The 114559-nt window shown below is 61.9% G+C and carries 94 protein-coding genes, 3 tRNA genes and 6 pseudogenes (2 of these 103 only partly in view); 53 read left to right on the plus strand and 50 right to left on the minus strand.

Going from position 1 to position 114559, the window contains the following annotated elements:
* The 5 genes from pyk to gcl all read right to left on the minus strand — a co-directional run.
* Positions 1 to 720: the 5' portion of a pyruvate kinase gene (gene pyk / locus RN02_RS23400; RefSeq protein WP_043317240.1), read on the minus strand. 711 nt of this gene lie to the left of the window's left edge; only the first 720 of its 1431 coding nucleotides appear in the window; it begins with the start codon at positions 718 to 720; its stop codon lies off the left edge, out of view.
* A complete protein-coding gene (locus RN02_RS23405) occupies positions 717 to 1994 on the minus strand; it encodes a glycerate kinase type-2 family protein (protein ID WP_043317242.1) in 1278 nt (425 codons plus the stop codon). Before RN02_RS23405 ends, pyk begins: the two co-directional genes overlap by 4 nt.
* Positions 1995 to 2253: 259 nt before the next feature.
* Entirely contained in the window at positions 2254 to 3309 is a 1056-nt protein-coding gene (locus RN02_RS23410; RefSeq protein ID WP_328286746.1) for a 2-hydroxy-3-oxopropionate reductase, read from the minus strand.
* Entirely contained in the window at positions 3296 to 4078 is a 783-nt protein-coding gene (gene hyi, locus RN02_RS23415; protein ID WP_043317244.1) for a hydroxypyruvate isomerase, read from the minus strand. The genes RN02_RS23410 and hyi overlap by 14 nt, the downstream gene beginning before the upstream one ends.
* A 111-nt stretch (positions 4079 to 4189) precedes the next feature.
* Positions 4190 to 5965, minus strand: a complete 1776-nt coding sequence (gene gcl, locus RN02_RS23420; RefSeq protein WP_043317245.1) for a glyoxylate carboligase — start codon at positions 5963 to 5965, stop codon at positions 4190 to 4192.
* 109 nt (positions 5966 to 6074) lie between these two features.
* Between gcl and RN02_RS23425 the strand changes: the two genes are divergently transcribed.
* Positions 6075 to 6989, plus strand: a complete 915-nt coding sequence (locus RN02_RS23425) for a LysR family transcriptional regulator (RefSeq protein WP_043270662.1) — start codon at positions 6075 to 6077, stop codon at positions 6987 to 6989.
* A 185-nt stretch (positions 6990 to 7174) separates the two neighbouring features.
* Positions 7175 to 7606, plus strand: coding sequence for a GlcG/HbpS family heme-binding protein (locus RN02_RS23430; protein ID WP_043317247.1), 432 nt, complete (start codon positions 7175 to 7177; stop codon positions 7604 to 7606).
* 75 nt (positions 7607 to 7681) lie between these two features.
* Here RN02_RS23430 and RN02_RS23435 read toward each other — a convergent pair whose 3' ends face one another.
* Entirely contained in the window at positions 7682 to 8335 is a 654-nt protein-coding gene (locus tag RN02_RS23435; RefSeq protein WP_043317249.1) for a TetR/AcrR family transcriptional regulator, read from the minus strand.
* 181 nt (positions 8336 to 8516) lie between these two features.
* Between RN02_RS23435 and moaA the strand changes: the two genes are divergently transcribed.
* The 5 genes from moaA (at position 8517) to RN02_RS23460 (ending at position 12569) form a co-directional block, all read left to right on the plus strand.
* Positions 8517 to 9512, plus strand: coding sequence for a GTP 3',8-cyclase MoaA (moaA, locus tag RN02_RS23440; protein WP_009616986.1), 996 nt, complete (start codon positions 8517 to 8519; stop codon positions 9510 to 9512).
* 96 nt (positions 9513 to 9608) lie between these two features.
* Complete coding sequence (locus RN02_RS23445; protein WP_152623807.1) at positions 9609 to 10127, plus strand: hypothetical protein; 519 nt, start codon at positions 9609 to 9611, stop codon at positions 10125 to 10127.
* Positions 10128 to 10261: 134 nt separating this feature from the next.
* Positions 10262 to 10657, plus strand: a complete 396-nt coding sequence (locus RN02_RS23450) for a PA2779 family protein (RefSeq protein ID WP_009616989.1) — start codon at positions 10262 to 10264, stop codon at positions 10655 to 10657.
* Entirely contained in the window at positions 10654 to 11610 is a 957-nt protein-coding gene (locus RN02_RS23455; RefSeq protein ID WP_082033870.1) for a PA2778 family cysteine peptidase, read from the plus strand. The genes RN02_RS23450 and RN02_RS23455 overlap by 4 nt, the downstream gene beginning before the upstream one ends.
* A gap of 77 nt (positions 11611 to 11687) precedes the next feature.
* Entirely contained in the window at positions 11688 to 12569 is an 882-nt protein-coding gene (locus RN02_RS23460; protein WP_009616993.1) for a formate/nitrite transporter family protein, read from the plus strand.
* Positions 12570 to 12597: 28 nt separating this feature from the next.
* Here the strand turns inward: RN02_RS23460 and RN02_RS23465 are convergent, their stop codons facing one another.
* Positions 12598 to 13881 (minus strand): NAD(P)/FAD-dependent oxidoreductase, encoded by a 1284-nt coding sequence (locus RN02_RS23465; protein WP_009616995.1) that lies wholly within the window; start codon positions 13879 to 13881, stop codon positions 12598 to 12600.
* Between the two features lie 184 nt (positions 13882 to 14065).
* Between RN02_RS23465 and RN02_RS23470 the strand changes: the two genes are divergently transcribed.
* Both RN02_RS23470 and RN02_RS23475 read left to right on the plus strand, forming a co-directional pair.
* Positions 14066 to 14142: transfer RNA gene (locus RN02_RS23470), tRNA-Val, on the plus strand.
* 55 nt (positions 14143 to 14197) lie between these two features.
* A tRNA-Val gene (locus RN02_RS23475) sits at positions 14198 to 14274 on the plus strand.
* A gap of 290 nt (positions 14275 to 14564) precedes the next feature.
* On the opposite strand, the gene RN02_RS34010 is transcribed toward RN02_RS23475, so the two are convergent.
* Positions 14565 to 14714, minus strand: a complete 150-nt coding sequence (locus RN02_RS34010; protein WP_162839902.1) for a hypothetical protein — start codon at positions 14712 to 14714, stop codon at positions 14565 to 14567.
* A gap of 120 nt (positions 14715 to 14834) precedes the next feature.
* Positions 14835 to 15074, minus strand: a complete 240-nt coding sequence (locus tag RN02_RS33435) for a hypothetical protein (protein ID WP_152623808.1) — start codon at positions 15072 to 15074, stop codon at positions 14835 to 14837.
* A gap of 169 nt (positions 15075 to 15243) precedes the next feature.
* On the opposite strand from RN02_RS33435, the gene RN02_RS23480 reads away from it, so the two are divergent.
* A complete protein-coding gene (locus RN02_RS23480) occupies positions 15244 to 15771 on the plus strand; it encodes a DUF4946 domain-containing protein (RefSeq protein ID WP_043317256.1) in 528 nt (175 codons plus the stop codon).
* A gap of 54 nt (positions 15772 to 15825) precedes the next feature.
* On the opposite strand, the gene RN02_RS23485 is transcribed toward RN02_RS23480, so the two are convergent.
* Together RN02_RS23485 and RN02_RS23490 are read right to left on the minus strand one after the other, a co-directional pair.
* Positions 15826 to 16050, minus strand: coding sequence for a hypothetical protein (locus RN02_RS23485; protein ID WP_009617001.1), 225 nt, complete (start codon positions 16048 to 16050; stop codon positions 15826 to 15828).
* Positions 16051 to 16482: 432 nt separating this feature from the next.
* Entirely contained in the window at positions 16483 to 16851 is a 369-nt protein-coding gene (locus RN02_RS23490) for a histone-like nucleoid-structuring protein, MvaT/MvaU family (protein WP_009617003.1), read from the minus strand.
* A gap of 287 nt (positions 16852 to 17138) precedes the next feature.
* Here RN02_RS23490 and RN02_RS23495 point away from each other — a divergent pair, with 287 nt between their 5' ends.
* The 12 genes from RN02_RS23495 (at position 17139) to RN02_RS23555 (ending at position 27889) form a co-directional block, all read left to right on the plus strand.
* A complete protein-coding gene (locus RN02_RS23495) occupies positions 17139 to 17972 on the plus strand; it encodes an alpha/beta fold hydrolase (RefSeq protein ID WP_009617005.1) in 834 nt (277 codons plus the stop codon).
* 224 nt (positions 17973 to 18196) lie between these two features.
* Positions 18197 to 20119, plus strand: a complete 1923-nt coding sequence (gene thrS / locus RN02_RS23500) for a threonine--tRNA ligase (protein ID WP_043270648.1) — start codon at positions 18197 to 18199, stop codon at positions 20117 to 20119.
* Positions 20119 to 20670, plus strand: a complete 552-nt coding sequence (gene infC, locus RN02_RS23505) for a translation initiation factor IF-3 (protein ID WP_173427906.1) — start codon at positions 20119 to 20121, stop codon at positions 20668 to 20670. The genes thrS and infC overlap by 1 nt, the downstream gene beginning before the upstream one ends.
* 60 nt (positions 20671 to 20730) lie before the next feature.
* On the plus strand, positions 20731 to 20925 hold the full coding sequence (gene rpmI, locus RN02_RS23510) for a 50S ribosomal protein L35 (protein ID WP_009617012.1): 195 nt from the start codon (positions 20731 to 20733) through the stop codon (positions 20923 to 20925).
* Between the two features lie 21 nt (positions 20926 to 20946).
* Complete coding sequence (gene rplT / locus RN02_RS23515; protein WP_003099086.1) at positions 20947 to 21303, plus strand: 50S ribosomal protein L20; 357 nt, start codon at positions 20947 to 20949, stop codon at positions 21301 to 21303.
* 296 nt (positions 21304 to 21599) lie between these two features.
* Positions 21600 to 22616 (plus strand): phenylalanine--tRNA ligase subunit alpha, encoded by a 1017-nt coding sequence (pheS, locus tag RN02_RS23520; RefSeq protein ID WP_009617022.1) that lies wholly within the window; start codon positions 21600 to 21602, stop codon positions 22614 to 22616.
* A gap of 37 nt (positions 22617 to 22653) precedes the next feature.
* On the plus strand, positions 22654 to 25032 hold the full coding sequence (pheT, locus tag RN02_RS23525) for a phenylalanine--tRNA ligase subunit beta (protein WP_043317258.1): 2379 nt from the start codon (positions 22654 to 22656) through the stop codon (positions 25030 to 25032).
* Positions 25033 to 25035: 3 nt separating this feature from the next.
* A complete protein-coding gene (gene ihfA / locus RN02_RS23530) occupies positions 25036 to 25338 on the plus strand; it encodes an integration host factor subunit alpha (RefSeq protein WP_003090661.1) in 303 nt (100 codons plus the stop codon).
* Positions 25319 to 25675 carry a MerR family transcriptional regulator gene (locus RN02_RS23535; RefSeq protein WP_009617038.1) on the plus strand — a complete coding sequence of 119 codons (357 nt, stop codon included), beginning with the start codon at positions 25319 to 25321 and terminating at the stop codon, positions 25673 to 25675. The genes ihfA and RN02_RS23535 overlap by 20 nt, the downstream gene beginning before the upstream one ends.
* A gap of 85 nt (positions 25676 to 25760) precedes the next feature.
* Positions 25761 to 25837, plus strand: a tRNA-Pro gene (locus tag RN02_RS23540).
* A 667-nt stretch (positions 25838 to 26504) separates the two neighbouring features.
* Positions 26505 to 26840 (plus strand): hypothetical protein, encoded by a 336-nt coding sequence (locus RN02_RS34015; protein ID WP_043317260.1) that lies wholly within the window; start codon positions 26505 to 26507, stop codon positions 26838 to 26840.
* 455 nt (positions 26841 to 27295) lie between these two features.
* Positions 27296 to 27889, plus strand: a complete 594-nt coding sequence (locus RN02_RS23555) for an SDR family oxidoreductase (RefSeq protein WP_082033871.1) — start codon at positions 27296 to 27298, stop codon at positions 27887 to 27889.
* A 50-nt stretch (positions 27890 to 27939) separates the two neighbouring features.
* Here RN02_RS23555 and RN02_RS23560 read toward each other — a convergent pair whose 3' ends face one another.
* Both RN02_RS23560 and RN02_RS33440 read right to left on the minus strand, forming a co-directional pair.
* The gene (locus RN02_RS23560; protein ID WP_043317265.1) at positions 27940 to 28917 is read right to left on the minus strand and encodes an alpha/beta fold hydrolase; all 978 of its coding nucleotides are present in this window, start codon (positions 28915 to 28917) and stop codon (positions 27940 to 27942) included.
* Between the two features lie 593 nt (positions 28918 to 29510).
* Positions 29511 to 29705 (minus strand): hypothetical protein, encoded by a 195-nt coding sequence (locus RN02_RS33440; protein WP_135499831.1) that lies wholly within the window; start codon positions 29703 to 29705, stop codon positions 29511 to 29513.
* Between the two features lie 661 nt (positions 29706 to 30366).
* Between RN02_RS33440 and RN02_RS23565 the strand changes: the two genes are divergently transcribed.
* The gene (locus RN02_RS23565) at positions 30367 to 38715 is read left to right on the plus strand and encodes a GH36-type glycosyl hydrolase domain-containing protein (RefSeq protein ID WP_236695219.1); all 8349 of its coding nucleotides are present in this window, start codon (positions 30367 to 30369) and stop codon (positions 38713 to 38715) included.
* Here the strand turns inward: RN02_RS23565 and RN02_RS23570 are convergent.
* Positions 38698 to 39642 (minus strand): slipin family protein, encoded by a 945-nt coding sequence (locus RN02_RS23570; RefSeq protein WP_082033872.1) that lies wholly within the window; start codon positions 39640 to 39642, stop codon positions 38698 to 38700. The genes RN02_RS23565 and RN02_RS23570 overlap by 18 nt on opposite strands.
* A 72-nt stretch (positions 39643 to 39714) precedes the next feature.
* Positions 39715 to 41622 carry a class I SAM-dependent methyltransferase gene (locus RN02_RS23575; protein ID WP_236695220.1) on the minus strand — a complete coding sequence of 636 codons (1908 nt, stop codon included), beginning with the start codon at positions 41620 to 41622 and terminating at the stop codon, positions 39715 to 39717.
* Between the two features lie 242 nt (positions 41623 to 41864).
* On the opposite strand from RN02_RS23575, the gene RN02_RS33770 reads away from it, so the two are divergent.
* From RN02_RS33770 to RN02_RS23590, 5 genes are all read left to right on the plus strand, one after another.
* Positions 41865 to 42011, plus strand: a complete 147-nt coding sequence (locus RN02_RS33770; RefSeq protein WP_159458830.1) for a hypothetical protein — start codon at positions 41865 to 41867, stop codon at positions 42009 to 42011.
* Positions 42012 to 42186: 175 nt separating this feature from the next.
* Entirely contained in the window at positions 42187 to 43023 is an 837-nt protein-coding gene (locus RN02_RS23580) for a BON domain-containing protein (RefSeq protein WP_043317268.1), read from the plus strand.
* Positions 43024 to 43090: 67 nt separating this feature from the next.
* Positions 43091 to 43303, plus strand: a complete 213-nt coding sequence (locus RN02_RS23585; protein ID WP_043317270.1) for a hypothetical protein — start codon at positions 43091 to 43093, stop codon at positions 43301 to 43303.
* A 93-nt stretch (positions 43304 to 43396) separates the two neighbouring features.
* Positions 43397 to 43543 carry a lmo0937 family membrane protein gene (locus RN02_RS33445; RefSeq protein ID WP_135499832.1) on the plus strand — a complete coding sequence of 49 codons (147 nt, stop codon included), beginning with the start codon at positions 43397 to 43399 and terminating at the stop codon, positions 43541 to 43543.
* 77 nt (positions 43544 to 43620) lie between these two features.
* Positions 43621 to 44826, plus strand: a complete 1206-nt coding sequence (locus RN02_RS23590; RefSeq protein ID WP_052267813.1) for a DesA family fatty acid desaturase — start codon at positions 43621 to 43623, stop codon at positions 44824 to 44826.
* On the opposite strand, the gene RN02_RS23595 is transcribed toward RN02_RS23590, so the two are convergent.
* Positions 44772 to 45527, minus strand: a complete 756-nt coding sequence (locus RN02_RS23595; RefSeq protein ID WP_043317272.1) for a Crp/Fnr family transcriptional regulator — start codon at positions 45525 to 45527, stop codon at positions 44772 to 44774. The genes RN02_RS23590 and RN02_RS23595 overlap by 55 nt on opposite strands.
* Positions 45528 to 45694: 167 nt before the next feature.
* On the opposite strand from RN02_RS23595, the gene RN02_RS33450 reads away from it, so the two are divergent.
* Genes RN02_RS33450 through gnd form a run of 4 tightly spaced genes read left to right on the plus strand, consistent with a single transcriptional unit; the run spans position 45695 to position 49634 of the window.
* Positions 45695 to 45841 carry a lmo0937 family membrane protein gene (locus RN02_RS33450; RefSeq protein WP_135499833.1) on the plus strand — a complete coding sequence of 49 codons (147 nt, stop codon included), beginning with the start codon at positions 45695 to 45697 and terminating at the stop codon, positions 45839 to 45841.
* An 8-nt stretch (positions 45842 to 45849) separates the two neighbouring features.
* Positions 45850 to 47184: a glucoamylase family protein gene (locus RN02_RS23600; protein WP_052267814.1), complete on the plus strand. Its 1335-nt coding sequence runs from the start codon at positions 45850 to 45852 to the stop codon at positions 47182 to 47184.
* Positions 47184 to 48695 carry a mercuric reductase gene (locus tag RN02_RS23605; RefSeq protein WP_043317274.1) on the plus strand — a complete coding sequence of 504 codons (1512 nt, stop codon included), beginning with the start codon at positions 47184 to 47186 and terminating at the stop codon, positions 48693 to 48695. Before RN02_RS23600 ends, RN02_RS23605 begins: the two co-directional genes overlap by 1 nt.
* Before the next feature lie 33 nt (positions 48696 to 48728).
* Positions 48729 to 49634 (plus strand): phosphogluconate dehydrogenase (NAD(+)-dependent, decarboxylating), encoded by a 906-nt coding sequence (gene gnd / locus RN02_RS23610; protein ID WP_043317276.1) that lies wholly within the window; start codon positions 48729 to 48731, stop codon positions 49632 to 49634.
* Here gnd and tkt read toward each other — a convergent pair.
* From tkt to zwf, 4 genes are all read right to left on the minus strand, one after another.
* Complete coding sequence (gene tkt, locus RN02_RS23615) at positions 49621 to 51693, minus strand: transketolase (RefSeq protein ID WP_043317278.1); 2073 nt, start codon at positions 51691 to 51693, stop codon at positions 49621 to 49623. The two genes, gnd and tkt, sit on opposite strands and share 14 nt — an antisense overlap.
* Before the next feature lie 21 nt (positions 51694 to 51714).
* Positions 51715 to 53367 (minus strand): phosphoglucomutase (alpha-D-glucose-1,6-bisphosphate-dependent), encoded by a 1653-nt coding sequence (gene pgm, locus RN02_RS23620; RefSeq protein ID WP_043317280.1) that lies wholly within the window; start codon positions 53365 to 53367, stop codon positions 51715 to 51717.
* A gap of 106 nt (positions 53368 to 53473) precedes the next feature.
* Positions 53474 to 54184 (minus strand): HAD family hydrolase, encoded by a 711-nt coding sequence (locus RN02_RS23625; RefSeq protein ID WP_043317282.1) that lies wholly within the window; start codon positions 54182 to 54184, stop codon positions 53474 to 53476.
* Positions 54178 to 55569, minus strand: a complete 1392-nt coding sequence (zwf, locus tag RN02_RS23630; RefSeq protein ID WP_043317284.1) for a glucose-6-phosphate dehydrogenase — start codon at positions 55567 to 55569, stop codon at positions 54178 to 54180. The genes RN02_RS23625 and zwf overlap by 7 nt, the downstream gene beginning before the upstream one ends.
* 264 nt (positions 55570 to 55833) lie before the next feature.
* On the opposite strand from zwf, the gene RN02_RS33455 reads away from it, so the two are divergent.
* Positions 55834 to 56121 carry a hypothetical protein gene (locus tag RN02_RS33455; protein ID WP_135499834.1) on the plus strand — a complete coding sequence of 96 codons (288 nt, stop codon included), beginning with the start codon at positions 55834 to 55836 and terminating at the stop codon, positions 56119 to 56121.
* Positions 56122 to 56400: 279 nt separating this feature from the next.
* Here the strand turns inward: RN02_RS33455 and RN02_RS23635 are convergent, their stop codons facing one another.
* From RN02_RS23635 to RN02_RS23645, 3 genes are all read right to left on the minus strand, one after another.
* Positions 56401 to 56739, minus strand: coding sequence for a hypothetical protein (locus tag RN02_RS23635; protein ID WP_043317285.1), 339 nt, complete (start codon positions 56737 to 56739; stop codon positions 56401 to 56403).
* Entirely contained in the window at positions 56736 to 57038 is a 303-nt protein-coding gene (locus RN02_RS23640) for a hypothetical protein (RefSeq protein ID WP_052267815.1), read from the minus strand. The genes RN02_RS23635 and RN02_RS23640 overlap by 4 nt, the downstream gene beginning before the upstream one ends.
* Positions 57039 to 57477: 439 nt before the next feature.
* Positions 57478 to 57690: a hypothetical protein gene (locus tag RN02_RS23645; protein ID WP_043317287.1), complete on the minus strand. Its 213-nt coding sequence runs from the start codon at positions 57688 to 57690 to the stop codon at positions 57478 to 57480.
* A gap of 148 nt (positions 57691 to 57838) precedes the next feature.
* On the opposite strand from RN02_RS23645, the gene RN02_RS23650 reads away from it, so the two are divergent.
* Both RN02_RS23650 and RN02_RS23655 read left to right on the plus strand, forming a co-directional pair.
* Positions 57839 to 58102 carry a hypothetical protein gene (locus tag RN02_RS23650; RefSeq protein WP_043317289.1) on the plus strand — a complete coding sequence of 88 codons (264 nt, stop codon included), beginning with the start codon at positions 57839 to 57841 and terminating at the stop codon, positions 58100 to 58102.
* 222 nt (positions 58103 to 58324) lie between these two features.
* Positions 58325 to 58885 carry a YSC84-related protein gene (locus tag RN02_RS23655; protein WP_043317291.1) on the plus strand — a complete coding sequence of 187 codons (561 nt, stop codon included), beginning with the start codon at positions 58325 to 58327 and terminating at the stop codon, positions 58883 to 58885.
* Between the two features lie 176 nt (positions 58886 to 59061).
* Here the strand turns inward: RN02_RS23655 and RN02_RS23660 are convergent, their stop codons facing one another.
* The 4 genes from RN02_RS23660 to RN02_RS23670 form a co-directional block, all read right to left on the minus strand.
* Positions 59062 to 59346, minus strand: a complete 285-nt coding sequence (locus RN02_RS23660) for a hypothetical protein (protein WP_043317293.1) — start codon at positions 59344 to 59346, stop codon at positions 59062 to 59064.
* A gap of 130 nt (positions 59347 to 59476) precedes the next feature.
* Entirely contained in the window at positions 59477 to 59653 is a 177-nt protein-coding gene (locus RN02_RS32715; protein ID WP_074980468.1) for a CsbD family protein, read from the minus strand.
* Positions 59654 to 59800: 147 nt separating this feature from the next.
* Positions 59801 to 60898 (minus strand): transaldolase, encoded by a 1098-nt coding sequence (gene tal, locus RN02_RS23665; RefSeq protein ID WP_043317294.1) that lies wholly within the window; start codon positions 60896 to 60898, stop codon positions 59801 to 59803.
* Between the two features lie 135 nt (positions 60899 to 61033).
* On the minus strand, positions 61034 to 61537 hold the full coding sequence (locus tag RN02_RS23670; RefSeq protein ID WP_043317296.1) for a hypothetical protein: 504 nt from the start codon (positions 61535 to 61537) through the stop codon (positions 61034 to 61036).
* Between the two features lie 192 nt (positions 61538 to 61729).
* On the opposite strand from RN02_RS23670, the gene RN02_RS31760 reads away from it, so the two are divergent.
* Positions 61730 to 62470 carry a BON domain-containing protein gene (locus tag RN02_RS31760; protein ID WP_052267816.1) on the plus strand — a complete coding sequence of 247 codons (741 nt, stop codon included), beginning with the start codon at positions 61730 to 61732 and terminating at the stop codon, positions 62468 to 62470.
* 12 nt (positions 62471 to 62482) lie between these two features.
* Here the strand turns inward: RN02_RS31760 and RN02_RS33460 are convergent, their stop codons facing one another.
* From RN02_RS33460 to RN02_RS34025, 4 genes and pseudogenes are all read right to left on the minus strand, one after another.
* Positions 62483 to 62629, minus strand: a complete 147-nt coding sequence (locus RN02_RS33460; RefSeq protein WP_135499835.1) for a lmo0937 family membrane protein — start codon at positions 62627 to 62629, stop codon at positions 62483 to 62485.
* Between the two features lie 266 nt (positions 62630 to 62895).
* Positions 62896 to 63462, minus strand: a pseudogene (locus RN02_RS23680) (ATP-binding protein); the annotation flags it as partial.
* Between the two features lie 22 nt (positions 63463 to 63484).
* Positions 63485 to 63847, minus strand: a complete 363-nt coding sequence (locus RN02_RS23685) for a nucleotide pyrophosphohydrolase (protein WP_043317300.1) — start codon at positions 63845 to 63847, stop codon at positions 63485 to 63487.
* Between the two features lie 1271 nt (positions 63848 to 65118).
* Positions 65119 to 65937: a hypothetical protein gene (locus tag RN02_RS34025; protein WP_177331074.1), complete on the minus strand. Its 819-nt coding sequence runs from the start codon at positions 65935 to 65937 to the stop codon at positions 65119 to 65121.
* A gap of 102 nt (positions 65938 to 66039) precedes the next feature.
* Here RN02_RS34025 and RN02_RS23690 point away from each other — a divergent pair, with 102 nt between their 5' ends.
* From RN02_RS23690 to RN02_RS23705, 4 genes are all read left to right on the plus strand, one after another.
* On the plus strand, positions 66040 to 67281 hold the full coding sequence (locus RN02_RS23690; protein WP_169720934.1) for a hypothetical protein: 1242 nt from the start codon (positions 66040 to 66042) through the stop codon (positions 67279 to 67281).
* Between the two features lie 55 nt (positions 67282 to 67336).
* A complete protein-coding gene (locus RN02_RS23695) occupies positions 67337 to 67543 on the plus strand; it encodes a helix-turn-helix transcriptional regulator (RefSeq protein ID WP_024128445.1) in 207 nt (68 codons plus the stop codon).
* Between the two features lie 392 nt (positions 67544 to 67935).
* Positions 67936 to 68889, plus strand: coding sequence for a YagK/YfjJ domain-containing protein (locus RN02_RS23700; RefSeq protein WP_043317302.1), 954 nt, complete (start codon positions 67936 to 67938; stop codon positions 68887 to 68889).
* Between the two features lie 636 nt (positions 68890 to 69525).
* Positions 69526 to 71679, plus strand: coding sequence for a hypothetical protein (locus RN02_RS23705; protein WP_043317303.1), 2154 nt, complete (start codon positions 69526 to 69528; stop codon positions 71677 to 71679).
* 133 nt (positions 71680 to 71812) lie between these two features.
* On the opposite strand, the gene RN02_RS23710 is transcribed toward RN02_RS23705, so the two are convergent.
* The 6 genes from RN02_RS23710 to RN02_RS23730 form a co-directional block, all read right to left on the minus strand.
* Complete coding sequence (locus RN02_RS23710) at positions 71813 to 75016, minus strand: hypothetical protein (RefSeq protein WP_043317305.1); 3204 nt, start codon at positions 75014 to 75016, stop codon at positions 71813 to 71815.
* A 12-nt stretch (positions 75017 to 75028) separates the two neighbouring features.
* On the minus strand, positions 75029 to 76444 hold the full coding sequence (locus RN02_RS23715) for a hypothetical protein (protein WP_023082725.1): 1416 nt from the start codon (positions 76442 to 76444) through the stop codon (positions 75029 to 75031).
* 42 nt (positions 76445 to 76486) lie between these two features.
* Positions 76487 to 77515, minus strand: a complete 1029-nt coding sequence (locus RN02_RS23720) for a helix-turn-helix transcriptional regulator (RefSeq protein ID WP_043317308.1) — start codon at positions 77513 to 77515, stop codon at positions 76487 to 76489.
* Positions 77516 to 78154: 639 nt separating this feature from the next.
* Positions 78155 to 79051, minus strand: coding sequence for an alpha/beta hydrolase (locus RN02_RS32730; protein ID WP_074980471.1), 897 nt, complete (start codon positions 79049 to 79051; stop codon positions 78155 to 78157).
* Entirely contained in the window at positions 79051 to 81612 is a 2562-nt protein-coding gene (locus tag RN02_RS23725) for an autotransporter family protein (RefSeq protein WP_043317310.1), read from the minus strand. Before RN02_RS23725 ends, RN02_RS32730 begins: the two co-directional genes overlap by 1 nt.
* Before the next feature lie 197 nt (positions 81613 to 81809).
* Positions 81810 to 82256 carry a hypothetical protein gene (locus RN02_RS23730; RefSeq protein ID WP_043317312.1) on the minus strand — a complete coding sequence of 149 codons (447 nt, stop codon included), beginning with the start codon at positions 82254 to 82256 and terminating at the stop codon, positions 81810 to 81812.
* A 138-nt stretch (positions 82257 to 82394) separates the two neighbouring features.
* Between RN02_RS23730 and RN02_RS23735 the strand changes: the two genes are divergently transcribed.
* Positions 82395 to 82742 carry a helix-turn-helix domain-containing protein gene (locus tag RN02_RS23735; protein WP_034040888.1) on the plus strand — a complete coding sequence of 116 codons (348 nt, stop codon included), beginning with the start codon at positions 82395 to 82397 and terminating at the stop codon, positions 82740 to 82742.
* A gap of 29 nt (positions 82743 to 82771) precedes the next feature.
* Here the strand turns inward: RN02_RS23735 and RN02_RS23740 are convergent, their stop codons facing one another.
* From RN02_RS23740 to RN02_RS23760, 6 genes are all read right to left on the minus strand, one after another.
* Positions 82772 to 83107 (minus strand): hypothetical protein, encoded by a 336-nt coding sequence (locus RN02_RS23740; protein WP_043317315.1) that lies wholly within the window; start codon positions 83105 to 83107, stop codon positions 82772 to 82774.
* Positions 83108 to 83191: 84 nt separating this feature from the next.
* Positions 83192 to 83374, minus strand: coding sequence for a hypothetical protein (locus RN02_RS23745; protein ID WP_043317317.1), 183 nt, complete (start codon positions 83372 to 83374; stop codon positions 83192 to 83194).
* Positions 83375 to 83420: 46 nt separating this feature from the next.
* Complete coding sequence (locus RN02_RS23750) at positions 83421 to 84341, minus strand: recombination directionality factor (protein ID WP_043317319.1); 921 nt, start codon at positions 84339 to 84341, stop codon at positions 83421 to 83423.
* Positions 84342 to 84420: 79 nt separating this feature from the next.
* On the minus strand, positions 84421 to 85425 hold the full coding sequence (locus tag RN02_RS23755) for a YqaJ viral recombinase family nuclease (RefSeq protein WP_043317321.1): 1005 nt from the start codon (positions 85423 to 85425) through the stop codon (positions 84421 to 84423).
* Between the two features lie 126 nt (positions 85426 to 85551).
* Positions 85552 to 85953 carry a hypothetical protein gene (locus RN02_RS32735; protein WP_074980472.1) on the minus strand — a complete coding sequence of 134 codons (402 nt, stop codon included), beginning with the start codon at positions 85951 to 85953 and terminating at the stop codon, positions 85552 to 85554.
* Between the two features lie 155 nt (positions 85954 to 86108).
* The gene (locus RN02_RS23760) at positions 86109 to 87023 is read right to left on the minus strand and encodes a DUF932 domain-containing protein (protein ID WP_236695221.1); all 915 of its coding nucleotides are present in this window, start codon (positions 87021 to 87023) and stop codon (positions 86109 to 86111) included.
* Between RN02_RS23760 and RN02_RS34350 the strand changes: the two genes are divergently transcribed.
* On the plus strand, positions 86910 to 87146 hold the full coding sequence (locus tag RN02_RS34350) for a hypothetical protein (RefSeq protein ID WP_236695222.1): 237 nt from the start codon (positions 86910 to 86912) through the stop codon (positions 87144 to 87146). The genes RN02_RS23760 and RN02_RS34350 overlap by 114 nt on opposite strands.
* 28 nt (positions 87147 to 87174) lie before the next feature.
* Here RN02_RS34350 and RN02_RS32740 read toward each other — a convergent pair whose 3' ends face one another.
* From RN02_RS32740 to RN02_RS31770, 5 genes are all read right to left on the minus strand, one after another.
* Positions 87175 to 87447: a hypothetical protein gene (locus tag RN02_RS32740; protein WP_003150493.1), complete on the minus strand. Its 273-nt coding sequence runs from the start codon at positions 87445 to 87447 to the stop codon at positions 87175 to 87177.
* A gap of 259 nt (positions 87448 to 87706) precedes the next feature.
* Positions 87707 to 88078 carry an AAA family ATPase gene (locus RN02_RS23770; RefSeq protein ID WP_043317328.1) on the minus strand — a complete coding sequence of 124 codons (372 nt, stop codon included), beginning with the start codon at positions 88076 to 88078 and terminating at the stop codon, positions 87707 to 87709.
* 517 nt (positions 88079 to 88595) lie between these two features.
* Positions 88596 to 90620, minus strand: coding sequence for a DUF3732 domain-containing protein (locus RN02_RS23775; RefSeq protein ID WP_043317329.1), 2025 nt, complete (start codon positions 90618 to 90620; stop codon positions 88596 to 88598).
* Positions 90617 to 91081, minus strand: coding sequence for a three component ABC system middle component (locus tag RN02_RS34355; RefSeq protein WP_052267817.1), 465 nt, complete (start codon positions 91079 to 91081; stop codon positions 90617 to 90619). The genes RN02_RS23775 and RN02_RS34355 overlap by 4 nt, the downstream gene beginning before the upstream one ends.
* A complete protein-coding gene (locus RN02_RS31770; protein WP_052267819.1) occupies positions 91081 to 92232 on the minus strand; it encodes a hypothetical protein in 1152 nt (383 codons plus the stop codon). The genes RN02_RS34355 and RN02_RS31770 overlap by 1 nt, the downstream gene beginning before the upstream one ends.
* A 735-nt stretch (positions 92233 to 92967) precedes the next feature.
* Between RN02_RS31770 and RN02_RS23780 the strand changes: the two genes are divergently transcribed.
* The 7 genes and pseudogenes from RN02_RS23780 to RN02_RS34360 form a co-directional block, all read left to right on the plus strand.
* Entirely contained in the window at positions 92968 to 94197 is a 1230-nt protein-coding gene (locus RN02_RS23780) for a Druantia anti-phage system protein DruA (protein WP_043317331.1), read from the plus strand.
* Positions 94198 to 94215: 18 nt separating this feature from the next.
* Positions 94216 to 94350: pseudogene (locus RN02_RS34765) on the plus strand (hypothetical protein); the annotation flags it as partial.
* 1356 nt (positions 94351 to 95706) lie between these two features.
* Positions 95707 to 95886, plus strand: a complete 180-nt coding sequence (locus RN02_RS33470; RefSeq protein WP_135499837.1) for a hypothetical protein — start codon at positions 95707 to 95709, stop codon at positions 95884 to 95886.
* The gene (locus RN02_RS33475) at positions 95883 to 97760 is read left to right on the plus strand and encodes a hypothetical protein (RefSeq protein ID WP_043317336.1); all 1878 of its coding nucleotides are present in this window, start codon (positions 95883 to 95885) and stop codon (positions 97758 to 97760) included. The genes RN02_RS33470 and RN02_RS33475 overlap by 4 nt, the downstream gene beginning before the upstream one ends.
* Positions 97761 to 98831: 1071 nt before the next feature.
* Positions 98832 to 104366 (plus strand): DEAD/DEAH box helicase, encoded by a 5535-nt coding sequence (locus RN02_RS23800; protein ID WP_043317340.1) that lies wholly within the window; start codon positions 98832 to 98834, stop codon positions 104364 to 104366.
* Between the two features lie 193 nt (positions 104367 to 104559).
* Complete coding sequence (locus RN02_RS32745; protein WP_082033876.1) at positions 104560 to 106497, plus strand: AAA family ATPase; 1938 nt, start codon at positions 104560 to 104562, stop codon at positions 106495 to 106497.
* A gap of 418 nt (positions 106498 to 106915) precedes the next feature.
* Positions 106916 to 107141: pseudogene (locus RN02_RS34360) on the plus strand (IS5/IS1182 family transposase); the annotation flags it as partial.
* A 114-nt stretch (positions 107142 to 107255) separates the two neighbouring features.
* Here the strand turns inward: RN02_RS34360 and RN02_RS23805 are convergent.
* Positions 107256 to 108653 (minus strand): tyrosine-type recombinase/integrase, encoded by a 1398-nt coding sequence (locus RN02_RS23805; protein ID WP_043317342.1) that lies wholly within the window; start codon positions 108651 to 108653, stop codon positions 107256 to 107258.
* Between the two features lie 648 nt (positions 108654 to 109301).
* Positions 109302 to 109760, minus strand: a pseudogene (locus RN02_RS33480) (extracellular solute-binding protein); the annotation flags it as partial.
* Between RN02_RS33480 and RN02_RS23815 the strand changes: the two are divergent.
* From RN02_RS23815 to RN02_RS23830, 4 genes and pseudogenes are all read left to right on the plus strand, one after another.
* Positions 109760 to 110344 (plus strand): annotated as a pseudogene (locus RN02_RS23815) (ABC transporter permease subunit); the annotation flags it as partial. The pseudogenes RN02_RS33480 and RN02_RS23815 overlap by 1 nt on opposite strands.
* Before the next feature lie 253 nt (positions 110345 to 110597).
* Positions 110598 to 111871, plus strand: a pseudogene (locus RN02_RS23820) (aminotransferase family protein).
* 321 nt (positions 111872 to 112192) lie between these two features.
* The gene (locus RN02_RS23825) at positions 112193 to 112735 is read left to right on the plus strand and encodes a flavin reductase family protein (RefSeq protein ID WP_043317344.1); all 543 of its coding nucleotides are present in this window, start codon (positions 112193 to 112195) and stop codon (positions 112733 to 112735) included.
* 338 nt (positions 112736 to 113073) lie between these two features.
* Positions 113074 to 114559 carry the 5' portion of a DNA methyltransferase gene (locus RN02_RS23830; RefSeq protein ID WP_052267821.1) on the plus strand. 1484 nt of this gene lie beyond the right edge of the window, so only the first 1486 of its 2970 coding nucleotides appear in the window; it begins with the start codon at positions 113074 to 113076; its stop codon lies off the right edge, out of view.

Below are 114559 nucleotides of genomic sequence, written 5' to 3' on the forward strand. Positions count from 1 at the left end.
GGCCACCATGATGGCGTCGGCCAGGCGGGCGATCTCTTCGATGCACTGCACCGCCGAGGGCTTCTCGATCTTGGCCATGATGAAGGCCTTGTCGCCGATCAGCGCGCGGGCTTCCTCTATATCTTCCGGGCGCTGCACGAAGGACAGCGCCACCCAGTCCACGCCCAGCTCCAGGCCGAATTCCAGGTCGCGGCGGTCCTTGGCGGTCAGCGGGCTGAGCTTGAGCACCGCCTCGGGCACGTTGACGCCCTTGCGGTCGGACAGCTCGCCGCTGTTGAGCACGCGGGTCTCGATGGCGTCGCCGTGGTTGTTCAGCACCTGCAGGCGGATGCGCCCGTCGTCCAGCAGCAGGCTCATGCCCGGCTCCAGGGCCTGGATGATCTCCGGGTGCGGCAGGGTCACGCGGCGTTCGTCGCCGGGGGCGTCCATCAGGTCGAGGGTGAAGCTCTGGCCTTTCTGCAGCATCACCGCGCCGTTCTCGAAGCGGCCGACGCGCAGCTTCGGCCCCTGCAGGTCCATGAGGATGCCGATGGGCGTGCCCAGCTCGGCCTCCACCTCGCGCACCCACTGGTAGCGCTGCGAATGGTCGGCGTATTCGCCGTGGCTGAAGTTCAGGCGGAACAGGTTGGCGCCGGCGTCCACCAGGGCGCGGATGTCCTCGCGGCCCTTGATGGCCGGGCCGAGGGTGGCGAGGATCTTGACCTTCTTGTCGCTGTTCATTGCTCGTCACTCTCGAGGATCAGGATGGCGCGGAAGTCGTTGACGTTGGTGCGGGTCGGCCCGGTGACCACCAGGTCGTCCAGCTCGGCGAAGAAGCCGTAGCCGTTGTTGTCGTCCAGCTCGTGCAGCGGGTTCAGCCCGGCGGCCAGGGCGCGTTGGTAGCTGCACGGGCTCATCAGCGCGCCGGCGTTGTTCTCCATGCCGTCGATGCCGTCGGTGTCGCCGGCCAGCGCCCAGATGCCCGGCTCGCCCTTGAGCGCAGCGGTGAGGCTGAGCAGGAACTCGGCGTTGCGCCCGCCGCGGCCCTTGCCGCGCACGGTGACGGTGGTCTCGCCGCCGGAGAGCACCAGGCAGGGCGCGGCCAGCGGCTGGCCGTGCTTGCGCACCTGGCGGGCGATGCCGGCGTGGACCTTGGCCACGTCGCGGGATTCGCCCTCCAGGTCGCCGAGGATCAGCACCTCCAGGCCGGCGGCGCGGGCCTTGGCGGCGGCCGCGTCGAGGGCCTGCTGCGGCGTGGCGATGAGGGTGAAGTAGCTGCGCGACAGGCAGTCGGCGCCGGGCTTGACCGTCTCCGAGCGCGGGTCTTCCAGCCAGGCGCGGATGTGCGCCGGGGTGTCGATGCCGTAGCGCTTGAGGATGGCCAGGGCATCGGCGGAGGTGGTCGGGTCGCCCACGGTGGGGCCGGAGGCGATCACCGTGGCCTCGTCGCCGGGCACGTCGGAAATCGCGTAGGTGTACACGCTGGCCGGCCAGCAGGCGCGGGCCAGGCGGCCACCCTTGATGGCCGAGAGGTGCTTGCGCACGCAGTTCATTTCGTCGATGGCGGCGCCGGACTTGAGCAGCGCCTTGTTCAGTGCGCGCTTGTCGTCGAGGCTGATGCCTTCGGCGGGCAGGGCGAGCAGCGCCGAGCCGCCGCCGGAGAGCAGGAAGATCACCCGGTCGTCTTCGCTGAGGTCGCTGACCAGCTCCAGCACGCGGCGGGCCACGCGCTCGCCGGCGTCGTCCGGCACCGGGTGCGCGGCTTCCACCACTTCGATGCGCTGGCAGTTGGCGCCGTAACCGTAGGGGGCGACCACCAGGCCGTCCACCTGCTCGTCCTTCCAGTGCGCCTCGACCACTTCGGCCATGGCCCCGGCGGCCTTGCCGGCGCCGATGACGATGGTGCGCCCGCCATGCACCCGCGGCAGGTGGCGGGCCAGCGTCTGCGCCGGGTGGGCGGCGGCGATGGCGGTGTCGAACAGCTCGCGCAGCAGGGCGCGTGGGTCGAGGCTCATCTGGGGCTCCTCAGGTTCTTGTCGTTGTTCTTTCATTGCGGCATTGCGCAGGCGCCTGGGGGCAAGCGCCTGGGCAATGCCTTCGATACGCCCGGCCGGCGAAGCCGTGTTCACGCCGGCCGGGGTTCGAAGCCTTGCCTCGCCGCGTCACTCCCATAATGCAGCGGGGCTTTTCGTAGGATGGGTTGAGCTTGCGAAACCCATGCTGCATCGGCTGATGGGTATTGCTGCGCTCAACGCCATCCTACGGTCCGCTTTCTCAGTCCTTGCGGATCGAGAAGTTGGCCATGTGCTCCAGGCCCTTGATCAACCCGGAGTGGTCCCAGTTGCTGCCGCCCAGGGCCGCGCAGGTGCTGAACACCTGTTGGGCGTTGGCGGTGTTGGGCAGGTTCAGGCCCAGTTCGCGGGCGCCGGCCAGGGCCAGGTTGAGGTCCTTCTGGTGCAGGCTGATGCGGAAGCCCGGGTCGAAGGTGCCCTTGACCATGCGCTCGCCGTGCACTTCGAGGATGCGCGAGGAGGCGAAGCCGCCCATCAGCGCCTCGCGCACCTTGGCCGGGTCGGCGCCGTTGCGCGCGGCGAACAGCAGGGCCTCGGCCACCGCCTGGATGTTCAGCGCGACTATGATCTGGTTGGCCACCTTGGCGGTCTGGCCGTCGCCGTTGCCGCCGACGCGGGTGATGTTCTTGCCCATGGCCTGGAACAGCGGCAGGGCGCGCTCGAAGGTGTTCGGGCAGCCGCCGACCATGATGCTCAGGCTGCCGGCCTTGGCGCCGACCTCGCCGCCGGAGACCGGGGCGTCCAGGTACTGCGCGCCGGTGGCCTTGATCTTCTCGGCGAAGGCCTTGGTGGCGGTGGGCGAGATGGAGCTCATGTCGATCACCACCTTGTTCGGGCCGACGCCTTCGGCGATGCCGTCCTGGCGGAACAGCACGTCCTCGACCTGCGGGGTGTCCGGCACCATGACGATGATGAACTCGGCTTCCTGGGCCACTTCCTTGGGGTTGGCCAGGGCCACGGCGCCGGCTTCGACCAGCGCGGCCGGGGCCTTGTCGTGGTGGCTGGAGAGGAACAGCTGGTGCCCGGCTTTCTGCAGGTTCTGCGCCATGGGCAGGCCCATGATGCCGGTGCCGATGAATCCGATCTTGGCCATGAGGGTGTCTCCTGGTTCTGTTTGTCTGTTGGCTACCCGGTGCGGCCGGGCAGCGGAATTCTTTCGTAGGATGGGTTGAGCGAAGCGATACCCATCGATGCCGGTGGTGATGGGTATCGCAAGCTCAACCCATCCTACGGAGCTGTTTCGTTCACACTGCGTTATGGCTCTTCAGCCAGCCCAGCCCCGCCTCGGTGGTGGTGGCCGGCTTGTACTCGCAGCCGATCCAGCCCTGGTAGCCGATGCGGTCCAGGTGGCCGAACAGGAAGCGGTAGTTGATCTCGCCGGTGCCCGGTTCGTGGCGGCCGGGGTTGTCGGCCAGTTGGATGTGGTTGATGGCCGCCAGGTTCTTCTCCATGGTCCGGGCCAGGTCACCTTCCATGATCTGCATGTGGTAGATGTCGTACTGCAGGAACAGGTTGGGGCTGCCGACCTTCTCGCGCACGTCCAGCGCCTGCTGGGTGGTCTGCAGGTAGAAGCCGGGGATGTCGATCGTGTTGATCATCTCCATGACCAGCTTGATGCCTGCGGCCTCGAGCTTCTCGGCGGCGTACTCCAGGTTGTTCAGGAAGGTGTTCTCGATGGTGGCGCAGTCGTAGCCCTGCGGGCGGATGCCGGCCAGGCAGTTGATCTGCTTGTTGCCCAGCACCTTGGCGTAGGCGATGGCCTTGTCGACGCCGGCGCGGAATTCCTCGACGCGGTCGGGATGGCAGGCGATGCCGCGCTCTCCTTTCGACCAATCGCCCGAAGGAAGGTTGAACAGCACCTGCTCCAGGCCGTTGGCGTCGAGCTTGGCCTTGATGACCTCGGCCTCGAAGTCATAGGGGAAGAGGTATTCGACGCCGCTGAAACCGGCCTTGGCGGCGGCTTCGAAGCGGTCGAGGAAGTCCACCTCGGTGAAGAGCATGGACAGGTTGGCGCAGAAACGGGGCATATCGGGGCCTCCTGGTGGTGAAACACGTATTTCCGTAAGGGTGGGCCCCGCCGCGCGCAGGTTGTGGTTTTCCCTGCCACGGCTCCCGCGCACGCGGGGCCCGGTACTTCGTCAGTCCAGTAGCGAGATGGCGGTAGGCGCGTCGTCGCGGCTCTGGGCCAGCTCCTCGAACTCGTTGATGGCGTTGATCTCGGTGCCCATGGCAATGTTGGTCACGCGCTCCAGGATCACTTCCACCACCACCGGCACGCGGTGCTGTTGCATCAGTTCGCGGGCCTGGGCGAAGGCCGCGCCGATCTGGTTCGGGTCGAACACGCGGATCGCCTTGCAGCCGAGGCCTTCCACCACGGCGACGTGGTCCACGCCGTAGCCGTTGAGTTCCGGCGCGTTGACGTTGTCGAACGCCAGCTGCACGCAGTAGTCGATCTCGAAGCCGCGCTGGGCCTGGCGGATCAGCCCCAGGTAGGAGTTGTTCACCAGCACGTGGATGTACGGCAGGTTGAACTGCGCGCCGGCGGCCAGCTCCTCGATCATGAACTGGAAGTCGTAGTCGCCGGACAGCGCCACCACCTGGCGGCTCGGGTCGGCCTTGACCACGCCCAGGGCCGCGGGGATGGTCCAGCCCAGCGGGCCGGCCTGGCCGCAGTTGATCCAGTGGCGCGGCTTGTAGACGTGGAGGAACTGCGCGCCGGCGATCTGCGACAGACCGATGGTGCTGACGTAGCAGGTGTCCTTGCCGAAGAACTCGTTCATCTCCTCGTAGACGCGCTGCGGCTTGACCGGCACGTTGTCGAAGTGGGTCTTGCGCTGCAGGGTGCGCTTGCGCTCGCGGCAGGCTTCGGCCCAGGCGCTGCGGTCCTTGAGCTTGCCGGCGGCTTTCCACTGGCGGGCCACTTCGAGGAAGGCGTCCAGCGCGGCGCCGGCGTCGGAAACAATGCCCAGGTCCGGGGTGAATACGCGGCCGATCTGGGTGGGCTCGATGTCCACGTGGATGAACTTGCGGCCGGCGGTGTAGACATCGACCGAACCGGTGTGGCGGTTGGCCCAGCGGTTGCCGATGCCGAACACCAGGTCGGACTCCAGCAGGGTGGCGTTGCCGTAGCGGTGCGAGGTCTGCAGGCCGCACATGCCGGCCATCAGCGGGTGGTCGTCGGGGATAGTGCCCCAGCCCATCAGAGTCGGGATCACCGGCACGCCGAGCAGTTCGGCGAACTCCACCAGCCTGGCCGAGGCATCGGCGTTGATGATGCCGCCGCCGGCGACCAGCAGCGGGCGCTCGGCGTCGTTGAGCAGGGCCAGGGCCTTCTCGGCCTGGGCGCGGGTGGCGCTCGGACGGTGCACCGGCAGCGGCTCGTAGGCGTCGATGTCGAATTCGATCTCGGCCATCTGCACGTCGAACGGCAGGTCGATCAGCACCGGGCCGGGGCGGCCGCTGCGCATTTCGAAGAAGGCCTTCTGGAAGGCGTAGGGCACCTGGCCCGGCTCCAGCACGGTGGTGGCCCACTTGGTCACCGGCTTGACGATGCTGGTGATGTCCACGGCCTGGAAGTCTTCCTTGTGCATCCGCGCGCGCGGCGCCTGGCCGGTGATGCAGAGGATCGGGATGGAGTCGGCGGAGGCCGAGTACAGGCCGGTGACCATGTCGGTGCCTGCCGGGCCGGAGGTGCCGATGCACACGCCGATGTTGCCGGCGCTGGTGCGGGTGTAGCCTTCGGCCATGTGCGAGGCGCCCTCGACGTGGCGGGCCAGCACGTGGTCGATGCCGCCGAGCTTCTTCATCGCCGCGTACATGGGGTTGATGGCGGCGCCCGGCACGCCGAAGGCGGTGTCCACGCCTTCGCGGCGCATGACCAGGACGGCCGCCTCGATCGCTCTCATTTTGGCCATGACCTTTCCTCTTGAGTCGGTGGTTTTCTTGTTGGGGCCAAGGATGCCGGCTGTGCCAAAGCGACGGAATTGATGGATACTTCAGTTCTGTCGATATCTGGAGTATCGAATGGACCGCTATACCCTCATCCGCAGTTTCGTCCTGGTAGCGGACAACGGCAGCTTCGCCTCGGCGGCGCTCAGCGAAGGCGTGACCCCGGTGGTCATGGGCCGGCGCCTCGATGCGCTGGAGCAGCACCTGGGCGTGAAGCTGATGCACCGCTCGACCCGCGGCCTGCAGCTGACCGACCTCGGCGAGCAGTACCTGGAGCGCGCGCGCAGCCTGCTCAAGGACTTCGACGAGGCCGACGCCAGCGTCGCCCGCGGCGGCAACTCGGTGCGCGGGCACCTGGTGGTGTCGGCCCCGGCGGCCTTCGGCCGGCGCCACATCGCGCCCCACGCGCCGGCCTTCCTGGAGCGCTTCCCGGACCTGAAGCTGTCGTTCAACTTCACCGACAGCCTGGTGGACCTGGTGCGCCAGGGCTACGACATGGGCATCCGCATCGGCGAGGTCACCGACCCCAACTACGTGGCGGTGAAGCTGTTCCCCAACCGCCGGGTGGTCTGCGGCGCGCCCTCGTACTTCGAGCTGCACGGCGTGCCGCGCACTCTGGAAGACCTGGCGCGGCACAACTGCCTGGCCTTCAACCTGCAGGGCGGCCAGCAGCGCGGCTGGACCTTCCTGCGCGACGGCCGGCAGGTGGCGGTGCGGGTGTCCGGCAACCTCGACTGCAACGACGGCGAGCTGCTCTACGACTGGGTCAAGCAGGGCCTGGGCATCGGCTGGCGCTCCACCTGGGAGATCCAGGCCGAGCTCAAGGCCGGCGAGCTGGTGACGGTGCTCGACGAGTACGAGATCCCCGCCTACGACATCCAGGCGGTGTACCCGCAGCAGCGCTACCTGCCGGCCAAGGTGCGCTTTTTCATCGACTACCTGAAGGCCCTCTACAACACCCCGGGGTACTGGGAAACCCGGCATCCTTGAGCGGCTGATTCGATACTGGCGTTGTATTTTTCTGCTTTTGTTGTTGTGTACAAAATGTCGCAGGATTGTATTTAATCGTTGCGTCCGGGGTTGCCTTCGGCTATTCCATCAAGGGCTTTGCAACGCCGCGCCGTTTTTCGAAAAAGACGCGGGCGAACGTCTCATCCCTTTGCGAGGAACCCCTCATGAGCGAAATCAACCTGGATACCGCCCTGGCCATCGCCCACGGCGCCCTGGCCGCCGGCCGCGAACTGTCCACCGCGCCGCTGACCGTGGCGGTGCTCGACGCCGGCGGCCACCTGGTGGCCCTGCAACGCGAGGACGGCGCCAGCCTGCTGCGCCCGCAGGTGGCCATCGGCAAGGCCTGGGGCGCGGTGGCCCTGGGCAAGTCCTCGCGCGCGCTGGCCGCCGACGCCCAGCAGCGCCCGTCGTTCATCGCCGCGGTGAACACCCTGGCCCAGGGCAACGTGGTGCCGGCGCCGGGCGGCGTGCTGATCCGCGACACGAGCAATCGGGTAATCGGCGCCATCGGCATCAGCGGCGACGCCTCGGACATCGACGAGCAATGCGCCATCCGCGGCATCCAGGCCGCCGGCCTGGTGGCCGACGCGGGGTAGGGTGAAAAGGGGCTGAAACCGGAGCGGCCGGATGCGGGGGCCAAACGGCGGATAACGCCGTAGGCGTTATGCGCCCTACAGCGGCAACGGCCGCATGCGGCCGCTGGGCTTGGCCGGCTCGCCGGCGTCCGGCGCGGTGCCGCGCAGCACCAGGCGGGTAATGGTCTCGGCGGCGGCCTCGAAGTCGGCGTCGCTGAGGCTGTCCTTGCCGGTAACCATGGAGATCTGCCAGTCGAAGTCGGCGTAGGTCTGGGTCGCCGCCCAGATGGTGAACAGCAGGTGGTGCGGGTCCACCGGGGCCAATAGGCCGCGGTCGATCCAGCTCTGCAGGCAGGCGATGTTGCGCTGGGCCTGGGCGTTCAGCTCGTCCAGGTATTCCCTGGGCAGGTGCGGCGCGCCGTGCATCAGTTCGCTGGCGAACACCTTGGAGGCGTGCGGCAGTTCCTGGGAAATGCGGATCTTCGAACGGATGTAGGCGCGCAGCGCCTCGGCCGGCTCGTCGTCCTCGCGGAACGGTGCGGAAGCCTGCAGCAGCGGCTCCACCACGCTTTCCAGCACGCAGCGGTAGAGGTTTTCCTTGGACTGGAAGTAGTAGTAGACGTTGGGCTTGGGCAGCCCGGCGCGCGCCGCGATGTCGCTGGTCTTGGTGGCGGCGAAGCCCTTTTCGGCGAACTCTTCGCTGGCGGCGCGGAGGATCAGGCGTCGGTTGCGTTCGCGAATGCTGGTCATGGTCTGCTGGGTCTTCTTGTGCGCGGGTAGCCCATGGCTGGGCCGGCGATGGTAGCACCGGCTCCGCGGGCCTCTCAAGCAAGGGCCCGGCGGCTGAAGTTGACCCACGGTTCAGGTTTTCTGTAGAGTCTGCCGGACCCCGGTGCCGCTACGGCGCCCGGCCTTCCAAGAGCTCGCCGCCATGTCCGACAGCCAACTGGTCGACCCCTTCGGCCGCCGCATCACCTACCTGCGCCTGTCGGTGACCGACCGTTGCGACTTCCGCTGCACCTACTGCATGAGCGAAGACATGCAGTTCCTGCCGCGCGACCAGGTGCTGAGCCTGGAAGAACTCTACGCGGTGGCCGACGCCTTCATCGCCCTGGGCGTGCGGCGCATCCGCATCACCGGCGGCGAGCCGCTGGTGCGCAAGGGCCTGACCTCGCTGCTGGCGCGGCTCGGCGCGCGCCCCGAACTGGAAGACCTGGCGATCACCAGCAACGGCTCGCAACTGGCCGGCCGCGCGGCCGAGCTGCGCGCCGCCGGCGTGCGCCGGCTGAACATCAGCCTGGATTCGCTGCGCCGCGAACGTTTCGCCGCCTTCACCCGCAGCGACCGCCTGCCCCAGGTGCTGGCGGGGATAGAGGCTGCGCGGGCGGCGGGTTTCGAGCGCATCAAGCTCAACTGCGTGGTGCAGAAGGGGCGCAACGACGACGAGGTCTGCGAACTGGTGGAGTACGCGCTGGCCCGCGGGCTGGACATCAGCTTCATCGAGGAGATGCCGCTGGGCAGCATCAGCAGCCACGACCGCGCGCAGACCCTGTGCAGCAGCGACGAGGTGCGCGCCCGCCTGGCCGAACACTGGCAACTGACGCCCAGCCTGGAGCGCAGCGGCGGTCCCTCGCGCTACTACCGCGTCGACGGGCTGCCCAGCCGCATCGGCTTCATCTCGCCGCACAGCCACAACTTCTGCGGCGACTGCAACCGCGTGCGCGTCACCGCCGAGGGCAGGCTGGTGCTCTGCCTCGGCCACGAAGGCGCGCTGGACCTGCGCCAACTGCTGCGCAGCCATCCCGGCGATGGCGCGCGCCTGCGCGCGGCGCTGGTCGAGGCGCTGCAGCTCAAGCCGCAGCGCCATCACTTCGACGCCGCCGGGCAGGTCCAGGTACTGCGCTTCATGAGCATGACCGGCGGCTGAACGGAAGGCGGCAGTTCCTGCTTGGCAACTGACGGGGCTTTCCGTCAGCCGCAGGCTTTCCCTAGAATCACTCGGCCGATGTGCTGCGAGGCTGATGTGAGCGAGAGTCGACTGCGAATTCCACTGGGCGATTGCTGCCTGGTTTGCGAGGGTTTCCGCCAGCGGGTGGCGGGGCGGCCGTCGCTGGAAGTCGACGGCGATCTGCTCTGGGCCCTGGAGCACAGCAGCTGGCAGCCGCTGGCGGTGACGCTGGAACCGCTGGCCGACGGCGCCCGGGTCCGCCCGCTGCCCCTGGAGCGCCAGTCTGCCTTCGATGCGCAGCGGGCGCTGGACTGGCGCGACGACGAGGTGCGGATCGCCTGCCTGCCCGAGGTGCGCGACCCCCGGGCGCTGCTCGACTGGTGCCGGGCGCGCTGGCCGGGGGCGGCCTTCGGCGCGCAGGCGCTCGATGCCCAGGCCTATGCCTGGGGCCGCCTGCTGCGCCTGGACTGCCGGCGCGCCGGGCTGGCCGTGGCCGGCCACGAGCATTTCCTGTTGCCCCATGCCTACCCTTGCGTGTACCTCGGCCACCTGGCCCTGGACTGGCGACGCTTGCGCTTCGAACCAAACGCCTGACGCCGTGATCTGAACAGAAGGTGCCTCGTTCGGCGACGGCGCCCGGGCTTTGCTTGTGCAACCGTGCTTGGCGGCGCGGAACCTCCGGCTTTCCCCGGCGGTCTGCTAGCGCGTCAAAGTGGAGGAGACCCAGAATGACAATCACAAAACGGGTAAGGCGCCTGGCGGCCGTGCTGGTGCTGGCGCAGTTGGGCGTGGTGGCCGAGGTGCCTTTGGCGCAGGCGGCGATGGTGGGCACCGGCGAGGTGCTGCAGGCGCAACAGCAGCACGTCGACCGCGAACAGCTGCTGCGCATGCTCGATGACCAGGGCGTGCAGAAGAAGCTGCAATCCATGGGCGTCGAGCGCAGCCAGGTCGAGCAACGCATCAAGAGCCTGTCCAACGAGGAGCTGGCGCAGTTCAACCAGCAGCTGGATCAGGCGCCGGCCGGTGGCATCATCGGCATCATCATTCTGTTCCTGCTGATCTTCATCATCACCGACATGCTCTGCATCACGCATATCTTCACCTTCGTGCGGTGCCAGCGTTGAGGCACGCCGCCGCTGCCGTGGCCCTGGCCGCGCTGCTGCTCGGCGGCTGCGCCACGGCGCCGCGGCTGCCGGCGGAGGTCGACGCGCTGCCACGGCGCGTCGAGCTTTCCGAAGTGCAGTTCTTCCCACAGCAGCAATACCAGTGCGGCCCGGCGGCGCTCGCCACCGTGCTCAACCAGCGCGGCGTGCGGGTGACGCCGAACCAGTTGAAGGAGCGGGTGTTCCTGCCGCAGCGCCAGGGCAGCCTGCAGGTCGAGCTGGTGGCCGCGGCGCGCGAGCGGGGCCTGATGGTCTACCCGCTGCGCCCGCGCCTGGAGGACGTGCTCAAGGAAGTGGCCGCCGGCAACCCGGTGCTGGTGCTGCAGAACAACGGCCTGGACTGGTTGCCGATGTGGCACTACGCCGTGGTGGTCGGCTACGACCGCGACCGCCACGAACTGGTGCTGCGCTCCGGCATCACCCAGCGCCTGGTGATCGACTTCACCGCGTTCGACGTCACCTGGCGGCGCAGCGGACGCTGGGCGGTGCTGACGCTGCCGGCCGACCGGCTGCCGGCCAGCGTCGAACCGACGCGCTGGCTGCGCGCGGCCCACGACCTGGAGGAAACCGGGCAACAGGCCCTGGCCGACCAGGCCTACCGCACCGCCACCCGGGCCTGGCCGCAGGAGCCGCTGGGCTGGTTCGCCCTGGCCAACGCCCGCTACGCCGCCGGCGACCTGGGCGAGGCCGAAGCGGCACTGCGCCACAGCGTGGCCGCGCGGCCGGATTTCGCCGCCGCCTGGTACAACCTGGCCAACGTCATGGCCGAGCGCGGCTGCGCCGAGCAGGCCCGCGCCCCGGCGAGCTGCGCGCACCAGCTGGCGCCGACGGATGCGCGTTTCCTCCAGGCGCCCCAGGCGGCACCGGTGGCTGCCGGGCAATGCAGCGCCGCGCCGGCCTGCCCCGTGCGCTGAGGCGTAGCGGGGCATTTTCTTTGAACCGCTGCGCTTGATCGCCGGCCTAAGTTGCATCCCTTGATGAGGTGCAAGCCATGGCCAGCGACAAGCAGCAGCCGGCACGCGATGCCGCCGGCAAGGGCGATACCGCGGACGATCTTTCCGCCGAGGAGCGCCGCAAGGTCGAGAAGGCCCAGCCACCCCGGGCGCTGGTGCTGCATGAGGTGATCCGCCTGCAGGGCAACCACGAGCTGGAGCGCACCCTGGCGGCGCTCTGGTGGTCGGCCCTGGCCGCCGGGCTGACCATCGGCCTGTCGCTGATGGCCATGGGACTGTTCCGCGCCAAGCTGCCGGAGCACGACAGCGCGGCCATCGTCACCAGCCTGGGCTACCCGGTGGGCTTTCTCGCCATCATCCTCGCCCGCCAGCAGCTGTTCACCGAGAACACCCTCACCGCGGTGCTGCCGCTGATGAGCGAGCCGACCCTGCGCAAGGCTGGGCAGTTGTTGCGGCTATGGGGCGTGGTGTTGCTGGGCAACGTCGTCGGCGCGCTGCTGTTCGCCTACGCCATGCTGCACCTGCCGATCTTCGATGCGAAGACCGACCAGGCCTTCCTCGAGATCGGCCGCGAAGTCATGGAGAACGACGGCTGGCAGATGTTCTCCCGCGGCATCGTCTCCGGCTGGATGATCGCCACCATGGTCTGGCTGGTGCCGGCGGCGGAGAGCGCCAAGGTGTGGATCATCATCCTGGTCACCTACCTGATGTCGCTGGGCAGCTTCAGCCACATCGTGGTCGGCACCTGCGAGGTCGGCTACCTGATGTGGGCCGGCGAGCTGGGCTGGAAGGCCTTCCTGCTGGACTTCGCGCTGCCGACGCTGGCCGGCAACATCGTCGGCGGCAGCCTGATCTTCGCCCTGATCAGCCACGCGCAGATCCGCAGCGACAGCGGCGCGCCAACGAAAACGGCGCCCTAGGGCGCCGTTTCGTCGTTCGCAGGGCGGGTTACACGCCCAGCTTGTCGCGCAGGTTGTAGTACCAGGCGCCGATCGCGGAGAACGGCACCTGGAACATGCGCCCGCCCGGGAAGGGGTAGTGCGGCAGGTCGGCGAAGGCGTCGAAACGCTCGGCCTGGCCGCGCAGGGCTTCGGCCAGCACCTTGCCGGCCAGGTGCGTGTAGGTGACGCCGTGGCCGCTGCAACCCTGGGAGTAGTAGATGTTGTCGCCGATCCGGCCGACCTGCGGCAGGCGCGAGAGGGTCAGCAGGAAGTTGCCGGTCCAGGCGAAGTCGATCTTCACGTTCTTCAGCTGCGGGAACACCTTGAGCATCTTCGGACGGATGATCGCCTCGATGTTCGACGGATCGCGGGCACCGTAGACCACGCCGCCGCCGAAGATCAGGCGCTTGTCGCTGGTCAGGCGGTAGTAGTCGAGCAGGTAGTTGCAGTCCTCGACGCAGTAGTCCTGGGGCAGCAGGGTCTTGGCCAGCTCGTCGCCCAGCGGCTCGGTGGTGATCACCTGGGTGCCGCAGGGCATGGACTTGGAGGCCAGCTCAGGGACCAGGCCGCCGAGGTAGGCGTTGCCGGCGACCACCACGAACTTGGCCTTCACCCGGCCTTGCGGGGTGTGCACCACCGGGTTGGCGCCACGCTCGATCTTCACCGCCGGGGACTGCTCGTGGATCACCCCGCCGAGGGATTCCACCGCCGCGGCTTCGCCCAGGGCGAGGTTCAGCGGGTGGATGTGGCCGCCGCTCATGTCGAGCATGCCGCCGACGTAGCTGTCGGTGGCCACGACTTCGCGGATGCGCTTGGCGTCCATCAGCTCCAGCTGGGTGTGGCCGAAGCGCTCCCAGAGCTTCTTCTGCGACTCCAGGTGGCCCATCTGCTTGGCGCTGAGGGCGGCGAACACGCCACCGTCCTTCAGGTCGCACTGGATGTCGTACTTGGCGATGCGCTCGCGAATGATGCGGCCGCCCTCGAAGGCCATCTGGCCGAGCAGTTGCGCCTGCTTCGGGCCGACGGTGCGTTCGATGACGTCGATGTCGCGGCTGTAGCTGTTGACGATCTGGCCACCGTTGCGGCCGGATGCGCCGAAGCCGACCTTGGCGGCTTCCAGCACGGTCACCTTGAAGCCGTTCTCCAGCAGGAAGAGGGCGGTGGACAGGCCGGTGTAGCCCGCGCCGATGATGCACACGTCGGTTTCGGTCTCGCCCTTGAGTTCGGGGCGCGCAGGGACCGGATTGGCCGAGGCTGCATAGTAGGAAGTGGGATAAGAAGTGTGCGGCATATTGCACCTGTGTTTGTTATTTTTTACGAGATGGGCTGATGCTACCCGAGTCGAAATCACTCGGCTAGTGGCCGTGCAAAATTTTTTACGCAAGGACGAACATAAAAAAATTCCCTTTTTCAGGGGGTTAGCGAAAAAATGCTTGACGGTTCAACGCCTTCGCGTAAAATGCGCCCCCATCGCTAGGCACATAGCTCAGTTGGTTAGAGCACCACCTTGACATGGTGGGGGTCGTTGGTTCGAGTCCAATTGTGCCTACCAAATTCCCGCTTCGGCGGTAGCGAGAGGGCGATCTTAAGCGGTCGCCCTTTTCTTTAGGCACATAGCTCAGCTGGTTAGAGCACCACCTTGACATGGTGGGGGTCGTTGGTTCGAGTCCAATTGTGCCTACCAATTCACCGCTTCGGCGGTAGCAGAAAGGGCGATCCGAGAGGGTCGCCCTTTTTGTTTGCGCGCGATTTGGGCTGATCGCGGACGGAGTCCGCTCCTGCCGCATGAGCGAGCATGGCTTTTCGTAGGATGGTGTTGAGCGAAGCGATACCCATCAGCGCAACCGCATGGGTTTCGCAAGCTCAACCCATCCTACGAAAAGCACCTCGGCGCGGCCCGCAGGGAAGCGCGGGCGTAGGAGCGGACTCCGTCCGCGATTGGATTCACCGGCCGCGCCGGGCGCCCCTGCGTGCTCAGCGGCGCTCGAAGCCGGGCCCGCCGCCATGGCCGCCACCGCCATGCCCGCCGCCTCCCGGCCCACCGAAGGGCGGGAAGAACGGCCAGCAGCCGGAGAGCGAGACGAGGGCGAGCAGCAGGGCGACTTTGGTCAATCTGGAAAGCATGGCGACACCAGGGTTGGAAAAATGGGCGCAAAGTAGACACGCCCGCACCGCGGGTGTCCCGAGAAACCTGGTATCGGCAGGGTAAGGTTTGTATCGGCGCCGATGCGTTCGTCCGGCGGCTCAGGCGGCGCTGGCGCTGTGCCTGAGGCCGGGGATCAGGGCGCGCAGCGCAGGGCGGGGCAGTGGACGGCCGGTGAAGTAGCCCTGCGCCAGGTGGCGGCCGGGTGCCGCTCCGGGGTGGCGACGATCGGCTGGTAGGTCAGGGGCGGTTCGCCGAATTGCAGCGCGCGGCTGGGTGTTCACCACGCAGAGCACGCCCAGGGCGCGGCCACTGGTGTCCTTGGATTTTTCGCTGCGCATCACGTATTCCCTCGTGGGCGTTGTCGGTCCCTGGCGTTGCGGGCGCATCGAGCGACGAATTGCCGGCCGGGGTTCAGCAGCCAATCGACGGCAATCGGTGTAGTTTGTCCGGCAAAAGTGCGGTGGCGTTTCGTGGCTACTGCGGGTCGGGAAGTGCGGGAGGCGTGGCATGAGTGGTGGGTGGGGCCGGGGGCTCGGGGTGTTTCTGCTGTGCGCGGCGAGTGGGTTGGCAATGGCCGCCGGGCTGGCGGAATGGCCGGAGGGCTGGCAGGTGACGCGTTCGCCCGAGGCGCCGGACGACGCTGCGGCGCTGCGCCGCGAGCGCGGCGTCAAGCTGGCGGCGGATGGCTCCCAGGCGCTGGTGGTGGAAATCACCCGCAGCCGCCTGGCCGAGGTGAAGGATGTGGATCTGCAGCGGGTGATCCTGCAGATGCGCAAGTCGCTGCAGGTCGACTTCCTGCGCCAGGGCTTCCAGGCGGCCTGCAGCAAGCCGCGGCAAGCTTCCCTTGGGGGCTTGGACGGCCTGGAGCTGGTCTGCTCGATCAGCCAGAACGGCAACGAGGCCATGAAGCAGGGTGTGCAGGTGGCGCTGGGCAAGGAGGCGGCCTATTCGCTGACCTATGCCGCGCCGGCGGCGGATTGCCCGCAGCGACTTGCCGAGGTGGCGGCGCTCAAGGCTGGCCTGCGCCTGGAGTGAGCGGGCCGGAAATGAAAAAGCCCCGCATTCGCGGGGCTTTTCGTCGGGTGCCGGTCAGGCGGCCAGGGTGCTCTGCACGCGGGCGATGACGGCCTGCAGCGGCTCTGCGGCCTGGTACTGCTGCGGATAGAGCCGTTCGCTATGGCAGGCGACGCCGTATTCGTCCACCAGGGCGAAGCTGAAGCTGTCTTTGCGCGGTGCCAGGATGATGCAGTTGAGCGGGGCGAAAGCTGCCTTGAGGGTGCCGATCGCCTCCTGGATCTGAGTGCTTTTTTTCATATTGTCTTTCTTCCAAATAGTCACGGTCTTATGACCGCGTGAAACGTAAAAAACTCCGGTCGAACGCAGAATGCGTGATATCCATGACCGGAATGTGGCAGCGAATGAAAACTCGAAGAGGTCTTTCGAGGGCGCCATGGCGGGAGAATACGCCAACCCCCGAAGTTCGGGCTTGCCAAATATGTAAGGACGATTTGCTGCGCCTTGAGGGGCGCGCTGGATGCGCCTGCCAGTGACTGGCTGCTGGCCGTGGCCCTGTGTGTCCCGGCTGCTGCGCCCTGGTTGGGGTGGGCGGCGACGGGAGGGGCGACCTGAAGTTCATGACTCGCGGGCAGCATTATCCGGATGCTGGGCGGGTCTTTCAAGTGCGGATCGTCAGAGGATGTTTCCGAGGAGCTTCCCGCGGCGGCGTCGGCCGCCGCGGGGCGGGCATCACTTCTGCAGCCAGGACTCCACGGTCTCGGCGCCGTACTGCTGTTTCCAGGCCTTCAGGGTCTTGTGGTTGCCACCCTTGGTTTCCACCACTTCGCCGTTGTTCGGGTTCTTGTACACCTTCAGCTGGCGGCTGCGGCGCGGGGCGCTGGCGGCCGGCGCGGCGGCGGCGTTGTTGGCGGTGCCCTGCGGGTCGAGGATGTCGATGACGTTGCGCAGGTTCATGCCGTATTCGTCCATCAGGGCCTGCAGCTGATCCTTGAATTCCAGTTCCTTCTTCAGGGAGCTGTCGTTCTTCAGCTTTTCCAGCAGGGCCAGTTGTTCTTTGAGCAGGCGTTCGGCTTCACGGAATTCCGCGAGTTTGGACATGTTTGCACTCCAGGGCAGGTCATTCCGAAACGGATATCGGTGCGCAGCTATTCGGCGACCATTGTGTTCGGAAAGTTATGTGGGCGGCGAATTATTAATTTAAATAAGCGGGCGATGCAATAATTAATCTTCGATAAGGTGTTTTTCACGGCATTGCAAAGGTCCTTCCGAATGTATGGCTTTATCGCCATGCCGCGAATCGCGGATAATCGCCTCCCATCAACTAGATGGCGGTTCGCCATGGGGATCGCCGATATCTTGCGTGCGCCATGGCATAGGGGATGTAGATGCTTTCGAATGTCCAGTCGTATTCACTCAATGGACATGAACTGGCCTGCCTGGTGGAAGGGGAGGGGGTGCCGCTGGTATTGGTGCACGGCTCGCTTTGCGATTACCGCTACTGGCAATGGCAATTGCGCGGTTTGGGCGAGCGCTATCGTCTGCTGGCGCCCAGTCTTCGACATTATTATCCGCAGCGCTGGAATGGCGAGGGCGCGGACTTCACTACCGCGCAACATGTCGAGGACCTGCTCGCGCTGATCGACATGCAGGGCGAGCCGGTCCACCTGCTGGGGCATTCGCGCGGCGGCAATATCTGCCTGCGCCTGGCGCTGGAGGCGCCCGGGCGCCTGCGTTCGCTGGTGCTGTGCGACCCCGGCGGGGATTTCGCCGCCGACCTGTTCCAGGCGGCCGGCGTGCCCGTGCCGGCGGCGCCGGCCGAGCGCAACCGTTTCCGCGAGCAGGCGCTGCAACTGATCCGCCAGGGCGAGGTCGAGGCGGGCCTGGAGCTGTTCGTCGACACCGTCAGCGGGCCTGGGATCTGGCGGCGTTCCTCGCGGCACTTCCGCGACATGGCCACCGATAACGCCATGACGCTGATCGGCCAGGTCGCCGATCGGCCGGAGCCGCTCGGGCGCGCGCGCCTGGCCACGCTGGCGGCGCCGACCCTGCTGCTGCGCGGCGAACTCAGTCCCGAGCCCTTCCCGCAGGTGGTCCAGGCCCTGGCGCAGACGTTGCCGGACGTGCGCAGCAGCGTCATCGCCGGCGCTTCCCACGGCATGAACGCCACGCGCCCGGCCGCTTTCAATCGCGCCGTGCTGGAGTTCATCGACGCGCACTGATGCCGCTCGTCAGTTGCCTCCACATGCAGTACCATGGCGACCTGCCCCGCTCGTCGGGGCTTCGTTCGTTTTTTCTTCCAGTGATCTCCGTCCGCGCGCGCAAGCGCAGGGTGCCGAAAAGGCGCCTGCCACTGTGAGGCAGGCCTGCCCGGCGGGCGACGCTTACTGGCACATCCCAACCCATGTGGCCTTTCGTAGGGGTCACCACTAGGAGAGGAGGCGCCATGCCCATCATTACTCTTCCCGACGGTAGTCAGCGGTCCTTCGATCACCCGGTCAGCGTGGCCGAGGTGGCGCAATCCATTGGCGCGGGCCTGGCCAAGGCCACCGTGGCCGGCAAGGTCAACGGCAAGCTGGTCGATGCTTGCGACAAGATCGAACACGACGCGACCCTGCAGATCATCACCCCGAAGGACGAGGAAGGGCTGGAAATCATCCGCCACTCCTGCGCGCACCTGGTCGGCCACGCGGTCAAGCAGCTGTACCCGAGCGCGAAGATGGTCATCGGCCCGGTAATCGACGAAGGCTTCTATTACGACATCTCCTTCGAGCGCCCCTTCACCCCTGAAGACATGGCGGCGATCGAGAAGCGCATGGCCGAGCTGATCGACAAGGACTACGACGTCATCAAGAAGATGACCCCGCGTGCCGAAGTCATCGAGGTGTTCAAGTCCCGCGGCGAGGACTACAAGCTGCGCCTGGTCGAGGATATGCCCGACGAGAAGGCGATGGGCCTGTACTACCACGAAGAGTACGTGGACATGTGCCGCGGCCCGCACGTGCCCAACACCCGCTTCCTCAAGGCCTTCAAGCTGACCAAGATTTCCGGCGCCTACTGGCGCGGCGACTCGAAGAACGAGCAGCTGCAGCGCATCTACGGCACCGCCTGGGCCGACAAGAAGCAGCTGGCCGCCTACGTCCAGCGCATCGAAGAGGCCGAGAAGCGCGACCACCGCCGCATCGGCAAGCAGCTGGACCTGTTCCACCTGCAGGAGGAAGCGCCGGGCATGGTGTTCTGGCACCCCAACGGCTGGACCGTCTACCAGGTGCTCGAGCAGTACATGCGCAAGGTGCAGCGCGAGCACGGCTACGTCGAGGTGCGCACCCCGCAGGTGGTCGACCGCATCCTCTGGGAGCGTTCGGGCCACTGGTCGAACTACGCCGAGAACATGTTCACCACTTCGTCGGAAAGTCGCGACTTCGCGGTCAAGCCGATGAACTGCCCGTGCCACGTGCAGATCTTCAACCAGGGCCTGAAGTCCTATCGCGACCTGCCGCTGCGCCTGGCCGAGTTCGGCGCCTGCCACCGCAACGAGCCTTCGGGCGCGCTGCACGGCATCATGCGCGTGCGCGGCTTCACCCAGGACGACGCGCACATCTTCTGCACCGAGGACCAGGTGAAGAAGGAAGCGGCCGACTTCATCAAGCTGACCCTGCAGGTCTACGCCGACTTCGGCTTCTCCGACATCTCCATGAAGCTGTCCACCCGTCCGGCCAAGCGCGTGGGCTCCGAAGAGCTGTGGGATCGCGCCGAAGGCGCGCTGGCGGACGCTCTGAACGAATCCGGCCTGGAGTGGGAATACCAGCCGGGCGAGGGCGCCTTCTACGGCCCGAAGATCGAGTTCACCCTGAAGGACTGCCTGGGCCGTAACTGGCAGTGCGGCACCCTGCAGTACGACCCGAACCTGCCGGAGCGCCTGGACGCCAGCTACATCGCCGAAGACAACAACCGCAAGCGCCCGGTCATGCTGCACCGCGCCATCCTCGGTTCCTTCGAGCGCTTCATCGGCATGCTGATCGAGCACTACGCCGGCCTGTTCCCGGCCTGGCTGGCGCCGACCCAGGCGGTGGTCATGAACATCACCGACAAGCAGGCCGATTTCGCCGAGGAAGTGGTCCGTACGCTCGAGGAAAGCGGATTCCGTGCCAAGTCCGACTTGAGAAACGAGAAAATCGGCTTTAAAATCCGCGAGCATACTTTGCTCAAGGTTCCCTATCTCCTGGTTATTGGAGACAGGGAGGTTGAATCGAAGGCCGTCGCCGTACGTACGCGCGAAGGGGAAGACCTCGGCTCGATGCCGCTTTCCCAGTTCGTCGAGCTGTTGACTCGGGCGGTTTCCCGGCGTGGTCGCCAAGACTCGGAGTAATCATTATTAAGCGTGAAATGAGGCAGGATAAGCGGGCTCTCCCGAAACCACCGATCAACGAGAACATCACCGCACGCGAAGTGCGTCTGATCGGTGCCGACGGTCAGCAGATCGGCGTAGTGACCCTTGATGAGGCGCTGCGCCACGCCGACGAGGCCAAGCTGGACCTGGTTGAAATCTCTGCCGATGCGGCGCCTCCTGTCTGCCGCATCATGGATTACGGCAAGCACCTGTTCGAGAAGAAGAAGCAGGCGGCTGCGGCGAAGAAAAACCAGCACCAGCAACAGATCAAAGAAATCAAGTTTCGTCCAGGGACGGAAGAAGGGGATTACCAGGTAAAACTACGCAACCTGGTACGTTTCCTTAGTGAAGGGGACAAGGCCAAGGTATCCCTGCGATTCCGTGGTCGTGAGATGGCCCACCAGGAGCTGGGCATGGAGCTGTTGAAGCGGGTCGAGACCGACCTCGCCGAATACGGCACCGTGGAACAGCATCCTAAGCTGGAAGGACGCCAGCTGATGATGGTCATCGCTCCCAAGAAGCGTAAATAACCTCCCGGGCACTGGCAGGCCTGATGGTTATCAGTTGTTAACGAATGCGGAGTACCAAACATGCCAAAGATGAAAACCAAGAGTGGCGCCAAGAAGCGCTTCAAAGTGACTGCTGGTGGCATCAAGCACAAGCACGCTTTCAAGAGCCACATCCTGACCAAAATGACCACCAAGCGTAAGCGTCAGCTGCGCGGCACCTCGATGCTCGCTGCTTCCGACGTTCGCCGTGTAGAACGCTCCCTGCGTCTGCGTTGATTTCTGGTAGAGGATAGATAAATGGCTCGTGTTAAGCGTGGCGTGATTGCCCGTCGTCGTCACAAGAAGATTCTGAAACTCGCCAAAGGCTACTACGGCGCGCGTTCCCGCGTGTTCCGCGTCGCCAAGCAGGCGGTGATCAAGGCTGGCCAATACGCCTACCGTGACCGTCGTCAGCGCAAGCGTCAGTTCCGCGCCCTGTGGATCGCCCGTATCAACGCTGGTGCTCGTCAGAACGGTCTGTCCTACAGCCGTCTGATCGCCGGCCTGAAAAAGGCGGCCATCGAGATCGACCGTAAGGTCCTGGCCGATCTGGCTGTGAACGAAAAAGCGGCGTTTACCGCGATTGTCGAAAAAGCGAAGGCAAGCTTGGCTTAAGCCCCAAGAGCTTGGTCACGATCTCGCGAGCTAGAGCAGAACAAGGCGCAACGACCAACGGGAGTAACAGCCGAAGGCTGGCCCGAAGGGCGAGCGCAGCGAGTCAAACAGGCGAGGGAGCGCAGTTTAGTCCGCTAAATGAGCATCACTCGCCTGTTTTTAACGCAGTTATGCCGACGCGCAGCAGATCGTGGACAGGTTCTGAGACAATCACCGGATCTCGATCCGGGACGTAACGTCACCGATAGGGGAAGAGCCTAACCGCTCTTCCCCTATTTCGTATCTGGAGTTGGTACATGGAAAACCTGGACGCGCTGGTCTCCCAAGCCCTGGAGGCTGTGCGACATACCGAAGACGTCAATGCCCTGGAACAGATCCGGGTTCACTATCTCGGCAAGAAAGGCGAGCTGACCCAGGTGATGAAGACCCTGGGCGACCTGCCGGCCGAGGAGCGCCCCAAGGTGGGTGCGCTGATCAACGTTGCCAAGGAAAAGGTCCAGGAGGCGCTCAACGCCCGCAAGACCGACCTGGAAGGCGCCGCGCTGGCGGCGAAGCTGGCGGCCGAGCGCGTCGACGTGACCCTGCCGGGCCGCGGCCAGACCTCCGGTGGCCTGCATCCGGTGACCCGTACCAAGGAACGCATCGAGCAATGCTTCACCCGCATCGGCTATGAAGTGGCCGAGGGCCCGGAAGTCGAAGACGACTACCACAACTTCGAAGCGCTCAACATCCCCGGCCACCACCCGGCGCGGGCGATGCACGACACCTTCTACTTCAACGCGAACATGCTGCTGCGCACCCATACCTCGCCGGTACAGGTGCGCACCATGGAGAGCCAGCGCCCGCCGATCCGCATCGTCTGCCCCGGCCGCGTGTACCGCTGCGACTCCGACCTGACCCACTCGCCGATGTTCCACCAGGTCGAAGGCCTGCTGATCGACGAAGACGTCAGCTTCGCCGACCTCAAGGGCACCATCGAGGAGTTCCTGCGCGCCTTCTTCGAGAAGGAGTTCTCGGTGCGCTTCCGCCCGTCGTTCTTCCCCTTCACCGAGCCTTCGGCGGAAGTCGACATCCAGTGCGTGCTGTGCAGCGGCAAGGGCTGCCGCGTGTGCAAGCAGACCGGCTGGCTGGAAGTCATGGGCTGCGGCATGGTGCACCCCAACGTGCTGCGCATGTCCGGCATCGACCCGGAGAAATACCAGGGCTTCGCCTTCGGCATGGGCATCGAACGCCTGGCCATGCTGCGCTACGGCGTCAACGACTTGCGCCTGTTCTTCGACAACGACCTGCGCTTCCTCGGGCAATTCCGCTAGGCCGCGTGCGACGTCAACGAATTCTTAGGAGAGCAGGATGAAATTCAGTGAACAATGGCTGCGGAGCTGGGTGAATCCGCAGGTTTCCCGCGACGAGCTGGTGGCTCGTCTGTCCATGGCCGGCCTCGAGGTCGATGCCGTGATCCCCGTCGCCGGCGCCTTCAGCGGCGTGGTGGTGGGCGAGGTGCTGAGCACCGAACAACACCCGGACGCCGACAAGCTGCGCGTCTGCCAGGTCAGCAACGGCAGCGAGACCTTCCAGGTCGTCTGCGGCGCGCCCAACGTGCGCCCGGGCCTGAAGATCCCCTTCGCCATGATCGGCGCCGAACTGCCGGGCGACTTCAAGATCAAGAAGGCCAAGCTGCGCGGCGTCGAGTCCAACGGCATGCTGTGCTCGGCCAAAGAGCTGGAAATCAGCGACGACAACGCCGGCCTGATGGAACTGGCTGCCGACGCCCCGGTGGGCGCGAGCATCCGCGACTACCTGGAGCTGGACGACGCCTCCATCGAAATCGGCCTGACCCCCAACCGCGGCGACTGCCTGTCGCTGACCGGCCTGGCCCGCGAAGTGGGCGCGCTGTACTCGGCGCCGGTCACTTTCGTCGATGTGCAGCCGGTCGCCCCCGGCATCGATGACGTCCGTCCCATCGAGTTGCTGGCGCCGAATGCCTGCCCGCGCTATTTGGGTCGCGTCATCCGCAACGTCGACCTGAGCAAGCCGACGCCGCTGTGGATGGTCGAGCGCCTGCGCCGTTCCGACATCCGCAGCATCGACGCCGCAGTGGACATCACCAACTACGTGATGCTGGAGCTGGGCCAGCCGATGCATGCCTTCGACCTCGACGAGATCAAGGGCGGCATCCGCGTGCGCATGGCCGAAGAGGGCGAGAAGCTGGTGCTGCTGGACGGCCAGGAAGTCGCCCTGCGTACCGACACCCTGGTCATCGCCGACCACGAACGCGCCCTGGCCATGGCCGGCGTGATGGGCGGCGAGCACAGCGGCGTCAGCGCCAAGACCCGCGACCTGTTCCTGGAAAGTGCCTTCTTCGACAACATCGCTGTTGCCGGCAAGGCTCGTTCCTACGGCCTGCACACCGACGCCTCGCACCGCTACGAGCGTGGCGTGGACTTCCAACTGGCCCGCCGCGCCATGGAGCGCGCCACCGAACTGCTGCTGCAGATCGTCGGCGGCGAAGCCGGTCCGGTGGTCGAGCAGGTCAGCCAGGCACACCTGCCCAAGGTCGAGCCGGTGGTGCTGCGCATCGAGCGCGTCACCCAGATGCTCGGCATGGAAATGGACGCTGCGGAAATCGAGCGCCTGCTCACCGCGCTGGAGTTCCAGGTGCAAGCCGATGGGGAAGGGCGCTGGAAGGTCGGCGTGCCGAGCCACCGCTTCGACGTTTCCCTGGAAGTCGACCTGATCGAGGAGCTGGGCCGCCTGTACGGCTACAACCGCCTGCCGGTGCGCTACCCGCAGGCGCGCCTGGCGCCCAACACCAAGTCGGAAACCCAGGCCGAGCTGCCGGCGCTGCGCCGCCTGCTGGTCGCCCGCGACTACCAGGAAGCCATCACCTACAGCTTCATCGATCCCAAGCTGTTCGAACTGTTCAGCCCGGGCGTGCAGCCGCTGATGCTGGCCAACCCGATCTCCGCCGACATGGCCGCCATGCGCGCCTCGCTGTGGCCGGGCCTGGTCAAGGCACTGCAGCACAACCTGAACCGCCAGCAGACCCGCGTGCGCCTGTTCGAGAGCGGCCTGCGCTTCGTCGGCCAGCTCGAGGGCCTGCAGCAGGAAAACATGCTGGCCGGCGTCATCTGCGGCAGCCGCGAGCCAGAAGGCTGGAGCAACGTGCGCGAAGGCGTCGACTTCTTCGACATCAAGGCCGACGTCGAAGCGCTGCTGGCCAGCGCCAGCGCCGCCGATGCCTTCGCCTTCGTCCCCGGCGAACACCCGGCGCTGCACCCGGGCCAGACCGCCCGTGTCGAGCGCGATGGCGAACCGGTCGGCTACGTCGGCGCCCTGCACCCGGAACTGGCCAAGGCTCTGGACCTGGATCGTCCGGTCTACCTGTTCGAGCTGGTACTGGGCGAACTGGTCCGCGGCCGCCTGCCGAAGTTCAGCGAACTGTCGCGTTTCCCCGAGGTGCGCCGCGACCTGGCGCTGGTGGTCAACCGCGATATTCCAGCCGAATCCGTCCTGTCGACCATCCGCGAAGAGGCCGGCGAATTCCTGACCGACCTCAGGCTGTTTGATGTCTATCAGGGTAAAGGTATTGATCCGCTTGGAAAAAGCTTGGCCGTCGGCTTGACCTGGCAGCATCCATCACGCACTCTTAACGATGACGAGGTGAACGCGACTACGCAGAAAATCGTCGCCTCGCTGGAGCAAAGGTTCAACGCCACGTTAAGGAAGTAGCGTATGGGGGCTCTGACGAAAGCTGAGATTGCCGAACGTCTGTATGAAGAGCTGGGCCTGAACAAACGGGAAGCCAAGGAACTGGTGGAACTCTTCTTCGAAGAGATCCGCCAGGCGCTGGAGCACAACGAACAGGTGAAACTGTCCGGTTTCGGCAATTTCGACCTGCGCGACAAACGCCAGCGCCCGGGTCGCAACCCGAAGACGGGAGAGGAAATCCCGATCACGGCTCGCCGCGTCGTCACCTTTCGTCCAGGCCAGAAACTGAAAGCCAGGGTTGAGGCTTATGCTGGAACCAAGTCATAACGACGAACTGCCCCCCATTCCGGGCAAGCGCTACTTCACCATCGGTGAAGTGAGCGACTTGTGCGCAGTGAAACCGCACGTGCTGCGGTATTGGGAACAGGAGTTCCCGCAGCTCAACCCGGTCAAGCGCCGCGGCAACCGCCGGTACTATCAGCGCCAGGACGTGCTGATGATCCGCCAGATCCGCGCGCTCCTGTACGACCAAGGCTTCACCATCGGCGGGGCGCGCCAGCGCCTCTCCGGCGACGAAGCCCGCGAAGACATCACCCAGTACAAGCAACTCATCCGCCAGATGATCGCGGAACTGGAAGACGTTCTTCACGTGCTGCGCAAGTAGCTGAAAAAAATGAAAAAAGTGCTTTGCCGAAAGAAAACCTTACGGTATAGTGCGATCCGCCAACCGGGCAACCGGAAGGCAACGTCGGGGCGTAGCGCAGCCTGGTAGCGCACTTGCATGGGGTGCAAGGGGTCGAGTGTTCGAATCACTCCGTCCCGACCAAAAATCCCTAGAAAATCCAGTCACTTAGCGGTGACTGGATTTTTTTATGCCCGGCGGTTTTGTGGGGCTCGGGAATTTTGCCCCACTTTTTGCCCCACCGGAAAATACAGAGATTCCTGCGCCTTCTTTCAGTCATGGAGAAGGGGAGGTGGCGCATCCTCTGGATACAGGCTTAGGTTGGGCATCCAAGGCCTAGTGGTAATGCTTGGGAGGGGCTGGTTGCGTCCAGCAGCAGGCTAGGCGAGCAAGGTGCATAGCGCCATCGCGCAGGTTGCAGGCCCGCATGCAGGAGCTGCCCCCCGTTCCGTCGTCATTTGCACCCCGTTCTGCTGTGAGCTGCACCCCGTGGCATCCACGGGGTGCATCAGGTTCACCCCGTTCATTTTGACGGGGTGCAGGGGACTCACCCCGCTCCATGACGAGGTCGTAGCAGACTGGAACATGGTCCCGGCGGGTGATGTAGGCAGCGGCAATCGCCTAGTTGCCCGGCACGATGATGCCCAGGTCCTCCAACAGGCGGAGCTTGGTCTGTACGGTGCGCTCGGACAGAGCGTGCCGCGCGCCTCTGCGATGCGGCCCTGCACCTTGCTCGACACGCTAGGGCCTTTCTATTCACGCAGTGCCAGGGCTGGCGAAGCCTGGGGACATTCGTATGAGGAATCAAATCATGACTGAGCCGGCCTCGACTGCAGTTGGCGGGATCGCGCTCTACAAGCTCGGCGTCCTTGGTTTCTTCGCTTTCCTGGCCGTCATCCTAGTGATGGCAATGGCCCTGCCGAAGACGGTGCGGGAGTACGACACCATGCTCACCGGCATGGGCGCGCGGCGTCACCGGCTCCCCCCAGGTATCAGTTTCGGAGTCCTTCCGCCTCACGTAGATCTTATGGCTCAGTTGGCCATCGAACGGGATCGATATCACTTGTTCGTGGTCGTCAACCGGTGCTGCAGTGCCGGAGATTTTTTCTCCTTGGTACGATTCCAGATGTCAGTTATATCTTTCTGATCCATGTGACCTCCTTGGTCATGCGTCGCGCCAGGACGGCGCTGGAACCCCTGGCTGATGGTGTAGGAGCCTGGCCAGGGTTTCCGGAGGATAAGGGAGGATGTCGTGATGATGGCGATATGATTTCGCCCAATTGGATGTGATGTCATGGTGACATTAGATTCGAGCCGGGATCAGTCTGAAAAAGGAGATGTCATGAGCGGATCTGGGAAGCAATGGTTCACTGCGAAGTATCGGCGCCAGAAACCCGGGCAGGCTTCTGCCTACACTGGAGCGAAGCAGTTCTTTGTCTACTCGCAACAAGAGGCCAATACAGCGCTTAAGGCCGAGCTAACAGCACAGTATCCCGGTGACGTGATTACGGTGTCGGCACGCTGAAAAGCCGACTGCCTAGTGATTCCGAGATCGAAAGCCTAGCCATGCTGGGCTTTTTCGTTTCAGAGGCATCTTGAAAATTGCAGAGCGCTTCCCGTCAGTTGTGGTGCCAGTCTCGGCGGCCGGCAGCTCGCTCGGTTCCGCCGGCAGAAGCCAGTACTCGTCCGCTAGGTCGAGTACTGGCGCGGCCAGTTGCAGCTGACGCTCGGGTTGACCAAGTCGATGAAAGCCAGTTCGACGAACAGTTCGACATCAATGTCAAAGGCGTCTTCTACACCATCCAGAAAGCGCTGCCGCTGCTGCGTGATGGCGGTTCCATCGTGCTGGTGTTGTCCATCGCCCACCTGAAGGCACTGGAGGCCCACGTGTTCTATGCGGCGACCAACGCGGCGGCGCGCTCATTCGCTCGCCGTTGGGTGGCTGAACTCAAGGGCTGGAACATCCGCGTCAACTGCCTGAGCCCCGGCCCGCTGCTGACGCCGATCATCGGCAAGATGGGGATTGGCGAGGCGCAGTTCGGCGCGTTCGAAAAACGGCTGGCTGGGCTGATTCCGCTCGGCCGTCTCGGCCACCCGGAAGAGTTGGCGAACGCAGCGCTGTTCCTTGTATCGGGCGACAGCAGCTTCACCACCGGCGTCGACCTGTGCATCGATGGCGGGCTGTCGCAGCTCTGAACGGAAAAGGGCCAGGAGCTTTACGCGCCGGGCCTTGTGTTCTACCGGTTTCAGCTTTTGATGAAGGCCAGCAGGTCAGCGTTGATGGTGTCTGTGTGGGTCGTGCACATGCCGTGGGGCAGGCCAGGGTAGGTCTTCAGGATGCCGTGCCGCAGCAACTTGATGGACAGGCGTGCGGAGTCGTCGATGGGAACGATCTGGTCGTCTTCCCCGTGCAGCACCAGAGTCGGCACGTCGATCTGTTTCAGGTCCTCGGTGAAGTCGGTTTCCGAGAAGGCCGTGATGCAGTCGTAATGGGCCTTGGCACCGCCGTTCATGCCCTGGCGCCACCAGTTGTCGATCACCACTTCGGAGACCTTGGCGCCCGGCCGGTTGAAGCCGTAGAAGGGCCCCGCCGCCACCTCGCGGTAGAAGTTCGAACGGCTGGCGGCGAGCGCCTCGCGGAAGCCATCGAACACCTTCAGTGGCAGACCGCCGGGGTTTTTCTTGGTGCGCAGCATGATCGGAGGCACGGCGCTGATCAGCACTGCCTTGGCGACGCGCCCGGCACCATGGCGTGCGACATAGCGCGCGACCTCGCCACCGCCGGTGGAGTGGCCGATGTGCACGGCGTTCTTCAGGTCCAGGTGCGCTACCAGTTCTGCCAGGTCGGCGGCGTAGGTGTCCATGTCGTTGCCCTGCGCTGTCTGCGAGGAGCGCCCATGGCCACGACGGTCATGGGAGATCACGCGGTAGCCCTTGGCGAGGAAGAACAGCATCTGGCTGTCCCAGTCATCCCCTGAGAGCGGCCAGCCGTGATGGAACACGATGGGTTGCCCGCTGCCCCAATCCTTGTAGAACAACTGGGTGCCGTCGCGCAGGGTGAGGTAGCCCGATCCTTGCTCCTTGCGGCGCGCACCCGTTACGGTCGGGGCCTGGGCAGCGCTCGCCTGGCCCGCAAGCATGGGGACGGCAACCGCCAGTGTCGCGGCTGCTACGCCGGCGCTCATCAGGGCGCGGCGGGTGGTTCCTTGGATCTCGTCGGTCATGGTGAAAGCTCTCGTCAGGGTACCGCTCGCGCGGCGAATGGGGGCCGGCCCGCTCCGGGCTCGAAGCGACCTTGCGGTCGCTAGGAAGGTCGGATTTCCGGTAGGCAAACCCTATTCGCTGGCCGGGGACTCTCTCCATCGTCCATGGGTATCGCATCACCACACCTAAGTTTCGCGGAGAGCCGGGGGCGTTCGATTCCTACCGAGATAGCTTCGACCTGTTCCAGCGCACCCGCTCCAGCCAGAAGCCCCTGCAAGTCGTGGAGGGCGCGACCCATTACGACCTGTACGGCCCCAGGCCCGGTCGCCGCTGCCCTGGAGCAGTTGGTGCCTTTCTTTAAGGCGCACCTGTGACGGGGCATCCGTCGCAGACTGCTGGCGAGTGAAGCTTCCACTGCTGGTGCGTCTACTGCAGTTGGTAGCGCACGGACTGTTGGCACTACACCGGTACCATGGGCTGTTAGCCCTTGAAGGTGAGGCAGGGTTTTCTTTTGTGTGCGCTGGATGGGGTTGCGGGGGGAGGAGGAAGGGAGGATGGTAGGAATGCCAATACGCCCGAGCCCTGGCGGAATTCTTCTTCCATTGTTCGGTCGTCAGCCGAGGACGGTATGGACGACGAACGCTTCACCCGTGGGCTGAATATTGCAACGTGCTGCCTGAGCATGGCGGTTGATGATCTGTTGGCGGAAGAGTTCCAGTGTGATTCCGTCAGTGTCACGCACCGCCTGAGCGAGATTCGTCGCAGCGTCGAAAGCTGCGCGATGATCCTGCGGGCGTTGCAGGCGCATCGCAAGAGTTCTCCCTGCTTCGGGAAACTATCCAGCCCAGCGCTTGCTTCGGGGCGGTTCATCCAACTTGGCCCCCGGGGGTACGGTTCCAGCCTTGTCTGGCCTGCTTTCCCACGCATACGTCGATCCCATGCCTAGGCCGGCATGATGCGGGGTACCTGCCGAATTCGGATGGCCGTGGCGATGACGTAAGTGCGCCAGCGCACCGACATTGCCAGGCAAGGCCGCCACCCTGGCGAATGGACTGGCCATTCAGCCTTCGATTCACTGCCGCCTGTGTGCGGCGTTACCCCGGACTGGCAGCGACTCGTTCCAGTGCCTAGCTGAAGCCGACCTGCTCGCCGAATGGCGGACGCCGCCGTCGCTTTGCTTCCTATCGCCCGCTCACCCGAGTCGAGGCCCCGGCATCTGCATCGTCACCGTTGACTCTGCCTTTTGCTAAAGGGCCAAGGCTTTTGCCACGGATTCCGGAGCCTTGCCTATGAAATCGTTTTTCCGCCGGGCCTTTGCCCGCAGCCGTTCATTCCCTCCCTGGGACAGCCTGACCCCTGTACGCGAAGAGCTGTTCGGCGTCGAGCGGCTCGAACAGCATGCACAAAGCCTGGCCCTTGCCCAGCAGGTGACGGAGCGTCCGCCGTCGGTGTTGCCCCTGCATGTTCGCATGAACGATAACGCAGCTGCCCTGCTGACGGCCTACCGGGCCAGTGCCGCCGAGCTGGAGGGCGGCCATGCGGTGGTACCCGCCGCCGAATGGCTGCTGGACAATTACCACATCGTCGAAGAGCAGATCCGCGAGATCCGCGATGACCTGCCGCCGGGCTACTATCGGCAGCTCCCCAAGCTCGCCGAGGGGCCGTTCGCCGGTTACCCGAGAGTCTTCGGGCTGGCGTGGGCCTTCGTCGCACATACCGACAGCCACCTGGACGTGGACCTGCTGCGGCGCTTCATCAGCGCCTACCAGCACATCCAGCCGCTGACCATCGGCGAGCTGTGGGCGGTGGCGATCACCTTGCGCATCGTGCTGATCGAGAACCTGCGCCGGCTCGCCGAACAGATCGGCAGCGGCCGGGCGGCCCGGGCCGACGCCGATGCGCTGGCCGACCGCCTGCTGGTGGCCGGGTGCGCCCGTTCGGCGCTGGATGCTGACATCGCCCAGCGCCCGCGGGGACCGCTGTCCGAGCTGTTCGCCGCGCAACTGGCCAAGCGCCTGCGCGACCAGGACCCGCGTACAACCCCCACGCTCGGCTGGCTGGAGGAGCGCCTGCGCGAGCAGGGCACCACGGTCGAGGAGGTGGTGCAACACGCGCAGCAACGCCAGGGCGCCTCGAACGTCACGGTACGCAACGTGATCACCAGCATGCGGCTGATTTCCGACACCGACTGGGCCCGACTGTTCGAGAGCGTCAGCCTGGTGGACGCGCATCTGCGTGCCGGCAGCGCCTTCGCCGCCATGGATTTCCCAACCCGCAACCTCTATCGCAACGCCATCGAGCAATTGGCGCGCGGCTCCAGGCTCAGCGAACTGCAAGTGGTCGACCAGGTACTGGCGGCCACCCGCCAGACCGCCCGTGACGGTCTGGCGGGTGTCGAGGCCTGCCGCGCGGCCGATCCGGGCTTCCACCTGATCGCCGAAGGACGTCCGGCGCTGGAGCGCGCCATCGCGTTCCGCGCGCCGTTGCGCCTGTGCCTGAGCCGCTTCAACGTACGCCTGGGCATAGGTGGCTACATCGGCGCCATCCTGCTGCTCAGCGCCCTGTTGCTGGTGCTGGCGGCGCAGCTCCTGCACCGCCCGGCACTGCCCTGGGGCTGGATGCTGGCGTTCCTGCTGTGCCTGTGCGTGCCGGTGACCGAGGCGGCAACCGCCCTGGTCAACCGCCTGGTCACCTGGAGCTTCGGCGCCATCACCCTGCCGGCGCTGGAGCTGCTGGACGGCGTACCGCAGGCCCTGCGCACGCTGGTCGCCGTACCGACGCTGCTGACCAGCGAGGCCGACCTGCTGGAGCAGATCGAGCGCCTGGAGGTGCACCATCTGGCAGGCATCGGCGGAGACCTGGCGTTCGTCCTGCTGCTGGACGGGGTCGATGCGCAAGAGGAGGTGCTGGACAGCGATGGGCCTTTGCTCGCGGTGGCGGCCGAGGCGATCGGGCGCCTGAACCAGCGTTATGGCCCCGGCCCCGGCGGCCAGCGCTTCTTCCTGCTCTACCGGCGCCGGCGCTTCAATGCCGCCGAGGGCTGCTGGATGGGCTGGGAGCGCAAGCGCGGCAAGCTGCACGAGCTGAACCGCCTGCTGCGTGGCGCAACCGACACCAGCTTCCTGCCGCTCGCCGGGGAGCCGCCACGGGGCCCGGCCGAAGTGCAACTGGTCATCACCCTCGATGCCGATACCCGCCTGCCACGGGAAGCGGCGCTGCGCCTGATCGGCAAGATGGCCCACCCGCTGAACCAGCCGCGCTTCGACGCGGCGTTGCAACGCGTGGTCAACGGTCATGCGGTGCTCCAGCCGCGGGTGACGCCATCGCTGCCGATGGGCGGCGAGGGCTCGCTGTACCAGCGGGTGTTCTCCGGCCCCGCCGGCATGGACCCTTACGCGGCGGCCGTATCGGACGTCTACCAGGACCTGTTCGGCGAGGGTTCCTATACCGGCAAGGGTATCTACGACGTGGATGCCTTCGAGGCCTCGCTGGCCGGCCGGGTAGGGGATAACCGCCTGCTCAGCCACGATCTGTTCGAGGGCATCTTCGCCCGCGCGGGGCTGGCCTCGGACGTCGAGGTGGTCGAGGAGTCGCCGTCGCGCTTCGACGTGGCCAGCAAGCGCATGCACCGCTGGACCCGCGGCGACTGGCAACTGCTGCCATGGATGCTCGGGCACTGGACGGGACCGCATGCGGTCCCGCTGATCGGCCGCTGCAAGATGCTCGACAACCTGCGCCGCTCGCTGGTCGCCCCCTTCGCCCTGGCCGGCCTGCTGCTTTGCTGGTGGCTGCCGCTGCCGCTGCCCCTGGCGCTGCTCGCCACGCTGCTGGTGCTGGTTATCCAGGCGATCCCAGCTTTGCTACCGATCGCCTGCGCACTGCTGCCGGCGCGCAGGGGCATCCGCCTGCGCACTCACTTCGCCATGCTCGGAGCCGACCTGCGGCGTACCGCGCTGCAGATGCTTCTGTCGCTGGCCTTCCTGCCCAGCCAGGCATGGAGCATGGGCGATGCCATTGTCCGTACCCTGTGGCGGACGTATGTCAGCCAACGGCACCTGCTGGAGTGGACCACGGCCGCGCAGTCGTCGAGCCGGCCACTGCCCGGCTGGCCCGGCAGCTACCGGCAGATGGCGGCGGGGACCACGCTGGCATTGCTGGCCGGGCTCGCCGGGCTGGCCCTGGCGCCGGCGAACTGGCCGCTGGTTCTACCGCTGACGCTGCTCTGGCTGGGCGCACCGGTTCTCGCCTGGCACAGCAGCCGGCCAACCCGCGTGGCCCGGCGGCTGAGCCTGTCGCTGGAGGACGCCGAGGCCCTGCGCCTGACCGCCCGGCGTACCTGGCGTTTCTTCGAGACCTTCGTCACCCCGGCGGACAACCTGCTGCCGCCGGACAATTTCCAGGAGCAGCCCAAGCCGGTGCTGGCGCACCGCACCTCGCCGACCAACATCGGCCTCTACCTGCTCTCGACGGTGGCCGCGCGCGATTTCGGCTGGGCCGGCGCCCACGAGACGCTGGCGCGCCTGGAAGGTACCCTGGCGGTGCTGGAGAAACTGCCGCGCAGCCACGGCCATTTCTTCAACTGGTACGGCACCCGCGACCTGCGTATCCTCGACCCGATGTACCTGTCCTCGGTGGACAGCGGCAACCTCGCCGGGCACCTGATCGTGCTCACCAACGCCTGCGAGCAATGGTGCGACCAGCCGACGGTGGCCCAGGCGCGCCAGGGCCTGCTGGATGACCTGCAACTGGCGCTGCAGGTCACCGATGGCATCGCCGGGCCGTCGCTGGCCGGTGGCGAGCCGTTGCGGCAATTGCAGGCCGAACTGGAAGAGATCCACGTCGCCCTGAGCGGCCCGCAGGCGCTGGATGCGCTGCTGCCGAGCCTCGGGCGCCTGGCCGAGAAGGCCGCCAAGGCGGCCGGCTGCCTGGTGCCGGCCGGCGAGGATGGCGCCGTGGGCGACCTGCTGTACTGGATCCAGGCCCTGCGCAAGGCCCTGGCCGAGCACAGCCGCGACCGTCTGCCGGTCTATCGGGACGGGTTGGCCGGGCGCCTGCAGGCCGCGGCCGACACTGCCCGGCGGCTGGCGCTGGAGATGGACTTCGGCTTCCTGCTCAACCCGGAACGCAAGCTGCTGTCGATCGGCTATTCCGTGGACGACAACCGCCTCGACCCGAGCTGCTACGACCTGCTGGCCTCCGAGGCGCGCCTTGCCAGCCTGTTCGCCATCGCCAAGGGCGACCTGCCGACCCGCCACTGGTTCCGCCTGGGCCGTACCGCGACGCCGGTGGTCGGCGGTTCGGCGTTGATCTCCTGGTCCGGCTCGATGTTTGAGTACCTGATGCCGTCGCTGGTCATGCGCGCACCGGCCGGCAGCCTGCTGGAGCGGAGCAATGGCCGGGTGGTGGCGCAGCAGCAGGCCTACGGCGCCGCCCTGGGCATCCCCTGGGGCATTTCGGAGTCGGCCTACAACGCCCGCGACCTGGAATTCACCTACCAGTATTCGAATTTCGGCGTGCCGGGGCTCGGCCTCAAGCGTGGGTTGGCCGAGAACGTGGTGGTCGCGCCCTATGCCACCGCGCTGGCGGCGATGGTCGACCCGCAGGCGGCACAGCGCAATTTCGAACGCCTGGCGGACATAGGCGCGCTCGGCCGCTACGGCTACTACGAGGCGCTGGATTTCACCCGTTCGCGGCTGCAGGACGAGGAAAACGTGGCGATCGTGCGCAGCTTCATGGCCCACCACCAGGGCATGAGCATCGTCGCCATCGCCAATACCCTGCAGGACGGGTGCATGCGCAGCCGCCTGCACCGCGAGCCGATGATCCAGGCCAGCGAGCTGCTGCTGCAGGAGCGCGTGCCGCGCGACGTGGCGCTGGCCCATCCGCGCGCCGAGGAGGTCACGGTGTCGGCCAGCGAGGGCCGTGGCGAGGCGTCGACGCTGCGCCGCGTCGAGGCCGCGCTCGGCGGACCGCCCATCACCCATCTGCTCTCCAACGGCCGCTACGCGCTGATGCTCACCGCCACCGGCGGCGGCTACAGCCGTTGGGGTGATATCGCCGTGACCCGCTGGCGCGAGGATGCCACCCGCGACGACTGGGGCAGCTTCATCTTCCTGCGCGACACGCAGAGCGGGGCGCTGTGGTCGCCGACCGTGCAGCCCAGCGGGCAGGCGGTGGAGAACGGCGAGGTGCTGTTCGACGAGGACCACGCCGAGTTCATCCAGCGCGACGCCTCGCTGGTGACCACCCTCGACGTGCTGGTGTCCGGCGAGGACGACGGCGAGGTGCGACGGGTTTCGCTGACCAACCACGGTCGCCGCCCGCGGGAAATCGAGCTGACTTCCTATGCCGAGGTGGTGCTCGCGCCCCCGGCCGCCGATGCCGCCCACCCGGTGTTCTCGCGGATGTTCGTGCAGACCGAGTACCTCGCCGAGTTCGGCGCGCTGGTGGCCACCCGTCGCCCGCGCTCGCCCGGTGATACGCCAGTGTGGGCGGCGCATTTCACCGTGGTTGAGGGCGAGCTGAGCGCCGAGCCGCAGTACGAATCCGACCGCGCCCGCTTCCTCGGCAGGGGCCGCAGCCTGCGCGAGGCGCAGGCGATCCACGCGCACCGGCCGCTGTCGAACAGTCAGGGCAGTGTCCTCGACCCGATCTTCTCGCTGCGCCAGCGCTTGCAGGTGGCACCCGGCAAGGTCGCGCGGGTGGCGTTCTGGACCCTGGTGGCGAGCTCCCGCGAGGCGCTGCTGGACCTGATCGACAAGCACCACGAGCGCAGCGCCTTCGAGCGCGCCAAGACCCTGGCCTGGACCCAGGCCCAGGTGGAGCTGCGCGACCTGGGCATCGACGTCGAGGAGGCCGCGGACTTCCAGCGCCTGGCCGCGCCTATCCTGTACGCCGACCGGCGTTTCCGCGCGCCGCCCGAGGCGCTCCGGCGCGGCGCCGGGCGCCAGTCGGGGCTGTGGCCGCTGGCGATTTCCGGCGACCTGCCGATCGTCCTGTTGCGCATCGACGAGATCGAAGACCTGGCACTGGTGCGGCAATTGCTGCGCGCCCGCGAATACTGGCGTATGAAGGGCCTGGACATCGACCTGGCGATCGTCAACGAACGCGCCTCGTCCTATGTGCAGGACCTGCAGGTGGCCATCGAGACCGCCGTGCGCAGCAGCCCGTCGCGCCCGCGTGCCGACGGCCAGGCCCTGCGCGGCGGCGTGTATACCCTGCGTGCCGACCTGATGACGCTGGAGGCTCGGGAGCTACTGCAATCGGTGGCGCGGGTCAGCCTGCCGGCCCGCCGCGGCTTGATCGCGGCGCAGCTCAGCCACCTGCCGCCGGCCGAGCTGCGCGTGCCACCGACCCGGCACGCCCAGGCAGCCGCCCCGGTCTTGCCGGCGGCCGCCGGCGAAAACGGCGAGCGGCCGGAGTTCTTCAACGGCCTGGGTGGTTTCGACCGCGATGGCCGGGAGTACCGCATCGATCTGGACGGCGAGCGCACCACCCCGGTGCCGTGGATCAACGTGATCGCCAACCCGGCTTTCGGCTTCCAGGTCTCGGCCGAGGGCAGCGGTTACACCTGGGCCGGCAACAGCCGGGACAACCAGCTCAGCCCCTGGTCCAACGACCCGGTCGTCGATCCGCCGGGCGAGGCCTTCTACATCCGTGACGAGGAGAGCCGGGCGCTGTGGAGCGTCACCGCGCAGCCGATCCGCGACGGCGGGGCCTACCATTGCGTGCACGGCTTCGGTTACAGCCGCTTCAGCCATTGCGCCCACGGCATCGAGGCGGAACTGCTGCAGTACGTGCCGCTGGACGATCCGCTGAAAATCTCCCGGCTGACCCTGCGCAACACCTCCGGACGCACGCGCCGGCTCTCGGTCACGGCCTACGTGGAGTGGGTGCTGGGGACCGCGCGCGGGGCGTCGGCGCCGTTCATCCAGACCGAGGTGGATGCCGCCAGCGGCGCGCTGCTGGCGCGCAACCCCTGGAGCATCGCCTTTGCCGACCCGCTGGCCTTCGCCGACCTCGGCGGCCGGCAGAGCGCCTGGAGCGCCGACCGCAGCGAGTTCATCGGCTATACCGGCAGCCTGGCGGCGCCACAGGCGCTGCTGGGCACTGCGCCATTGTCCGGGGCCTGCGGCGCCGGGCTCGATCCCTGCGCGGTCCTGCAGTGCGTGGTCGAGCTGGCCGCCGGCGAGTCTGTCGAGGTGCTGGGCCTGCTCGGCCAGGCCGGTTCGGCCGGCGAGGCGCGCGAGCTGCTCCAGCGTTACCGCGCGGCCGACCTGGATGCGCTGCTCGCGTCGGTGACCGCGCACTGGGAAGGGCTGCTCGGCGCGGTCCGGGTGCGTACGCCGGATCGCGCCATGGACCTCATGCTCAATGGCTGGCTGCTGTACCAGACCCTGGCCTGCCGCATCCATGCGCGCTCGGCGTTCTACCAGGCCAGCGGCGCCTATGGCTTCCGCGACCAGTTGCAGGACTGCCTGGCGCTGTCGTTCGCCTGCCCGGCGGAAACCCGCCGCCACCTGCTGCGCGTCGCCGGCCGGCAATTCGTCGAGGGCGACGTGCAGCACTGGTGGCTGCCGCAGACGGGGCAGGGCGTGCGTACGCGGATCTCCGACGACCGGGTCTGGCTGGCCTATGCCTGCGCCAGCTACATCGAGGCCTCGGGCGACGGCGCTGTGCTGGATGAGTCGGTGGCCTTCCTCGAAGGGCCGCAACTGCGCCCCGGCGAGAGCGATGCGTTCTTCCAGCCGCTGCCGGCGGAGGAGAGCGCCTCGCTGTTCGAGCACTGCGCCCGCGCCCTCGACCAGTGCCTGGAACTGACCGGCGCCCACGGCCTGCCGCTGATCGGCGGCGGCGACTGGAACGACGGCATGAACCGTGTCGGTGCCGCTGGCCAGGGTGAAAGCGTCTGGCTGGGCTGGCTGCTTCTGCATACCCTGGGGCGCTTCGCCGCCCTGGCCGATGGCCGTGACGACGAACGTGCCGCGCACTGGCGCGAACATGCGGGGCTGCTGCAGCATGCCCTGGAGCGCGACGCCTGGGATGGCCAGTGGTATCGCCGGGCGACCTTCGACGACGGCACCTGGCTGGGTTCGGCGGCCGGCGAAGAATGCCGGATCGACGCCATCGCCCAGTCCTGGGCGGTGGTCTCCGGCGGCGCCGACCCGGTGCGCGCGGCCATTGCCATGGACGCCCTGGAGCGCTGGCTGATCCGCCAGGAAGACGGCCTGGCCCTGCTGTTCACTCCGCCCTTCGACCACACGCAGCGCGACCCCGGCTACATCAAGGGCTATCCACCGGGCATGCGCGAGAACGGCGGGCAATACACCCACGCGGCGATGTGGAACATCCTCGCGCTGGCGCGCCTGGGGGAGGGCGACAAGGCCGCCGGGCTGTTCGCGCTGCTAAACCCCATCAACCATGCGCTTACGCCGGATGCGGTGCAGCGCTACAAGGTCGAACCCTATGTGGTCGCCGCCGATGTCTATTCGGTCGCCCCGCACGTTGGCCGGGGTGGCTGGAGCTGGTACACCGGCTCCGCCGCCTGGATGTACCGGGCCGGCGTGGAGGGCATTCTCGGTTTGCGCCGGGAGGGCGCGAACCTGGTCGTGGACCCGTGCATCCCGAGGGATTGGCCGGGCTTCGAAGCCAGTGTCTCGCTGGAAGGCTGCCGCTACGGGATCAGCCTGGTGTCCGCCGGGCTGCGCTGCCGCGGCATACAGCGGGCGCTGCTCGACGACAGGCCGTTGTCTTGCGATGAGGGCGCGATACGCGTCCGACTGCAGGCGGGCGAGCACCGTCTACAGCTGTTCCTTTGACAGCGCCTCGTCGAGGCGGGCTGCCTGGCGTCTTTCCTCGAGCACCTGGCCATTGCCGTGGGGCCGCTCGTGCGCCGTACCGGCGTATACCACGCCGGGCTGTGCCGCCAGGGACGCGGCGACGGCGGCCGGGTTCATGCTGTCGACCATCGCGCTGGGAATCAGGATGGTCGTGCCGCGTTCCTTGGTGGTCTCGTAGATGATGTTCATCGCCCGTAACTGCAGGGCCGAGGGCTGGCTGGCGTAGACCTTGGCGGCCTCGACGAAGCGCCCGGCGATTTCCGCCTCGGCCGAGCCGAGGATGATCCGCGCCTGCTTCTCGCGTTCGGCCTGGGCCTGGCGCGACATGGCGTCCTGCAAGGCTTCCGGGATGGCCACGTCACGGATTTCCACGGAGGTGACGGTTACGCCCCATTCCAGTGTCTTTTCGCCGATCTCGCGGCACAGCTGCCGGTCGGAGCTGCGGCGGTCGGAGAGCAGCGCGGCGAGCATCGACGAGCCGATCATCTCGCGCAGCGAGGTCTGCGCCACGCGGTCGATGGCCTGGCGGTAGTCGGTGATCGCCAGCGCGGCTTTGCGGGCGTCATGCACGTGCCAGAAGATGATGGCGTCGACGTTCACCGGCACGGTGTCGCGGGTCAGCGCCTGTTCGGCGTTGAAGGCGGTGGTCTGGATGCGTTCGTCGATCACCGCGACCACGCTGTCCAGCACCGGGACGATGGCGAACAGGCCCGGGCCGTGGACACCCTGCAGCCTGCCGGCGCGCAGCACCACGAATTTCTGCCAGGTGTTGGCCATCTTCAGTGCCTGTGCGACCACCAGGGCGCAGGCCAGCAGGGCGATGCCGGCCGCCAGGTGGTCGCTGTAGAAGAGCACGGCGCCGATGGCCGTGAGCACGGTGACGATGAACAGGGTGATGGGGTTCATGGTGGGACCTCCGGTGGTGCGATGATGGGTTCTCCCTTGACGCTGCGCGTGGGGCGTTCGCTCGTCTGTGCGCTATGACACCCTTGGCGTTGTCGCGGCGCGGTACAGGTGCCGCCGGGTCAGCGGCAGCGGGCTGGTGGCGCCGTCGGCGCGGCGGTTGGCGAGAATCTGGTAGACGCTGAGGCCGCCGGCTTCGAATTCCAGCGCGCTGGCCGCCATGTACAGGCGCCAGGTGCGGTAGATCGGCTCGGTGACGTGCTGCAAGGCCTCCGCGTGCTGCTGTTCCAGGCGCGCGACCCAGTGCCTGAGTGTCAGCGCGTAATGACGGCGCAGGGCCTCGACGTCGGTGATCTCGAAGTCCGCGCGCTCCATGGCGCGTTGGATGTTGCCGACGCTGTCCAGTTGCCCGTCGGGGAAGATGTAGCGGTTGATGAAGCGGGTGCCGGTGGTGGTTTTCCAGCCCTCGCGGGTGTTGGTGATCCCGTGGTTGAGGAACAGCCCGCCGGGCTTGAGCAGGCGCTGCACGGTGGCGAAGTACAGCGGCAGGTTGGCCAGCCCGACGTGCTCGAACATGCCGACGCTGGCGATCTTGTCGTAGCGGGCGGCGCCTTCGAGGTCGCGGTAGTCGCACAGCTCCACCGTCACCCGGTCTTCCAGGCCGGCCCGGGCGATGCGTTCGCGGGCCAGCTCCAGCTGTTTGCGGCTGAGCGTGATGCCATGGGCGCGCACGCCGTGATAGCGGGCGGCATGGATGATCAGCGCACCCCAGCCGCAGCCGATGTCCAGCAGTTGTTCGCTGGGTTGCAACAGCAGCTTGCGGCAGATGTGTTCGAGCTTGGCGTGCTGGGCCTGCTCCAGGTTGTCGCCGGGTTGTTCGAAGTAGGCACAGGAATAGACCATGCCGGCGTCCAGCCAGAGGCCGTAGAAGGCATTGGAGACGTCGTAGTGAAAGGCGATGGCGTCGCGGTTCTCCTGTTTCGTATGGCTTCTCACCGGGCGCCGGTAGCCTCCGGGGAGGGTTTCGCCGCTGCCGGCACAAGGCAGCAGCAAGGCCTCCAGGCCGATGCGCAGGCGCTGGTGCCAGGGCAGCGGGTTGTCCTGCAGCAGGTCCTTCATGCCGATGGCGGCGAACAGGTCGCCTTCGACGTCGATGTCGTCGCGCAAGTAGGACTCGACCAGGCGCAGTGGGTCGTGCCCCAGCACCAGCGCCTGGACCGCCGCGGGAGTACGGCAGACCAGGGTGAAGCGCGGTGCCCCGGCGTTGCCGAAATGCAGCTCGCCGCCGTCCCACAGGCGGATGGTGAAGTCCGCGTCGGTACCGCGCAGCAGGCGTTGCAACAACCGGCCCGCGGCTTCGGCGGCCGGCGAGCGTGGTGGCGCCAATCCGGCCGCCTTCGCTGTGCCCGGTGTGGGGCGGCCGCGCACCAGCGCCTGGCGGTCGCTGCCCAGCAGGCGGTCCCAAAAGCCGCTGGTCACCCCGTAGTGGCCAGGCTGCGCCAGCGTGCCATGGTGCCGGGCGTGGTAGCGCCGGCGCCCTGACAGCCAGCGATTGTCCATGCCGTGCCAGTGGTGCAGGGCGTGATGGGTGATCGAGTAGAGCAGGTAGCCGACGAGCACGCCGAGGGTGAGCGCCCCGGCGCGCCAGACATCGAGTAGCAGCAGGGCCGGCAGGAACACCAGCAGCGCCATCAGCGGGGCGCTGAGCAGCACGGGTATGCCGATCAGCGCGGTGGGGCGTCGGTGATGCTGCAGGTGCCAGTCGCGAAATGGCTGCAGGCCATGCAGCACGAAGCGGTGCAGCAGGTATTCGAGCAGCGTCCAGCCGAACAGGCCGAGCAGCGCGAGGAGCAGGCTCTGCAGACGCAGCACGGGTGGGCAGAAAGCTGCGAGCAGGCCCGCGAGGGCCAGGCTGGCCAGGCCATAGAGAATGAAGTCGGCGAGGTAGGCCGCCGGGCTGTGCTCCAACTTGAGCAGCTTCATGCTGGTCCCCGATCGGTGAGGGCGAAGGCTCGGGAATGGGCCTTCGGACTGAGCTTCCAGCATCCGTAATGGCGGCATCGGTGGTCTGTCTGCTAGCGCACGCAGGGCGGGGCGCTGAGCGCTATTGCGGTCTTTTGCTACGGATAAGTGCGTCGGCGCACCGACGCCTAGGGGGCATGCCTGTCACTGTCTCACTCCCGGTCTCCTCGCAGTTTCGCGAATCCCGGCACACAGAGGTCAGCATGAACAGAACGAACAAGCACAATCCCGGTAGCGGTTCTCCCAAGGCCGCTGAAAAAGCTCGTCCGCAATCACCGACCGATACCCGCACGGAACGCACGCAGGAAACCAGGCCCGGCATGAAAAAGGCCGAGCCCAAGGAAGCCTGACGGCCACAGCCCTCTCCGACGCGCCATTGTGGCGTGTCCCCGGAACGGCACCTTGCGCCGACCCTAGGTGCGAACCTGCCGCCCTGCTGCTGCCATGCAGGCAGCAGTGGGCTGCAGGTCCCAGGGATGGGCCGCCCAGGGGCGGACGCAACGCTATCCCTGGTGGAGAAACAGCATGCACAGTTATTTCCGCAAACTGCGGTTGGCGTCCTGCATCGCCATGGCGCTGGCGGCGGGCGGCCCGGCCTTCGCCGCAAGCCCGACCTCGCAGGAGGTCATGGACGCGCGGCAGGAATCGCAGATCGCCACGACTTACTCCCTGAGCCCGTACCTGCGTGACAACGGCCTCGAGGTCTCGGTGCTCGACGGCAAGGCCACCGTGCGCGGCACCGTGGAGGAAAGCACCAGCAAGGACCTGGCGACGCAGATCGCCATGGGGGTGAAGGGGATCAAGTCGGTGGACAACCAGATACTGGTCAAGCCCGACTACCTGCCGCCGAAGCAGGATGGCGTCCGTGGTTTCGGCCAGACGATCGACGATGCGAGCATTACCACCGCGGTCAAGTCGAAGCTGCTGTGGAGCAAATACACCGATGGCCTGTCGACCAACGTCGAAACCACCGCCGGCAAGGTGACCTTGCGTGGCACCGCCACGAGTTCCGCTGCACGTACCGCGGCCGGCCGCCTGGCTTCGACCACCCAGGGCGTCGTTGCGGTGGACAACGGCATCCAGGTCAGGGCCGAACAGCCGAACACCGCGCTGGCCACTGGCAAGAGCACGGCGAATGCCGCCGGGCAGGGCATCTCCGACAGCTGGATCACCACCAAGGTGAAATCGACCCTGCTGTACTCGCGCAACGTCAGCAGTTCGGATATCACCGTGAGCACCCACAACGGCATTGTCACCCTCAGCGGTGGGCTGGGCAGCCGAGCGGAACGGAGCCTGGCCATCGAGCTGGCGTCGAACGTGCGGGGCGTCAGGGAGGTGCAGGCGAAGGGACTGCGGTACTGACCCGCTAACCTCGGGCCGGAGCCGCGCCCCTGCGGCGCTGGCCAGATTCCATTTTCCCGAGGCTCCCATGAAAAAGACCATCGAAACGACTGGCAAATCGACGCCGACACCCAACGAAGGCGGCGAGCAGATGCCCGGCGGGGAGTACGGCTCGCCCGCTGAGCGCTACTCCTTCCGCGATCGCGCCAGGCGGCCGGCGCCACCAGCGTCTGCGCAGGACCACGACGCCGACCCGGCGCCGCTCCTGCAGGAAGAGCGCGCGCCGCCCCCTGATGAATGACTCCGGCCTCGACGCTTTTTCTGCGTGCGTTGACGAACAGACGCGCAGGCCAAGGCTGCCCAGACTGAGGCTGTCGATAGCGGAGGTGCCAAAATGCTCGAAACCATTGCAGTTCTATTGATCGTCCTGTGGGTGCTCGGGTTGGTCACGTCGTACACCCTGGGTGGTTTCATTCACATCCTGCTGATCCTGGCACTCATGGCCGTGGTATTCCGGGTGCTACAGGGCCGGCGGCTCTGATCCCGGGAGCCGAGCCCAGTGCCCTGCGGGTGGCTCCATGAAGGGGCCGCCCGCACTCACCATGAGGCAACGCCGCCATGTGGTATTCCGGCCTTCTCGATCTGTCGGTGTGGCAACTGATTGCCGTCACGCTGCTGCTCACCCACTTCACCACGCTCAGCGTCACCCTCTATCTGCATCGGTACTCGGCGCACCGTTCGCTGGAATTGCATGCCGCGCTGAAGCATGTGTTCCGTTTCTGGCTATGGTTGAGCACCGGGATGATCACCCGCGAGTGGACCGCCATCCACCGCAAGCACCACGCCCGCTGCGAAACCGCCGACGACCCGCATAGCCCACGCTACAAGGGGCTGTACCGGGTTCTCTGGCAAGGCGCGGAGCTGTATCGCGAAGAGGCAAGGAACCCGGAGACGCTGCGCCTGTACGGCAAGAACTGCCCGGATGACTGGCTGGAGCGGCACCTGTATACCCGCTTCCCCAACGGCGGGGTGACGCTGATGGCGCTGCTCGACCTGGCCCTGTTCGGTGTAGCCGGGCTGACCGTATGGGCCGTACAGATGATGTGGATCGCCTTCTGGGCCGCCGGCGTGGTCAATGGCCTCGGCCATGCCGTCGGCTACCGCAACTTCGAATGCCGCGGCGCCGCCACCAACCTGGTGCCCTGGGGCCTGGTGGTGGCCGGCGAGGAGCTGCACAACAACCATCACACCTACCCCAACTCGGCCAAGCTGTCGGTGAAGCCCTGGGAGTTCGACCTGGGCTGGGCGTGGATCCGACTGTTCAGCGGCCTGGGACTGGCCCGGGCGGTCAGGGTGGCGCCTGTCGCCTACCGGCTGCAGGGCAAGCGCAGCCTGGATGCGGACACCGCCATGGCCATCTTCAACGATCGCTTCCAGGTCATGGCGCAGTACCGCAAGCGGGTCATGGCGCCGCTGGCGGCGCAGGAGCTGGCCAATGCCGACGCCTCGCTGCGTCGCTTGATCCGGCGCGCCCGGCGACTACTGGGGCGCGAGCCGAGCTTGCTGGACGAACGCCAGCAGGCGCTCGTCAACGCTACGCTGCAGGTGAGCCAGGTACTGGGCCTCGCCTACGAACGACGCATGGCCCTGCAGCGGATCTGGGCCAGGGCCGCCGGGCCGGGGCTGGGCGAGGCCATCGTGCAGTGGGTGAGCGAGGCGGAAGCCAGCCAGTTACAGGCGTTGCACGAGTTTGCCGGGTTGTTGCGGACCTACTCCTTATGTCGTTGCCCCCCGGAAGGGGCGGCTGGCCGGGTGGGGACATAGGGCAGCAGGCGGTCGGTTTCCTTTTTCACCACCGCGTAGCACTCGCAGCTCAACTCCTCCAGCCTGGCCCGGTCGAGCACGGTGATGCGCCCCCGGCTGTACTCGATCACCCCTTGCTTCTGCAGCTTGCCGGCGGCCTCGGTGACGCCTTCGCGGCGTACGCCGAGCATGTTGGCGATCAGCTCCTGGGTCATGGTCAGTTGGTTGCTCGGCAGGCGGTCGAGGGACAGCAGCAGCCAGCGGCAGAGCTGCTGGTCGATGGAGTGGTGGCGGTTGCACACCGCGGTCTGGGCCATCTGGGTGATCAGCGCCTGGGTGTAGCGGAGCATCAGCTGGAGCATCTCGCCGTGGCGGTTGAACTCGTCCTTGATGCGTCGCCCGGACAGCCGGTAGACGCTGCCGGCGCTCTGCACGATGGCCCTGCTCGGGGTGCTTTCGCCGCCCATGAACACCGCGACGCCGATCAGGCCCTCGTTGCCGACCACCGAGATTTCCGCCGAGGCGCCGTTCTCCATCACGTACAGCAGCGAGATGATGGCGTCGGTGGGGAAGAACACGTGGCGCATGGCGTCCCCGGATTCGTAGAGAACCTTGCCGAGGGGCAGGTGCTGCAGTTCCAGGTGGGGGAACAGGCGCTCCTGCACGGTGCCCGGCAATGCGGCCAGCAAATGGTTCTGCAGGGGGGAGGGGGTCTCTTGCATAACAGCATCCTTCTTCAGGGAGAAAGCCTTTCCTCCGCTCTTTAGCATACACCTGGCTCTGCCGTTGGCCAGCCGCCCTGGGTACGCTGGCGCACAGACCGGCACGGTTGCAGGCGCCCACGCTGGGGTGTCATGCAATTCCTGCCGATGGCAGGGGGAGAACCGGCATGCTCGAAGGCATAGTGGTCGTCCTGGCCGCCCTGTGGTCGCTGGGGATGATGACCTCGCACACGCTGGGCGGCTTTATCCACCTCCTGCTGGCCCTGGCGCTGCTTGCCCTGGTGCTGCTGATCGAGCGGGCACCCCGGTCGTAGCCGGCGAAATGGACCTGTGCATCCCGTATTCGCCGACACAACTTTCCACGCTACCCGCCGGGAGGCTGCTGGAGCGGTTGCAGTGCGCGGCCTTCACCTATTTCCGGGAAAACCTGAACCCGCGCAACGGGCTGCTGGCTGACACTTCGCGCCCCGGTTCTCCGGTCAGCATCGCGGTGGTCGGTTTCGCCCTGAGCACCTACCCGCTGGCGGTGCGGCACGGCTGGTTGACGCGTGCCCAAGCGCTGCGCTCCAGTCTTGCGGCGTTGCGATTCTTCGCCACCAGTGAGCAGAGCGACAAACCCATGGCCAGCGGCTACAAGGGCTTCTACTACCACTTCCTGGATTTCCATAGCGGCACGCGGGCCTGGCGTTCGGAGCTGTCGATGATCGACAGCGCGCTGCTGATCGCCGGGATGCTCGCCGCCGGCGAATTCTTTAGCGGTGCCGACGCTGCAGAACGCGAACTGCGAGGCCTGGTCGAGCGGCTCTACCGGCGTGTCGACTGGTGCTGGGCGCAGGGCGGCGAAGCGACCATCCGCCAGGGCTGGAAGCCCGAGTGTGGCTTCCTGCACTACGGCTGGGAGGGCTACAGCGAGGCCATCCTCCTGTATGCGCTGGCTCTTGGCTCGCCCAGCCAGCCGATAGCTGCCGACGGCTACCGCGCCTGGACCGCCACCTACCAGTGGGAGAACCTCTACGACCACGACTACCTGTATGCCGGGCCGCTGTTCATCCACCAGTTCTCCCATGCTTGGATCGATTTCCGCGGCATTCGCGACCCGTTCATGGGCGAGAAGCGCTCGGATTACTTCGAGAACAGCCGGCGTGCCGCCTACATCCAGCGCGAATACGCACGGCGCAACCCACATGGGTTCGCCGGCTACTCGGAAAACTGCTGGGGCCTGTCGGCTTGCGACGGGCCGAGCGACGAACGGCCCGACCTGACCAACGAACGCCGCCGGCTGTTCGGCTATGCCGCCCGCGGCGTACCCTACGGCCCCGATGACGGTTCACTGTCGGCACCGGCACTGCTGGCGTCGTTGCCCTTCGCCGCGGAAATCGTCCTGCCAGCGCTGCGGCACATGCTCGCGTACTACCCAGAAATGTGCCGCGAAGGGCGCCTGGCCAGTAGCTTTAACCCGGGTCTGGCCGGCGCCGACGGGCGCGCCTGGGTGTCTGCCGGGCACTTTGGGCTGGACCAGGGCATCGTCCTGCTGATGATCGAGAACCACTGCAACCAGGGGCTCTGGCAACTGATGCGGCGCTCGCCCTACCTGCGCACCGGCCTGCGCCGCGCCGGGTTCCAGGGTGGCTGGCTGGATGCACGGGGAGCGAGCTGATGGCTGACGATGACCGGCCTGCGCAAGCTACCGCCGAGGCGGGCCTGGTGGCCAACGTACCCCCGCCGCAGTGGCGCAACCCCCGTGCCAGCGGGCGCTACCACTTGGTGATCGTGGGTGCCGGCCCGGCCGGCCTGGCCGCGGCGAAAACCGCGCTGGCGCTGGGGGCTCGGGTGGCCCTGGTGGAGCGCCGGCTGATCGGCGGCGATTGCCTGAACGATGGCTGCGTGCCCTCGAAGACCTTGATCCGTACTGCCCGTCTGTACGCCGAGATGCGCGATGCACAGCGCTGTGGCGCGCGGGTGCCAGGAGATATCCAGGTCGATTTCGCCGCGGCGATGGCACGCGTGCGGCATATCCGCAGCCACCTGAGCGTGGCGGAGTCGGCGCTGCGCTTGCGTGCGCTGGGCGTCGAACTGTTTTTCGGCGAGGCGTGTTTCGTCGGCCCCGACACCCTGGCGGTCGACGGGCAACTGCTGCGCTTCCGCAAGGCCCTGGTCGCCACTGGTGCCCGGCCGAGCGTGCCACTGATTCCCGGTCTGGCAGAGGCCGGCTACCTGACCAACGAGAACGTCTTCGACCTCCTCGACCTGCCACGGCGGCTGCTGGTGATCGGCGGTGGACCACTGGGTTGCGAACTGGCCCAGGCATTCTGCCGCCTCGGCGCGCGGACCAGCATAGTGCAGGATCTGCCGCTGTTCCTCGGCAACGAGGAGCGTGACGCCGCGCAGTTGTTGTCCGACGCCTTCGCCCGTGACGGCATCGAGGTACGCCTGAACACCCGGGTGCTGGGCGTGTGCTCGGTGGCCGGAGAAAAGCGCGTCGAGTTGCTCAGCGACGATTACCGGCACACGCTTGCCGTCGACACCATCCTCACCGGAATCGGCCACTCGCCGAACGTGCAGGGGCTGGGTCTGGAAGTCGCCGGCATCGACCACGGCGCCGTCGATGGCATCCGCGTTGACGATTTCCTTTGCACCAGCAACCCGAATGTCTACGCCGCCGGCGATGTCTGCCTGGAACACAAGTACACCCATACGGCGGCGGCCTCGGCGCACATCGCCGTGCACAATGCGCTGTTCCGCGGCCGTCGGCGGATGAGCGCGCTGGTCGTGCCCTGGTGCACCTTCACCGACCCGGAGATCGCCCATGTCGGGCTCTACGTGCGCGAGGCCAACGAGCGGGGCATCCCCGTGAAGACCTTCACCATCCCGATGCACGAGGTCGACCGTGCGGTGACCGACGGCGAAACCGACGGTTTCGTGAAAATCCACGTCGGCGAAGGCAGCGACCGGATTCTCGGAGCGACCATAGTCGCCCGGCATGCCGGCGACATGATCAACGAGGTCACCCTGGCCATGGTTGCGGGCATCGGCCTGCGCAGCCTGTCCAGGGTGATGCATGCTTACCCGACCCAGGCCGAGGCGATCCGCATGGCGGCCGACGCCTACACTCGGACTCGCTTGCCGGCCCGGATCAGGGCGCGCCTGACGCGCTGGCTGGAGCGTTGAACGGTTACCCACGGCCCTCAAGGAGGACTTCCCATGAAACTCGGCATGATCGGACTGGGGCGCATGGGCGCCAACATGGCCCAGCGTCTGCTGCACGGCGGCCACCCGGTGGTCGGCTTCGACCCCAGGATCGAGGCCCGCGTGGCCCTCCAGGGGCAGGGCGCGGAAACCGTGGACTCCCTGGTCGCTCTGGTGGCGAAGCTGCCGCCGCCGCGGGCGCTCTGGCTGATGGTCCCCGCTGGCGAGGTCACCGACGCCATCCTGGATGGCCTGCGGCCACTGCTGCAGGCCGGCGATACCCTGGTCGACGGCGGCAACTCCCGCTACCAGGACAGCCAGCGTCGGGCCGCGAGCTTCGCCGGGCAGGGTATCGGTTACGTGGATTGCGGCACCAGCGGCGGCGTCTGGGGCCTGGCCGAGGGCTACAGCCTGATGATCGGCGGCGACGAGGCGGTGGTGGAGCGCCTGTCCCCGCTGTTCGAATGCCTGGCGCCGGCGCCCGGTCGCGGCTGGGGACGCGTTGGCCCTGCTGGGGCAGGGCACTTCGCCAAGATGGTGCACAACGGCATCGAATACGGCTTGATGCAGGCCTACGCCGAAGGCTTTTCGATCCTGCGCCAAAAGCACGATTTCGACCTCGACCTGCAGCAACTGGCGGACATCTGGAGCCATGGCAGCGTGGTGCGTTCCTGGCTGCTGGAGCTGACCGCAAAGGCCCTGGCAGAACACCCGAGCCTGCACGACATCACGCCCTACGTCGCCGACTCCGGCGAGGGCCGCTGGACGGTGGACGAGGCCATCGCCCTGGGCGTGCCTGCGCCGGTCATCACCCAGGCTTTGATCGCCCGCCTGCGTTCGCGCGATGCCGAGTCCTTCGCCGACCGCCTGCTGGCGGCGCTGCGCAACCAGTTCGGCGGCCACGAGGTCAGAAAGGAGTAGATCCTGCCCGGCAGCGGGTGAGCACGGCCTCGGCGCGAGCGCAGACGTTGTCCACGCTGAAGCCGTATTCGCGTAGCAACACCCTGGCCGGTGCCGAGGCACCGAAACGCTCGACGCTGAGCATCTCGCCGTAGGCGCCGATGTATCGCTCCCAGCCCTGGCGCACGCCCAACTCGACTGCCAGCCGTGCCGTTACCTGAGGCGGCAGCACAGCCTCGCGTTCGGCCTGCGATAGCGCTTCAAACAGTTCCCAGCAGGGCATCGACACGCAGCGCACGGCGATGCCTTTGCCCTCCAGGCGCCCGGCGGCGGCGAGGATCAGCGTTACCTCCGAGCCACTGGCCAGGAGGATCAGCTCGGGCGGGGCGGCCACCGGATCGCTGAGCACGTAGGCGCCTCGCCGCAGCCCCTCGGCGGCGGCGTAGCGCATGCGGTCGAGGGTCGGCAGCGCCTGCCTGCTGAGCACCAGCAGCACCGGGCGGTCGCGGGTCTCCACGGCGACCCGCCAGGCCACCGCGGTTTCGTTGGCGTCGGCGGGGCGGATCAGCAGCAGGCCGGGGATCGCCCGCAGGCTGGCCAAGTGCTCCACCGGTTGGTGGGTCGGGCCGTCCTCGCCAAGGGCCAGGCTGTCGTGGCTGAACACGTGGACCAGGTGAAGGCCCATCAGTGCCGCCAGACGCAGCGCCGGACGCAGGTAGTCGGAGAACACCAGGAAGGTGGCCCCGTAGGCGATGAAGCCGCCGTGGGCAGCCAGGCCGTTGAGCATGGCGCCCATGGCATGTTCGCGCACGCCAAAGTGCAGGTTGCGCCCTGTGCGGCTCCAGCCGGCGCTATCGGAGCCCTGCAGGTCTTCACCCGCCGCCGGTGCCGTGTTGAAGTCGCCCAGCCCCTTGAGGGCGGTCCGGGTCGAGGGATCGAGGTCGGCGGAACCGCCGACCAGTGCCGGTAGCCGCGCAGCGATGGCGTTCATGACCTGGCCGGAGGCATCGCGGCTGGGCAAGCCCCTGGCATCGGCGGGAAACACCGGGATGTCGGCGTCCCAGTCGGCCGGCAGTTGCGCATCGAGGCGTTGCGCCAGCTCCTTGGCCAGCACCGGAAACGCCTGCGCGTAGGCTGCCATGCGTTGGTGCCAGACCGCCTCGTCGCCGGCACCGCGTTGCAGGGCCTGGTGGAAGTGCGCGAGGACCGTGTCCGGTATGAGAAACGCCGGTTGTGCAGGCCAGCCCAGCCTGGCTTTGGTCAGGCGCACACCCTCGACGCCCAGCGGTGTGCCGTGGGCCTTGAAACTGTCCTGCTCGGGCGAGCCATAGCCGATGTGCGTGCGCACCAGGATCAGCGAGGGGCGGGAATCCTGCGCCTGGGCGGCGCGCAGGGCCGCCTCTAGCTCGTCGAGGTCGTTGCCGTCCTCGACCGCCTGGGTGTGCCAGCCGTATGCGGCGAAACGCTGCGCGCGATCCTCGCTGAAGGCGATGGCGGTGCCGGCGGACAGAGTCACGCTGTTGTCGTCGTAGAGGCAGGTGAGCTTACCCAGGGCGAGATGACCGGCCAGAGAAGCGGCTTCGCTGGCCACGCCCTCCATCAGGTCGCCGTCGCTGACCAGGGCGAAGGTGCGATGGTCGATCACGCTGTGCCCGGGGCGGTTATAGCTCGTGGCTAGTTGCTCCTCGGCCACGGCCATGCCCACCGCGTTGGCCAAGCCCTGGCCGAGAGGCCCGGTGCTGATTTCGACGCCGGCGGTATGCCCGCGCTCGGGGTGGCCAGGGGTCTGGCTGCGCCATTGGCGGAAGCGCTGCAACTGCTCCAGAGGCAGGTCATAGCCGCTAAGGTGCAGCAAGGCGTAGAGCAGCGCCGAGCCGTGCCCGGCGGAGAGGACGAAACGGTCGCGGTCGGGCCAGTTAGGGTTGCTTGGGTTGGTTTTCAGCCAGCGGGTCCACAGCACGTAGGCCATGGGAGCGGCGCCCAGGGGGAGGCCGGGATGGCCGCTGTTGGCCCGTTGCACCATGTCCACCGCGAGGAAACGCAGGGTATCGATGCATTGCCGATCGAGGACGCTGGACATGATGGCCTCCGCAGCCGGGGTTCAAGGGCTCGTGAGCGCGTTGTCGACCATGGCCTGCGCCTGTTGCAGGATGGCCTGCAGGTGAGCAGGATCCTTGAAGCTCTCGGCGTAGATCTTGTAGATCGCTTCGGTGCCGGATGGCCGCGCGGCGAACCAGCCGCTGGCGGCGCAGACCTTGATGCCGCCGATCGGCGCCTGGTTGCCCGGCGCGCGGTCGAGCACCTGGGTGATCTTCTCGCCGGCCAGTTCGCCGGCGTTCAGCCGGGCCGCCGAGAGCTTCGCCAGCCGTGCCTTCTGCTCGGCGCTGGCCGGCGCCTCGACACGGTCGGCCAGGGGGGCGCCCAGCGCGTCGGCGATCTCGCGGTAGCGCTGGCCGGGGTCGCGGCCGCTGCACGCGGTGAGTTCCGCAGCCAGCAGGGCCGCGATCATACCGTCCTTGTCGGTGGTCCAGACCCTGCCATCCTGGCGCAGGAAGGAGGCCCCTGCGCTTTCCTCGCCGGCGAAGCCGAGGGCGCCGTCGAGCAGGCCGTCGACGAACCATTTGAAGCCCACCGGCACCTCGTACAGGCGCCGCCCGAGGTGGGCCGCCAGACGGTCGATCAGCGCGCTGCTGACCAGTGTCTTGCCGACGGCCGCCGCGGGGCCCCACTGCGGGCGGTGGCGGAACAGGTAGTCGATCATCACCACCAGGTAATGGTTCGCCGGCAGCAACCCGCTGCCGCGGGTGACGATGCCGTGGCGGTCGTGGTCGGTGTCGCAGGCGAAGGCCAGGTCGTAGCGGTCCTTGAGGGCCAGCAGGCGCTGCATGGCGTAGGGCGAGGAGGGGTCCATGCGGATCCTGCCGTCCCAGTCAAGCGGCATGAAGCCGAAGGTCGGGTCGACGGTTTCGCTGACCACGTCGAGGTCCAGGCGGTAGCGCTCGGCGATGGCCCGCCAGTAATGCACGCCGGCGCCGCCGAGCGGGTCCACGCCCAGGTGCGGGCCGGCGGCGCGGATCGCGGCGAAGTCGATGACCTGGGCCAGATCGTTGACGTAGGCGTGAAGGAAGTCGTGGCCATGGGTGTTGGCGGCGAGGCGGGCGCTGCCGAAGGGCATCCGCCGCACGCCCTGCAGGCCACCGGCGAGCAGGGCGTTGGCGCGGGCCTCGATCCAGCCGGTGACCTCGCCGGCGGCCGGGCCGCCGTCGGGCGGGTTGTACTTGAAGCCGCCATTGTCCGGCGGGTTGTGCGACGGAGTGATGAGGATGCCGTCGGCCAGAGCGCCGCCGCGCCCGCGGTTGTAGGCCAGGATGGCATGGGACACGGCGGGCGTCGGGGTGAACTCGCCGCCCTTGGCGATCATGCTTTCCACGCCATTGGCAGCGAGCACTTCCAGCGCGCTCTCGAATGCCGGCTGCGAGAGCGCGTGGGTGTCCGCGCCGAGGTACAGCGGGCCGTCGATACCCTGCAGCCTGCGGTAGTCGCAGATGGCCTGGCTGATCGCCAGCACGTGCCACTCGTTGAAGCTGCGCTCGAACGGGATGCCGCGGTGCCCGGAGGTGCCGAAGGCGACCCGCTGCGCCGGTTCCGCCGGGTCGGGGCGCAGGTCGGCGTAGGCGGCGAGCAGGGCGGCGACGTCGACCAGCGACGCGGCGGGGGCCGGCTGTCCGGCCAGGGGGCTGATGCCGTTGCTCATGGGAGGAGCTCCTGTGACTGGCCAGCGTGCCAGGGCAGGCTGCCGGCCGAGACCTTGTCCGGTTCGGCGTCCCGCCGGTCGAGGTCGTGCAGTTGCTGGGCCGGTATCATGGCATGTCCTCGTTGGCCGCCAGGTCGGTCGCTGCGGCGATGCTCAGGTCCGACATGTTCAGTGCGCAGAGGTCGCCGATGCGCTCGACGCTGATGTCCGCCGCTGGCGAGATGCGGCGGTTGATGGCTTCGGCAGCATAGTGGCCCTGGCGGACGAACAGAATGGTCAGGCGTGAACCCATGGCGCGTTTCATCGCAGCCAGCAGCAGTGGCTTGTCGTCGATCATCACATAGTGGCGGGCTGGGAAGCGGCGCTGCATGGCCGCGAGCATGCGTTCCTTATGAACGTAGATCAGGACTTGGCCACCGACTGCCTCCCACAGCCCGGAGCATTGGATCTTCCGTGGCTGGAAGACCATGTCGCCATCGGACAGCAACGCCGTCTGGCCCAGCTTGCGCAGGTGCGCGAGCAGGGCCATGGCGCCGGGATACAGCCGCGCGCGGAACGGATAGTCGAGCAGGAAGCTGGACATCCGCAGCAACTCCTCCTCGTTGTCGCAACCGTTGCGCAGGTGCTGCACGGCGCCCAGGTAATCGGCATAGCCGAGTTGGCTGCGCAACTCGTCGAAGGCCCTCCAGTAGCGCCTGCTCTGCTCACTGCCGAAGGCCTGGACGAGGTGCGCCGAGAGGTCGTCGATGAAGCGGTCGTTGTCGAGCAGGGTGTTGTCGACGTCGACGAGGAAGACCAGCGGGACCGGTTTCAGCATGGCGAAAGGGCCTCCGCTTGCGGGTCGTACCAGTCGTCGCCACTGTCCAGCACGCTGGCCGCGGCCGCAGGTCCCCAACTGCCGGTGGCGTAGGTGTGCAGCACGCCTGGCTGGCACAGCATAGGCTCGACCACGCGCCAGGCCGCCTCGACGCACTCGTCTCCGCTGAACAGGGTGGCATCGCCGCGCAGGGCGTCGCCGAGCAGGCGTTGATAGGGTAGCTCCTCATTGCCTGGGGCATGGTGCGCCACTAGTTCCACGGTCTGCCCTCGCATCGCCTCGCCAGGGCGTTTGACGTAGGCGCCGGTAGCGAGAGTGACCTGCGGGCCGAGGCGGAAGCGGAAATAGTTCGGGCGGGCCTCCGGGCGCGCGTCGAACACTGCCAACGGTGGGCGCTTGAGCGTCACCAGGACTTCGCAGACAGTCAGTGGCAGGCACTTGCCTGCACGGATGTAGAAGGGGACGCCGGCCCAGCGCCAAGTATCGATGTACAGGCGTAGGGCGGCGAAGGTCTCCACCTGGGAGTGCGCCGCGACGCCCGGCTCGTCCCGGTAGCCGTGGAACTGGCCGCGTACCGCCTGCGCCGTGTCGATCGGGCGCATGGCCTGCAGCAGCCGCAGCTTCTCGGTGCGCATCGAGCGGATGTCGGTGCCCTGCGGCGCATCCATGGCCAGCAGGGCGATGACCTGCAGCAGGTGGCTCTGCACCACGTCGCGAATCGCTCCGACTTCTTCGTAGAAATGGCCGCGGCCTGGCACGCCGAAGCGCTCAGCCAGGGTGATCTGTACGTTGTCGATGTAGCTGCGGTTCCACACCGGTTCGAGGAAGGCATTGGCGAAGCGGAAGTACAGCAGGTTCAGCAGCGCCTCCTTGCCCAGGTAATGGTCGATGCGGAAGATCGCCGGCTCGGGGAAGACTTCGCGCAGCGAGCGGTTCAGCGCCTGGGCGGAGCGCAGGTCGTGGCCGAAGGGTTTCTCCAGGACCACCCGGGCGTTGCCGGCGCAGCCGGATTCAGCCAGGGCCTGGGCCACGCTGTCGAACAGGCTCGGCGGGATGCCCAGGTAGTACAGCGGCCGGACCGCGTCGCCCAAGGCTTGCCTGAGCCGGACATAGGTTTGCGCATCGTCGTAGTCGCCATCGATGTAGCGCAGGTGGCTGCATAGTCGGACGAAGGCGTCGCGATCGATTCCACCGTGTTCTTCGAGACTGGTGCGCACCCATTCCTGCAACTGCCCCGAAGTCCAGCCCGCGCGGGCGATGCAGATGACCGGCATGTCCAGTTCGCCGGCACGGGTGAGAGCCTGTAGGGCAGGGAAGATTTTCTTGTGCGCCAGGTCGCCCCGCACGCCGAAGAAGACAAAAGCATCCGAATGGTCGGTCGGCATCAGAGCACTCCTTCTTCGAGGCTGGAAAGCGCAACTTTTTCATCCCTGTCTTTTAGTTCTGGAGATGGGGTCACCGGGCGATCTGTCGCGTATCTACCCTGCAAGTTCGGACTCCGAACTGTCTGTTCGGTAGCGCACCCAGTGGTCTGGGCCGGCCACTCGGTTGTGGAGCGGGCCCCGGGGTATGCGTGCTAACGCACCGACACGCTGCTCGCGGGTCGCCATTGTCTGTACCCCGACACCTCGCAATGCTGCGAGAGCGGGATGAGCCAAGAGGTCATCATGGACAAGCCAGGCAAGCAAGGCCCGAACAACGAGTCCAGTCGCCCGAAGGGGCAATCCCACCCACAAGGTCCTCGCAACGAAGCACCACGGCTGTCCCGCGCGGAAAGCTACTCCAACCCGAAGACCCGTGCCGACGAAGCCCTTCATCAGGCCGCGGATGCCGAGTCGACTCGTCCGTCGAAGGCATCGAAGAGTGCCCCTGCGGTGAAGCGGCACGCCGCCCGTGGCGATGATGACCTGATGAGCCAGGAGCCACCGGCATCATGAAACGCTCCGTTGCGGCAGCTCTCAAGCGGCAATGGAAGCATGCCCTGGTGCTCTGCCGGCGGGCCTGGCGCAGAGTGAGCGGAAGTAGTCCCAGGAAACCGCCCCAGGAACCACCAAGGGCGGACAACAAGGCCGCGCGTACCGAAAACGCGCGCAAATGGTCGGAAAACTAGCTCGCTGCAAAAGTCTTCCGGGGCACCGCCATAGCGTCTGCTGGATCGAGCCGGTACCGTTGCTGTTACCGGCTCGAGCGCGCTGGTCATGCATGGTGGGCTGTCGCTAGATCAACTGATCGATCAGCACCGCGTTGCTATAGATGAGGCTGCCGTCGCTGGCCTGGTGCCCGACCAGGTGGAACTGGCCGCGCTGGGTCGAGTCCAGGTAGACGCGCATCCCGCAGTCGGACAAGGGGCCATAGCCTGGCGGCAGGCGCAGTTCCAGCGTGGCCAGGTTGACGTCGACCATGACGTCCGGCTCATGGGTTCTTTGCAGGCGTTCCTGCGCCTGCTCCAGCAGCAGGTGGTCGTTGCCATTCAGGCAGAAGTGGATGCCTTCCAGCGCGACGGCCTTCTGTTCGTTGCCGGTCTTGCACCAGCCTTCGATGGTAAAGGTGCTCATGCTGCCTCCAGTGAATGTTCAGGGGGCCGTTCGTTCGCGTCGTGCTCCAGATCGTCAACAAACAAATGGCCGCAATTCCAGGTGTCCGCTTCTAGGCGCAACTCGCCGATGAGTCGTGCGATGGCGACTTCGCTCTGCCATTGCTCAGGTCCGATGGCGGTGACGAAGGTCTCGACGGCCCCCGTACCCGGGTTCCTGAAAAGCAGGCTCAACGAACCGTCCCAGCTCTTGGAAGGGGTACAGATGAAGGGCGCGAAGGCGGACGTGAGCCGTTGTTTCGCATCTTGGAATGTCAGCATTGCCTTTGATTCCTTACCTCCCGCCGGAAGTGGGCCATGACCTCCTGGCCCTGGCTCCCCAAGGGGATGCGCTTGCGTGGCTGTCAGCCCTTCTGATCGCTGGCCCGCAACGGTTTTCTCCCCCGATTCGAGGGTTCCGTCGTGGTGGCTGGCACAGGACTGCTCTCCCGAGGCTTGCCGTCCGAATGGCGTTCGATCCTGTGGGCCAGGGGAGAGTCGGGCTCGGAGCGGCGCTGTTGCTCCGGTGCTTTCTCGATCGCACCGTGCTCTGTGGACGTGAACCTGTTCATGGCGACCTCACTGTTGTCTTGTGCCCCTCGTCATCGAAGGGCTGCGGGGAATCAAGACTTGCAGCATCGGTAGGGCCAGTCGGTACGCTATCGAACATTTGCCCAGCGGTTGCCGGCAAGTGGCTGCGATCAGGCCTACGGCCTGCCGTTCAATGCAGCGTTTCCCAGACATCGGCGTTGCTCAGGTCTTCGCCCGTTACGTGCCTGGTCCGTCCGTAGGCGGGCGTGAGCGCATAGGTATCGTCGATCTCGAGGATGGCCAGGTAGCGGACACCGCTCAGTTTCTGCAGATAGAGGCGTTGCGGCGCACAGGGGGTTGCGTCGGGCGGAAACTGCCGGGTGTTCAGGGGGAGACTGTCCATTTTTCGGCCTTCAGCGCAGCTGCGCGATGAGCATGCTTCATCCTGCAGCCGGTACCAGACCGGGTCTGTACGCCTACGCACCGACGCGGCGGCGCTTTTCGTTCATCGTTCTGTTGTTGAAGCCCCGAAACCGTACCTGGAGAGCATCATGTGCAAGCGTATCGAACCCACCCTCGAGGAGCCGTCGGCGGAAGAACGCATTCCCTTGGCGCAGCGATATGAATCGGCGGCTGAACGCTATTCCTCCCGTGGCAACTGCAAGGCAGCCGGCGGCAAACCGGCTGAGGCGCCGCCCGCGGAAGAGCCGGCGCCCGTGCCGGTGGAGCAGCCGGCGAGCTACGGTGCCAAGTGGCCGCAGCTGAAGAACATTCTTCTGCCCGACGATGACGACGAGCCGCCTGTTGAACGGTGATTCCGAATGCCGACCGCCGTGGCGTTTCCATGGGCACGGAGGGCGTACAACGCCGCGGAGCCCCAGTGCCGTGGGTGCGCTAGCGTACGGAAGGATTGTCGTTCTCCCCACATCATGATCGACGCGCCGTGACGTGAATCGGCACGATCACCCCGGGCGCCAGGGCGTTGGCCTGTACGTGCAGGTCACGCATGAGCCCCTATCCACCTGAGGAGTACGACGATGATCCGTTCACGAACCTTCGTTCCATTGTTCATGCTTGCCTTCCTCTCGCTCGTCTCGGCGGGTTTCATGACCGACGTGCGGGGGGCCACTGCCGAGGACCTGGACAGGGACTCCCGCCAGGCCCTGCAGATCCTCTACAAGGCCACCCCGTTCGCCGAGACCATTTCCCACCACGCCAAGGCCGTGCTGGTGTTCCCCAAGGTCATCAAGGCAGGCCTGGTGTTCGGCGGCAGCTATGGTGAAGGCGAGTTGCTGAAGGGCTCGAAGGTCGACGGCTACTACAATTCCGTGACCGGCTCCTGGGGCCTGCAGGCGGGCGCCCAGTCGTATGGCTACGTGGTGTTCCTGATGACCGAGAAGGCCGTCCAGTACGTCGGCAACACTCAGGGCTGGGAGATCGGCGTCGGGCCGACCGTTGTGGTGGTGGACGAGGGTGTGGCGAAGAATCTCTCGACCTCGACGCTGAAGGATGACGCCTATGCCTTCGTCTTCGACCAGCAGGGGCTGATGGCCGGCATCAGCATCGAGGGGACCAAGATCTCCAGGATCAAGCGCTGAGCGGTCGGACGCTCGGTCATGGCCATTACCCGGCAGAGGCAGACTGATGCCGGCGACGGCCGATAGTAATAGCCCCGCCAACAACGCCCCTGGCTTCGGAGACGGGGAATCGGGAACGGGGCTGACGTTGGGGGATGCCGGTACAGCGCAGCCGGGCCTGACTGCCCGGGAGATGGCTAGATGTACGGTTGGCCGCTGAAGCCTCTTGGGAGGCGCTGCAACCCGGGCATCTCGGTGAGTTTTTCCAGCCAGAATGCACGCCAGCCTTGCTTCGCATGGACTTTCAGCAACTTGCGGGCGGCTTTGCGTGCCGCATTTCTCATGTCCTTGCGGGCGTTCTGGAACGCCTCGGTACCTCTGCAGTTGCGGCACTTCACGCGGCTAGGTTCGCCGGTGGAAAGGAGGTTGCTGCCATGGTGGCCGCAGGCCAGGTGTCCGTCGACTTTGAAGTGAGTGATCATGGGGGATCTTCCTGGTCGCTCGGAGGTGGCATTGCTGTGTATCACCAGGTGACCGCGACAGAGTGTTTGACGATTTCCGCCTCACAACGATCATCGGGCGAGAGGCGGAGCCTTTACCATACGGCCAAGGCTAGATTCCCTTCTTGATATCCTCCTTGATGTCGCCAACGCTTTCCTGGACCTTTCCGATCGCCTTTTGCACCTTGCCCTTGTTCTCCAGCGACTTGTTGCCGACCACCTTCCCGGTGGTTTCCTTGACCTGGCCGGAAACCTGTTTGACTTTGCCTTTCACTTGATCTTCGTTCACGGGGCACGCTCTAACGGTAGCGCAAGGGGAGGGCCGCTGGATGGCGGAGCCGGTACATACCGTGCTCGTGGCGGCCGGAGTTAGTACTTTGTCAGCGATGGGGGGCGGCCGTCAGTGCGTTAGCGCACCCTGGCGGCCCGATGGCGATCATTTCACCCAGCGTCGGCGCGGGGCGAAGCCCGCGCTCTTCTCGTCGATGCGATGCAGCAACTGCCGCCAGGACGTGACGAACGCCTCCAGGCCTTCCTTCTGCAGCCGTTCCGCCAGCGCGCCGATATCCACCCCGGCCTGTGCGAAGCGCGCGAGCAGCGCTTCGGCTTCAGCGCCGTCCTCGGCCATGGTCTGCGTCAGCGAGCCGTGTTCGGAAAACGCCCGCAGGGTCTTCTCCGGGAGGGTGTCGATCGTGTCTGCCGCGGCCAGGGCCTCGACGTAGAAAGTGTCGGCGATCGTGGGGGACTTGCTGCCGGTGCTGGCCCAGAGTAGCCGCTGAGGTTGCGCACCGGCCGCGGCGAGGCGGCGCCAGCGCGGCGAAGCAAGCAGTTGGCGATAGGCACTGTAGGTCCTCCCGGCGATGGCCAGGCCCAGCCGATCATGCAGTTCGGCCGGCACCTGGTCGTTCACCGCCACGTCCCAGCGGCTGACGAACAGTGAAGCAACCGAACCGACCCGCGGATCGAGGCCGGCGGCTATGCGTCGCTCGATGCCGCGCAGGTAGGCGTCGGCGGCAGCCAGGTAGTGTTCTCGGGAGAACAGCAGGGTGACGTTGACCGGCACGCCGGCGAAGATCGCGTTCTCGATCGCCGGGATGCCGTGGCGGGTGCCGGGGATCTTCACCAGTAGGTTGGGCCGCGCGGCGCGGCTCTGGATGTGCCGCGCCGCCTTGAGGCTGGCGGCGCTGTCGTCGGCCAGGTTCGGCGAGATTTCCATCGACACCCAGCCGTCGAGCCGGTGGCTCGCCTCGAATTGCGGACGCAGCAGGTCTGCCGCACGACGCAGGTCTTCCAGGGCCAGTTCGATGAACAGCGCCTCGCCTGAGAGTCCATCCTGGGCTTTTTCGCGGATGCCGGCGTCATAGGCACTGCCGTTGCCGATGGCGGCGTCGAAGATGCTCGGGTTGGAGGTCAGGCCGCTGATCGAGAGCTCGTCGATGTAGCGGCGCAGGGTGCCGCTGTCTAGCAGCTCGCGGGTGATGTTGTCCAGCCACAGGCTCTGGCCGAGGTCGTGCAATTGACGGGGTGGTCTCACGGGAAATCCTCGTTGGCTGCCAGCCGCGATACGCTACCCGGGGAATCCTGGGGAGTACCGACTGGTCGGTGATGAAGGGGGCTCCGTCGCAAGGGGGCGCCCGTTGGCCAGGCCCCGGCCTGGTCTTGCGCAGGTTCAGACCAGGCTGATGTCCATGTGCGTGCCGACACCCAGGGAGGCTTCGATGATGTCGCGGGCGAGCAGCGTCTCGCGTTCCGAAAGGGTCTCCGCCAGCAGGACTACGTCGCCATGGGCGATGGCATAGCGGAAGGTCCTGTCAACCTGGCCGGCGTTCGCCGAAGTTCCAACCATGCCTCCGAGCAGGGCGCCCAGGGCGCTTCCCCAGCCCACAAGAACCAGCGGGGGGCCGCTGAACAGCCCGGCGTTGGTGCGGGTCAGGGCGATGGCGGTCAGCGTACTCACCGCCAAGCCAAGCAGGGTCCCGACCGCACCACTTGCCAGCATTTGACTGAGCGTACGCTTCACCTGGCTGGATCCGTTGGCAGGAGGCAGGTCCTTGGCGCCGAGTATCCGCATCTGCCGGTCGTGTATTCCTCGCTCGCTCAGCAGGACACGTGCGCTTTCGGCCTGTGCACGGTGAGCGAACACACCCGATACCTGATGGCGATAGCCGGCCATGGCGATTCTCCTGGAAAAAGGCCGCCTCTTTGCGACCTGGCTCCAGCCTACGCATGTGCACCCCCTGCATCTGTGCGCAAGCGTACAGAGAGCTATCGCAGGAGCACCGAGGCGAGCTCCAGGGTACGCCAGCGCACCGATGCTGGAACTCGCCGGTGGCAAGATTTGAATATCAGTCCAGGAGCAAGCGCCATGGGATGCAGGCTTTTCAGGCCGGGTATGATCGTGCGTGGGTTTTTCGCAGGGCTCTTGCTGGCCGCGGGCGTGGCGCCCATCGCCGCCGGACAGGGGGCGCAGGACGCTGCCGACATACGCCTGGAGATATCGATTCTCACGGAGTATGCGCAACGCCCCGAGTTGCGTACCAGCAACCTGGAAGCCTTCGTGCAGGCACGCCGTGCCATCTTGAGCGGGCGCGTCGACGACGAGGGTTCCAGGCGGTTGGCTGCGAGTATCGCCATGGGCGTTGCGGGGATCATCTCGGTGGACAACCGGATCACCGGGGCACAATCGTTACCGCAGGTGCCGATCATTCGAGCGAAGGTGGAAGCCGAGTCGAAGAACCCGTGGCAGGCGCCGGTGAATGACGGACGTTGCAGGGCCTTCGCCACGGAGTTCGGGCTGGCTGCCGACGATATCTGGATAACCACCAAAGTGATGCTGGCCTTGGTGCCGGTGGGGGATGTCAGCGGCTCGGCCATTGCTGTGAGTACCTGCGATGGCGTGGTCACTCTTCGCGGGACCTTGCATAACGATGCCGAGCGTGCGCGGGCCGTGATGCTCGCCCGGGGCGTACCCGGCGCCAGGGCAGTTCGCGCGCAGGCGCTCAATTCGGAAATCTGCGGAGGGATGCATGGCCGTGCTTCGACGCAATGGCCTTGGGTTGCCATCGTCTGCCTGCCGACGGCCCGCAACGGTGCGAGCGCAGGATGAGCCTGGGCTTGATTACGGTAGCGGTCTTCGCCTGAATCGATACACTACCAGCCCGATCGCCACGAGCAGCAGAATGTGAATCAGCCCCCCCATGTAGTACGAGGTGATCAATCCCACTGCCCATAGGGCCAGTAGCGTTAGTACGAGAGCTTCGAACATTTGGTGCCTCCTTCCACTGCATGGCAATGGCCTGTCTTTGTGCAGGTTGCAGCCGGCCAGGAGGGTGGTCTGTACGGCACCGCACCGAGAGCCCGCCGACCAGAATGGCCCGGCGAGAAAAGGGTGACTGAGAGGCAGCGCTAACGTTCCCTAACGTACAGACCGCCGCCTACTTTGCGAGCCGCTCGCTCATGTCCAGGGGCTCTGCGCCGCCTCCAAGCCGGAAAGGCGTTTGGGGAGGGGCAGATCCCCTAATGCAGGATGGATTCCTCTTTCCCTTTGAGGAAGAGGGGAGCCTTGTCGATGTAGGGCTGGTAGTGAGGCGCATCAATGACGCCGTCACGGACATAGTTGTGCAGGTAGGCGCATGGGCGAAGCGCGATGCTCCGTTCATAGACGGCTTCGTTGAAGCCCTCGAGCAGCGAGGCGTGTGACCAGGCTTGGTAGGACGGATGAACTGTCTCGTTCAACCCCTTGCCGAGCGCGGTGACGACGATTGCATCCTTCTCCGACAGCTTCGAGGAACTCCACTGCTTGAGTTCAACGAGGACGGCATTCTTCTCGCCTGCTTCACCATGGCCGGTCAGCGTGAAATCGATTCGCTTGGACGACTGCGGGAGGTGCAGCTCGATCGCGAGGCCGGTGTCATTCGGCACTGCCTCATCACGTAGGACCTTGGCCATGTACCCCAGCGAGCCTTTCCAGGAAGCAACTTCGGAGCGGCCGACTCCCTTGCCCGTTTTCGCCGTGTAGTGGGCGAGAATCACATCTTCGATGTCGTCGTTGCCGCTGTCGTGGAGGAATTGCTGCTTGGTGGCTTCGTAGACGATCACGCTCTCTTCCCTGAACCTGTTTTCAAAGCTGGTCGTATTTCTTGCTAGTGCCATGGGCCTTGTTGATGGGGTATTTCTCCCCGTTGAGTTTCAGCTTTTGCTCGACAGCCACGTTGAGGTCCACACCCAGCACGTCCGCCAGCCTGACCAGGTACATCAAGACGTCTGCCAGCTCTTCTCTGATGGCTTGACCATGCTGTGGGTGGCTGGCGGCTGATCGCGAATCCTCTTCGCTCATCCACTGAAATATCTCCGTCAGCTCGCCGGCCTCGCCAGTCAGGGCCATGACGAGGTTCTTCGGGGAGTGGAACTGATGCCAGTTCCGAGCGCTTGCGAACTCTTCAAGCGCCTTGGCAAGAGAGGACACATCGACGAGAGGTTCCAAGAATGCAAAGCCTCCAGATGGGGTTGGCGATCAGCTTGTCTGCCTGAAATGACTGATCGAATGTTCTGAAAGACAGATTGTAAGGGTTTCCATCGTGGACGCGGCAATGCTCCGCGTCTTGAAACCAGTCTTAGGCCTGTTGCAGGATCTATTTTCCTACAACGGATGTGGTCACCAATGACATTGCTTACGCAACTAACAGGCCGCGCTGTAGTACAAAAAAAGCCATTGACGAGTTCGTAGCCTTGGGCAGGACGGTCTCCCCACTCGTTATGGATTCGATAAGTCACGTAACTACCGGAGGCGGGATCCTCGGACAGGTGCGGGCTGCGACTTCAAGGCGATTGCCGGCGTTGCGTCCGGCAAGCAGTACCCAGGCGAGGGGCCTTTATCCTCAGAGCGGTTCTCAGGTGGCGAAGCAACGGTAGTCCCTGCCCTCACTGCGCTTGGCTGCAGCAGCATCCACATAGGCGAAGACTGGACTGAAGACGAAGTGGTCGCGACGAATGTGGATTACTTTGAGATGCTCTGCACAGAGTCGCAGTGGGGGCTTACAACAAGTTCGCATATAGGCGGGCTTGCACAAGCAGGATGCAGACCCAAGACAGCTTTGACTCTGACGAACCTTCAGCTTGTCGTAGTACGGAGAATGATGATATCAGCTCCGTATGGAGCAAGCGTGTCACGCTGATGGTCATGTCACGGGTAGTGCGTATCGCCTGATCGGGGATTGGCTGCGTCCAAGGCTTCGGTGGCCACGACGAACGCTCCTGTTGCCGAAATTATCTACCTCGTTTCACAGTACTTCGTGAATTAGGAGGTAGATCTTCCAGTCAACGGGTGGCCTATCTCTGGCGCCAGCTCTGCGTCCCAGCACGTACAGCGCCCTGCCAAAGTTTTTGAAGATCAGTCGCTGAGTGAAATTTGCTATCTGTAATTGTGAGTTTGCGCGCTATATATAGCCGGATATGGCAATCTATGAAGGAGGATTGCTAAGGCGTTCTAGTTGGTTCGCATGAAAAAGAGAGAGTTGATCTGATATGAAAAGTTATCTGTATTGCCATCTGGTGAACTGCGTGAATGCTAGACTCTGTACAGTTGGGTTGACTTTCGATCAGTTGCGGACTGTTAGTCTGTGATAAATGGGGGATATGCTTGACAATGGTTATTGGTCCGTTGGCGTAAGTTTTGTAGGAAAGTTATTTAATCATATTTATTTAGTTTGCGGATATGCTCTTGGGGGCTGTTGCGGTGTTTTTGTCTGGTTTGAATTAATCCGTGAATGGCTTTGTTTGATTCTCTATAATTTTAAATATTTTTGTTAGTGTTTTCTTTTGAGGGCTATTTTGAGTTTCTGTAGTTTCTGTAGTTTCTGTAGTTTCTGTAGTTTCTGTAGTTTCTGTAGTTTCTGTAGTTTCTGTAGTTTCTGTAGTTTCTGTAGCTTTGGCTGTTGGCCATGTTTTGTATCTGTTCATATCTGAGTCTCTTATGGTGCGCTTTTGAGGAGGGAGTGGGTCTAGAATGTTTAGTGTGTCTATAAGTAGTTCTTTGATCTCTTCATTGTCCTGTATGATTTTTTCTATTTCTGAGTTTTTTAGGGGGCTTTCCCGAAAGCTATTCAGTGTTTTTGCTGCTTTTTTTGATTTATTGAGGGATTTTTGTGTGATTTTTTTAGATTTTGATATTCTCTCTTTTAATTCTTTTATCTGGTTCTCTGAATGTTTTAGTTTTGCTTTAAGCGCTTCTTCGTATTTTAATACTTCGTCAGCTAGGTTTATTAGTGTCTTGTAGTTCCTGTTTTGAGAGGAGAGGTTCTGCTCTGCGGGGTTGATGTCTCCTGTGCTTGATCTTTCCTCCGTACTCCTGCTTTTTCTTGTCCTATAGGCAGCCTTTAACTGGCTAAGGGTATTTCTTCCTGAGTCGGTTTTCTCTAGTTTTACTCCTGCTTTAAGAAGTCGATCTAAATCTACAGGCCCATGGAGAGATATTTCCCCTTTTCCATGCAGGTAGTTTTGTGCCCAGGCGATATCGGATTCCGTTAGGAGTTTTTTTGATATCCATAATGAGAATGATTCATACTCTCTAGCCATGCCTTCCATCCAATTTTGTTGCGTTACGGTAACGTTACGCTATGGATTTTTGGGGTTCAAGTGCGGTATAGGGGGTAAAAGCTCGAAAAAGGGGGGTATGGCATGGGGGAGGTGCTGCTGACTGCACCGATAGCTGGCGTTGGGGCTGAGGCGAAGTATTTCCTCATCGCGTTCATCTATCGTTTTGATGCTACCCAATGGAAGGAAATGTCCGTGAAGGAATTGGCTCGATCCTTGGAGGTGACCCCTGGAGTGGCATCCAGGGCCCGCGAGGCATTGATTGAACATCAATGCTTTGACTGCCGCAAGGCTGCTACGGCAGGAAGACCCACACTCGGGCTGAAGGTGAGCCAGGGGCTGGCCTGCAAACTCGGCGACCTCAGCACTTCGACATCCCATCATGGGCCCGTTCTGCGTCACCTTTTCAGTGGTGTGATCTATCGTGATTATGAGGCCAACCGGACGCCGGCATCATCGAATGAGCTTCTGAGACCGCAACTCCGCCTATTACTCGCCACGCTATTCGCCCATGCCAATGAACTGGGACTGGTAGATGGCCTCGGGCTCGCTCAACTCCGACAGTTATTGGGGGAGGGGGAGGAGAAGGTCGACAGGTGGCTGAAGGAACTCCTACAGCTTGGCTTCATTCGCCGAAAGATAGCGGGGCTCTCGGACTCGCTCTATGCCGATACGAAAGTGACCAGCAGCTATATCCTGAACCTGAACCATCCAGGGCTTGCTTCGGCGGACTGCAGCAGCCCAGTTGTAGCTTTTTATGGTGAGGCAATGCGCTCTGAGGAGAGCCGCCATGGTTTTGCGGAGCGATTTGCGCGGGTGCAAGGGGCGTTTCAGGGCCTAGGCCGCACTTATGAAATGCTTGTCTGGAGGATCTATCAAGGCGTAAGCCTGCTTCTTTCGAATCACTGGAGCGTCTTGGGCGACTCTGTCCGTCTCCCCCAAATTGATGGCCTAGAGAAAATCATGACTGAAAGCCTCCACGCGTCGGGTAAAGATGATTCCTCGCTTGAGGTCATGGTTGCTGACATGTGCTGGTGGGCTTTCCATTTGGCTTCGCGGGTTAAGAATCGAATAGCGGGGGATAGAGCTTTTGCGAGCTTGGTAGGGCGGAGGGTGCTTGCGTTCCCTGCCAAAAATAGAGACACGGATGATTCGATGACCTTGGTCTTTGCTCAAGAGCCCTGGGGAGATGGCCCTGAATGTATAGTTTCTTTAAGCAGCACCAAGGGGCACGCCGAGATCTGGACGAAAGAGTCTGACCTTTCTCGAGAGCAGCTTTCCAAGCATGGCTTGGTCTCTTTTGAGATGGAGAGTACTACCGGTTAAATTTTATGAACGTTGCCCATCCTCTGGACCAATACTAGGAGCACCGTCCATGTCCATGAGGATCATCAGTTTGAAAGAGGTCATGGACCTCACCAGCCTTGCTCGCTCGACCATCTATAAGTACATCGCTCTCGGCACGTTCCCACTTCCCTTATCTGTGGGGGAGCGTTGCGTTCGTTGGTTGGAGAGCGAAGTACATGAGTGGATCCTTGAACGGATTGCTGAGCGTGATGAGAAACTCCAGGCTGTAGGTAAGCATTAATGGCGATAGAGCTACCCGATGGCCAGGGGCTTCCTGGCCATCGGGTAGCTCTGCCGTCTGCTTAGGCTAATGCTATTTCTCAGATAACTCCCAGTTACCTGCTCTGTGAATTATCCCGGTTAGGCCTGGAGTTCTTCGTCTGGATGCTCGATGGCGCTTGTTATTTGGCGAGCAGGGCAGTGTGGTTTATTGATATAGCTACTAACTATCTCTATCAACCTATCCAATCCATTCACCTATTCCACTGCTAACTATCCCCCAACAACCTACCTCTAATCCACTCAGCTCTCTCCACTCATGGCTAGCTACCACAGGAACCTAGCTACCCACCTCTCCAGTTTAAAAATACCCACTCCGTACTTGGTATGCCCTAAACCAACCAGGTACACACCATGACCAATCAAGCAGCGAAACACCTCTCCCAATCCGACATCGCTATTCAAATCGAACGACTCGTGAACGCAGTGATCCGTCACGATGGCCCTGCATTCCGGATCAGCTACGACGCACAGGGAGATGAAGTCATCAAGAGAACCAGGCTCTCTCGGTACTTCGATCACATTCGGCAGATGTATCACTTGGTGCATGACGAGACGTACTTCCTGAGTGAACACCTGATCGCGTTCAAGGAAGCGTGCTACGACATCGGCATCGAGTTCGGGATGTTCGGGATGACGTGCATGGACGAGAGCGAGGGAAGGCTCCTGTCAGAGGCTGAGACCTACAACTGGCTCGTGGAGAGGATCCGGGAGCACGTACAGACTAGGTGGTTCAAGCGTGGGAAGCATGACCGTGTATGCCGGGAGAAACGCAATCGGCAAGCCGTCACTGAATACGTAGAGCGGGTGATGGCTAGCCGTTCACGTACCGTAGTCGTGAGAGTGAATCTGTACTACCGGGAAGCAGCGCGTGCTCGCCTGAAGGTGGAGGACGTCTTCGAGGACCTGGACAGGCTGATCCGGGCTCGGGAATACGATCCGGTCTTCCAACACGAGACAGGCTACATCTGCGCTGTGGAGCAAGGCGAGGACATGGGCTACCACATCCATGCTGCCTTCTTCTTCGATGGCCGGAAGGTGCTCATGGACATCGTCAAGGCTAAAGCTATTGGCAAGCTGTGGGAGAGGATCACGGATGGCTGGGGGTATTTCCACAGCTGCAACCATGAGAAGGCGCGCTACGAGGAGCGGTGCGGGGTAGGGATGTTCAAGCATCGCGACGATACAGGTAAGCAGAACGTCATCAATGCCTGCCACTACCTGATCGAGGATGGCCAGTCGTTGCGGGTGAGGCCTGTAGGGGCCAGGTGTCTTCGCTTGGGGCGATCGCGCCGGTTGATTGGGTGAGCAAGGCGAGGTTGGATCAGGTTGTGCTGGCTGTGTCAGTTTGACATTATCGGGCTGCCATCATTGCGGCTGACCAGTCTGAACCCCATCTCCTGCTGAGCATCCACAATGATGGATTTTCCCTTTAAGGACCCGGCCTCGGCCGGTTTTCTTTTTCGTATTGGACCAGTTGCTTAACGAGTCTATAGCTGGCGTTCTGGCGACCAGGCGCCGCGGCCGATCAGCAACGGGAACAGGCCGCCCCAGGACAGGTGCGTTGCCCAGGCGTCGGGGTAGAAACACCTCGATCACCGTGGTCATGCCCAGCAGCTCCAGGACCGCGATCACCTGGGAAATACCACTGCCTTTGGCTTCGACGAGCCGGCGCTGGGCCACCGAGGCCAGCAGAGCGGAGCCTGCCAGGGTAACCGGCAGCGGCAGATTCTGAGCAGGCGCTTGAACGCTAGTAGGTCTGGTCCGCCAGCCACGCGAAACCGTGCAATGCTGCGAAACGTCAGGCTTCAATCCGACCAAGCTCGCGCTGTTGATCCGATGGGTTGCCAGCGTGCCGGATGCTCGCACGGTGCCTATGGAGTCCCGGCCAGTCGGTGGTTTAGGCTCTGGCCAGGAACCTAAGGATGGTGTGAGTGCTGTGGGATGACCGAGAAAGGGGAGCGATGCCGGCAGCATTATCAGTCGGTTTATGAAAGGAATCGGCCTGAATTCGATGCAGGGCGTGCTCTTGACGAATGCCTGCATCATTTCCTGGACCAACGGCCTGCAGGTAAAAAGCTCTCTGCGATTGATCGCGCGATAGGCTTGGCATCAGCTGGTTTTTGGCTTGATACGGATGCGGTTGCTCGATCCGAACTGGCAAGCCTTGCGCTCAGTCGAGTGTTGCACTTCGACACTGCAATTAGTGTCGAGCAACTGCTGAAGTTGGCAAGCCTTGCCCCAGACACCCTCAGATGGGCGATTCGCTACTCGAAGCTGTTTGAGCGTACTGCTTCGTCGCTCTGGCTAGCGCTTCGTGCGGAGCTCGCGGGGGAAGAGTGGCAAGTATTCTTCGGTGTTTGCGACCGTTTGCTTGATCAGCTCAAGCCCTTTGATGAGCTAATTGCCAACGCTGAGAAACAGCTTGAGCACTTATCTCTGCTGGAGTTTTTTTCCTACCTCAGCGTGCTGGCTTATCAGGCGTTTTCCGATGACGCTTCCGATGACCGTTCCGGTCAGCAGTGGACGGTATACAACCGCATTATCTTGAGGAAACTCCGGGCCTGCCCGGAAGAGGATTTTCGCCTGAACGAGTCACGGCTCGAGCAGTCGCTGAAGCGTCATCTTTCACCGATTATTTTCCCCGCATCGCCCACAGCTGATTCAGCCAGATGTCGTGAAAATCTCGAATGGCTAGCCGTTCTGATTGCTGCCACCCAAGAGCGGATCGACTACGAGGGTTCGATTGACTGGTTTTGCTTCGATCCTGAGTGCCATTATCAGCTGAAACCTGGCGAGTCGGTTATCTATAACCAGTCGGAGGCGGGAGCTGTGCGGTGGCAGCGAACCGGGCGTAAGAGCGACCTGCTTTGGCACTACTGGATGAACCGCGTGGTGCAGGCATTCGTTGGCTCCGGCATGGCTGGGCAAATCATCGGTTCGCCTGAGAACCATGAACTGAATCAGTTGGCCTATATCAAGGCGTGTCGCAGCGAGCTGCAATTGCAGCAGATCTATGGCCTGGGTGATTGGCTCTCGCTCGAGGATGGTACTCAGGTTCAGCTTCACCACGTGTTGCTGGCGAGCGAGCTGACTTCGGTTTTCTTTCAGAGCCAGTTCATCCAGCCATTCCAGGACTATCTTCGCGAGTCGGGCGTGCTTGCGCATGCCCTTGGCCGTTTGGCTATGGATGGCCTGCTGTCAGGGGAGAACAGGTTCCCCATGACTTGGTCTGAAGAAGAAGAAAAGATCCGCAGGATCAAAGGCTGGACGGTCAGCGAGGAGCATCCGCTAGGCAGCGCCGATTCAGCCAAGGCAATTCTCAAGTTCTGGACCAGTGATCTCAAGGCGCTATCTCAGCAACTGAAGCAGCAGCCGGGTATGCCTACACCGCGCTTGTACGAACAACCCTTCTACAAAGTTGGCCGCTACAGCTTTCAGTTTCCCTGGGTCGGCGCGCAACAAAACAACCTGACGGCAGCGATCAATAACCTGCGCCGTGTGAATGCCCGTAGAGCCGATGCACAGGTAGAAACCCGGCGTGTGGAGCTGGCCCTAGCCGAGAGCCTTCGGCAACGGGGCTTTGCCGTTGAAGTGGGGTATCTGCCGCCTATTGCAGAAGAGGGCGACGCCGGCGAGGTGGATTTGATCTGCCAGCGGGATGGTGTGCTGCTACTTATGGAGGTCAAGTCTGGGTATATCCGCTCGACCAAACATGAGGTCTGGCTGCATCGCACTAATACTTTGCGTAAGGCTGCCTGGCAGCTGCGTCGCAAGCGTGTCGCTGTGGCAAAGGCGTTGGCGGCTGATCATGATTTGCGCTTCAGGTTGGGCTACCAGGGTCAGCATCCCGAGTCGGATTTGCGAGCCTGGATCGTCGATACCTCCATTGAGCTCGATGGGCAATCAGTCGATGGGTTCAGAGTGGTATCTCGTGAGGCACTGGAGGTAATTCTGCGGGACGAGAAGCAACTCCTCCGGTCGGTGGATCAGTTTGATGAGGAGGAGGGGCGGGGCTCATTGTTCCCTGACGGATTTACTGCTGGCCGATTCATAGCTGTTGTCGAGTCTGATGAGCTGTGGCGAGGTATCTGCTAGTGCTTGAATAGCAATAGCTTATGCGGCGGGGGCGTTGGCATCGGCCGCATCCTAGGGGGCGACCATAGCCTGCAAAGACGATGCTTTGCAGGCTATGACCTACACTCTGCCCACTTCTGGCACCAGATCCGCTTTACGCTTTCGGCTGGCAGATGTAGTTGCCACTTCGCAGGAAGGTTTCATGCTTGTTCGGCGAGTAGACACTCAGGGTGCCTTGCTCGTTAGCGGCGATGTGTTTCCAGGTACCTTCTTCGAGCACCAACTCCGCAAAGGATTCCCCTGTCTGGCTTACGTAGAGCGTTTCGCGGCCCCAGCGTGTCGAAAATAGGCTCATATCCTGCAAATGGGCGCAGGTATTGATGCGGATGTCCTTGGATTGAAGCTTCCACTCGTAGCCATTTTTTTCTGACGTCATGACGTGGTCCGAGTAGAAGCACAACAGCTTTAGGCCCATACGTGTGATGAGCGGTGCATCGTAGTTATCGTCTTCGCTGGCCCAAGTGCAGGTTCGCCAGCCTTTTCCGGCAATAAAGTAGCTGACGAAGGAGGATGCGTTGTTCTTCTTTTTCCACGTTTTGTAGAGCCAATCGTACTTACAGAACGCGAGCAGCGTGTTTCCGTTCGGTAATGACTGGAGGCTCTCCACCACGACGCCTTCCGGAAGGCTCGGTGTGTCTTCCCAGCGCTGCCACTGATTGTCGAGGTTCGCAGTGCAGAAGACGGCTATCTTGTCGTAGTTGCCGGTCTTGGTCGAATCGAAGATCAGGCCCTTTTCAGTGTAGGAGTATTCCTTGCTCTCCTTGAAGCGCCAGAGCCAGAGGCCGTTGAAGTAGCAGACTTCTTCGGTGCGGGTGAATTCGTAGCCAGGCACGTCCGGGAAGTGGCTCTGTTTCCAGTTTTGCGCATCGTGGGAGTAATAAAAGCCTTCGCTATAGCCCGCCATGGCGATCCACATGCCGCTCACAATATCCAATTTGCTGATGCGCGGTGAGTCTTCGGAAGCTCTGAGACGCACAGTGTGCCAGTGCTCACGGTCGAGGCTCCGATAGAGCCGGTCGTCGTTGTCAACTATCAGCCATGTGGTGCCATCGGTCTTGATGTGCTGAATCTTCTCGGGATCACAGGGCGGGTGCTCTACCTGGCGCCACTCAATACTGAACAGATGATCATGGCCGTCCTTTTCGATAACGACCGACTGTTTGGCCAATTTTTCCTGCTGTTGCTGGTCGAGCCGTTCGGCGCGCTGTTTTTCTTTGCGTTCAACCACTGACTCGTCGAATCGACCTTCCGCGAACAGGTCGAGCTGGTTGGCAACATCGGTGCAGGCTTCGGAGAAGGAAGTGAGTGTGTCGTCCAACTGGCGTTCGAAGTGACTGAACTGGTCGTACCAATCCTCGTTCGTGGCGGAATTATCCAGCTCGAAATCGGCATAGCCGGACTCGTCCTTGAACGTAATTGAGGGCAGGCCCCATCGCGTCAGCACGCGATTGCCCTGATTCAGCGTGCTTGAATGCCCAGAGATGAGTTCACTGATCTTCTTGCGCATCTCGTTAAGCGAGGAGAGGCAGGAGCTGCGGCCAATCGTATACGCCGTGCCGCCCACTTTACTGCTGACCTTGCTCAGGAACGAGTCATCCCAAGCTTCCATAAAGTACGAATAATCCGAGGCTTTCATGGTCGCCTTTGTCAGATCGAGCGAAAGATGCACGGCTTCAAAGCTGATCTTGCCCAATTGGGTACTCATATCGGCGAACGCTTTTTCGAAGCGCAACTCGCGATAGCGCACGATGTTCTTCCAGCCGTGAGTTTGCTGCTGCAACTTCTCGGCTGCAGCGAGTACGTTTTCCTCGTCCTGCTCGGTGAGCACCGCCAGCACGCGGGGGAACTGCTCCTTGAACTGTGTGGGCTTCAGCGCGTTCAGTATGCGCAGCACATGCGGCCCTTCGATGGCTTTCTGGCATAGCGTCAGCAGGTAGAACGCGTCGAGCAACCAAGTGTAGGTTTCGTCATCGCTCTTGAGCAGATCCTGCAAGATCGGAAGGTAGTCCTGCGCCTTGCGAGGATTGTCCGCCAGCGTTGCGATTTCACCCGGCACCTGCGGGCATTCAGCCTTGTGCGCCAGCAGCTCGAGAAACTCTCGGCCCTGCCTGTTTAATAACCCTGAGTTCTCGATGCACAGGGCGAACAGCAACAGATAATTGTGTCGGGCTTCGCGGTCATCCGTGGTGTCGAAGAAGGAGTGGGCATTGATGTCCGGCAGCGACGACACCAGCGCCACCGTTTCGGCGTGGGCGTCTTCTATGGCCTCGTCGGGCAGCGCGTTCAGGCCGTGCTGATCCTTGTATATTTCCAGAGTCAGCAGGCTGCCGCCGATGATCTCCTCAATCAGGTCGCGCATCCTGTACTGGGTGTAAAGACCGGAAAACGCCTTGCCAAAGAATCTGGAAATAATTCGTTCGCGTTTTTCGTCACTATCACAGACTTCACCGTCCGAGATCATGTCGATGATGCGGTCATACTCGTCGGAGAGGTAATACAGCGAGTTGAATGCCAAGCCTGAGATGTTTTTCTGGATGAAGTAGGAGTCGGCGACATGCTCCTCGAACGACAGCTCGATGACGGCGCGATAGCGTTCGATGCTGGTGGCTTCGATTTGGTCGATCAAGTCAATGATGAAGCTCAGCAGCTCGACTTCTTCGTCGCAGTCCACGTCCAGCTTTTCCAGCGTGACGATGAGGTGGTTGATGTCTTGCGCAGTCAGCGCGACACCGGGATGGCTGCGCATGAAGTCATACGCGAGGTTGAGCACCAGTAGCGCCTTGGGCATCGACTTGAAGCGGCGCTTGTTCGCTTCGATATTCAACGACCATTGGTGAAAACTGGTGTTGTTCTCGACCCGGATCAGACGACGGTTGATCTTGTCGACCGCCTGGAAGAGGAATTCGCGGGTTTCGATGATGTATTCGTTCATCGTGCCCAGGTTGTTGCGGATCACCGCAATACTCTGGGCGTTGATCAGGTTCTGCTGTTGCAGTTGTTTGAGGTAGTGCCAGGCGAATTTCTGCATGTGCAGCGCGTCGACCTGGTTCTGCAACTGGTTCTGACGACTCTTGCCAGTAAACGCACTGGCAAACCGCTTGAAGAATCCGCTTTCGGCTTGTTGCTTCAGGCGCTCTTCGCTGCAGGTGATCAGCCGCGAGGCATCCACCGCCAGTTGCTGGGTCTGCGCGGCGTTGTTCCGGTGCTGGGCGACGAGGGCCTCAACCGCCTCCTGCTCCGAGGCATCCAGCGGCTGTTGGAAGATTTCCTGGGGTGCTGCTTCGACCGTTTCGCTCATTGAAAATACGCCTTAAAGATTATCGATCAGGTTCTTCAACTGTGTGCTTTGGGCTGCCATGGTCTTGACCTGGCCGGCGAAATGTCGCTCGGACAGATACAGCCCCTTGTGGAACTCGGCATAGAAAGACTGCGACATCTGCAGGTATTCCAGCGAGTCGTGCATGATCATGGCGTTACTCGCCACGTGTTCGGTGGCTTCCAGCGTCAGACGGAAGCTTTTCTCAATGTGATTGTCGATGGCGATGCTCATGGCCATCGTGGTAATTAGGCCGCCGATGATGCCGCCGACCAGCGCGCCGATGGGACCACCAAGAGCACCCACCGCGGCGCCCACTGAGCTGCCGACGACGGCGGCGCCGGATTGCAGCAGATTGTGACCGGCCCGGGTTTCTAGTTCTTCGCGGGTGATCTTGCCCGCCGCGAACAGCACCACGTTCTGGACCACATCCACCGCGCACACTGCCGCCGCCGCCACGCCGCTGTTGGCGAAGGTGCGCTTGAAGGCAGAGCCTGCGAACAGCGTCGGCAGGTTACGTGCCGTGATGCTGACCGTCGCCGTGGCGACACCCGCTTTCAGCGCACTGTCGCCGGCGGCGATGGCGGTGTTTTGCAAAATCAGCAAGGTTGCTTGTTCTGCCGTGATCTCGCCGTCCCGTACACGTTTGATCGACTGGAAAGTGTTGATGCTGCCCGCGATGACGGTGGTGATCACCGCCGCCGAGCCCGCCGCGCGCAGGCTCTGCTGGACAGTCGCCTTGTTCAGGTAACCGTTCTGCATGTTTTCATGCAGTTCCTTGCCGGTCTTGCTGCCACTGCCCAGGTGTTCGGCGTCCCGCTTGCTCAGCGGTGTCGACTGGGCGCCCTCGACGTCGAGATTAGCCGTAGTCTTCTCACGTACCTTTTCTGCGGCATTGGCCACCTCTGGACGGGTTTGCTGGTTGCGCAGCATGTCGCGTTTCGCGGCATCTTTGATCTGCTCGATCTGATCTGCGGGACCGATAAAGGCATCGCTGTCCCGGTACTGGTGAATGCCATCCTTAGTGGACCTGAAGGCCTTTTGGGTGGCATCGCCATTCTTGAAATATTTCAGTTGCGCGCCGAGCAACTGCTCATCGCCTTTCATCACGACGATGTCATGGGTTGTATGGTTCTTGGCGAGCGGGGTATTGGTAAAGTTATCGGTGAAGGCCCGGACGTCCTTGTCCTTGAGGATGGCGTCCAGGTTGAACGATTCGGCGTGCCAGGTCTCGGCCGCGAACCCGCCTTTGATCGCGCTGTTCTGTGCCGTTCCGGCAATCTTGTCGATGATGACGTTTGCGTGGCTGATCTCGGTCAGCATGTGGCCAATCTTTTCCGATGCCTGCGTAGGCCAGATCGGACAGAGGCTGACTGAGTTGTTCAGTGCCCTTTTACGTTCGTTGTCCATGGAGCTTCCTTCATCAAAATATGGAGGTCCACCACCGCGTTATCACGCGTGAGGCGAGTAGTCAGGCCCTGAATAAAAGGTGCGCAAGTTGCCTAGCTTCTGTTGGATTTCATCGACCCAGACCTGCGGCGCGTGGACCCGGATGTTGTCGTTGAGCCCGAAGATCCACCATAGGGTGTCCCGGTCCAGCGCAACCTGGGCATGCAACCTCTTCCAGGCCTGATTGGGCAGATCGCTCAGACTCTGCACGGTGCTCAGTGGCGTCTCGCTGAGCAGGGCGGCAATCTGTGGATGTACGTCGGCGATCAGTTCGACCTGCGTTTCGGCCTGTCGATGGCTGAAAATCCCGGTGTCGATGTAGTCATCGACGTCGAATGTGGCGTGCGACTCTGCCGCTTCATCCAGCACTCGAACCTCGCGGATGCGATGCAGGGCAAACTGGCGCAGGTCGCTATATCCATCGACAGACGCCAGCAGATAGCTGACGGCGTGTCGTGACACGAGGCCTGTTGGATGTAGGCGCAGCCGCTTGAGCTCACCTTTGCTTCGGCTTTGGTATGCAACATCCAGCTGCTTGCGCTCCAGGAGGGCGGTGGAAACCTGATCCCATACCGTCGGAGCAATCACTGCGGGTAGCAGGGTTTTCCCGTAGGGAATTGCCCGAACACGCCTAGCCCAATCCGCCAGGCCATTATTGCCCAGGCTGCCAAGGAAGTTTCGGGCCCGCCGGAACTGCGGACTCAGTTGATCCAGCACCGTCTGGGGCAACAAGGTGTTCAGATGGCTTTCCGACAGGTACAAGGCAAGCGCGGTGGGAGCATCCATGTCTTCCAACTTCAGTGGTGCGTCTCGTGTGAAACTCCAGCGGAATGGGGTTTCGCTATCGTCACACTGTAAGGAGAAGGGAACAGACAGCCGGTTCAGGTCGCGCTGGATGGAGCGCAGAGTTACGGAAAAGCCTTTATCGCGGAGCTTTTCGAGAAGGGTTGGTGTTGCGATGCGCCGAGGCTCGGTGGGTATCAGTCGCAATAATGCGAATAGCCTGAGCAGCGTATCCTTCGCTTGGGACATGAAGACTACCTTGTGCTGAAATGCGACTTATCGCCAACGTTCTGGCGTCAAGTCAGTGCCGATGCTAGCGGCTTGAGTGGCATTGTGCCAGCTCTTGCCTGTGAAATCAGACCGGGTCCCACTCAGCGGGGCGTTATAGCTTTATGCCGGCTGTGGGAGGACTGAAGATGCTCATTCACATGGAAGGAGACTGACGAGCCTCTTTCTCACGTTTCAGTTCGTTGTATTCGCAGTACAGCTCGTACCCTTTCTTCAGCACTACAATGAGGCCGATTGCGGCAAGCAGATTTTTCATTGGAAGCTCCTTTGGTGGATCCTCGATAGATTTGCTTGAAGGGGCGACAAGTTGTGTCGCTTGCTCTTGGGCAGGATCACTGCTTATTGATACTGAGGAATTGCTCCAAGCGCGTCCTGAGAATTTCCTTATGATTAGCGCCGCGACGTTCAAGCGAAGGGCTATGGCAGTTGGGGCAGGTGATGAACCAATCGCGTTCCAGTACCAGCACATCGCTCTGGGGAAAAATGGTCTTTTTCCAAGAGCAGCACGCGCAGGTGAGGGTGAAGGGTGCGGGTGGGATTGGCATAGCAGTCATCCCGTGACTATTGGATGACGCCAGACTGCCAGCAGGTCGCGACAGATCATGTCGCTTCACTTGATCTGAGTCTTGGCTGAACACAAGGCGAAGGTTGTCGTGCTGGAGTGAGGGGCTGTACCCAACGCTTCCATGCGACTTCCCAGCCGGTATCGTGGCTTGCTCCCGGTATATGGATACATTCGATATGAGAGGGGGAGCCGAGGGCTCGCCGGTAAAGGTCTAGCAAGCGACTTGGAATAGCGGTGTCTCGCTGTCCAACTAAATGCCGCTGAGGCAACGACACGAGTTGACTACGATAGTCGAGCGGATCTAGCGAACCGTCGAGGGGCGAGAGCCCTTTCATTTGTGCCCAAAGCCGTGGACTGAGGTTGCCGGCCAGAGTCTGGACCTGAGCAACATCCTCCCGTTGGGCTGCCAGCAGCAGTGCCAATGCTGCACCTCCGGAATATCCCACCAGCTCGAATTCCCGATTGCCATAACGCTGCTTCAGTTGGTCTAGTGCCTGACTGAGGCTGGTGACGATTTCCTGGGAAAACCGCCGATTGGTCCAGAGCGAGGGTTCACAGGCCGGTGCGGCGACGAGCTGGCAAGGCCGCGCCAAGTAGGCATTCGGCGTTGGATCGTCCACTGCTAGCCGTGCTACCAGAAGGTTGTGTGGACTCGGATCCAGGCTGGGTTGTGTCGCCGTGGCCCAGGCATGGCCATCGCCTTCCAAGTAAACGCGCAGGCGAGCTGTTTTCGCTGTGCCCTGCGGTACCAGTATGGCGAGCGGGAACGGTTGCCCCGGCAGGATCTCTAGTTTCCGCCCATGCTCATCAGCCAACTGCTGCAGCGCTTCGCGAGGCGACTGGCAGCCGGCGAGGAGGGCGCCGACCAGCAGCGCCGTCAGGACTCGAAGAAAACCGGCCCACGTGCGTGGGCCGGAAAGGTAGTGGCTCATCAGAAGTCGTAACGAACCTTGGCGGTGAAAGTATCGGCGTTGAAGTCGGTCTTGCCGGTGTAGTCGTAGCTGACCCCGACCGTGACCGCACCCAGATGGTAGTCCGCACCGACACCGGCTTCGTAGCTGTTGCGGACTGCCTTGGCACCTTGGCTCACGAAGGGCGTGCCACCCAGTGTGAAGGTCGAGGTGCTCTGGGCTTCGTCCGCGGCGAAGTCATGGTAGGCCATCAGCTTGGCTTGCGGCTGCAGGTTGCCATTGCCGACCAGGAAGTCGCCCGCCACACGAACACCAGCACCCAGCTCCGCCACTTCGTAGCGTTGGCTATCTACCTTGAGCGCCGCCGACGACCCTTTCTCGTGGTAGCCGTCGATGTCGACGCGCGCATAGCGAGCGGCCAGCCGCGGCTCGATCAGGACCTGCTCGTTCAGGTGGTAGGTGTAGCCACCGACGACGTTGGCCCCCAGGACCTGGCTGTCGTAGTCACCCTTGGCTGTGGTGCCGGCGATACGGCGCTTGCTCTCGTTGTCGTTGAGGCCATAGCTCAGGTTGGCATCGACGAAGTAGTTGCCCTGTTCGAAACCGCTGTAGAGGGTCAGCGCATTGCCATCGACGTCGGTGGTGTTGCCGTTGTCGCTGTTCACACTGGTGTGCAGGAAGCTGTAGGCCACGCCCAGGGTCAACCGGTCGGTGAGCTTGCCGTCGGCGCCGATGGCGATGCCACGGCTGTAGGCGTTGAAGCCGGCGACGCCATCACGCAGATCCTGGTTGGCGTCGCTGTACAGCGCCTGGGCCCAGATGCCGGTGTTCTGCAGCACATCGCCCGAGGACTCACCGCGCAGGCTACTGGTGCGATTGCCGGTGACGTTGCTCATCAGCGTCTGCCCACTGGTGGCCGCCTGGGTCGCACCACCGTTCACCTCAGGAGCGAGCTGCTCCGTCAGCTTCTTCAGCGCTGCCGGATCCTGCGAGGCATTCACGTAAGCCTGGAACACCGGATCGTTGGGATTGCTCTGCGCCAGTCCAGTAATCACCTGGCTGAAGGCCGCGCCTGCACGTTGGGCGTTGGCTGAACCGCCAATCTGACCGATCACCTCTCCGACTTCGTCCTGGCCCTTGGTGCTGACCTTGGCCAGGATCTGGTTGTCACCACTGCTGACGGTGTCGACGTTCAGCAGGGCCGAGCGGCTGGTTACGCTGACGCCGTCATTCAGCAGGGTGCCGGCTTGGACCAGGGTATAGGTCGTGCCCTGGGCCTTGAAGTCGCTGCCCTGGGCTGCCAACTGGATCTGCGAGCCCTTGGCGAATTCCGCCGTGCCGGAGACGGCGACCACGGCCTTGCTCGGATCCGTGGCCGTGCTCAGGTTGAGCCCCAGCGAGGAGTTGCCCGCCACATCCAGGTTGCCCTGAATCGTGGTGTGCGGCTGAGCGAATTCCAAGTGTGCCGGCGTGTTGCCGGTATCGCTGCCGACATCCAGCCAACCGGCGTCCTTCAAGCGGATGTTCGCGCCATCGGTGCTGGCGTCGGTACCGCTGAAGGTCACGTCGCCGTTCACTTCGATATTGGATAGGTCGATCAGGTTGCCGGTAATGCTGCCGGCGTTCCAGACCAGGTGCACGCCACCACTGGCCTGGGAGGCATCGATGGCTTCGTCCTGGGAAATCAGGTTGCCGCTGTTCTGGATGACCAACGTGTTGCCGGCATTCGCACCGTCGATGTCGAAGGCCCCCACCTCGATGGCGGCATCGTCAGCCTGGATGGTGCCGGTGTTGAGCACCTGTACCGGCGCACTGGTAAAGCTCACGCCGTCGAGACGCAACGCGGTTGCATCGTCGCCGTGGGCCACGATGCTGCCATGGTTCTCGATCCCGCCGAGGTCCACCCGATCCGGACCACCGTTGTCATCATCATAGGTGGCGAGAACACCCGTCGAGCCGGCGCCGCTGACCTGGATCAGACCATCGTTGATCAGCTTGCCAGCGATGGTGCCGCCCTTGAGCTGGATGCCGGTGGCCTCTTCGCCATCGGCGAGGATCTTGCCGCTGGCGGCGTTGACCAGGTCGCCCTGCAACACCGACTGGCCGGCGAACTTGAGGCCACGGATACCATCGCCCTCGAGGACACCGCCGGCCACCTGCAGGGTGCCTTCATTGACCAGGTTGCCGTGGATGATGGCCGGATCGATCAGCAGGCCGGTGACGCCCGCGCCGTTCACCGTGATGTTGCCCTTGTTCTGCAGGTTGCCGAACACCTCGGTCGGCGCGCCGATGGGCGAGGGAGTGTCATCATCGCCGGCGTAGGACAGGTCGACGCCGTTGAGGTCATCGCCCGTGGCCTGCACCTGGGCGTTGAGCACCAAGTCGTGATTGAAAGTGTCGCTGTAGAAACGAAGTGGCTGGTCGCTGCCAGTGAAGCTGCCGGTGACTTCGGTGCTGTCGGTGTAGGTGTTGCCTTCGCTGTCCAGCCCGCTGTTGGTCAACGTCAGGGCGTGTGCGGCGAGGGGTAGGGCACTGGCGGAAATCGCCAGGGCGAGCAGTGTCTTGCGATATTTTGGAGTCATGAGTGCTTTATCCCTAAACAGTATTTGGCGATTTGTTTTTTTATTATTTGTTTTGCGGAGACCTCTTTTCGAAAATAAAAAGTTGGGTGGTGAATGCGCAGCCAAACTTGGCTGCGCAGTTGGTGGAGTGATTGGTTTGGTTTGATGAGGATCTTTCTTATTCTTTAACTGCGATGCGACAACTTGCGTCGTTCTGCCTACCAAGCAGAGCGACAGAGGTTTTTCTTGCTGGTCAGGGGTTGGAGAACCTGGGGAAGGTTCTGGGTCGGGAGCCTCACCGTCTGGCCGCCGGCGCTGAGTTGCAGGGTGCGGGCCTTGCGCAGCGCGGCCCAGAAGCCCGGGAAGCTGGAGCTGCAGGCTTCGCAGTCGGTGTAGAGGGGGTTGCTGAAGGTGGTGCCGTCGACGATGACGTCGAAGCCATCGCGTTCGGATGAGTACTGTTTTCCGGCGATGGTGGCGTAAGCGGAGACCGCGCTTTCTCCATCGTCTGGGCAGGTGATGTTCAACTGGTTGCCGTTACCGTCGTCGATCAGGTGTTCTTCGACACCTTGGGTGTAGCTGGAAGTCCATTCAGAGGTGCCGGCAAAAGCGGTGCTGGTGGCCAGCCAGCCGAGGAGAGAAGCCAGAAGCAGTTGCTTGTGCATGGGGACAATCCCTGTATCGAGTGAAGAAAGATCACCAATAAAGTCGAAAATCAACCTTTTGGGGTGATTTTCGACCTGTGGTGTTCTTCATGTCAATGAGGCGGTGCTCAACCATTCAGGTTGAATGGGAGAGGCATCATGTCTGGTACGGATCAGAAAGCACTGGCTGAAGCGGTAGGACGGGCTATTGCTAAGCAGCGCATGCGCTGTGGGATGACGCAGGACGAAGTGGCGGAGATCCTGGGCGTGGGGAATGAGGCGGTGTCACGCATCGAGCGCGGAATCGTCATGCCCAACATTGCCCGGCTGTTCGAGTTTGCGACGATCTTCAACTGCAATGCGATGGAACTGCTGAGCGAGGCCAGCTTGCGCCCGGATGACCAGGCCTCGCGGATCAGCGGATTACTGAATGCCCTGGAGGAGAGCGACCGTCAGTTGGTCGTAGAGATGGTCGAACGGTTAAGTGAGCGACTTAGTCGCGGGTGAGGGGTGCCACTTCAGCCAGCAGAATTGAGTTAGCGGCGTGGTAGGGGTTCTTCGTTGTACTTCGCTCCGCAGCGGAGGCAGAGGCAGTCGTATTCCATGAACTGAAAGCGGCGTACATCGCGAATGAAATCGCCGGTACTGTTCCAGTTCGCCGCCGCGCCGCATATACCATCGAGCATCAGGTTGAACGCGCGCTCCAGCGGACTCTCGCAATGCAGGTCCGAGGTGATCGGCTGCTGCCGGGCAGATGACTGCTGGATGCCGCGCAAGAAACCGTCCAGCGTGCCCATCAGCCGAGCCAGTGCTTTGGCGGCATCCTTGGACAGCACCACGGATGAGTTACAGATCAGACACCGTGTGATCATGGTGAGTGCTCCTGTTAGGCGGAAAGTTGGGATGAGAGTCGGCGAGTAGGAGCCCTGATGGCTCCTGCTTATGCCGCCAGGGGACTAGAGGGAAATGTGGAGCCCGACCCGCTGGAGGAGTCGGTGGAACAGGATCAGTGCCAGTACGATGGCCAGTGCCAGCGGCCAAAAGCGCAGCATGAGCACCAGCAGCGCAACGGCCATCGCGCAACTGGCCAGCACGCCGATGAACACGAACAGCAAACCAATGAAGCGCACCAGGTTCATGGCGCAATCCTCCTCGTAGATTGAGTGATGGGTGATGCCGCGGACATCAGTCCGCGGCGTGTTGGGCCCGGGCTTCGGCACGGGCTTTCAGCAGCGTCGACAGGGTGGGTTTCGGCGTGGTGAGCGGTTCCGCTACTAGCGCGGTCGAAGGCGGCGATTCAGGAGCCGGCTCCGGGAAGAACTCTTCGGTGATGGCCCCCGTTTCCTCGTCACTGTCTTCGAAAGCGCCATTGGCAAAGCCCAGCCGCGCAGTGGCATCCAGCGCCACCTGGTCGAAGCCGGAGGCCTGGCGCGCTTCATCGAGTTCCCGGGCTTGCAGCAAGGCTTCCTCCATCGAAAGGCCACTGCGCACCGTGATATCGACGTAGAAGATCGGCGAGCCATGGCTTTGCCGGGTGGACTTGCCGCGCAGACGTAGCTCCAGCGGCAAGCACGCCAAGCGGTTGCCGGAGATCGCCTGCAGGTACTGCAGCCGCGCCACCAGGGTACGAATGCTGTTGAAGCCGGTGGTGCGGAACACGAAGCTGCCCAGCGGATCCTCATCGCCAATGGCGACGTTGAGGCGACCGTAGGGCTTGCACGCACCGCCCTTGGCCAGCGGACAACCATCCGGCGACGGGCAGGGCAGCGAAGCGATGCAGTCCTGGCCACGGCGCCTGCAGGTCTCGCCATTGCCGACACACAGCGGCCGTCCGGACTGCCGATCGAACAGGCAGTACTCGGCGCGGAAGTTCAGCTCCGGCGCGTTGAACAGCAGACGGATCGGAATGCTGCGGATCTTGCCGCCCTGCGCTTTGCGCAACTCCTCGTCCAGCGGATGGGGCAGCCAGCCATCGCGGAGTTGGACCTGCGACGTGAGGGTGAATTGATCGTCCTTCTCCGGCAGGCGCTTGCCGTTCTTCTCGACGACCTTGCCGATGGAAATCCGCCCGAGCACCGGCGGGGTAATGGCCAAGCCTTTGAGCATGGTGGTTCTCCAGTGGATGAATAAAAAGGACCACCCCGGCGCAGGGGAGACGCCAGGGTGGTCAAGGGGGGAAGCGAAATCAGGTGATCAGGAAGCGCCGGCTGCCGACCTTGGTGGTGGGGTAGCGCGCCAGCAGGTAGGGCTTTTCCTTGAGCAGCCGCGACACATCGAGCACTACGCTGTCCTTGGCCTTGCGCCAGGACACCGCGCCGTTGGCGAACAGCGCCCGGCTGGCATCGCCCATGGCCTGCTGCAGTTGCTGCTTCAGCTCGGCCTCGCGCTTGCCCTGGAGCTCCAGGCTGGCGCGCACCATCTGCAGTTCATCGAAGGCAGCCGACAGCAGCGGATCCTGGGTGAAGTCCAGGGTGTGCCCCTGGTCCTCTGGATACAGGCAGCGCAGGGCCTGCTCCGCCGACTCGGAGCCATCCGCCGGCGGTGGCGTATCGCGTTGCACGTAGTTCCAGAAATCGCGCTCCAGCTCGATCAAGCGGGCGATCAGCTCCTCGTCGCGCTCGATGCGATGGATCTCCAGGTGCTGGCCGCCGAGCAACACGGCCACATCGGCCGCCTGCTTGCCAGTGACCGCCAACTGGTGCATCACCTGCAACTGCACGTAGACCGGCACACCGTCCTTCCACAGACGCGCACCGTTGATGCCGGCGGTCTTGCATTCGAGGATCTGTACGTCGCTGGCGCCGATCACCTCGCGGTCGATGTTGGCCAGCATCCAGTCCAGTTTCGGATCGGGATGCTGCAGCACGGCATTGATCCGCCGTACCCGGTTGCCGGTACGCCGGGTATAGTGGTTGGCGACGATGGGCTCGAGGATGTTGCCCCAGTAGGTCGGGCTGTCCTCGTCGTTCGGATCGCTCTTGGGCAGCCCGGCATCGCGACCGGTCTTCTCCAGCCACAGCTCCAGCTGCGACTTGTAAGGGTTGAGGCCGACTGCGGCTGCAGCATCCGAGCTGCCGATGCCGTGCTTGCGTACGGCCAGCCAGTCGTCACGGGACAGATCCTTGGTGCCGACCAGGCGCAGGGCAGGGCGTTGCCGTGTTCTGTTGGATGTGGAATGGGCGTGAGTCATGAGGATTTTTCTCCGGACATAAAAATGCCCGACCGGCGGAACCGGTCGGGCATCGAGTGAGGGAGTTGGGGTCGTCAGGCCATCAACGGGAGGACTGCATCCAAGCAGTGCTGCAATCCCTCCCTCTTAACGGGCTGCACCACCGGCCATGGCGGTCACCGGCTGCCGTCGCCGTGCGTGATGGGCACGAACCTTCTCGCGCCAAGTGGGCGAGAGTTCCTTGGCCATGTCGAGATAGCGCAGCGGGCAACTGTAGTAGTACGGCGCCATGGACTCATCCATGACTTTGTAGCCCCACTCACCGCCACTGCGTTGCAGCAGATCACAGCGGATGTAGCGCATGGACTCGCCAGGTGAGAGGTCTGGGTGGACACCTGTAGTTTTCGCCGTCACTTCGGTGACCGACCACAGCACATTGCCGCGCAAGGTATGCACAAGCACACGAACACTGGCTCGTGCCGTGTCTTCGGGGCGGATCAGATCTTGGACGAGTTCTGACCGGGTTCGGGATGAGAACAGCCAGCCCATGAGAGAGGCCTCCAATGAAACACCGAGGCCCAACTCCACGGGAGCGGAACCCCGGCAGGTGGAAGGGAACGCCCAACGTCGTGGTACCTGCGAGCGACTGCTGTCATCGCAGAACCGGTTGGGCGAAGAGAGATAACGGAAGGAGGGAGCGGCCGTCAGGCCACCAACTGCAGGGCCGCATCCAGGGCACGTTGCTTGATTACCGCCCCCTGGCCGAACCAGGCCGAGTCCATGCGGTACTCGTTGCTACGGGCACGGCGCTCGTGGTCGACATACTCGGTGACGGCATTGAGCAGACCCCAGGCAGTGCCGTTGGCGGCTTCCAATTGCGAGCCGCGACCACGGCCTTCGTACAGGCTTTGCACCCGACGCAGCGCGCGTTCGTTCGGCAAGGCATCCGGCAATGGGTTGTTGGGCTGGGCATCACAGAGCACCTGCATGAAGTAGCCCATCGCCTCGTGCCACTGCACCTTGCGCTCGGCCAGATGGCGCATGCGGTACATGAACTCGTCCCATTGCGAGACGGCGATACCGAGTTGCTTCTTCACCGCCTGAGCATCGAAGCGGGTGCTGTGCGGCACCTTGATCGCCCGGGTAGCGCCATCGACGGCGATGGTCAGGGTGTTGTTGCACACCACCCGCACCGTGGTCGGTGTTGCCGTGGTGGCCAGGGTGCCGTCGCAGGAGGTGGCCAACAGCAGGTAACCGTTGACCAGGTCGTTGCCCTTTAGCGAGGTGTTCTGCCCGGTGCGTGCCAGCGCCCAGAACTTGCGACCGCCCTTGAGCACGCCGGCGGTTTCCAGCTCGTAACCGGAGACCTGGGTGAGGTCACGGTAGAACTCCAGCACTTCCTTCGGCTGCACCACCTGGTAGCGCTGGGAGACCACCGAAAGCGGTGCCTTGGTGTCGGAGCGGTAGAGCACCTTCTGTTCGGGGAAGGAGTGAATACTGCCCAGATGTCCGACTGCGTCCGCTTTGAAGTGGACGGGGCTTTCCTGGATTTGCCAGTCCATGCCAGCTTCCCGCTGCCAGACTTCCAGCGGTTGTTTCGGGGAGAGACGACTGCCCAGGCCATGCCAGGGAGCTTCGCCGACATAGGCCATACGTTCGATGAGATGAGCCATGATGAGTTTCCTGTGAGCAATAGCCGGCATAAAGCGCTGCGCGAAGCGCAGCACCGGCGGAAGGAATGAAAGGGGAGGGAGCGAAGAACGAAGCCGATCAGGTCGGCAGGTTGAAGCGATGCCCGCAAATCAGGCAGAGGTTGTTGGCGAGCACGTGGCGATCCAACTGGTCGCCGAGTTGGGCGCCGAGCGCACAGCCGCCGACACCGCCTGCCAGGCCGCCAAGAATGGCGCCGGACAACGAGCCGAGGGTAATGCCCAGCGGGCCGGCAATGGCGCCGACTGCTGCGCCGGCCTGACCACCAGCAAGAGCGGCGGAAGCGCCACGCGCTGCGCCACCGACCGTGCCGACCAGGGCGCCGATCTTCATGGCGGGATGCAGAGATGCGATTTTGGGGGAGTTACAGCGAGGACACTGCAATGACATGGCTGGAGAGCCTCCATGATGGGTATGTCAAAGCAGTGATGTAGAGCTGTATTTTTTTTGAATCGAATTGTTGTGTCGCGCGAAGGGATCTACGGGGGCTGTCGATCCCAAACAGCCGTGAGCTTTGTACCGAAGGCACCTCGCGGCCCGATTAGTCCGCGCGATATACGACATCTGTTAGTTAAGTTCGTGCTACTGCTCTCTACTGGGCCTCTGGTAGCCCCATCTTCAAACGGTAGTGCTCTGGATGGCCTACCGCCTGAAAAACAGCCTCCAGCTTGGAAAGGTAATAGGTGATGTTGAACTGGCCCCAGCCGATATGGGCGATGTTCGTCTCGTCCCAGTGGGCCCCTCGGTTCAAAAAACGCTCCAAGGGCCGGAATGTCCCATCTTCCGCTGACAGTTGTTGCAGGATGTCTTCAAACCGTTGGGCATTGCCAGTGAAGGCAAAGAAGTTCTCTAGGATGTATCGCATGGGGTTGGGTACCACCTGGATGCGCACCAATCCTTCCTTGGCGTCCCGCATGACACGCCAGAGGGCATCGTAGTCATTGGCAATATCACGGGCGTCCATCGGCACTACTTCTTCAATGGAAAGGAGATACGTCGAGACGTCTACAAGGCTCAGCAGCTCGGTGAGCTGTGGGAGCGGATCACTCGGGACATGGCAACTACAACAGTTGCAATCATGATAAGGGGCGGTACGAGGGCGAGTGTGGTATCGGCATCGTTTACCGGAGCGACCTGGAGGTCCGACCCCATGTCCACAAGGCGATGCGTTACCTGGTCAAGGATGTTCAGCCACTCCGGTTGAGCCCCGAAGGGGCTCGATGCATCCGGATGGGTATATGTCGATAGTCAAGAGCTGGATAGCACCTAATTAGCGACCTGCTAGTTGAGGAGTGGCCTTTGTACTTCGGGAAAATTTTGAGGGCGGTTGGTAACGGATCATGCTCATCCTCGAAGGATGAGCATGATCACCGCTGATTAGAGGCTTTGGAATATTCGAAGGTGGTAGCACGAGAAAAATCACCTTCGGTTCAATTAGGTCCTGAGTACCAAGAGTCTGATTTTGGTTGCAGCGTGGCCTATTATGAACCTGAGGGCTCTGGAGTCACTCGGTCACCAATGAATCCTGTATCCCGCCAAGTAGCCCTAACAAAGTCATGGAACTCAACGTTGTTGGCTAGCTCTAGGTCGTCTACATGATCAGTGATAATCAGTTGCGGCCGAATACCGGTGGCTTGATAAGTATTCTCGCAAAACTCTACAAACTTATTAAACATGTTGGTCACCGCGCTCATATCGTGATCTACACTATTTTCTCTTCCTGCAGTCGCGGCTAGCTCTTTCGGTTTAAAAGATTTGCCATGATCGATTGTTGAGGGGAAATATACCTGTGTAGGTTGATCGAGGAAAAGAATAGGCGGAATCTTACACCCATTCTCATGCATCAATGCGAATACGGAATGAAGCGCCAAAAATAGTGTTAAATGGGTATACAGCCAGTTTGCACCACTGCCCATGGAGCGTAAATAAACGTTACCCATATCGGGGCTTTCATGCCAGAGATCGAAGCTTTCAAGGTCGAACTTAAGATTAATTGGTTTATAGGCGGCTTCGAAATCGAATTCCGCCCCGATACGAGCCATTTCACTATCAATGAGGTAGCTCAAATCTCTCATTTTCGACTCAACTTGGTATGCGTCAAGCTGCGGTCGAAGTTCTTCGAGCTTTTCCTTTATTGTCTTCCTGGTGCCTTCGAACTCAGTTTGCGGCTTATCCAAGTAGTTCTCAATTAGAAGCTCAAGGCGATGCTTGATGCGAAGAGCTACCTCGTCAACCGTCTTCTTATTCTTGAGCTGATCTATCTGGCTAGTAATTCCCTTGATTCGCTTTTGGATCTCTGAAAGATTTTCCTTTTCTTCATCTAGCTTTTTATTAAGCTTGGTTTCTTCCTCTTTAAAACTTTCTCGCACATATGAAGATACTCTCAGCTCGCTATTCATCCAGCCGATAGCGTGCGATAGCTTATTGGCCTCCAACTCTAGAATTTCACTTGGTGCGTCACAGAATGGACAGTGAGATTCGCTTACCTCGGCGTACTCAGGTACAGGGATGGATCCAATGGTGCTTTGATAGGTTTCAGTAAAGCCAATTGATGATCGGACAGCAAAGATCTTGTCCTGAAGCTCACGCACCACTGCTGTTTGTGCTGCACGTTTATCGTCCAATAATCTTTTTTGCTCAGCATATGTGTCTGCTGCGCTATCAATTCGAACATTCGCGTCCTTGATTTTTTTCAGCGCAGATTGTGCATTTGCTACAATTTGGGCGGCCGTTAAGCTAATTAGGTCCGTCCCGCTCACGATCCTATATTCTATTAAGAGTCCTTCAACTGCATTTTGGAGTCGGATCTTTTCTTCTTGCCGCTTAGGGATCTGAGCTTCTATTTTTTTTAGCTCAAGCTTCAGCTCATTGTAGTTTTGGGCGAGCCAGAAATAATCTTGATCTACTACTCCAAGAAAAATCTTGAAATGATCAATTACTTGTTCTCGCTTTGCCTTTTCATCGAATCTGTAAAATAAAGCGTGTTTATTGGCTACTAGGTTCTGGTGTTGTAGCATGTATGAGGCAAAGCTTCGAATAGAGGGAGTTCCACTCTTCTTTACTCCATAGGTCCTGGGGCCCGTATCCTCGTCCACGTCTACCAATGTTATAGCGAAGAATCTTCCTAATTCCTTCTTAAAATCTCTCAGCGGAAAGTAACAGCTTGGCCGATAGAAGTCCTTTTTCTTCATCCCCTCGAGAATATCTTTTAGGGAAGCCTCATAGAACTCTCTGAGAAATAATCGATCACTAGTACGCTCCCTGCAAAGCACTAGCAAGCAGGCTTCCATTTCAAGGATAGTAAAGAAGATTTTTCCTCGACTGGTTATTATGCCCTTAGGAATTGTGTCATCACTGTTGCCAAGACAGAAATCAAATATTTCAATTATGGCGCTCTTCCCCATCGAGGACTTTCCAGTAATTATGTTTAGTCCGGGAAAGAACTCGACGTGATGAGCTTGGTTGTCATGATCGATAACACCAATGGCTTTCACAATGCATTTCATAACTGCGTCATCCCTAACAACTTGTATATTTGAGGTGCGTCACTATCTTCAAAGAGCCGAGCTAGATTGCGTGCAGACACCAGTTGGGGCCTGATGCCATCCGGGCAATAGATATTTTTCCTGACTGGCTGCACAGTCAACTCGTCATCAATCCGTAGATGTTCGGAGTTTATAAGGCTAAATAATGCCTGGTTAGTAGCTTGACGGAGCAAAATAATTCGCTTGTGAATGCCGGCTACACGCGACTTTTCCGAGCACATAGTTCGGAGGGAGTTGCGATCAGTAATTCGGTAAAGGTAAGCGGATGTAGGTTGATGTAGCACGAATGGCAAAACCAGATAGCTCAGAAGAATATTTCTAGGGGCTTCGTGTACATTTAAATAGAATGAATGTAGGATGGGCGCAAGAATCAATGGGCTACGATGAAGTGTATGGATATGATCTGTGGTTGTAAGATCCATTACCAAAGTCTCCAATGTAACTTATCCTCGCCTTTCTCATCCACTTCCTCTGCCAGTATATGCAAAATCCCGTTGCGAAATTCGACTGATGTGCTGTCGAAGCCTGGAAATGGATCTGCACTATCGCCACATCGTGTATCAAAGAAACTTTGGGACGCTTCGCACCAGTCTTCTTGAGCCAGTTTACTACACCGACGAACCTCGGCGCGACGTAAGCTAGCATGCCGATCCATCTGGTCTTTTTTGTAATTATCTACATCTTCCTTGTCGACGGTAAACCGTTTGAACTCATCAAGGATTGTATGGGTTGCCACTATATGATGCAGAATGGCGGTGGACACCATTGAGCCATACTCAATTTCGTGAAGCTTTTTTACGAAAATTCTTTCAGTGTAAGATGGGTCTTCAGCTATTTTAATGAGGTCACGAGAGTTGATCACTGGAAATTTTCGCGAATTGCGAGAATAGCGCGCTCGCAACGTTGCAATCTTCATGTCAAAATCTTCGTACGAAATCTTCCAACCTTTCTCTATCATTCCAGGTTCTATTAAATAACCAAGTAATGCCTGAAAATAGTCATCTCGCTTGGTTGGATCTAGGCCTATCCCAAATTTCGACTTGGCCGCATTGGCTCGATCTACCAAGCATGGTTCGTTAGATATAATGGAAATTTTTTCCAATATATCCATGAGCTGATTGCGCCTCTCGTCAGCCATCACAAATCGCTGTGCAGAAACTGTTTTCGACGGCTTCTTTTCTCCTGTTTTTTCGAGCCGTAACTCGCAGGATTCATGAACCGATTTTAGAAGAGCTATCCGCTTCGAAAGATTTAGCTCGTTCCAGTGTTTTATCTCGGAATTTACTCCAAACTTCTGAGTTGTCAGAAGTATTAGCTCTGAATAGTAATCAGCCTTAAACCTTGGCGCCAACCAGTTCTTCAGCGTATTCCAGAAGTTTATATGGCCGTCCGTTAGAGCATCGGCGAAGTCTTTCACTTCAACTTGGGATTTACCCTCGGTACTCACATCCCCGAATCGCTCCAGCCATAAACTTTGACCTTCAACAAGAGAGTGGCAGTATTCGAGTGTTACGGTCAATTGATAGGAGATCGCCTCAATTAATCTGGTAGCATCGTTCCGCTGCTTTTCCACGAGTTCCTTCCCTACCTCACCTTTCAGTAGCTACGTATCAACAGTTTTTGCGAACACTCAATATGCTGCTGACTAGAGATTATTTTCTGTATGTATATACAGGTCGTCAGGTCGAGGGTTCGGATGGCCTTGGAGATATCTGTATATTTGTACAGTTGCATCTTCTACATGTCGGATTGTAGCGTGCCATCATATCAACATCAAAAGGCTATGCCTCTGTCGCGCCTGAGGTAATGAGCTGCGGAACTGGTGATGAACTCGTCTTTCGTGATTGGAGGTGGCACTTGTCACATCCTCGATCAATGCCAGTGGTCATCTGGCTTGGTCCAGGGGAGGACGGCGAGACCTATCATTCAGCGCCTCACAGCTCTAGGAGTGAAGAGCGTCGAGTGGGCGTTACTGAGGAAGCTAGTCGAGAAGTTGTGCAGTCCATTCACGCAGCAAGCAGTTGCGGAACTGGCGGTGACGGTGCCTACTATCTGTCTGCAAAGATGCCTCGCTCTGATTCTGGCAGGCCTAGGCGGCGCGAGGCGACGGTTACGCTATATCAGCGTGTAAGACCGAAAATTCGGTCCCCGGAAATGTGCCGCCCAAACTAGGGCCGTAGGGGCTGGTCGGTCCGCAACCTGATCGCTGTCGTCGTCCTTTTGGAAGCTGTCAACCGGCGACTCTAATGGCGCATGCTTCGAGAAACGTTCAAAATGGGCAAATTTTGACTGGGATGCAAAGCAAAAAATGCCAAATGGCGATACAACAAGTATTGATGTCGACTCTCGTGAGGAGGATCTAAAGGAAAAGTTACGGGAGCACCTGCACTCTCTTGGCTTTACTAAAGCTGAAAAGGGAGTATTGCAAGCTCCGGGAAACACTAAGGAGGCGATCCGCTCTCTCCACAGTGCGCAGCGAGAGGAGAAGCTCTCAGCTAATGAGAAATTTGTCTCACTAACTGGCCGAAAACTGATGAAATTCTTTGCGTCCGGGGCGGACATTGACCCGGAAAAAATTTCACCGGTCCTTGAGCGTGTTTCATCGGGAACGCAACAAGGTGAGCTCTTTCGGCTTGCATCTTTGTTGTGGTCTGTTCCCGTTTCAAACGGGTTTGGTAGGCGTCTCCGTTACCTTGTCTGGGATGAAAATAATGGGAAGCTAATAGGGCTAATTGCCATCGGTGACCCTGTGTTTAATCTTGCTGTGCGGGATAGGTTTATTGATTGGAATATTCATGATAGAAGTGCGCGGCTCGTAAATCTAATGGACGCCTACGTGTTAGGGGCCCTCCCCCCGTACAATATTCTCCTGGGTGGTAAGCTTATAGCATGCTTATTGCGTAGTCGTGAACTTTATGATGATTTTTCCACTGTATATGGTGGTATGACAGGTATCATCTCCGGGGAGGTAAAGAAAGCTAGGCTTCTTGCGATAACGACGTCGTCGTCAATGGGGAGGTCATCAGTTTACAATCGTCTTAAGCTTGATGGAATAAAGTACTTAGAGTCTATTGGGTATACCGATGGTTGGGGGCATTTTCATATCCCCGATCAATTGTTTTCGGAGCTTCGTAGTTACTTGCGTGATATTGACCATACTTACGCGGATCAGCATGCCTTCGGGCAAGGACCAAACTGGCGTTTGCGAACTATGAAAGCAGCGTTGTCTGCGCTTGGCTTCAAACAAAATCTAATGCGGCACGGTATCCGGCGCGAGGTCTTTATATGCCAGCTGGCCAATAACGCGACAGAAATTCTGCGGACCGGAAGAGGTCAGCCCGACTTGACATCGCTCCTGTCTGCAAAGGATGTTGCCGAGCAAGCAGTGAGTCGCTGGATGATACCTCGTTCAAGGCGTAGACCTGAGTATCGAGACTGGATGCCTGGGAATCTTATTGACATGTTTGGAAATCAGGCGCGAAATCTACGTGCCCAGATAGAGGAAATAGAAAAGCATAGGAATATTGACTGGCTGTAGGGATACAGGGAGGGGAGAGTGGAGTATGCTTTCAATAAAATAACTGGCAGATTGGAGTCGGCGGCGAAAGTATCGTTTTCCTGGGTTTATATATGCCCAGTCTGTAAGGCGAGGGTTTCTCACCGCTCCGGTGTGAGAAGGAAACCTCATTTCGCCCATTGGCCTGGAATGGGATCGCCTGAGTGTGAGATGTTTGTTCCGGGCCTTCACGGGCAGTATATCCACGGACAAGCCTCTGCCACTATGGAGAAGCAGAGGATGGAGCTCCGCTTGGTGATCCCTCCAATAGGGGCCGATCGTGCTGGCTGGTCGCTCGAACTGGTGCTGCCCCCATGTCGCGAATGTCCGGCTATGCTCTCGCTGGACGTGGGGGGAAGAGTCCAGACGCTGAATATGCGTGGTATGCAGGAGCGCCGCCGTGTGACTGTTGAGCTTTCTACTGCCCCTTACTCTATAGTCGAATTCAGCGGCAAACCCGACCCTTCGTTCGTCCTCAGTGTGGATAGAGAGTGCCGAGGGTTACCCGCCGTAGGAGCTGCGGCCTTCACCGCGTCGGGCCGAAGCGAACCTCGAGGATTCCCACGAACACAGGAGCTAAGAGCTTCGGAAGCCTTTGCTCTGCTGTGGAGGGAGCCTGCTAAGCCAGATTTTCCCGATGAGTTAGTGATCGATAGATTTCCTGGGCGACAAGGATGGAATCTAGCTCTAGCCACATTTCCTGATGAATTATCCCCAAGATGCGCCGATTGGTTGCATTCATTCACAGGGCTGCCAATTGCACCGCCCGTGCCCGCAATCACCGCTGTTTGGCCATTCTTTACTAGGAACGCAAGTGTCAATGTGGTTGAGAGTGTCAGGACAAGCGTACTCTTGCTAGCAGCGAAGATGATGCCGTTGGAACAGTCGGATCAAGGTCCGACAATGCAAGTCCAAAGTGGGTCCTCAAAGTATTCCGTTCTAGGAAAGGAGCGATCGCCAGCGTTTTTTGCCCTTAAGACTGACGGCGCGCAGACTGTAAAAGTTTCAGATGCGAACAATCCAGGGATTGAAGAGTTCGTATCCTTCACCCTTAATCCAGTGCGCTCTCAGTGGCTCCCCTCTGTCGAACTGGCGTTCACGACACCAATGGGAGTTCACCATGTTGTTCCTCTGCATCAACGCAGGTGTACAGATATGGTGGCTGAGGCCCGGACACATGGGAGGGGGCCAGACTATCTATCGATGCCTCCTGGCGCGACGGGAGTTCTCCGCATAGATGGACCAATTGGGCGATTTGTGACAGCGCTTTCCTCTGGGAGTGACTCTTCTCCTCATAGCCGTCATATGCGTCTCCCACCGCCTGACGTACTGACGAAGATAACTTCCGCCTTGGCCGACCCTGCATGTCACGTAGAGATTGAATTCGGTGGTTTTGGGCGATTGCGCGTCGCCGGCACTTGGACATGTTCTTCAGTAGGACTCCGTAGTAAGGAACTCACTCCGGCCCTGCGATCGAGGTTGCTTAGTTTCATGTTCCAGTTGCAAATTGCTTCGCCAACAACAGTGTGTTCTGACGACAACTCGCTAGTTGGAGTCTTCGCTGCTGTGAGGCCCGAAGCGTCGCTCATCCCGCATTATCGTTCGCTGGTAAAGGAGATCCTTGCCTGCGGCTTTGAAATTAAACGTTTGGGAGAAGGTGCCTCATCATGAGTTACCAATACAGCCAGGAGGCAAAACAGCGAATTTCTGCATTGGGACAAACCGTGGTCGCCGAATTCATTGAGGAAATTCCTCATGGATTGCGCAAGACAATCTATAACCGTTTGCCGCGCATTCAAGGATTCAGACCAGGCACACCTCCCGAGTTCAAGGAGAGACAGAAACGTCTAATAGGACATCTGATCCATCCGCAAACAAGCCTCAAAGATGCATTTGACTGGAGTATCTTCACCCAGCTTTGGGAGGCTTGGGGTATGGGCCGGCTGGGAGGTTCCATTCCACAAGGCGACAACTCCGAGCTTACTTCCGACGCCGGTCCTTCCTTCTTGAGGGAGCTCGCTGAGCGTTTTCCGCGTGCCGCTAAAGAGGACGTAGAGCGATTATTCATTTTCAGTTGTTTTCCAGACCATCCTGATGTCGCAATAGCACTTGCTTGTTTCCGCTCGGCTTCAACTCTGGCACGCGATCAGATGATCGACGGCCTGCCGACCCGTATTGAAGACATGGAGCAACGCTTTGCAGTTGCTGAGGTTGCTGCTGCGGATCAGGCCAACCGCATTGGGCAACTTGAAGTCACAGCGGCTTCTCTTGTCAGAGGTATTGAGGACTTCGCCAAGAACGTTAGTCAGAGTTCCAATGCAGTGTCCGACTTGCGGATGTCACTGGATGCGGAATTCGCACGTTCCGAAAAGACTGAAAAAGTTATTGATTCGCTAAGCGTTGCCGCTAAGCAGAACGCTGACGCTATCGCCGCCGTCAGCATCAAAGCCGATGTCCTTGAGGAAGGCGTGCGGGCGCTTGTGGTCCGTGGAGAGAGGTGGGATGAGGTCGCAACTGACATAGCAGCGCTGAGGGTGGCTGTCGAAAGTCTTTCAGCAGGCGAAGCTGATCAGGCAGAGACGGCTGAGACCGTTGGCATACTTTTGGGAAGAGTCGCTGCCCTTGAAAGCATCTTGGTGGGAAGTGGTGCGGAGTCAGGAACAAAGCAACGGGTTAGATTGCTTGAGAACAAGCCGGAGGGAGCGTTTGTCGCCATTCTTTCTATCCAAAACGCCTGTGACCTAGTCGCTTCGAATCTTCAGGCGACCGGCGTTGCGAGAGGGGCAACAATCGCCGCTGCTCGCCAGATAGTTGCAGCTCTTGCCGCAGGCCAAATGGTGCAGTTCTCTGGGTCGCTCGCTGACTTGGTGGCTGACTCTGTGGCCGCAGCTATCGGCGGGCCGATTTTCCATGAATGGCGAGTGCCGGTCGGACTTATATCTGATGAGGCTGCGTCCGACTGTGTCGAGATTGTTGCAGGCTCGTCAGGTTGCCTGCTTCTGAAGGGGGCGAACCTCTCAGCTTTTGAGGTCTACGGTGCTGCTGTTCGAGATATTGTCGTACGACGGCAGTTCACCGGGTCTAGCTACGGAGGCTTTGCTCTAATCGCCTCTTGGGCGCAGGGCCCGGCCGCGTTCCCTGATGGAGGCACGCTTGCTGAACTGGGGCCCGTATTCGATACGGATGCTCTTCCGATGCGCGGAATTTCCGCCAAGCTACCCCAGTTGAAGTACGGCCGACTCGCGAAAGAAGCCTGGCCACAGGTCGATGGCCTTGAAACTAGCGAGACGACTCCAGTTACGAGCCAGTTGGGTGAGCTTCTGAAGGAAGCAGGCTTTGAAGGCGGCAGTTTATGGCGGCGCGTGTCTAGCCGTGCATACGCGGCTCTCAGGGCGATACCAGGCGGAAAAGCGGAGGATGATCTCAATTCGCTGCTTGTCTCATGGGCCGCTCCATGGGCTAGAGCCAACGGAGGTCCTGTTAAGGAGATCATTCAAATCGCTGAACGCGAGTTGGCCAACGGGCGAGCAGACATGACAGTTTGAGGGCGTGGCGATGGAGTGGCAGGCGGTTTCCTTAGAGGGCGCGCGTAGGGGCGTCGCGGCGGGGATAGGCTGTAGGCGAGGAGGGGAATGCCTTCGGATATCCGCAGTGTCGGAATGCTTGCGAGCGGTATCGCATCTTTGCTCCGCCCCTAAAGGTAGTCAGGGAGAGTGGGAGCCTGCTGCCTCGGTTCGTCTCTCCGGTATGGTACGACGTAAGTTGGTTTCGTTGTGGCCAGATCTTGCTGCCGATGGAGTGGATACTCAACCTGGAGTAATAGGAATACTTAATAGTCTTGCCGATCTGGGAGACATGGTCAGACTCGAGGGCGGCAGGTGGCTTGCGGCGCCAGCTCACACTGTTCGAGCAGGAGACGGGTTAGCTGTGCTGCTAGGTGGGGGGCCAAAGGAAATACTCCCACAAGCGGTGAGGGCATCGGCAAAGACTGAGGGTAGGGTTCGGCTGGTGGAGACCGCTGCTTGCGAAGGCTGGGCAGATATGTGGGAGGCAGAAGAATGGATCGGAGCCCCCGCCGAAGGGCTTGAAGCATGGTCAGCGCGGCTGCTGGCTGAGGCTACGACTCGACTGACGGACGCTCCTGACGACATGGGTGAGGTCTCCGTTTACTTGACGCGTGAATGGGTCAGACTTACGGATCTGCCGGCCGGCGAGGGACCGATTTTACTCTGCAGAGTGCGCAGTTCGGGAGCGGCCGGGCCGATGTTTTCCTATTTCATTGGTGAATTTGTAAGGAGTCGCCTGCGGAGGCTTAGTGGCATAGATTCCCAGGATGCCAGACGCTTTCGCTTTCATCTGGATGCACGGGCAGGGCGCTCTATCCGCATCGTCGCTTCAGTGTCTCAGGGCTCGGTGAAACTCAGACTAGGGCGCCGCTTGCCAGAGCGTGAGGCAAGGGTACTCCTGCTTGGCTGGCAGGTCCCCGCGCCTGATGGGGGACATCCTGGTGTAACGCATCACATGTTTCCCGTAGAGACTTTACCGATCTTGCGTAAGGCATTTGAGGGGCTTCGGATCGTACTGGACGAGCGTTTGGGCGCAGGGAGAGAAAACTGATGACCGTTATGTCGAAAACTGTCGAAGCAACAGGCGTCCATGAGGCAGCGAGGAGTCTGGCAGAGAGTCTCAGGCAATACATTGAGGCTCAATATCACATCCGTGATGAGGGGCTTATTAAAGAGCGCCATGCGCTTCTTCGAAGGGATGCAACCGTCGCCCAAGTCCCTTATGTGGAAGCCACTCCAGTCTATAAGGTGGGTGATCCCTACGACAGCCTGCCGATCCCTAATGCTGCCGTCGACGCACTGACCCAACTGGCGGGGATGGGCGTCGGCCTTTACCCCCATCCCTACGAGCACCAGTCGGAAGCACTCGTGTCTTTCCTCGGCAATGAAGCAGCCGACCTAGTAGTGGCTACTGGTACCGGTTCTGGTAAGACCGAAAGCTTCCTTATGCCTGTTATTGGTAAGTTGGCAATCGAAGGGGAAGAAAGGCCAGCGTCTGCTGAGCTTCCAGGCTGCAGGGCGATGTTGTTGTATCCGATGAATGCCTTGGTCAATGACCAGCTTGCACGTATCCGGCGAATGCTCGGCAACCCCGAGGCTGCAAAGGTCCTCTCAAAGGGACGAGCGAGGCCCATACGTTTCGGCAGCTATACGGGACGCACCCCCTATCCAGGACGCCGATCCTCCGTGCGGGATGAACGATTTATCAAACCTCTTTTCGAAGAGTTTTATCGCAAGGTCGCAGAGAAATCGGCAGTCCGGATGGAGCTGGAGCGCATCGGCCGCTGGCCCAGTAAAGATCTGGATGCCTTCTATGGGCGAGAGCTGGCTCAGACCAAAACCTACGTGTCGGGTAAGAAGGCTGGCAAGCAATATATTGCCAATAACTGGGGCCATCGGCTTGTTACGCAGCCCGGTGACCGTGAGCTCATGACCCGGAACGAGATGCAGCAGCGCTGCCCGGAACTGCTCATCACCAACTACTCCATGCTTGAATATATGCTCATGCGCCCCATCGAGCGGGGCATTTTCGAGCAGACTAGGGATTGGCTCAAAGCTGATCCCCGGAACGAATTCATCCTCGTTCTCGACGAGGCGCATATGTACAGGGGGGCTGGTGGCGCCGAGGTCGCTCTTCTCATCCGGCGCCTCTGCGCCCGCCTGGAGATACCCCGTGAACGCATGCGTTGCATTCTAACCAGCGCGAGCCTTGGTTCAGGCCCGACTGCAGTCGAGGACGGTGAGCGCTTCGCCCGGGATCTAACTGGCTTGCCAGACGGTTCCTCTCGACGCATCAGAGTGATCCAAGGAACCCCTGAGCCGCGTTCTCTCCCTCGTCCCGCCACGCGCGAAGAGGCCGAGGCGTTGGCGGAATTCGATCTTGGGGCCTTTCAGAATGCCGCCAACGACCTCGGCGCCGCACAGATGGCCGCGATGGAACTCGCCGCACGTCTGAACTGGCAGGTGCCAACCGCAGGGGATCATGCATCATTCCGTGACTGGCTCTTCGAGAATATGACCGACTTCGGTCCCCTTGAGACACTGATCGCGACGGTGTCGGGCAAGGCGGTTAGGCTCGACACTCTCAGCGAGGCGCTCTTCGGCGAATCTCCACCTGACACCGCAGCGCGGGCGGCTGACGCCTTGCTTGCTTTGGGTAGTTATGCCCGGCGGCGCTCAGATGGTCGCGTATTGATACCGACCCGCTTGCATCTTTTCCATAGAGGGCTGCCTGGGCTTCACGCTTGTGTGGACCCTGAATGTTCGCAAAGACTCGGCGGCCACGCCGGCCCCACTATCCTAGGGCGCCTTCATACGAAGCCGTTGGACCGGTGCTATTGCACGTCGAAGGGAAGGGTCTACGAATTGCTCACCCACCGCGATTGCGGTGCCGCTTTCGTCCGCGGCTACGTGAGTTCCGATATGGATTTTGTATGGCATCAGCCGAGTGGCCCATTGTCCGAAGGCGGTACTATCGAACTCATTCCGATTGAGATATTGGTCGAGGAGAACGTTCATCCACGCAGCCGCCACAAAGACATGTGGCTTCACGTTCCAACCGGAAAACTCTTCCCAATCTGCCCCTCTGATACCTCGGGCTACCGCAAGGTAAAAGTACCCGACAAGGTCGCCGCAGGCCAGGTCGAGATCGCCTTCGACGAATGCCCTGTATGCATGCGCAGGACCCGAAGCTCTAAGAGCGAGCCCTCCAAGGTGATGGACCATGTGACGAAGGGCGAGGCTCCATTCACTGCGTTGGTCCGCACGCAGATGGCTCGCCAGCCGGCAAGTCGCACTATCGATGCAAAGCATCCCAATGGCGGTCGAAAGGTACTCATCTTCTCCGACGGCCGCCAGAAGGCTGCCCGGTTGGCCCGCGACATCCCCCGCGACATCGAACTCGACGTGTTCCGACAGGCAGTTGCGCTCGCATGCGCGCGACTGGAGGCAATTTCCCAGGAGCCGCGACCTAACCGTAATTTCTATCTCGCTTTCTTATCCATCCTCTCTGAGCATGACCTTCTCATTTTTGATGGGCAGGATGCGAAGAAGATCGCTGCCGCTCGTGCCGAATTCGAGCGCGACTGTGAGGGAGACCTGAGGCAAGCTCTCGACGATGATTTCGAACCATCGGAAACGCCACCCGCACGGTATCGGATAGCGCTGCTGAAGCTTTTTTGCAGCAACTACTACTCGCTGTCGGGAACAACCGTCGGCTTCGTCGAGCCCGCACGAGCAAAACTCAGGAAGCTCAAAGACGATATCAAGGCGGCAGGGATCGCTCTTGGGGACGAGGACGTCCGGGCACTCGCAGTTGCCTGGATAGATGCACTGCTCAGGGAGTTCGCATTCGACCCGTCGCTGGACTCGGTACTCCGCTGTAAGGCGGCCGGTTACTTCAAGCCGGATTGGGGAAGCAAAGGGCAGTTCGACCGGGCCTTCGCGGAGGCCCTTGCCCGTCGCCCCGGTTGGGGGAAGCTCGCCGTCGAGGCTATCGAGGCAGCGTTCCGCAGCCAGTTGGCGTCCGAGAAAGACAAAGTCTGGTTCCTTACTCCGAACACACTCCGCCTACGAGTCGACCTTTCCCACGTTTGGGCTCAGTGTCCAGATTGCACAGCCCTCATGCCTCTCGCTTTAGGTGGGACGATCTGCCTCGCTTGCGGAGGCGAAGGAGTCAGACTAGTTGATCCCCTGGTGAGCAATTACGTGGCCGCCCGTAAGGGCTTCTGGCGCCTGCCGGTGCAAGAAGCTCTCGCTTCTGGCGCTCGGCTCTCCAACTTGAGCGTCGAAGAGCACACAGCCCAACTCTCAAATCGGGACCGCAGCAGCGTCCACGCTACCACCGAGCTTTATGAGCTTAGATTTCAAGACGTCCTTATCGAGGATTCCGACAGGCCGATTGACGTGCTCAGTTGTACCACCACCATGGAAGTTGGCGTCGACATCGGTTCTCTGGTCGCGGTAGCACTGAGGAACGTTCCCCCCCAACGTGAGAATTACCAGCAACGTGCCGGTCGTGCTGGCCGTCGCGGTGCTTCGGTCTCGACTGTCGTGACGTATTCCCAGACCGGGCCTCACGACAGCCACTATTTCCTGAACCCCGAGCACATCGTGGCTGGGTCGCCGCGTACACCCGAGGTTAAGGTGGATAACCCCAAGATCGCTCGACGTCACGTGCACGCTTATTTGGTCCAGACCTTCTTTCACGAACTTATGGGGCAAAGGGGCTATGGTCCTGATGAAAAAACGTCAATGCTTGAAAAGTCGCTCGGGCCGACACGACAGTTTTTCCATGGGGCACGGGACACTGGTCTAAACCTAGAAGGATTTGGCGATTGGGTGTCACATCGCGTCCTAGCCGCCGAGGGTGATCTGAGGGCATCTATCGCAGCATGGCTTCCACCGTCCCTAGATACCGGCGGTCGACCGATCGAGGAGTGGCTCGCGGAGGTGGCAGAGGAGCTCCTGACGACTTTGCGTCGGCTCAGCGCAGATGTTCCATCACCTGCTGTTTCGGAGGACGACGGAGAGAATAAGGAAGTTGAGGACAACGAAAACGCGGGACCGAATCTAGAGCAGGAAGAACTCCTGGAGTTTCTTTTCTTCCATGGCCTCCTACCGAGCTACGCGTTTCCCACAAGCCTCTGCAGTTTCTTGGTGGAAAAGCGCGAGAAGAATCTCAAAGGCATTTGGGAAGTTCGCACGGTTCAGCGGCCACAGCAGTCGATTTCTCAGGCATTAAGCGAGTATGCCCCCGGGCGGCTGATCGTTATCGATAAGAAGACTTACCGTTCCGGAGGCGTGTTCGCTGACCTTCCAACTGGGGAGGTGAGTCGGGCCAGACCGCTTTTCGCAACTGCGAAAAAGCTCGTCCATTGCGAAGCATGCTCCTTTGTACGTGATCCCCATACGGCCCAGGGAAATGATAGTACTTGTCCTGTTTGTGGCGGAGCGTTGAAAGAGGAGACGATGATTCAGCCAGAAGTCTTTGGTCCCGAATGCGCCAAAGAACTTCCCGAGGACGACCGCGAGCAAGATATCACGTTCGCAACGATGGCGCAGTTCCCGCAGCCCGTTGATCCGGAGGTATTCACCTTTAGGCCGTGTGGGCCAAATGCTAGTTTCACTCACGCGACCGACCGCAGGCTAGTAACCGTCAACCGAGGCAAAGAGGGTGGTCAGGCCAACGGGTTCTCGGTATGCGTCGAATGCGGAGCTGCCTCCGTCTTCGACCAGTTCTCGCCGGCTGGTGGGCCTCACGAACGCCCCTACCGCTACCTCGGCCCGCAGGGGACTCCACAGCTATGCTCTGGTGAGTTCCGACGTGTGCTTCTTGGTCATGACTTCACAACTGATTTATTGCTGGTAAGGCTGAAAGTCGCCGCTCCGCTAGTGACCGACACCAGTGACATAGTGACACTACGAATGCTGGAGGATGCGCTTCACACGATCGCAGAAGCCCTCCGGCTCGCTGCGAGCCGCCATAGGCAATTGGACCTTGATCCTGCTGAGTTTGGTTCCGGTTTCCGTGTTGTCCCCGTTCTTCAAAACGAGGCTCGGATGTTGGACATATTCCTATACGATACACTCTCGGGGGGCGCAGGTTATGCTGAAGTGGCGGCGAGAAATCTTCCAGAGATCTTGGTGGATACTCTTATTCTGTTGGAGAGTTGCACCTGCGACACTTCATGCACTGAATGCCTAGACCACTTCCACAACCAGCACATCCAAGATCGACTCGACAGGAAGCTCGGCGCGGCGCTTTTACGCTACGGAATATTCGGTGAGGAGCCGCGTTGCTCCCCTCCAAATGTACAGGAGGTCACTCTGTCCCAGTTGTGCGCCAGTCTTGAGTTGGACGGCTTCCGGTGCTTGCCAGGTGGTATGCCTGAAGCCCCCATGCTTGTAGAGCATGGAGGGCATCGAATGGCCTTGGGGTCCTTCCCTGGACTAATCGGTCGGCCGGAATTCGTTCATGCGGTCAATAACGCACAGAATGTCCATGGCTACTTAGCATTGAACGAGTACCTGCTCAGATCCAACCTGCCGGATGCCCATCAGCGGGTTCGGAGCTTTTTCCGTTAGTCACCGGAGTCCGTGTCTTTGGGATATGTTCTAGGGACACGTCATCTGAACGGCGAGCCAGGCCATTTACCTCGATTTAGTTAGTGAGCGACTCAATTGAATCAAGGGGTTTCAGGTAGGGTCGGGGAGTTATGCGAAACAAAATGGTATATCGCCAGTTGCGCCGTCCATTTATAGTCATGTGGCATAGAAGATGATCAGAATACATGGGGAAAACGACAATTCGCCGGAGTATCAGGCTGCTGAGAGGCTAGCAGGTCTCGCAGCTGCGTATATTTCCGGGCTTGATGAAGATAGTCAGGTTGTTCTTGAGATTTTTCCTTCGGCTAAATGCTTTGGGCAAAAGGTCCAGGATATTGATTTGCTCGTTTTCTTTGCCAATTATCGCAAAGAAGAAATCCGGTCAGAAAAAACCAATACACTAATCCATTCATTCTGTGCTTCGTTTGAAGTAAAGGGGCATTCGCCGAGCTTGGTTCGCTTTGAGGGGAATAGGTGTTTTGTTAAATATAATGATAGTGATCATGATGTCACTACGCAAAGTGATGGGCAGAAATACTCTATAAAAAAGTACATTGAGAAAAATAGCCTGAGCAAAAGCTCTCCTTGGATTACAAACTTTATTTGGCTCGAGCGAGTTCAATGCTCGCTTATTCCGAAGTCGCAGAACAACATCCTTGGATCAGATGTGACTTGGGGGCTCTTGTTGGAAAAGGTAGCCTTATTATCGAGTCGGCCAGGTTGTAACGAGGTGTGTTGCTTTTCCGTGCGCGCATACATGGCTAACACTTTGGCAGTTTTTTCAAACGTGCTGGTCCCATCTAAAATCGACAGAAAGCGGCTTGAGGCGATCACAAGGTCTGTTCTGGATCGAACGCAGCAACAGTACGCCGAGAAGCTGGGAAGGCAACTTCTAATATTTAGAGGGCGCGGGGGGACGGGAAAGACAGTACGCCTTATTCGCATGGCATATCAAGCATATGACGAGTTTGGTTTGCGTGTTGTACTGCTTACCTATAATAAGGCTTTAGTCGCAGATCTGCGTAGACTTCTGACCTTGCTCGGAGCTAAGGATTCGGTCGGGGTGGGAAGTATCTCGATCAAGACTATTCATAGCTTCATGCGCGAATGGCTGCTGGCTTTGGGTTTTATCTCGAAGCAGGAGCCCGATTTCCTTGAAGCATATGAAGAGTATAAAAAAACTGCGCTTGAGTACTTGTTGGCCGGTGCTGTGACACAAGAAGAAGTCGAGAGGTCGAGATCTACCCGCAGTAGGTCATTGACATGGGACCTGTTGCTCATCGATGAATCGCAAGATTGGCCTGCTACTGAGCGAGATCTAATCTATCAGCTATACGGGCCAAAGAAGGTAATCATTGCCGACGGGGTTGACCAGTTCGTACGAGGTGTGGAAAAAATCGATTGGCGAGCAAATATAGGAGTGTGCGAAAGTCAGATTGTTCCGCTAAGAAAAAGTCTGCGACTCAAGTCCAGCCTTTGCCAGACAGTAGGCCACTTCGCAAAGGAAATTGACTACGCGAATTGGAACCTCGAACCTCTGCCTGAATCACACGGCGGGAAAGTCATCGTAGTTGTTGGTGATCCATTCTCCAAGAAATTTCATTCTAAACTAGTGGCAACTGCTAGAGATGATGGGAATAAGCCGATTGACATCCTGTTTTGTGTTCCACCTGGATGGGTGGAAACATCCGCCGATGGGCAAAGGCGCTCGAAGGTTGGAAAACAGTTTGCTGAATGGGGTCTTGAGTGTTGGGACGCCGTCGATCCGGAGCAGCGAGATGAATATCCAACCAGCGTTGAGCAGTTTAGGATTGTTCAGTACGAGTCATGCCGAGGCCTTGAGGGATGGGTCGTGGTTAATTTCGCCTTAGATGAGTTTTTTTCTTACAAACAGGAGAACGCTAAAGTCAGCGAGGAGGAGAAAAACGATATATTCTACGACGAGGCAGAGGCGGCCCTGGAGTATGCGAGAAAGTGGGTAATGATTCCTCTTACAAGAGCAATAGATACACTCGTAATCCATGTCTCGGATCCTGGGTCATACATTGGAAGGGTCGCTATTGATTTGCATCGGAAGTATCCTGATAGCATTGATTATTATGAGTTTTAAGGCTTCGGTACTATCGTCTAATAGTTGGTTTTGGTGGGGCTTTATACAGTGCGAACTTTCACTGTAGAAAAACAGGTTTCGTCTTGTGCGCTTCTAGGCTCAGGTAGTGAAGTTCACTTCTGCTCGAAAGCGAGCCATGTTTAATATTTTTAAGATTAAACATGGTTGTGGGCTCTCAGGTAGAGGTTTATGTGTTGATGCTTATTTTTATAGATGACGTGAGCGTTAGATCCGGAGAAGTTCTTTGCGGTTTCGTAGCCTGGATACCATGTCGCGATATCGTGGGCAGCGATCGCAATACTTTAGAGGGCGCCCAATACCGCCTGTGACACCCCCCGCAACTGAGGCTCCTGCAGCTGCAATGCGGCCAAAGGTATATATACGAAACTTTACTCCTTGGGACTCAATTAGTCGCTCCAGAGTTGCGACGATTGAGAAAGGCCTGAAGCTGAACCGTTACTGGGGCTCGAACTGCCAAGGGTGTACATTGAAGGAATAATGCACATAGAGTGCTCAGCGGCGATTGAGTCGCATGGGAACATGAGTCGGTGCTTGACGCGATGCAGCCCCGCCTAGATCAAGCTCTGGAAATGATACGCATCCGCTGCCCGACGACGGTGGAGCATCCGTTCTGCGCGCTGAAGACTTGAATGGGCGCCGCAGCAACACCCTCACCAATACTGCAGCGTTGCGCCAACGCTGGCTGGGCGTATTGCCCGGCGACTGAGAGTGATGAGCGATCGCTCAATTAGTCTCCGCTATGGCATCGCATCTCCAGTGCTCTGGATGGCTTCGAGACGTTCGCCGAGCCGTTTCCAGGCATCTGCTTTTTCTTTGGCATAATCGTGATGCAGATAATGCCTGCGTACCTTTGAACCACCCAGCAAGTGATTTTGACAACGATCGATGATTTCCAGTGCGACACCAAGCTCTTGCATCATGGTGGCACCGGTACGGCGCAAGTCATGAGGAGTCCATTCCCCTTTGGTGCCTTTGCTTAGTACCAGTGAGTCGTCATGGTGGCGGCCAGTAAGTGGCTTGCTGCGATTCTTGAAGCGGCACTGCCGGTCACCAATTAGCTTGCTGACTGTCTTGGTGTCAACGTGGCTATTCTCATCCTTGCTGGGGAAGCAGAACGGGGTATGGCCGGTTTCTTCTTTCAGGCGCTCGAACTGCTTCAGCGCGAATGACGACAGAAATACATGGTGATCCTGGCGCTTGCCCTTGTGGCCCTTCGTAGCCTCGGCAGGGATGAACCAGGTGCCTTTCTCCAGATCCACATGACGCCATTCGGATTTGAGCAGTTCGCCGATGCGGCAGAGGGTGCTCAGGCAGATCCAGACGGCGCATTGCACGCGCGGATTGACTGGGCGGATGCCAGAGTATTTCTGGCCGGCGGGGAGGGCGTCGTAGTCGCGTTCCAGGCGGGCGAAGATATCACGCAGCTCGCGGATTTCGTCAGGAGAGAGCAGGCGATCGCGCTGTTCCTCGTAGTCGTGGTCGAGCAGCTTATTGACATCAATTAGGTCGGCTGGATTGCCGTCGGCCATCAGGGTGCGCCATGGCTTGCGTTTCTCGGCCCAGCGCAGCATCTGGCCGATGTCCTTGCTGCGAATCACTACGGTGCGATTCAGGCCGCGGGCTTTGACTGAGCGTAAGACGTTGAGCAGGTCTTTCTCGGTCAGGGTGCGCAGCGGCTTCTTGCCAATGAGTGGAAGCACGTCTTTGGTGAAACTACGGCGCAACTCGGCGTTGCCGTCCTGGCGGGACACACCGTCGCGCATCCATTCTTCGAAGAGATCGGCGACCGTCTTGTTCTCTGCAGCCTGGCGCTCGGCTTCAGCAATGGTGGCAGCGATGGCGGCCTGGGCTTCGATCTTGGCGGCCTTGCGGGCAGCGGTGGGGTCGATTCCTTTGGCGGCTATCGCTTTCACTTCGTCGCGTTCGGCGCGAATCTGCGCTAGCGATTTCTTCGGCCAACTGCCCAGGCTTTGGTCGCGCTTCATTCCATCCTGCTTGAATTCGTAGCGGAACTGCACCGTCACGCCGCGCACGCCGGCACGGACTTTGGCGACCAGTCCCCCGTCTTCGCGGAGGATCCGGCCGTCATCGGCTGTGGTGAGCGCCTCCAGTTGCTTGGCTGTCAGTTTGGCCATGTCCTACCCCTTGCCTAGTTCGGCTTCATGGAATTTTACCCCACTTTTACCCCACCTAATCGTTTGGCTGTCGGTGGATGCTCGTGGATCGCGATGGACGCTAATTTAGCCTGTATGCCCCGTATTTACTAGGGTGTAGGCGATCCGTCAGTGTCCATCGGCGTCCATGGAAATCCACCAAATAAGCGCATGGGGTGCAAGGGGTAGAGTGTTTGAGGTGTTCTGTTTTGGTTTCTGGTTGACGCAAATTGCGCACAAAACCATTGAGCGAACGCACTGATATCCACGTCTGGAACCGCGTCCGTCCAGACCACTCGGCTTGACCGCCCTGGCAGGCAGTGCTCTTCGATAAGCTCGGACGTAACCCAGAAGCGAATTCAGGCAGTGTCGCTGCAGAAGTCGGCGACGTGGTCATGCAAACCGCTGAGACCAAGGCCTTGGCCGATGCTGCGAAGGAGGTGAACTTCCAGGTTGGGGAATAGGGCCGCCGTGGCTGCCCACCTAGTTGTCCCATCAGCTGTCAGTCCTGTACCCGCTGACAGCGTGACCCACGTCGCTAGTATGAAATGGCAACCACAGCCCATCAAAACCAGCCAACCCCCACCAGCCCCCACCCAGCAGAAGTCGGTCCCCAACAGCCAAAACCTATCACGTCCCAGTCTTCACCCTCGTCCAGACCCGCGTACGCACCCGCTCAAGCCTCAAGGGCAGTGTTTCCAGCGGATACAACGTATCCATGACCTCCTTCGTGGGATGCTGCGCCGGGTTTTCGCGCAGTTGGGTGTCTATCAGTTTGGTGGCGTCCTTGTTGCCGTTGGGGGAGCCGACGTAGTTGGAGTTCTTCGCAGTAATTTCCGGGCGCAGGATTTAGTCGATGAAGGCGTAGCCTTGCTGTGGGTGTGACGCATCCTTGAGCAGCACCAGGTTTTCCATCCACACCGGGGCGCCTTCGCGGGGGATGCTGTAGGTGATCTTCATGCCGTTGTGGGCCCGTTCGGCGATCTGTTTGGCGCTGTATACCGAGCCGCCCCAGCCGACCACGGCGCAGATGTCGCCGTTGGCCAGGTCGGAGGGGAACTTCGATGAGTCGAAGTAGCGGATGTAGGGCGGATGCTGCGCAGCAGGGCTTCGGCGCCTTCTTCCTCGCGGTGCTGACGGCGGTGCCGGTGGGCATTCTCATGGGCGTCAACCGGGTGGCGCGGGGCATTTTCGACCCACTGGTGGAGTTCTACCGGCCGCTGCCGCCGCTGGCCTATCTGCCCCTGGTGGTGATCTGGATGAGCATCGGCGAAGGCTCGAAGATCCTGCTCATCTACCTGGCCATGTTCGCCCCGCTGGCGCTCAGCGCCCGCGCCGGCGTGCGCTCGGTGGCCGTCGAACAGATCCACGCCGCCTACTCGATGGGTGGAAGTCGCCGCTAGGTGCTGTTCCACGTGATAGTCCCGGCGGCCCTGCCGGACGTCCTCACTGGTATGCGCATCGCCATCGGCTTCGGCTGGACCACCCTGGTCGCCGCCGAGATGGTCGCGGCCACCGCCGGCCTGGGCTTCATGGCGCTGACCGCATCGAAGTTCATGGCCACCGAGGTGGTGGTGCTGGGCATCCTGGTGATCGGCGCCCTGGCCCTGTTGTTCGACCTCGGCATGCGCTGGCTGGAGCGCCGCCTGGTGCCCTGGAAGGGCAAGGCCTGAAGCCATGCCGGGCGGCCAGGCCCGGCGAAGCGGAGAGATTTCCCACGATCGGCACCCCCGGGTGCCCAGTACGCGCGGCGTCGGTGCGGGCACTCGCTCGTCCCGGCGCCGGGCCGGAACCATGAACAGGAGCAAGCCCGATGAACGATCTTTCCCCGCAGTCCGCCAGCGAGCAATGGCTGGAATCGGACCGCCGCCATGTATGGCATCACCTGACACGGCACCGGGGCTTCGAGCGGCGGTGCCGCCGATGATGCACCGGGGCGAGGGCCTGTACGTCTGGGATGTGCAGGGCCGGCGCTACCTGGACGCCACTTCCGGCGGCGTCTGGTGCGTCAACGTGGGCTATGGCCGGGCCAGCATCGCCGACGCCGTGCGCGACCAACTGGTCGAGCTGAACTACTCCGCCGGCACCCTGGGCAGCCCGGTGGCGGCGCGCTTCGCCGAGGCGCTGATCGAGAAGATGCCGGGCATGAGCCGGGTGTATTTCTCCAACTCAGGCTCGGAAGCCAACGAGAAGGCCTACAAGATGGTGCGGCAGATCGCCCACCGCAAGTACGCCGGCCGCAAGCACAAGATCCTCTACCGCGAGCGCGACTACCACGGCACCACCATCACCTGCCTGAGTTCCACCGGCAACAGGAACGGCGCATGCAGTACGGCCCCTTCACCCCGGGCTTCGTCGAGCTCCCGCATTGCTGCGAGTACCGCAGCCAATTCGGCCCGGTCGACGACTACGGCGCCCGCGCGGCCCGCGCCATGGAGGAGGTCATCCTGCGCGAGGGGCCGGACACCATCGGCGCGGTGGTGCTGGAGCCGATCACCGCCGGTGGCGGCGTCATCACTCCGCCCACGGGCTACCTGAAGGCCGTGGAAGCGATCTGCCGCAAGTACGACATCCTCATTCACATCGATGAGGTGGTTTGCGGCCTGGGCCGCACCGGCAAGTGGTTCGCTTACCAGCACTACGGCATCCAGCCGGACATCGTCACCATGGCCAAGGGCGTGGCGTCCGGGTATGCCGCCATCTCCTGCACGGTGACCACAGAAGAGGTGTTCGAACAGTTCAAGGGCGAGCCGGACGACCGCGAGGTCTACTTCCGTGACATCAGCACCTTCGGCGGCTGTACCGCCGGCCCCGCCGCAGCGCTGGAGAACCTGCGGATCATCGAGCGGGAAGGCCTGCTGGAGAATGCGGAGAAAATCGGCGCCTACCTGTTCGAAGGCCTGCTGCGCCTGCAGCGAGAACACCCGCTGATCGGCGAGGTTCGTGGCAAGGGACTCTTCCTCGGCATCGAGCTGGTCAGCGACCACGAGACCCGCGAACCGTTGGCCGAGGGCGTGGCCATGGGGGTTGCCGCGCTGTGCATGGCCAAGGGCCTGATCATCAGCCGTACCAACCGCTCCTTCGCCGACTTCAACAACACCCTGTGCCTGAGCCCGGCCCTGACCATCGGGCGCGAACAGACCGACCAGATCCTTTCGATCCTCGAGCAGGCGCTGGCGGAGGTTGGGGGAAGCTTCTGAGGAGTCGAACCGAACAGCGGGCGTCAGCGAGGAACTGGCGCCTGCGTGGTTCCGGCCAGGCGAGGCCGACGATGACCGGCATCGGGCGAACGCGGGCGAGGAATCTTCTTCTCGGGAAACAGGCGGTACGTTCCGAGGAAGGCGTGACGGGGATGGGTTGTCTGAGGCGGTTGGCTACGAGCGACAAGTGACCTCGTGGCAAGCCATGGAAAAACGCCTACTCTGTTCCTTCCCGCGTGCAGGCAGGGAAAGGAATAGGTGGTATCCACTCACCCACGGCCCTGGACACGGGCGTGGAACCCTGCGACGAGGAGCACCGCCATGAAAGCGCTGAAGCTGGAGAAGGCCTTCACCCTGCTGGAGCCCGGCCCGGTGGTGCTGGTCACCACCTGCGACGCTGGCCAGCCCAACATCATGACGCTGTCCTGGACCATGGTGGTCGACTTCACCCCGCGCTTCGCTTTCACCACCGGGCCCTGGAACCATTCCTACGCCGCGCTGGAAAAGACCCGCGAGTGCGTCATCGCCATTCCCACCGTGGACCTGCTCGACACCGTGGTCGGCATAGGCACCTGCTCCGGCGCCGACACTGACAAGTTCGCCCGCTTCGGGCTGACCGCCGTGCCGGCCCGGCATGTCGGCGCGCCGCTGATCGGCGAGTGCCTGGCGAACATCGAGTGCCGGGTGGTCGACGTGGTCGAGCGGCACAACATAGTGGTGCTCGACGGCATCGCCGCCTATGTCGATTCCAAGCGCGAGGAGCGCCGTACCCTGCACGCGGTCGGCGACGGCACCTTCGTGGCGGATGGCGAGACGTTCGACCGGCGCAAGGCGATGCGCTCCAAGCTGCCGCCGGGCGTCTAGTCGCGTCCCCTTGGCGCAGCCCGGCCCCCGCCGGTCGCGAATGACACGCTTCTCTTGTAAGATCAACGGTTTGGATTGGCAGGGCGCGGCCCAGGTTGCCAATCGCAAGTCAGTTGAGATTCACTGCCTGCCGGATCGCAGAGGGAGCTGAATCCTGATTCCGCCTGCCACCCCGGTCGCCATGCCGCCGAAGCGCCTCGCCGCTGCGGCGCGGGCCGGTGGTGCGTGCATCCCGAGCAGAGTCCGAGCCCGCCGTGGCGAACCCGGTTGCGGGCGCGGCGTGCGTTTTCCCGGCGCAGAACCCGGACAGATACAGCGGTATTGAAAAAGGCCAAGTCATGAGCGACATCCGTAATCCCAAGCACCAGGCCCTGGTCGCCAAGCTGCGCGAGATCTTCCAGATCGACCGCCCGGAGCTGGACTTCGGCGTCTACCGCATCCTCAATGCCCGCGCCGGCGAGATCAACGACTACCTGGAGCGGCGCCTGCCGCGCAAGATCCTGGAACACCTGGCGGGGAGCGATGGCGCCGAGCACGAGAACGCCGTCTTCAGCCACCTGCTGACCTTCTTCAGCCGTTACTACAACAACGGCGACTTCGTCAGCCAGCGCCGCTACAAGGGGGACACCTACGCCATCCCCTACGCCGGCGAGGAAGTCATGCTGCACTGGGCCAACAAGGACCAGTACTACACCAAGAGCGGCGAGAACTTCGCCAACTACAGCTTCCGCCTGGAAGACGGCCGCGCCGTGCACTTCCGCCTGGTGGCCGCCGACACCGCCAAGGACAACCGCAAGGACAACGACAAGGAACGCCGCTTCGCGCTGATCGAACCGATGACGCTGAGCCGCACCGACGAGCACGGCCACGAATACGACGAAGCGCTGCTGCCCATCGAGGAGGGCGACGGCGCCGACGGCCAGCCGCTGCTGACGCTGCGCTTCGAATACCGCCCGGTGGCCAAGGGCACCAGGCAGGAGACGCTGATCGGCAAGGCCGTCGAGACCGTGCTGGGCGATGCGGCGGTCAAGGCGCGCTGGGCCGAGCTGGCCAGGCGCGAGCCGACCGAGAAGAACCCGCAGCGCACGCTGCTGGAGAAGAACCTCAGCGACTACGCCAGCAAGAACACCGCCGACTACTTCATCCACAAGGACCTCGGGCGTTTCCTGCGCGGCGAGCTGGACTTCTACATCAAGAACGAAGTCCTGCACCTGGACGACCTGCAGAACGCCACGGCCATCGCCGATATCGACAAGAGCCTGCGCATGACGCAGTGCCTGCGGGCCATCGCCCGGGAGCTGATCGACTTCCTGGCGCAACTGGAAGAGTTCCAGAAGAAGCTCTGGCTGAAGAAGAAGTTCGTGGTCTCCAGCCATTACTGCATCACCCTGGACCGGGTGCCGGAAGCGCTGTACCCGGCCATCGTCGGCAACCCCCGGCAATGGGAGCAGTGGCGCCAGCTGGGGCTCTGGACGGGCGCAGCGAACGGCACCGAGCAGGACCTGCGCAACGCTCCCTTCCGGATGCTCGACACCAGCCTCTACGACGCCGCCTTCAAGGCGCGGCTGCTGGCCTCCATCGCCGACCTGGACGGCAGCGTCAACGGCACCTTCGTCCACAGCGACAACTTCCAGGCCCTGAGTTTCCTGCAGGAGCGCTACCGCGAGCAGGTCAAGTACATCTATATAGACCCGCCCTACAACACCAACTCCACGCCCATCCTCTACAAGAACGAGTACAAGCACTCGTCCTGGATGAGCCTGATGCAGGACCGCCTGATCAAGGGCATGAGCCTGCTGCGCTTCGACGGCGTGAAGACGGTGG

Source organism: Pseudomonas sp. PI1, from assembly GCF_000812405.1.
GTDB classification, from domain to species: Bacteria; Pseudomonadota; Gammaproteobacteria; order Pseudomonadales; family Pseudomonadaceae; genus Pseudomonas; species Pseudomonas citronellolis.

Excerpts from the sequence above, each read along its gene's own strand:
- RN02_RS34350 (WP_236695222.1), top strand. The coding sequence starts at position 86,910 with ATGTCCGACTGCGTCCGCTTTGAAGTGGACGGGGCTTTCCTGGATTTG.
- RN02_RS23480 (WP_043317256.1), top strand. The coding sequence starts at position 15,244 with ATGAGTGGTGGGTGGGGCCGGGGGCTCGGGGTGTTTCTGCTGTGCGCG.
- RN02_RS23690 (WP_169720934.1), top strand. The coding sequence starts at position 66,040 with ATGGGGGAGGTGCTGCTGACTGCACCGATAGCTGGCGTTGGGGCTGAG.
- RN02_RS23720 (WP_043317308.1), bottom strand. The coding sequence starts at position 77,515 with ATGTCCCAAGCGAAGGATACGCTGCTCAGGCTATTCGCATTATTGCGA.
- RN02_RS33470 (WP_135499837.1), top strand. The coding sequence starts at position 95,707 with ATGTTCCAGTTGCAAATTGCTTCGCCAACAACAGTGTGTTCTGACGAC.
- RN02_RS23780 (WP_043317331.1), top strand. The coding sequence starts at position 92,968 with ATGCCAAATGGCGATACAACAAGTATTGATGTCGACTCTCGTGAGGAG.
- hyi (WP_043317244.1), bottom strand. The coding sequence starts at position 4,078 with ATGCCCCGTTTCTGCGCCAACCTGTCCATGCTCTTCACCGAGGTGGAC.
- RN02_RS23715 (WP_023082725.1), bottom strand. The coding sequence starts at position 76,444 with ATGGACAACGAACGTAAAAGGGCACTGAACAACTCAGTCAGCCTCTGT.
- RN02_RS23590 (WP_052267813.1), top strand. The coding sequence starts at position 43,621 with ATGTGGTATTCCGGCCTTCTCGATCTGTCGGTGTGGCAACTGATTGCC.
- RN02_RS23585 (WP_043317270.1), top strand. The coding sequence starts at position 43,091 with ATGAAAAAGACCATCGAAACGACTGGCAAATCGACGCCGACACCCAAC.
- zwf (WP_043317284.1), bottom strand. The coding sequence starts at position 55,569 with ATGCCGACCGACCATTCGGATGCTTTTGTCTTCTTCGGCGTGCGGGGC.
- RN02_RS32740 (WP_003150493.1), bottom strand. The coding sequence starts at position 87,447 with ATGAAGATCGGCGCCCTGGTCGGCACGGTCGGTGGCGCAGCGCGTGGC.
- RN02_RS34010 (WP_162839902.1), bottom strand. The coding sequence starts at position 14,714 with ATGCTTTCCAGATTGACCAAAGTCGCCCTGCTGCTCGCCCTCGTCTCG.
- RN02_RS33435 (WP_152623808.1), bottom strand. The coding sequence starts at position 15,074 with ATGCGCAGCGAAAAATCCAAGGACACCAGTGGCCGCGCCCTGGGCGTG.
- RN02_RS23560 (WP_043317265.1), bottom strand. The coding sequence starts at position 28,917 with ATGACCGACGAGATCCAAGGAACCACCCGCCGCGCCCTGATGAGCGCC.
- RN02_RS23640 (WP_052267815.1), bottom strand. The coding sequence starts at position 57,038 with ATGCTGACATTCCAAGATGCGAAACAACGGCTCACGTCCGCCTTCGCG.
- rplT (WP_003099086.1), top strand. The coding sequence starts at position 20,947 with ATGGCTCGTGTTAAGCGTGGCGTGATTGCCCGTCGTCGTCACAAGAAG.
- RN02_RS23425 (WP_043270662.1), top strand. The coding sequence starts at position 6,075 with ATGGACCGCTATACCCTCATCCGCAGTTTCGTCCTGGTAGCGGACAAC.
- RN02_RS23580 (WP_043317268.1), top strand. The coding sequence starts at position 42,187 with ATGCACAGTTATTTCCGCAAACTGCGGTTGGCGTCCTGCATCGCCATG.
- RN02_RS23825 (WP_043317344.1), top strand. The coding sequence starts at position 112,193 with ATGAAAGCGCTGAAGCTGGAGAAGGCCTTCACCCTGCTGGAGCCCGGC.
- RN02_RS23800 (WP_043317340.1), top strand. The coding sequence starts at position 98,832 with ATGACCGTTATGTCGAAAACTGTCGAAGCAACAGGCGTCCATGAGGCA.
- RN02_RS23775 (WP_043317329.1), bottom strand. The coding sequence starts at position 90,620 with ATGAAATGCATTGTGAAAGCCATTGGTGTTATCGATCATGACAACCAA.
- RN02_RS23605 (WP_043317274.1), top strand. The coding sequence starts at position 47,184 with ATGGCTGACGATGACCGGCCTGCGCAAGCTACCGCCGAGGCGGGCCTG.
- RN02_RS33450 (WP_135499833.1), top strand. The coding sequence starts at position 45,695 with ATGCTCGAAGGCATAGTGGTCGTCCTGGCCGCCCTGTGGTCGCTGGGG.
- RN02_RS23730 (WP_043317312.1), bottom strand. The coding sequence starts at position 82,256 with ATGCACAAGCAACTGCTTCTGGCTTCTCTCCTCGGCTGGCTGGCCACC.
- RN02_RS33440 (WP_135499831.1), bottom strand. The coding sequence starts at position 29,705 with ATGCGCCTGCAACGCCCGCAGGATCATCGCGCAGCTTTCGACGCTGCG.
- RN02_RS23660 (WP_043317293.1), bottom strand. The coding sequence starts at position 59,346 with ATGATCACTCACTTCAAAGTCGACGGACACCTGGCCTGCGGCCACCAT.
- moaA (WP_009616986.1), top strand. The coding sequence starts at position 8,517 with ATGTCCGACAGCCAACTGGTCGACCCCTTCGGCCGCCGCATCACCTAC.
- RN02_RS23600 (WP_052267814.1), top strand. The coding sequence starts at position 45,850 with ATGGACCTGTGCATCCCGTATTCGCCGACACAACTTTCCACGCTACCC.
- RN02_RS23450 (WP_009616989.1), top strand. The coding sequence starts at position 10,262 with ATGACAATCACAAAACGGGTAAGGCGCCTGGCGGCCGTGCTGGTGCTG.
- RN02_RS23770 (WP_043317328.1), bottom strand. The coding sequence starts at position 88,078 with ATGGACGCCCGTGATATTGCCAATGACTACGATGCCCTCTGGCGTGTC.
- RN02_RS23460 (WP_009616993.1), top strand. The coding sequence starts at position 11,688 with ATGGCCAGCGACAAGCAGCAGCCGGCACGCGATGCCGCCGGCAAGGGC.
- RN02_RS23645 (WP_043317287.1), bottom strand. The coding sequence starts at position 57,690 with ATGGACAGTCTCCCCCTGAACACCCGGCAGTTTCCGCCCGACGCAACC.
- RN02_RS23495 (WP_009617005.1), top strand. The coding sequence starts at position 17,139 with ATGCTTTCGAATGTCCAGTCGTATTCACTCAATGGACATGAACTGGCC.
- RN02_RS23740 (WP_043317315.1), bottom strand. The coding sequence starts at position 83,107 with ATGATCACACGGTGTCTGATCTGTAACTCATCCGTGGTGCTGTCCAAG.
- tkt (WP_043317278.1), bottom strand. The coding sequence starts at position 51,693 with ATGTCCAGCGTCCTCGATCGGCAATGCATCGATACCCTGCGTTTCCTC.
- RN02_RS23485 (WP_009617001.1), bottom strand. The coding sequence starts at position 16,050 with ATGAAAAAAAGCACTCAGATCCAGGAGGCGATCGGCACCCTCAAGGCA.
- RN02_RS33460 (WP_135499835.1), bottom strand. The coding sequence starts at position 62,629 with ATGTTCGAAGCTCTCGTACTAACGCTACTGGCCCTATGGGCAGTGGGA.
- RN02_RS34025 (WP_177331074.1), bottom strand. The coding sequence starts at position 65,937 with ATGGCTAGAGAGTATGAATCATTCTCATTATGGATATCAAAAAAACTC.
- RN02_RS32735 (WP_074980472.1), bottom strand. The coding sequence starts at position 85,953 with ATGGGCTGGCTGTTCTCATCCCGAACCCGGTCAGAACTCGTCCAAGAT.
- RN02_RS23570 (WP_082033872.1), bottom strand. The coding sequence starts at position 39,642 with ATGAACCCCATCACCCTGTTCATCGTCACCGTGCTCACGGCCATCGGC.
- RN02_RS23535 (WP_009617038.1), top strand. The coding sequence starts at position 25,319 with ATGCTGGAACCAAGTCATAACGACGAACTGCCCCCCATTCCGGGCAAG.
- RN02_RS34015 (WP_043317260.1), top strand. The coding sequence starts at position 26,505 with ATGACTGAGCCGGCCTCGACTGCAGTTGGCGGGATCGCGCTCTACAAG.
- RN02_RS32730 (WP_074980471.1), bottom strand. The coding sequence starts at position 79,051 with ATGAGCCACTACCTTTCCGGCCCACGCACGTGGGCCGGTTTTCTTCGA.
- pgm (WP_043317280.1), bottom strand. The coding sequence starts at position 53,367 with ATGAGCAACGGCATCAGCCCCCTGGCCGGACAGCCGGCCCCCGCCGCG.
- RN02_RS23655 (WP_043317291.1), top strand. The coding sequence starts at position 58,325 with ATGATCCGTTCACGAACCTTCGTTCCATTGTTCATGCTTGCCTTCCTC.
- ihfA (WP_003090661.1), top strand. The coding sequence starts at position 25,036 with ATGGGGGCTCTGACGAAAGCTGAGATTGCCGAACGTCTGTATGAAGAG.
- RN02_RS23490 (WP_009617003.1), bottom strand. The coding sequence starts at position 16,851 with ATGTCCAAACTCGCGGAATTCCGTGAAGCCGAACGCCTGCTCAAAGAA.
- RN02_RS32745 (WP_082033876.1), top strand. The coding sequence starts at position 104,560 with ATGATCAGAATACATGGGGAAAACGACAATTCGCCGGAGTATCAGGCT.
- RN02_RS23465 (WP_009616995.1), bottom strand. The coding sequence starts at position 13,881 with ATGCCGCACACTTCTTATCCCACTTCCTACTATGCAGCCTCGGCCAAT.
- RN02_RS23710 (WP_043317305.1), bottom strand. The coding sequence starts at position 75,016 with ATGAGCGAAACGGTCGAAGCAGCACCCCAGGAAATCTTCCAACAGCCG.
- RN02_RS23725 (WP_043317310.1), bottom strand. The coding sequence starts at position 81,612 with ATGACTCCAAAATATCGCAAGACACTGCTCGCCCTGGCGATTTCCGCC.
- RN02_RS33475 (WP_043317336.1), top strand. The coding sequence starts at position 95,883 with ATGAGTTACCAATACAGCCAGGAGGCAAAACAGCGAATTTCTGCATTG.
- RN02_RS23635 (WP_043317285.1), bottom strand. The coding sequence starts at position 56,739 with ATGAGCACCTTTACCATCGAAGGCTGGTGCAAGACCGGCAACGAACAG.
- RN02_RS23405 (WP_043317242.1), bottom strand. The coding sequence starts at position 1,994 with ATGAGCCTCGACCCACGCGCCCTGCTGCGCGAGCTGTTCGACACCGCC.
- RN02_RS34355 (WP_052267817.1), bottom strand. The coding sequence starts at position 91,081 with ATGGATCTTACAACCACAGATCATATCCATACACTTCATCGTAGCCCA.
- pheS (WP_009617022.1), top strand. The coding sequence starts at position 21,600 with ATGGAAAACCTGGACGCGCTGGTCTCCCAAGCCCTGGAGGCTGTGCGA.
- pheT (WP_043317258.1), top strand. The coding sequence starts at position 22,654 with ATGAAATTCAGTGAACAATGGCTGCGGAGCTGGGTGAATCCGCAGGTT.
- gcl (WP_043317245.1), bottom strand. The coding sequence starts at position 5,965 with ATGGCCAAAATGAGAGCGATCGAGGCGGCCGTCCTGGTCATGCGCCGC.
- RN02_RS23755 (WP_043317321.1), bottom strand. The coding sequence starts at position 85,425 with ATGACTCACGCCCATTCCACATCCAACAGAACACGGCAACGCCCTGCC.
- RN02_RS23750 (WP_043317319.1), bottom strand. The coding sequence starts at position 84,341 with ATGCTCAAAGGCTTGGCCATTACCCCGCCGGTGCTCGGGCGGATTTCC.
- RN02_RS23575 (WP_236695220.1), bottom strand. The coding sequence starts at position 41,622 with ATGAAGCTGCTCAAGTTGGAGCACAGCCCGGCGGCCTACCTCGCCGAC.
- RN02_RS23625 (WP_043317282.1), bottom strand. The coding sequence starts at position 54,184 with ATGCTGAAACCGGTCCCGCTGGTCTTCCTCGTCGACGTCGACAACACC.
- RN02_RS23435 (WP_043317249.1), bottom strand. The coding sequence starts at position 8,335 with ATGACCAGCATTCGCGAACGCAACCGACGCCTGATCCTCCGCGCCGCC.
- RN02_RS23745 (WP_043317317.1), bottom strand. The coding sequence starts at position 83,374 with ATGAACCTGGTGCGCTTCATTGGTTTGCTGTTCGTGTTCATCGGCGTG.
- RN02_RS23430 (WP_043317247.1), top strand. The coding sequence starts at position 7,175 with ATGAGCGAAATCAACCTGGATACCGCCCTGGCCATCGCCCACGGCGCC.
- RN02_RS23595 (WP_043317272.1), bottom strand. The coding sequence starts at position 45,527 with ATGCAAGAGACCCCCTCCCCCCTGCAGAACCATTTGCTGGCCGCATTG.
- RN02_RS33455 (WP_135499834.1), top strand. The coding sequence starts at position 55,834 with ATGAGCCAAGAGGTCATCATGGACAAGCCAGGCAAGCAAGGCCCGAAC.
- gnd (WP_043317276.1), top strand. The coding sequence starts at position 48,729 with ATGAAACTCGGCATGATCGGACTGGGGCGCATGGGCGCCAACATGGCC.
- RN02_RS23670 (WP_043317296.1), bottom strand. The coding sequence starts at position 61,537 with ATGGCCGGCTATCGCCATCAGGTATCGGGTGTGTTCGCTCACCGTGCA.
- RN02_RS23650 (WP_043317289.1), top strand. The coding sequence starts at position 57,839 with ATGTGCAAGCGTATCGAACCCACCCTCGAGGAGCCGTCGGCGGAAGAA.
- thrS (WP_043270648.1), top strand. The coding sequence starts at position 18,197 with ATGCCCATCATTACTCTTCCCGACGGTAGTCAGCGGTCCTTCGATCAC.
- RN02_RS23805 (WP_043317342.1), bottom strand. The coding sequence starts at position 108,653 with ATGGCCAAACTGACAGCCAAGCAACTGGAGGCGCTCACCACAGCCGAT.
- RN02_RS23695 (WP_024128445.1), top strand. The coding sequence starts at position 67,337 with ATGAGGATCATCAGTTTGAAAGAGGTCATGGACCTCACCAGCCTTGCT.
- rpmI (WP_009617012.1), top strand. The coding sequence starts at position 20,731 with ATGCCAAAGATGAAAACCAAGAGTGGCGCCAAGAAGCGCTTCAAAGTG.
- RN02_RS31760 (WP_052267816.1), top strand. The coding sequence starts at position 61,730 with ATGGGATGCAGGCTTTTCAGGCCGGGTATGATCGTGCGTGGGTTTTTC.
- RN02_RS23735 (WP_034040888.1), top strand. The coding sequence starts at position 82,395 with ATGTCTGGTACGGATCAGAAAGCACTGGCTGAAGCGGTAGGACGGGCT.
- RN02_RS23565 (WP_236695219.1), top strand. The coding sequence starts at position 30,367 with ATGAACGATAACGCAGCTGCCCTGCTGACGGCCTACCGGGCCAGTGCC.
- RN02_RS23705 (WP_043317303.1), top strand. The coding sequence starts at position 69,526 with ATGACCGAGAAAGGGGAGCGATGCCGGCAGCATTATCAGTCGGTTTAT.
- RN02_RS33445 (WP_135499832.1), top strand. The coding sequence starts at position 43,397 with ATGCTCGAAACCATTGCAGTTCTATTGATCGTCCTGTGGGTGCTCGGG.
- RN02_RS33770 (WP_159458830.1), top strand. The coding sequence starts at position 41,865 with ATGAACAGAACGAACAAGCACAATCCCGGTAGCGGTTCTCCCAAGGCC.
- RN02_RS23700 (WP_043317302.1), top strand. The coding sequence starts at position 67,936 with ATGACCAATCAAGCAGCGAAACACCTCTCCCAATCCGACATCGCTATT.